Raw genomic sequence first — 115,343 nt, 5'->3', positions numbered from 1 at the left:
GCGACGAATGGGGTAATGTAATTGATCGCATAACCCGAGATCGTCAGCCGCAGCACCGACCAGAACGACATATTCGTTTCGGGCAATTGCGGTTCGCGGATGATGGCGCGGAAGGCGAGGGCATTCAGGATGTAGATCACCAGCCAACTACCGATTACCGGCAGGAACCAGATGCCCGTCCTGTTGATGTTTTCCCAAATCACAAGCAACCCTGTGCCATAAATCATATAGCCCAGTGAGAAAATGCCGATTGCCATGAAAAGGGCTTTGTACGCCTTGCTACCCATTGTATTTGCCGGAACTGATCTCCTTGTAAAAATGATTGCTTACCTGCTCCTGCTTTACAACCATGTAGATCAGGATCGGGTTGAGGACGAATATGTCAAACAAGAAATAGATCCACGATTGGTCGAGGAACAGCCAGATGAACAGAAATATCACCCGGGTGTTGAACTGGACGATATTGGTATATTTCATCAATGGCTTGTTCTGCGCACGGAAATCAGTAACAAGCTTCGCAGGCAGGCCGTTGCGGTATTTTTCTTTTACGACAGACAGTAGCTTTTGCAGCTTAGGCGAGAAGAACTCTTGTTCCTTGGTATAGTTCAGGTATAACCGCGCCACGAGTTTCATGCCAAACTGCCGCGTCCAGCTCATTTCGTTGTATTCTTTTTGCAAATCACGGCTGTTGTCGAGCTCGCTGCCATTGGTGCCTTTGATAAAGAACAAATGCACATTGCGATAGTAATCCGCCATCGCCGACTGGATCGTATGTGAAATACCTGCAACTACGCCCGGCACCCATATCCACGCGCTCCAACCCTCTTCCATACACCGCAAACACAATGCGATGTGAATGGCAATGAACCAGAAATCACCCGCAACGCCATCAAGAATACGACCCAGGCGGCTCTTATCGTTGGTCATCCGCGCTAACTGGCCGTCGGCGCTGTCGAGCGAGTTGGCAAACATCAGCGAAAGCATCCCGATCACATTGATCCACAAATCCTGGGAATAAAATAATATCCCTGCCGCCACACCGAAGAAGATACTGATGATCGTCACCGGGTTTGGACGGATGCCAACCTTCGCGCAAAATAGTGCGATCTGGTAACCGATCGGCCTGTAAAACCAGATATCGATCTGTTCCTCCGTATCGTTCGATTTGAGGGAATTCTCGAATGCCGAGGTATCCTTCTTTCCTTCTGTAACGGGCTTGGTGGTGGTTGTCTCCATTAATTATTGTTCAAAAATCTTTCATAAAGGCGACCGGCTATATACCCGGCGGCCCGATCACGGCACGGTGCGAAACTGGGCCAATCGTTGAGGTCGATGATCCGAAAATCGCCATCCTTCCCGATAATGGCATCGCCCCCATAAATATCGATCCCCACTACACCTGCCGCTTCATTTGCCGTGTTCTGCAAACCCTCGGCACTGAACGGATAATATACCGAATCACCATTAATCTGCTGGTATTCAGCGTATTTATGGTGATTATTGTCGTATGGATAGAACCAGAAAAAAAAGTCCGTTCCTCTTACCCCATAAAACTTTACCAGGTCACCGATCAGATGCTGTGAGATCACCGCGTCGGGGATCTCGCGCAATGCGTATTCCCGCAGAATCTCCTTAGCTTCTTCGCGCGATGCGGCAAACGACACATCTTCCTTATGGATCGCGTGGAAATCGCCTCTTTTGATCCAGTAACCTTTTCCTTTTATTTTATCAAAAACCTCGTCTCCCTGGTAATCGGTCGGTACGATGTAGCTATCGGCCACCGGGATATTATTGTTGTTCAATGCATTGGTCAGGTTCGTGCGGAAGCAGTTTTCGATCCCGAATGCGGAGTTCAAAACCTGCGTACCGTTCCTTTCCAGTTCCTGTAATTTGGCGACAACATGCTTTTGGCGCGCCATGGTGAAAATTCTGCTGTAATTCACTGTTTCCATCGCCAGAAACTCGTCTTCGCAACAGATCGTAATGCTGCATCCCAGTTTCTCGAGCTCTTTGGCTGTCTGCGAAAAAATCGCATCGTCGTTCCCGATATGGTTGGGCGAGAACTTTTTGTTTCGGTGCACGCCCAGAATTCTTAATTCGTTCATCTATGGTGTTGACCGGCAAAACGCCCCGGTCTGTTAAAATAAATTGGTGTCTACTCAGTGTGTGTTAATGTATTTAAAAAGCCATTTCGCCGCTTAAAAACAGCTCCGCCGTCTGGATGTCGCTGACATGGTCGACGTCGACAATCTTGGTAAACGGGTAGGCTTTCAAATGTAAACCATCCGCCACAAGCTGCCGTTGAAAGTTCCGCATCCGGCTCACGCCGTTTTCCACCGCCACATTTACGGTTTCGATCGCTTTCCTCCTGAGACAATAAATCCCGCCTGAAACAAACGGGGTATCGGTACTATTGTCATCGGCAAATGCGGTAATGCGATCGTCGTCGTCAACTGCCACATAGAGGGGACTTTCGTCGTCGATAAATGCAGTTACAGCCATTTGCCCGTCGAGGTTCTTGCTTTCTGCAAATTCAGTGATGAATGCTCCAAATTCCTCTTCGCGGAAAACTGTATCCGTCGTTGTAAGACAAACTTCGCTCAGCTCCGGTTCGCTTTTAAACAATTCGTAAACACTATGCAGAGAACTTGGCGTCGATTTTTTAACAAACTGAATAGGCAGGTTTTCACTAAGGCCCATTAAATGCATTTCCAGCAATGGCGACTCCTCGTTGATGATCACCAGGATCTTCTCCGCATTATTCCGCATAAAAATTCCGATCAGCCGGTCGATCAGCATTTCGCCGTGCAGGCTCACCATCGGCTTAGGAAGTGTAAATCCTTCCTTTGCCAGTCGCGACCCTTCTCCTGCTGCTATGATTGCGTAATTCATAATAATCTTTTTTAAATCGATGCCCTAAAAATCAAGCCTGAACCGCGCCCGGATACCCCACTCCGACACATTCGGATTGTCGAGATAGGTAAAACGTTTTACCAGGTCGACGCGCAATAGCTTGAAAATGTTGGCAATACCTACGCTACCTTCGAGATAAGGCTCGCGCGACAATGTGTAAGTGACCGGCTTGCCATCCTGGTCAGTGGCAAAGCGGAACAGCGACGGATTGAATGCCGGGTTGTTCTCATCCCGCAAGCCGCCCATCAAACCTTTGAAACTCACTACTTCGCGCAGTTTCAGCTTTTTCAGCAAAGGTATTTTATTGAACAAAAAGCCGTTCAGGTAATATTGCACGTCCAGGCTCGCGTAATGGTCGCTCGCAAATTCCAGAAAGTTCATTAAGTTATATGAATTCAACTGGTACGCGTAAGTCTGGTTGGCACGGTGGATCGTCAGCAACGGGAACTGGATCTGGTTTCCAAGAATATAACCGCCTTCTGCCGTAATGTCCGCATAACCGAACTGCGACAGATAGAAGCGTTTCTGAATATTCAGAGCTACGTTATGATAATTGTTCTCTCCCTGAAATACCCCTTTCAGACCCGCATTATAGCGCAATGTGAAGATCGGGTATTTGTTGATGATCGGCGTACGGTACAATTTGCCTTGATAGTATTGCTCATGCGGCGCATAACGCAGCTCGACGTTCGCCTCGGTATTGCTTAAAGTTCCCGCGTTTTGCAGCTGCCCTTCCCTGTCGAGGCGCTCGTAACGCAGCACACCCGCGGGAGTTTGCTTCCATTGTGTAAAACCGATCTTATAAGAAAAACGGCTTTCGAACTCCCGTACGTATTCCAACTTATAGACGTCGTTGTACAACCACCGGTTGTTATCGCCGCGTTTGAACGACAATAAGAAGTTATCCTCCTGTACAAACTGCAATTCCTGACCAGGGATCTTGGTATCTCGCTGGTAGCTCGCTCGTACGTAATGCAACGGGAAATGGTAAACAGATTTGTTATTAAATGAATAGGTACCGCTTACAAAATACTTCCACTTCTGGTCCTTGAAACCGTAAGCCGCGTAAGTTTCGAAATACAAACGCTTGCTGAGGTCAGTGGTAGTACGGCCACCAAAACGCAAACGGAAACCTTCCACAGGGTTAAAGCTGTAAAATGTATTCACAGGCCCTATTTCTACCGCGCCAAACGACTTGTAGCCCGAAAGGAAGAGCGTCGCAAAATCCATGGTCCGCTTGAACGACGGGATAGTTTGCAGCGTATCGATATTTTTATAAATGTCCTGCTCGGTACGTTCTAACGGGATATGCCTTGCGCTCTCCCAAAAGGATTCGCTGGTTTTGATCTCCGGATTGTAAACAATTTCCTCGCCAGGCCCACGGTAAGTACTGTCGGGCTGGGGCTTGTTGATGGTATAATCCTTGAAATTCACTGTCCGCTGCCCGTACAAGCCACCATTTTTCTCGCCCAGTGCAAATTCCATGGCGAGCGTCGACTTATTCATGAAATACCGGCCATCCGCTCCTTTCTCGAATTCCAGGCGCGCTTCGAGGTCGCGCATGAAGTTCAGGTTAATGTCTTTGTTGACGGTCAGGTAGGCATTCTGCACGCCGTATTTCCCGTCGAGGGTGATGAATAGTTTACCTTCAAAAAGCATATCCGTTTTATTACGCGGAACAAAGCCCAGCTCTATCAGCCACGGATCGGAGGTTTTGATGGTGTCACGGATAAAAAATTTATAGAATGTAGGTGCGGAGTTCGCGATTGGGCTTAGCAGCAGGTTGGTGGCGATAGAGATATCGTTGTCGTAAATGTTAATATCTTCATACAAACGGTTGAAATAAGCGCTCAAACCGTCGTTATCCACAAACTTTGCGTCGAATTCGGCCCGGCGGTTCGCCAGCACGAGTTGTTTCTTATTATAGGGGCTTTTGCGGAAATAAACTTTCGACAGTTTTTCCTGAATGTAAGCAGGCAGCATGTTTTTACCGCCCATCGCACTGGAATCCTGGCTTTTGAACAAAAACTGGTAATTCCTGAAAATGCGCTTCTCCTTGAACTGGTCGGAAAGGTTGCTCAATGCAAGCGAGATCTTCTCATACTGTTCGTACTCCACGAAATCGTTGCTCGCCATTTTGTTCTCGTCCTTGTGCGCGATCACCTCGCGGATGAGCTGCACGGCCGGGTTATCCTTATTCCGGTAACGCGCTCTTGTCTTAACGGTCACTTCTTTGAGCATTGAGGCGTCCACGGCCATTTTCACGTCGATTACCTGGTTCACACCAGGCTTGATCGGCTTTTCAATGGCAACATAACCTACGTAAGTGAACTTGATCTTCGCATGGTCTTCACGCAGTGTCATGGCGTAGCGGCCCTCGACGTCGGAGACAGTCCCCATGGTTGTTCCCGGGATCAGGATCGAGACGTAAGGCAAGGTCTCACCCGTCTTGGCGTCTGTAATGGTACCTTTTATAGTAGTTGTCGATTGTGCTGTGGCTATACCCGTGCCAATCTGCAAAATGCTGATCACCATGAGTATTTGTAACCATATCGACTTGTTGATTGCTTTCATGTTGGAACGTTCGTAACGTGTTTTGGCTGCCCTCCGCTTGTTTTAAATCATGCACGCTGTGCTTCCAGCCAGGCATGCTCACCGGCAGATTTACCGGCAGCAGTTCATGATCAAGCGGGTACGATAGTTAAAGCCACTTATTCTCCTTATACCAGGTCAATGTTTCTGCGAGTCCTTGGTGCAGATTATATTGCGGTTGGTAATGCAGGTGATTTCGGGCTGCATCTATGCTACAGATCCAGTTAGGGGCTGTGAGTTCTTTTAGTTTTTCCTGGTTTAAAACCGGTGTTGTTGATGAATTTGCATAAACAAAATCCAGGAACCTGGCGATCGTTTCGACGAGCAGCAGCGGCAGGTGCGTGCGGAAAATCTGCTTCCCGCTTATTGCCCTGAACTGGTCTGCCAATGCGTAACGGTCATATGCCTGTCCGTCGGAGATATTGTAAACCGTAATTTCCTTTTCCATTTCCCTCAATGCCGCCATAGTGGCCGTCACGAGGTCTGTCACATACACGAAACTCAACTTTTGCGGTCCGTTGCCGATATAGGCGTCGAGGCCTTTGCTGAGTGTTTTAAAAAGAACAAATAAGTCTTTTTCGCCGGGGCCATACACTGCTGTCGGGCGGATAATGCTCAGCGGCAGGCCACTTACTTCTTTCAGATAATGCTCAGCCAGTAACTTGCTTCTTCCGTAATCCGTCACCGGAACAGGCAAGGTTTCTTCTGTAATTGGCTGGGCCGCATTGTAAGCCGCCGGGCCTAGCGCCGCGAGGCTGCTCAAAAACACAAACCGCTTCAATGGAATGTCCGCAGACATTGCGGCCTGCGCCAGATTGAGCGAATATTCCGCATTGACCAAATTATAGGCAGCGGCTGTTTTTGCTTTCGTCACTCCTGCCGCGTGGATGATGTAGGTATAACCGCCATCGTCCAGCAGCTTTTTCAACTTATCTTTTGAGCTGAAATCAGCATTCACATACACCAGGTCCTTTGGATTGGCATTCAGCTTTTTCAGGAAACTCAGGTCGCTGCTTGGCCTCACCGCCGCATGAATTTCCATGCCTGCTTCGAGTGCCGCCGCTACCAGATGGTAACCTATAAATCCGCTGGCCCCAGTTATGAATACTCTTTCCCTCATATCGATTTTTCAAACAATCTGTACCGTTTGTACAGCTTCCCGTTGATCTGCTCGATGGCGTGGTTCATCACATAATTGTCTTCCAGCATCCACGAGCATTCCCCGCCGGTCACTTTGGTGCCATAGGTATTCTTGATAATGCGCCCGTACAGACAGGCTTCGATACCCATTTTCCGGTAGCCGTCAATCACCCCCAATGTGAGCACACGGATGCGTGTAATGTTCTTCTTGCCAAACAGTAATTTAAAAATCCCGGTAGGCAACAAACGTCCGCGCTTGATTTTGATCAGAATCTGGTTGATATCCGGAATACCTAGTATAAATCCGACCAGTTCGTTATCCTTTTCGGCAACCAGACAGTACCTGGGATCAAGGATCATTTTCAGGTCCTTAGCCAGGTAGTCAAATTCGGCTTCCGTCGTTGGCACAAAACCCAGGTTCTTGTCCCAAGCCTTATTGTATACTGCCCGGATCTTAACGACCTCATTTTTAAAGTCTTTCAGATTTACCTGCCGGATCGTAATACCACTTCTTTGAAGCCTTCCCTCCAATGCGTCGATCAATCGCACCGACTTGTCATTAGAATCCGCCACATTGATCTCGTATGCCAGCAAGTCGGTTTTCTTTTGTAGACCGGTCTTTTCCAGCAATGGGAGATAGTAGGGTGCGTTGTAGGGCATCATCGCCATCGGCGGGCGGTCATATCCTTCGATCAGCAGGCCGCAGGTTTCGTTGGTCGATAAATTGACCGGACCAACAATCGTATCAGCTCCTTTTTGCTTTACCCAGGCAGTGGCTTCTTTCAAAAGCCCATCCACTACCTTTTGATCATTCACAGTGTCGAAAAAACCGAAAAAACCGTCGTTTCTATTTGTAAAAGCATTGTGGTTCGTATTGTAAATCGCCGCTATCCTTCCGTTCACCTTGTCTCCGTCGTAGGAGAGAAACAATTTTACTTCCGAGTGCTCATGGAACGGGTGCTTGCCAGGGGTAAGCATGTCCTTTTGAGCAATGAATAATTCCGGGACATAATTCGGATCGTGCTGATACAGATCATGCGGAAAATCAATGAACTTTGCTAATTCCTTAGAAGAGTTTACGGGGGCAATGCGGGTCATAGTCTTTGTCTTTCAATGATTGCGTCAGGACAAACCTCACGGTAGACACGGGACATTTTGTCGACCGCTTCCTCTATCTGGCTGAATGTATGCGTAGCCATCAGCGAGAAACGGATCAGCGACTGTTCAGGGCGTACACCTGGCGAAACCACCGGGTTCACAAAAATCCCTTCGTCCTGCAATCTGCGTGTCATGATGAAAGTCTTCTCGTTGTCGCGGATATACAGCGGCAAAATCGGGCTTTCGGTTGCGCCCAGGTCGAAACCATTCACGAGCAACAACTCTTTCGCGTATCTTGTATTAGCCCATAGGCGCTCCATGTGGTGCGGCTCTGTTTCGATAATATCCAGGGCAGCCAATGTGCTTCCTACGGATGCGGGCGTCATGCTCGCGCTGAACATGAGCGAGCGTGCGCGATGTTTCAAGTAATCGATCGTAGCGGCATCACCGGCGATAAAGCCACCCAGGGAAGCCAGCGATTTGCTGAATGTTCCCATAATAAGGTCGGTTGTCTCGGTCAGGCCGAAGTAGGAAGCAGTTCCGGCTCCTTTATCTCCGATCACCCCAAGGCTATGCGCGTCGTCCACCAGGATAGTCGCATCGAACTCCTGCGCGATGGCATTCAGTTCAGGCAGCTTTACAATGTCGCCTTCCATACTGAAAATACCGTCCGTGGCGATCAGCTTCACAGCCTCTTCGGGGAGCAGGGCCAGCTTTTTACGCAGGTCCTCCATATCGTTGTGCTTATACTTGATCACCTTCGAGAACGACAGGCGGCTTCCGTCGATAATGGACGCATGGTCGCTTTCGTCGAGGATCAGGTAGTCGTTACGGCCAGTCAGGCACGATAATGCACCCAAATTGGCCTGGTAACCCGTGCTGAAAAGCACTGCACCTTCCTTGCCTACATACTTGGCGAGGCGGCGTTCCAGTTCTTCATGAATGTCGAGGGTTCCATTCAGGAAGCGCGAACCAGCACAACCTGTTCCATACTTCTGTGCCGCTTTTTGCGAAGCTTCGATGATGTAGGGATGGGATGTTAAACCCAGATAGGAGTTGGACCCGAACATCAGGACCGGCTTCCCGTTAATGATAACCTCTGTGTCCTGTCCGGACTCGATCGGTCTGAAAAAAGGATATACACCTTTTGCTCTTGCAATCGCCGGGTCTTTGAATTCAGCGATGCGATTATTTAAGATTTTACCCATAGATAATTAATGTCAGAATCAACAGCTTGTTTTAGTGGGGTGCCTACCGGCATCAGGCTGCGGCCTGATAGAGACATCAGGCAAGTCAATTGGTATTGTAGCTTTTATTTCCCATGTTAAAGTACTTGTTAGATCGTGAGTCTCGAATATGTTTTTTACGCTTGTTGACCCGTCATCGATTGCCTTTCAAAATAGAAATTTCGCCATTGGCTAACTCATATTTTCACCTGTCAATATTTCGGGTTAAGTGATAAACCCAATACCGGCTTGAGTAGTTCATTAAAACTTCGGTTCATTTTGTATTTTCCCGGTAAAAAGAAAAAAAATGTTTTGTCCTCTTTCAATGCCCAGACCTGTAACCACCAAGCTCTGACCGACTTTGGGTTTGCTGAATGAATTCAAAGAAGCAGGACAAAACATTAATTTTTTCATGTTACGGAACTCGATCCTTTAAATTTCTTCTGCTACAATGCTTTCTTGCACCCGCCCCGACTTTGCACGCCAGGTATTCCAGATTTCCCCAAGCCTGTCCACTAAATAATATGCCATTGGCACGAGGTAGATGGTAAGCAACATCGAACTTGTCAAACCGCCGATGAGCACCCAGGCCAGGGAGTTCTTCCATTCCGCTCCGGCACCCGTTGCAGTAGCGATGGGAACCATCCCGATCACCATGGCAATGGTCGTCATCAGGATAGGCCGGAGACGCTCTTCACCGGCAATGAGAATTGCCTTTCGGAATGGCACGCCCATTGCCTTCTGCTGATTGGCGAAGTCGACGATCAGGATCGCATTCTTCACCACAAGGCCGATGAGCATCAGCATACCGAGCATCGCGAATATCCCGATGTTAGACGACGACAGCGCCAGCGCCAGCAATGCCCCGATCACCGCTACCGGTATTGAAAACAGCACCACAAACGGATACACAAAACTATCGTAGAGCAACACCATGATAAAATACACCAGCATCAACCCCGCCAGCATCGCTAGTCCCAACGAACCGAAACCTTCGCTCTGGTTTTTTGCGTCACCGCCCCAGGTAAGTATAATGTCGTCCGGAATCGGATTTTCCTTTAAACCGGCCTGAATATTACTCACCAAAGTTCCCGATCCAATCCCTAATGTATTGGCGGTTACTGTCACGGATGAACGACGATTTTTACGCTCAACAATACTTGGACCAGTACTCAATGTCACATCTGCAAACTGTGCAAGCTGTACGGATTGCTTAGCCACCGGACTATAAAAAGTAATTGCCTTCACATCTTCAGGGTCCTTGCGGTCGAATGCATCGAGCATAATGCGGATATCGTAATCCTCCCCACCCTGGCGATACTTCGAATCGTCGTTCCCGGCAAATGCATTTTGCATCGTAGCTCCTACTGTTTGAATATCCAGTCCCAGCTTGGCCATTTTTTCACGGTCGATATCCACGCGAACTTCTGGATTACCCGCTTCTACCGATACATTGACATCGTTTGCTCCGGGCGTTTTCCGTAAGCGGTCAGCGAGGTTGTTGGCGGCAGTAAGGATCTTGCCGAGATCGTCGCCGCTCAGGAATATCTCGATCGGAGACGTACCGGAGTTCACCATCCCGATCGCCGCGGAGTTGAATTCCACACCTGCGAATCGTTGCTCCAGCTCTTTGCGCACGGCCAGCATGTAATCTTCGGTCGGTTGTGCATTCTTTCGTTCCCCGACGGGAATGAGCTCTACTGTTAGCTCGGTACGATTGGTTTCGCCTTGGCCCGAGCTGTTCAGGCCGGTGCTCGCGCCACCGACGTTCGCAAAAATCGTTTTCACTTCCGGCTTTCTGCGCAGGTAGTCTTCAATATTTCGTGCGGTCAGGTTATTTTGTTGCAGCGACACGCTTTTGTCGAGTTTCATGGTTAGCAGGAATTTTCCCTGATCACCTTCGGCCACGAACTCCGAGCCGATAATGCCCAGACCCATCACCCAACCCGTCATCACGACGATCGCCACCAATATTCCCGAGAAGGCCAGTTTATGTCCCAGCACCCATTCCAAACTACCATGGTACCATTTTGTTAATGCCGTCAAACCCTTTTCAAACCAGATCAGGAAAGCCTGCGCCGGATTTTTTGGGTTAAGATGTTCGACCCTTGCCATTTTGGACGTCATCCAGGGAGTTAATGTGAAACTCACCAGCAAACTGACCAATGTAGCGAACGCCACCGTAAGCGAGAACTGCCGTAACAAATCAGCAATTACTGAGTTAACCATGGTTATAGGAACAAATACGACCACAATCACAAGCGTAATGGCCAATGCAGCAAAACCAATTTCGGTCACTCCTTCCACCGTTGCGTCCCAGCGGTTCTTACCCATTTCCAAATGCCGCTGGATGTTTTCCAGGATCACAATGGAGTCATCCACAAGAATACCGATCACGAGCGACAGCGCGAGCAGCGTCATCAAATTCAGCGAATAACCCATTACATACATAAAAAGGAATGCGGCAATGAGCGACGCAGGCACCGAAACCATGACGATGAATGCGTTCCTGAAACTATGCAGGAATAGCAGCATTACAACGGCAACCAGGATCACCGCAATCACCAGATCGTGCGTGACCGCTTCCACCGATTCCAGTGTAAATATCGAACTGTCGTAAGCAATCGCGAATTTGACGTGGTCTTTAGCATTACCCTTTTCAATGGAAGCCAGCTTAGCCTGCACCGATTTGCTGATCTCTACGGCATTAGCGTCAGATTGTTTTTTGATAAACAAACCAATACCGTTTACACCATTATACCGGCTGATACTTTCCGCGTCGGTAAGACCATCGGTGATCTCGGCCACATCCCCTACCCTGATCGAACTGCCATTCACAGGCGAGGCGATCACCAGGTTACGGATATCGTCCAGCGACGCGAACTTGCCGGCCAGGCGAAGGGTCATGTTCTCCGATGTGTTCTTCACTTTCCCGGTTGGGAAATCAAGGTTGGCCTGGTTAATGACCTGGCTTACCTGTAAAAGCGATAGTCCGTAAAAACGCAGCTTGTCATTGTTCACATTAATGCGGATCTCGCGTTGGTCGCCGCCGGTCATGGTGATCTCGGCCACACCTTCTATCTGCTGCAACATCGGGAGGTATTTGTCTTCCACCTGTTGGTAAAACACCTCATTGGGCAAACTCGATGTGGCGAGCAATTGCATAATAGGCTGGTCGCTCGGCGAAATTTTGGACAATGACGGCGTTTCAGCATCCTCTGGCAAGTCGCTGAGCATGTTGTTCACATCACGCTGTGCATCTTCCAATGCTTTATCAATATCGGTACCTGCCTTGAACTGCACGATCACGAGCGACGCACTTTCCATCGATTTGGAAGTAACGTCTTCAATATTATCCAGGCCGGACACCGCGTCCTCAATCTTCTTGCTGACCTCCGCCTCTACCTCCGTGGGCGCCGCACCTGGATATAATGTCGTAATGGTTATCGTCGGAACTGAGAACTCCGGCAACAGCACATAACTGAGTTGGTTATAGGAAGCCAACCCACCGATGAACAGGATCGCGAAAAGCACGATGATCATCGACGGACGCTTCAGTATGGTTTCAATGAATTTCATGAGCTTGTTGATGAAATGTTTACTGCGCTACTACCGATGTGCCATTTTGCAGGTTGATCTGCCCGCTGGTTACCACCCGGTCGCCGGTTTTCAGTCCTTTGGTGATTTCGTAATATTCATTGGTGGTAGCACCAATCGCCACGTCGCGCAATACCGCCTTGCCATTTTCGACCACATATAGCTGTGGCTGCTTGGCCGAGCCCATAATGGCCTGCCGCGGTACCGCCAATGCCTCGCCCTTTACACGCGATGCGTTGGCAATAGAGCCGTACATACCTGCTTTTAATGGATTTGCTGACGAGTTTTGTACTGTAATTTCAACCGGATAGTTGTGCGCTTCGTCACCCTGGGCGGCTACCATCGTTACCCGACCATTCAGATTCACATGCGGGTACACGTCGGTGCGTACGGGAACCGGCTTTCCGGTCCTGAATTCATTCACTGATTTTTCAGGAATATTCACGACCAGTTTCAGCGAAGAAATATCCGTGATTTCCGCAATGGGCGTTCCCTGGCTTACTACCGAACCTTTTTCAACCATTTTGGCAGTAATAATGCCTCCGAAAGGTGCAATAATGCTGGTATTTTTAATCTGTTTGTTCAGTTGTTTGATCTGAGCCTGTGTGCTGCGGATATTCAGTTCCGTGCGTTCCAGATTCACTGCCGGTACGGCGTCGCCTTTTACGAGTGCCTCATAACGTTTCAGATCATTCTGGTAACCTTCCAATGTTACCTGCAATGCTTCCACCTGATAATGCAATTGCTCGTCGTCGATTTTCGCGATCAATTGCCCCGCAGCTACATGCTGGCCAACTTCTACATTGAGTTTGACGATCTCGCCACCGGCCTGGGGGCGGATTTCCACCTTACGATTAGGATCAAAAGAACCTAAAAAACCCGATTCCTGTGAAAGATCGCGCAGCTCAGCCACGGCTACTTTCACCCCTACCTTCGGATCAGGATCTGGGATATATACTTTCTGCTCCGTTTTTTCCTTGTTGCTCAGCAACTTCGCCGCCGTAAGCCCCAGCACGGCAATAATTCCCAGGAAGATGAATAGACGTTTCATGAGTGTTGAATGAGTGAATGATTGAATGACTGAATGATTGAATGATTGAACGGAGAATGAGTGAATTTTGAATGACTGAATGACTGAATTTTGAATACTTGTGATTCTGGAAGGATCTAAATAGAGTGGTTGAAATGAGAGAGAAATATTCACTCATTCCCCGTTCCACGGCGGTTCATTCAATCATTCAACCATTCGGTCATTCAATCATTGGTTTTAGCTGTTGATGAAGTTTGTTTTTATTTCTGAACGAGTTGCCCGGTAGCCTTTTTCCATTCGAGCTCGGCTTTCAGGAGTTGTACCAGCGAGGTGAGATAGTTGCTCTGGGCATCCAGCAGGCTATTTTCGGACTGGATAACGTCTGTGAGCGATACAGTACCTTCTTTGAATTGCAACTGGATCTGTTTATACACTTTTTCCGCTAGCGCCACCTGATCTTTCTTTGCATTGATATTCTTTTGTTCTACGCCGAACTTGTTCCGGGCGTTGTTCTCCTCCATTTGAATGGCCTCGCGAACCTGCCTCAGCTGTACATCCAGCTTCTCCTTGTCGATCTGGTTCTGGCTGCGCTTTGCTTTGCGCGCCAGGCCGTCGAAGACATTCCAATTGAGCTGTAATCCGGCCCAGTAGCCCGGCACATCCTGGAAGGTTGAGTGATCGCCGCCCTGTGCATAAAACGCCATGTTCGCCACACCGTAAGCATTCACCGTCGGAAGCAGACCCGACCGTATATTCTTGTCTTGCAATACGTTAAGGTCTTTTTGTTTTTGGAGAAGGGCTACATCCGTACGTCTGGTTTTGTCCCAATCCGCGTAGGCCGGCAGCGCCACAGTACGAACGCTTATAGATATACGTATAGAATCACTTTGCGAAATACCCGCGTAGTATTTCAATAGGTTAACCAATTGATTGTAATTGTCTTTAAGTGTTGCCTGCTGCGTTTCGGTGGTAGTTTTGTTAATTAAAATCCTGTCCACATCCACCCGCTGGCCAAGCTTGTTCTGATACAACAAATCCGAAACCTTGTAAAGGCGGTCGAGCGAAATCAGGTTACTGTCCAGAAATGCCATCTGCTGCGAGATGGTTACCAGATTATAATAGGCGTCGGTAACATTGTAAGCTACCTCTTCCTTTGTTTTAACCGTACTGAGCGATGTTAGCTCGCGGGTCAGATTTGCCGCTCTCAACGCATACTTAATGGACGGATTGTACAGTGCCTGAGTTACTTGTGCAGTGGTTGACAGATTATATGGCAAACCAAATGCCAGAGTAGTAAACTCGCCTTCCTTCCCGCCGAATGCACTCGCCGGCACTACCTGGCCGGGTATCTTGAAATACCGTTTGTAATCGCCCGACACATTCAGTGTAGGTAGGAGCCCCGATTTCACCTCGTCGATCTTCGCATTGGTTTTGGATTCCTCCAACCGTGCGGCCTGGACGCTAAAATCATTCTTCATGGCCAGATCGAGGAGTTGGTTCAGATCGTATTCCTGGGCCTGTGTTCGCTGAAATAACATCAGGCATAGCATTCCCGTGACATGGAACAGGTGTTTCATGGCTTGAATAAATGTTTATTTTAAATGTTTGTTTAATGAAGCGGCAAAAAAAATGACTACGCTAAGATGAGGTAGTTGCACACCATTGCCTTAATGTGCTCTTTCTGTTCCTCGGCATACTTGGCAAATTCTTCCTCATTCATCATGAAAAGCTCCTTATGGATTTCCTTTCCCATGAATATGAACTCAACGCCACATTTAATGAGCGGGAGGATATTTTCGAGTAGCATAGGCCTCACTGTCCCATTTGCAACCCCTTCCTCTATTTGCTTTTTCAGGTAAGTTTCCCGCACCTGCCGAAAAACCGACATATCGGGAAACAGCCTTTGAGGCGCCTTGTGCATCTCGTTCATAATGAAAATAACCAAGTCCGGCTCCCTTTTCATCATTTCGAAATCGTTATCGACGATCTCTGAGATTTTGGTTTTAATATCTATGTCCTTATTCAGGATTGTGAGCATGCTCTGGAAATACTCTTCCAGCACATCTTTGAAGATTTCCAGAAACAATTTCTCCTTGCTCCTGAAATAGTAGTTTGTTAACGCAATATTCATATCGGCCTCCTTCGCAATATCCCGCGATGTGGTACCGTCAAAACCCTTTTTCAGAAAAACACGCTTTGCCGCTTCCCTTATCCTGTCTTCACTTTTTTCTGTACCGCACTTCACGCTCTTGGTGTATTAGATTTTGTTAATGATTGCAGCTGCTTATTGAATCAACGATCCAAAGTTGGAGAATAGAAATAACAATGTCAAATATTTTAAATGATAAATTTAAACAATCATTTAAAATATACATTTAAAACTAATATTTGCTGCTTTTATCCAACTTATGCTCTTTTTTTACAAAACTAATCTGATCGCTGTTCTCCATATAGGCACTTTCAATACTGTTGGAATCCGAAACATTCATACAGCTGCGTAAACTCCCGTAAGGATCTGATTCACTGACTAATGCACGCCGCATGTTTTCCTCGCGCAGCCTATTCAAGCGTGTTCCACTCTGCCATGCCGCCTCCCTGCTTCTCGACGAGCCACACTTTACTGCCTTTGAAACGCCTGAGATACTTTCTACTCTTCTTGATTCCCGCTACACTAAATGCGGTGGCCAGCGCGTCGGCCACGGTGCCATCCGGGGAAATCACGGTCGTACGCACGTGGAAGAGTAGCCCGACACCCGTTTTCGGATCCACAATATGGGAATAGCGGACTCCTTTGTATTCCATATATCGATAAGTCGGCCCGGACGTCGCCAGCGCGACATTGGATAACTGCATAGCCCTGAGCGAATCGCTGCCGTTGGAAACATTAATATTCCAACCCATGGTGCCAGGAGGCGGATTTGTGAGCACGATCTTGCCACCCGCATCCATCATCGCTGATGTAATGCCTAATTTTTTAACCTCTTTAATCGCCTCTTCTGCAGCGTACCCCTTTCCCAACCCGCCGATGTCGAGCCGCATGCCTTTTTGCGTGAGCATAATGCTTTGCGTTTTGGTGTCCATTTTCAACTTTTTATAGCCGGTTCGCGAGAGTGCTTCGCGAATCTCCTCTTCGGACGGAAAAATATTTTTGCGCGTGGCACGGCGCCACAATTGCACCACCGGTCCTAAGGTAGCATCGAAAACGCCACCCGTTTTAGCACTGATGTCCTGTGAAATGGCCAGAATATCGAATAGATCCTTGCTAACTTTTACCCAGGTATCACTTCCCGATGTAGCGGAAAGCCGGTTAATCTCGCTTCCGTCTCGGTAGTCGCTCATGATCTCGTTCAGCTCTTCCACCCTTCCGAATGCATGGTCGGCCGCTACTTTGGCGATGGAATCGTTCTGAGCGTAAACGACAAGTTTAAATGGGGAGCCCATTAATCCCTTCTCGAACGTATAGCGCATTTCCTGGGCCAGTACCGGCGAAACAGAAATGGTAAAAGAAATCAGAAAGACGAAGCTGGTAACCTTTTTAAACGGATCCATTGACATGAAGAAGCGGGTAATCGGACGCCAAATTACTTGATCCAGCTCAAATCAGGCAGTAGTCGGGACATTATTTGTGTGGACAGCTGTAATGCAAAGAGGGTACGGACATCCCGTCCATACCCTCTTTGCTTCCGTTAGTTGTATACTTAGTAATCGCTATAATCGTCTATCAAATTGCCTTCCCCAGCGTGGTGGTGATGTGCATTAATAGCATCCTTGATAATTCCCGCACCTATAAATGGCAGGGAAATGACAGTCGAAATAATCATTGCGAAAAACATAATAGTTGCAAAAAATAACTTCCCGGAATACCCAATTACGTTCGATAAGAAGTTCATGCCGATGCAAATTATATTAATAAATTTCATTACCAAAGTTATAAAAATAACTGTGCCACCCAAAAAAATGTTCTTATTTTTGGAAATAATTTAATGATTTATAGATTTAATGCTACGCGTTATCATAAACTAGTAGCGTCGATTCTACAAAATCTAGAATGATTTCCGCTATTTGCGACTGCTGATAAAATTAGTTTTACATTCTCGCTCCTCCGAATTCATGAGCAATTTTTTAACGGCATTTCTACGCCTTATTTTCGCAGGGATACTCGGTGTGGCAGCTGCGTTTACTGCCATTATTATGTCTCCATTCCTGCTGATCATATGGATTTGGAAAAAACTCACTCATAAGCCTCCCCGTCGATAGATCAGCGCACTAGAGTTTTTATATTGCAGGTAAACCATACCCGTAATTCACTCCATGAAAAGAAGAAACTTTGTCCGGCTGAGTTCGGCGGCAGGATTGTTGGGCATGTTACCCGCATTCGGCGAAAGCAATCGCCAGGCTGTGGCTGCCGGAGAATACGCAGAAACGACCGTAGCCGAGATACAAAAACGCATGAAGGCCGGCCAGCTGACTTCCGCAGCGCTCACAAAATATTACCTCGACGAAATTGCCAGAATCGACAAGGCCGGACCCAAACTCAATTCGATTATTGAACTGAACCCGGATGCAATGCGCATCGCTTCGGCCCTCGACAAAGAACGAAAAGCAGGAAAACTCCGCGGCCCTCTGCATGGCATCCCAATACTACTCAAAGATAATATCGATACCGCCGATCAGATGAAAACGACGGCTGGCTCTCTGGCCCTGGCAGATAATGCGTCTTCCAAGGATGCATTCATGGTCAACCGGTTGCGGGAAGCGGGAGTGGTGATTCTGGGCAAAACCAACCTGAGCGAATGGGCTAATTTCCGCTCCACACGATCGTCGAGCGGATGGAGCAGCCGCGGCGGACAAACGAAAAACCCTTACGTGCTCGACCGCTCGCCTTGCGGGTCAAGTTCCGGCTCAGCGGTGGCGGTAGCGGCTAATTTGTGTGCTGTGGCGGTTGGCACCGAAACAAACGGCTCCATTGCCTGTCCGGCATCAATGAACGGCGTCGTGGGCATCAAACCCACCGTAGGATTGGTAAGCCGGAGCGGTATTATACCTATTTCCATAACACAGGATACCGCCGGGCCTTTTGGCCGGACGGTCGCGGACGCTGCCACATTACTTGGGGCCATGGCCGGACAGGATCCTGCTGATCCTCCCTATCACAAAGCGCCGCTGCCACTCCCAACTGACTATACCCAATTTCTCGACCCAAATGGTTTGAAAGGCAAGCGAATCGGCGTAGAAAAGACCATGCTGAAAGTGCACGAAGGAATCGATCCGCTGTTGAGCAAGGCATTGGAGCAGCTCAAAGCGGCAGGTGCTGAAATTATTGAAGTTGAATACATGAAAACGCAGAGGCTTCCGGGCGCGGAGTCACTTGTGCTGCAATATGAGTTCAAGGACGGTGTGAACCGGTACCTCACCACCTCCAATGCCAAAATCAAATCGCTCGAAGGGCTGATCGCCTTCAACACGGCAAACAGGGCGAAGGTAATGCCCCATTTTGGCCAGGAACTTTTTGAGTCATCGCAAGCAAAGGGGGATCTGGACTCAAAAGAATATAAAGAAGCGCTGGAAAAGATCCATGGTGTAGCCAATTCACTGAACGAACTATTCGACAAGAACAAACTCGACGCATTATGCGGCCCGTCCACGGGCCCATCGTGGTGTATCGATCTTGTGAACGGCGATTTCTGGACGGGATACGGCTCCTATGGCCCCGCTGCATTGTCGGGCTTTCCGTCTGTCACCCTGCCGATGGGCTTGCTGAACGGCCTGCCGCTAGGAATTTCGTTCCTGGGCAAAGCCTTCCGCGAGCCCGAGCTCATCAGCATCGCTTATGCCTACGAGCAAGTGTCAAAGAACAGGGTGGCGCCGGGATTTAAGAAGAGTGTTGGGGCTTGAATGACCGCTGACCGCCGACCGCGGACGATGCAGACCATAGACGATGGACCATGGTTTGGTTTTGTTGATTGGTGTGGAAATAGTCAGGTGTTTATTGACAGACAGCCATGGTCCATGGTCGATCGTCCATCGTCAGTCACTGGCCATCGGCGGTCAACGGTCAGCCGTCGGCCGTTGGCCGTCAACATTCTCCTGCGGCCTTGCCAGATACAACTCGTAAAACGAACCCTTCTGCCCGAGGAACTGGTTGGCTTCCTGCTGAGAGTAAACGGCTTTGCCTAATTGGTAGAAATCCTCATACTGGTCGTATGGATAGGGCGTGAATTTAACTTTATCGGGGAACAAAGAATGCATCACCACATTTTCACTCAATGCTCGCTTAATATGTGAGATCGGGACTACCAGGCCAAGTACCAGGAAAATAACGATGGGATATGCGACACGCATTTTATACCAGCCGGGATGTTCCTTCACCCATTCGGAGAAACGGTGGAGAATGAATAGCATCAGCAAAGTGAGTACCGGGGTGCTGCCGCGTAGGAACCAGTCGTTCCATTTACCCATCCGGAAAAGCGAAATAGCGATCAGCAGCAAAAACAAACTATGGATCACATTTGCATACTGACTCTTATGCAGTTTGAGAATGAGCACGATCCCATAGAGTACCGCCAGGTCGATCACCACGCCGAAGAAATAGTGGAAGGCGATTTCGTTCAGTGGGTTGAACTGCCAGATAAAACCTGTGATCACGGAGCTTTTCCCCTGTAAAAAGAAGAAGAATGTGGGAATGAATAGCAATCCAGGCACGAAAAGGTCCAGCATGGGCCTGGGTTTCAGAAAATACCGCGGCTCTTTGTAGTAACGCAGGATAATTAGCATCCCGAAAATGACCACGAAAACGATCGAAGGGAAAATCCCCCAGATAAAGATTGATGTCACCGCTAAAAAGCTCTTTTCCGGCTTTTTAGTATACACATAGTCATTAAACAGAATGCAGGAAACGATAATGATCGGTATAAGCTGGTTAGGTGCCCATTGCGTTTGGTACAATACGGGCCAGATTTCTGTAAAAAACGGCGGTACGTGATAGTTAAGCCCGATGGCATGCAGGAACAATACCTTGACAACGTGCCCGATCCCGCCCAATGAGAGAAAGAATATCAACGATAAATAGCTCTTGCTCGTAAAAATAAATATCCAGCAAATCCCGATAAAGAGCCCGATCGACGCCCAGAGATATAACGCGATGCCTGACGGCTCGCCCAGGCCTTTGGAAATCAATGCGGGAACGAGAAAGAAGCCGAAATAGTGGCAGGCATATCGACCATTCTCTTTAAACAATACCGGCCAGGACTGGTTGTATAAAGTGTAATATTTGGAATTATGCGCCAAGAAATCGAACGCCTGGAAACAAAGACCTCCAATTCCCGAAAAAGCGATAATAGCCAACGAAATGAATCCGATCTCGACCATATGACGGGTTGCGAGATCGGTTTTAAGCGCTTTTTCCCGCTGGTAGTTGATGGCGTACATAAACACAATCCCCACCGCCAGACACACCGAAATGGGCAATCTGAACCAGCTGATCGCGAAGATCAGGTTTGGCAGCATCAGGTAACCCAAACTTAAATTGCGAAGTACAGTTGTTTTCATTCAGTATACAGCATTCAATTACCACTCAAACGATACTTAGCAAAAAATACGACAAAATTAATAGAAATACTTTCAGTCAAATACAAGACAACGACTTATTTGTAACTGTTGCAACACACGTGTCATTTTTACTATTAAATATACTAAACATCCCGACTCAGCAGACAATGTACTTCGTAAGCGGGTGGGATTGATTCATAAACGCTACCACCGATCAAGTAACCGGCGAGCATCTGATCCTTTTTCCCAAAAGTATCCTAACCCGACTTTCATGGACAGAAGAGATTTCGTCAAAAACAGCGGCCTGGCACTTTGCGCCGTACCCATAGTTTCGTCGGCGGGCATCAGTGCACGCCGCATCAATGCCGATAGTAGGCCCCAGTGGCTCGAAACGCTGGTAAAACAGAATGATAAAAGCATTGAATCATTGAGAACTTATCAGGTCAAAGATTCCAAAAGCGCCGATCTGGGTGGCTTACGCGATGGTTTTGACCTGCTCAATCCGCATAGCACGGCTGCATTGATCCAATGGGGTGCCTGTGGCCTGTCTTCATCTTCCTCTAAATTTTATAAGTCGAAAGAACTGCTTGTGGATATGGATCTGGCAGCATTATATCTCGTCAAAACGCAGCATTCGGATGGGACGATCGATTTGCTGTCGACTAATTTTCATTCGACGCCAGACACCGGTTTTCTGGTCAAAAGGCTCACCATGGCTTATTCGCTGGTCGAAAAATCGGGTACGGAAGGAGCGGATAAAATGCTTGCAAACCTGAAAACCTTTCTCCTGCGTGCGGGTGACGCGCTGAGCGTGGGCGGCGTTCACACACCCAACCACCGCTGGGTCATTTCAGCGGCATTGACCAAGTTGAACGAACTCTGGCCCAATCCCAAATATGTAGCGCGGATACAGCAATGGCTGGCAGAGCATATCGACATCGACCGCGACGGGCAATACAATGAGAAGAGTACATTCATTTACTCCTCCCTCACCGACCGCCTGCTCATTACCGTCGGCAAGGGGCTCGGGAAAACCGACCTTTTCGACGCCGTCCGCAAAAACCTGGACATGACCATGTATTATGTACACCCGAACGCCGAAATCGTCACCGATGCCTCCGGAAGACAAGACAAGGCCATTGTGGGTACACTGGAAAACTACTATTACCCCTACCGATACTTCGCGATCAAAGATCAAAACGGCTCTTATGCTGCAATGTGCAGGCTGATCGAGAAAACGGCGGGGCCGAAAACCGGCGCGTTCCTGGATTACTTCCTGGCCGACCCGTCTCTTTGGGTGGAACTGCCGGCCGAAAGGCCGGTACCTGTCAATTATGTAAAGACCTTCCCCAACTCTGGTCTCGTACGCATCCGCCGTGACCGCCAGGATAGCACGCTGATTGCCAACAATCCCGTTTGGTTTACATTCATGAAAGGTAGTGCGGTTCTGCAGGGCGTTCGTTTCGCTTCCTCGTTTTTTGGAAAAGGCCAGTTTCAATCCGAAAAGATCAGTCAGAATGGTAATGAATGGGTGCTCACCCAGAAACTTGATGGACCGTATTTTCAACCCTATCCGAAAGAATCGATCGCCCCGGATGGTGATTGGGAGAAAATGCCGCGTAACTACCGTCCGCAAAGCGAAGTGCAAGTGCTGGAAACCAAAGTGGTCATCCGGGAAACTTCCGGCGGAATGGAAATTGAAGTGGTAACGAATGGCACCGAGCGGGTACCCGCCGCATTGGAATTGATTTTCAGACCGGGCGGAACGCTCAAAGGTGTTTCCAGAATTGAAAACACCAAAGATTCCTGGCTGTTAAAAGAGGCAACGGGCTCTTATGAATTGGGAGGCGATACCATTTCCTTTGGTCCGGGGCTGGCGCTGCACAAAAACGTTGCATTACGGGGAGCCTTACCGGCAATGGAAGCACCAACTGTATTTCTCACGGGTTTTACGCCTTTCAGACATGTAATCCGTTTTTCTTAGCTGTCTTCTTAAATCCATTTCCTGCCTCAGCGGCGGCCGCTACGCCGGGTTGGAAAGTGGTTTTAGTGTTTGCGGATCCAGTCGAGGATGTAATCGGCATCTTCTGTCCAGGTTGGCTGACCTAGCACGAAGTGGTTACGACCTGGGAATTCTTTGTAATCCAGCACTGAGCCATTGTTTTTGTAGGCTTTGAAATTGCGCAAATTCATCGACGCCGGGATAATATTGTCGAATTCACCGGAAGTAATCAGCAGTGGAGCGTGTGCTTTTTTAAAGTCGACTTTGGCTGCGGAGGTAAGGCCGCCGCGCGCTACGGTTTTCGATTCGGGGATCACATTTTCTGCCCAGGTGCGTTTTTGCTCATCGAGCGTCATACCATTGGTGAAAGCATATTGCCAGTCGGCCAGTGACATCAGGTAAGTTTTTTTCAAGGATGTAAATAGTCCCAATACTTTATATCCTGCTTTTAGGAATGAGAATTCGTAGGGGAGCACACCTTGTGGAGGCACTGGGTGAATAGCGATACCGGCAACCCCTAAATCGCGGTTAATCAATATCTGTGTGATCAATCCGCCCAACGAGTGGCCGATGATGATCGGTTTTTCGGGTAGCGCTTTTATAAAATTGGCATAATGATCAACAAGTTCAGTCAATGTCAGGCCGGCCAGGTCGGTATCATGAGGTTGTCTGTTTCTTAGTTCAGCGGCAGGAGCATCTTTATAAGGCCATGCAGGTGCATAAGTAGTGTAACCCTGGTTTTCGAAATAGGTTTTCCATTGGTCCCAGCCATGATGGCTTACAAATGCGCCTGTTACAAATACAACGGTTTTGGTGTTACTGGCTTTCATGATTTCTATCGGTTAAAAGTTGAATTTTCTTTCTCGTTCAATCTTTGAACACAACAAAGGTCAGCAGCTCAGCAGACTATATTCTTAACCCAAGTTAAGATCGTCATTTACCCACCATTCTTTTTCTGATCCGGCTTAATGAAGGCGCCTGAATGCCCAGATAAGAGGCAATGTGGTATAAAGGGACGTTATTAAAAATATCCGGATGGTTCCGGATTAATTCCAGGTAACGCTGCTCGGGCGTACGGAACATGAATTCTTCGGCACGGTTCATGGCGAGGTTGAATGCCGTCTCCGCCACCAGCCGCCCGAAACGCTCCCAGTGATGTGATTTGGCGTAAAGCTCATTGAGGTGATTGACGTGGATATACAGGACTGTCGATTCTGTCATCGACTCGGTATAATAGCTGCAGGGCGTTTGTGTTACGAAGCTTTTATATGCCACTACGACCTGGTTTTTAGAAAAGAAAAAGACATTCTTTTCATCTGCGGACTCGTCGTCAATGTAATAGGTCCGAAACACCCCGTCGAGAATGAACCCGAGGTATTTGCATACATTTTTGTATTCATTATAAAACTGTCCTTTCCCGTAGGTTTTCTTTTCCCAATAAGGCAATGACAGATCGAATGCCTGGGCATCGATTCCCGCGAACTGGTTAAGCGCGTAGTTTAGGATTTGCGTTTCGGTCATGGACAGGGAGCAGATGAGTAGACGTATATTCCAAATTTAGCCAGCAAACGCATCATTTCCGAAATGAAATGCAAATGCGGTAAACGCCTCGTTAAAATCGTTACAAAAACCTCATTTACAGCTGTCTAAATTGTTCTTTATTGTTTAAATTTGATACACCTCCCCTGACGATGCAGCTTCGGACTTCAAACGCTTCTTACTATGCTGAGAAAGATTCTACCGCTCGTGTTGGTTTTCCTGTCGCAGATCTGCCTCGCAAATCAGATCCTGATACCGATGGACAACACCCAGACCAACCATTTGAAGGCATACGGGCTGGCTTACATACTGCTGAAAGGGGACATTGAAGTAGAATGGCTGCTGAATTATCGCGGCGGCAGTTTCAAGGTCGGGTATAGTAAATCCATTGAAAACGAATGCAAACTAAGGGCCGTTTCCTACGAAGTGCTGTCGGAAGCAGCCAGCGCGCAGATGATATCCCAGATCAGTAATCCGAATGTGAATATGGATGTGGTGAAGCTGTTCAAAGCGGCTAAAATAGCGGTGTATTCTCCGATCAAGATCAGTCCGGCCGAATTTGAGAATACGGACGCCGTACTGCTGGTCCTGAAATATGCTGAAATACCCTTCGAAGTGATTTACGACGAAGAAATCATGCGGGGCGATCTTCCGAAATACGATTGGCTGCATTTGCATCATGAAGATTTCACCGGACAGTTCGGCAAAAATCTCCGCCGGACCAGCGAGGCCGACATCAAGGCCCAGGAAGCCATTGCAAGTCGTTACGGGTTTGCCAAAGTACCACAACTGAAACTGGCCGTTGCCAAAGCTATTAAGGAATTTTGTGCAGGTGGGGGTTTCCTGTTTGCGATGTGCTCGGGCGCGGAAACCTTCGATATCGCCCTGGCAGCGGAAGGTGTGGATATTGTCGATAACCTCGACGGCGACGGTATCGACCCTGATGCCCAAAATAAGCTCGATTTCGACAAAACATTTGCATTTCAGAATTTCAAATTGCAACTGGATGAATACGAAGGCATGAATTTCTCCGACATCAATTCCGCCGCCGGCCGTTACCGTGGCTGGGGCGAAAACGATGCCTATTTCTCCCTATTCGACTTCTCGGCCAAATGGGACGTCATTCCCGCCATGCTCGTACAAAACCACGAACATTTGATCCGTGAATTTTTCGGGCAAACGACCGCATTCTCCAAATACACCGTCAAACCCAGCTCGCTCGTGATGGGCACCAGCAGCACCTCCGACCGCTACATTTACGGCGAACTTGGTCGAGGCCAATGGACCTTCTACGGCGGCCACGACCCGGAAGGTCGCGGCGGGGGCGGCCGTCGCATGCCGACAGACCTCAACCTCTACCCCAATTCGCCCGGTTACCGGTTGATATTGAACAATGTGCTGTTTCCTTCCGCCAGAAAAAAGAAAAGGAAGACTTGATAATCCACAACTGGTCTCTGGTCATTCACAATTGACTTCCGGAAGGATTTTGGGTAGTTTAAAAAGATATCCAGCAACCAACCAACGCACGATGTCCGCAATTATCAAAGACGTTAATGAATTAGACCTGAGCGGCACTTACACCTATGCCGATTATTTGCTTTGGCAATTCAATGAGCGCGTGGAACTGATAAAAGGAAAGGTTTTCAAAATGTCGCCGGCGACGAGTACGCGACATCAGCAAATCTCGGGGAAATTACATTTGAGAATAGGGGGTTATTTTGAAAACCATTATTGTCAGGCCTTTTCCGCTCCGTTCGACGTTAGGTTGCCTGGGAGCGCCGGATTTAATCGTTGAAATTCTCTCCCCCGGTAATTCCAAGACACAAATGCACAACAAATTCAATCTGTACCAAGAATCCGGTGTTCGGGAATATTGGCTCGTCGAGTCGGCTCAAAGCGCGGTGCTAATCTACGTACTCAATGATGACGGCAAATATATAGGCTTACCGCCAGCCGTTGAATTAGCACAATCGTCCATTTTCCCCGATCTTAAAATAGATTTAGGAAAGGTTTTCAACTGATCAACGCGAGCTCCATCTTAATATCAGCCCGCTTGAAATTGTGCCCCGTCAGCGGCACCTCTTCGAAACCCAGCTTTTTGTAAAGATTAATCCCCGCCGCCGAGCCCTTACGGTTCGAATAGAGGATCACTTTACTCGCACCCAGCTCCCGCGCTTTCTCGATCACCGCATTTCCCAACAGATCACCGATTTTCTTCCCCCGCATGCTGGTTGAAACTGTCATTTTGCTCATTTCAACTACGTCGCCATTCCTTTTCAATGCACACGTCCCGACTGGTTCGTCGCCATACAATGCGATCAGGATCGCGCCGCCGTCTTTCAGATAATAAGTTTCCGGGTCGGAAAGCGTCTTCTCATCTTCTGGTTCCACTTCATAAGTTTCAGATATCCAGGCATAGTTGAGGTCGTAAAATGCTTTCGCATACTCTGGCTTGTAGTCCACAACGCGGACCGAAGCGGATGTTTCTTCTTGTTCCATTTTTTTGTAACGTTCAAAAAAACCTTCTTTTTTTAATTGGTATTCCGTTTCGTCCATGGCTTGCAACAGGTTATTGGCATTATCGATAATTTGTTCGGCTGTTTTCCTAATCTTATCCCAAACTGGCTGCATTCGCGCTACGAGTGCCGTCGCTTTTGCTGAAAGCCGCACCATGCGTTTGCGCTCATCCTTCTCATCCTTGAATGACTCAATTAAACCTTCCTTTTCAAGTTCCTTCAAAAGACTGATCGTTGAAGGATGCGCATACCCGATTTCCTCTGAAAGCTCCATAATGCCCAGCGACTGCTTCAAGTGAAGCGCATAGATAATCGGAAACCATTTTGGCTCGAAACTGATCCCATTATGCTGATAAATAAGGACTCCATCTTTTCGAAACTGATCACTGAGACGCTGCAATCTGGTCGAAATGGCGAGGGCTCCTACTTCATTAAAAATGTTCATAACATTCAAGCTTCAATATTTAGGTTTAAATATACGTAGACAACTACGTAAATAGCAAAAAAATATGTTCAATCAGCTATTTGAGCTGATCAGTATTTCCAGACAGATAATTAACAATTAACGCCCCTGTCCGCTCCGACGCCCCAGGCCCGCCGACCAACTCTGCAAGCCGCTCATAATCTTCCATCTGGCGCGAGTGCTCGCTTCCGCCAGGCAGAATGCGTTTCAACTCGCCGACAAGATTCTCTTCATTCAATTCATCCTGAATCAATTCCCTGACAGCTTCTTTTTCCAAAATCAAATTCACCAACGAAATAAAAGGAATGCGTATAAGCCGCTTCGCAACCGAATAGGAAATTGCGCTGGTCCGGTAGCAAACTACCTCGGGCACTTTTAACAATGCTGTTTCCAATGTGGCCGTCCCGGAAGTGACCAGCGCCGCCTCGGCAACCGATAGCAGGTCGTAAGTGCTTTCGTAGACGATCGTAGCTTTGCCGCTGGATAAATACTGGTCGTACAATGTAGAAGGCAGGTTCGACACACCCGCGATTACATATTGGTGTCCGGGAAAGTGCTTTTGTGTGGTAAGCATGGTGTCAAGCATGCCAATGATTTCCTGCTTCCGGCTTCCGGGGAGCAATGCGATAATGGGACGGTCGTCCAATCTATGTTTTCGGCGAAAATCCGGATCGGGGCGGAATGCGGCGATGGCGTCCATCAACGGATTGCCCACGTAGTCAACCTTGAAATCGTATTTTTTGTAAAAATCTATTTCAAACGGAAAGATCGCGAACATGTGGTCCACATTCGCCTTAATTTTCCAGGCGCGCTTCTGGTTCCATGCCCACACTTTCGGAGAAATGTAGTAGAATACTTTGAGCCCGTTTGACTTAGCAAAGGAGGCAATGCGCAAGTTGAAACCAGGATAATCTATTAGAATCAATGCATTGGGTTGGTATTCGAGAATATCCGCCTTGCATTTCTTCAGAAAACCCGTGATCGTACGTAAGTTCATGACCACTTCCAGAAATCCCATGAAAGCAGTGTCCTTGTAATGCGTCACGAGCTGCATACCCTCCGTTTCCATCATATCGCCACCCCAGCCTCTGAACTCGGCATTTGGGTCACTTGCTTTGATGCCTTTGATCAGGTTGGAGCCATGCAAGTCCCCCGAGCGTTCACCCGCAATGATGTAGTATTTCATAGAGTATCGGCGGTCGGCGGTTAATTGTCGGCGGTCTCTTTATTCCCCGTAGTATTCCACAAAATTCTTAGGAGTCTCTATCAGCTTAATATAATGCAGTTTTGCATTCGCGGCTGCCTGTGCGATGGCAGGCGCCAGGATATTCCAGATTTCCATTACAAAGATTTCGCACGAAGCCATTTTGCCGTGCATGAAATCCACGTCGAGGTTCAGGTTCTTGTGATCTACCTTGTCCACCACTTCACGTTTGACGATATCGCCCAATACTTTCAGGTCGATCACGAAACCAGTATCGGGATCCGGCTTGCCTTTTACCGTAACAATCAGCTCAAAATTATGCCCGTGCCAGTTATTGTTGGCACAGGGGCCAAACACTTCCTGGTTTTTCTCGTCACTCCATGCCGGGTTGTAAAGCCGGTGCGCTGCATTGAAATGCTCTTTTCTTGTTACGTAAATCATAAAACTTCCTACCACTTGATAATTCAGGTGCAAAATTACACCTTGTATCCGTAGTTTTGTTTGTTAACAAGCGGATAACTAAAAAAAATCCTATTTTGCCATTAAATTTCAAGAGTAGATCAACACAGGTTTGTACTCTTATCTGGCATTCTTTTTACAGTTAAACATATAATCTCCATGATTATCGTAACAGGTGCAGCCGGCTTTATTGGCAGCGGGCTTGTAGGCCGGCTCAATCAGGACGGCTTTAAGAACATTATTGCAGTGGATGATTTTTCCAAAATCGAAAAGGCAGAAAACCTGGAGGGAAAGACCATCAAAGAAAAAGTAGAAAGGAATGCACTTTTCGAATGGCTTGATCAGAACAGCCGCGATGTTGAATTTATTTTCCACATCGGCGCGCGCACCGATACTACGGAGTTCGATAAAGAAATTTTTGATGAACTGAATGTAAATTATTCTAAGGCCATCTGGGAAAAATGTGTGGATTACCAAATCCCGCTCGTATATGCTTCGTCGGCGGCAACATATGGCTTGGGCGAACACGGATATGACGACAATGAATCAACATTGGGTCAGCTTAAACCACTTAACCCCTACGGTGATTCCAAAAACGAATTCGATAAATGGGCGTTAGCACAGGAGAAAAAACCATTTTTCTGGGCTGGCCTGAAATTCTTCAATGTCTACGGGCCGAACGAATACCATAAAGGTCGCATGGCCTCGGTGATTTTCCATGCTTACAACCAGATCAAGGCGACTGAAAAAATGAAGCTCTTCCGCTCGCACAACCCCGATTTCAAGGACGGGGAGCAAATGCGCGATTTTATTTATGTAAAGGACCTGATCGACGTCTGCATCTACTTCATGCATCATCGTAAAAATTCGGGCATTTATAACCTTGGCAGTGGCAAGGCGCGCACGTTCAAGGATTTGGTTACAAATACTTTCTATGCGATGGACAAGACCCCGGACATTTCATATATCGACACTCCCGTAGATATCCGTGACAAATACCAGTATTTCACTCAGGCGAATATGAGCAAGTTGCGTTCCATCGGATATACCCGTCCGTTCAGCAGCCTGGAAGAAGGGATCGATGATTATGTAAAAAATTATCTCTCCACGAGTACTTATCTCTGATCCTGATCGAGCAATAAATAGCGAATAGACCTGCCTAGCAGGTCTTTTTTGTTTCTGCCGACCAAAACCTATTTCCCTCGGTAACTGCCGTATTCTCCACAATTTTCCGTATTTTTGACCTTCTGATTAAACTCAATCCCACTTCTCTGTGTTAGGATAGTTACCAACCAGAGTGTGACATTAATACGACTATGAGCAAAGAAGAAGAATTGTTGGAAGAAATCACCAGTTCGGAATACAAATACGGCTTTGTAACTGATATTGAAGCAGATGAGGCCCCTGTGGGTCTTAATGACGATATTGTCAGGTTTATTTCAGCCAAAAAAAATGAACCTGAATGGATGTTGCAATGGCGCCTTAAAGCTTACCATTTGTGGCTGACCATGGAGGAGCCCAAATGGCCGAATGTGCATTATCCGCCCATCGACTTCCAGGCTATCAAGTACTATTCTGCTCCCAAGAAAAAGAAGTCTGTCGAGAGCATAGACGATATAGATCCCGAGCTGCGCAACACTTTCGAAAGGTTGGGTATTTCACTGAATGAACAAAAGAGAATCTCAGGTATCGCCGTCGACGCGGTAATGGATTCTGAATCGGTTTTTACGACGTTTAAAGGAGCACTCAAAGAAAAGGGCATTATCTTCTGCTCGATCAGCGAGGCGATCCGTGAGCATCCGGAATTGGTTAAAAAATACCTTGGATCGGTTGTACCACCTAAGGATAACTATTACGCAGCATTGAACTCGGCGGTTTTCTCCGATGGTTCATTTGTATATATTCCTAAAGGCGTTCGCTGCCCGATGGAGCTATCAACCTACTTCCGTATTAACGCGGCGGGAACAGGCCAGTTTGAAAGGACGCTGATCATCGGTGACCAGGACAGTCATGTTAGCTATTTGGAAGGTTGTACTGCCCCAATGCGTGACGAAAACCAGTTGCACGCAGCAGTAGTTGAAATTTTTGCCCACGAAAATGCCAATGTAAAATATTCGACCGTACAAAACTGGTACCCTGGCGACAAGGACGGTAAAGGCGGCATTTACAATTTCGTAACCAAGCGCGGCATCTGCGACGGAGCTGGCTCGAAAATCTCCTGGACACAAGTAGAAACCGGCTCTGCCATTACCTGGAAATACCCTTCGGTGATCCTGAAAGGCGATAACTCGATCGGTGAATTCTATTCGGTAGCCGTGACGAACAACATGCAGCAAGCCGATACCGGCACCAAAATGATCCACATCGGCAAAAACACGAAAAGCCGGATCGTTTCAAAAGGTATCTCTGCCGGAAAGAGCCAGAACTCTTACCGCGGGTTAGTGCAGGTTTTCAAAAAGGCAGAAAAGGCGCGTAACTTCTCGCAATGCGACTCCCTGTTACTTGGCGACAAATGCGGTGCGCATACTTTCCCTTACATTGAGGTAAATAATCCGTCGGCGACTGTAGAGCACGAAGCAACCACTTCGAAGATCGGCGAAGACATTCTTTTCTACTGCAACCAACGTGGTATACCCACCGAACAAGCGGTGGCGTTGATCGTCAATGGCTATGCTAAAGAAGTATTAAACCAGCTTCCGATGGAATTCGCAGTGGAAGCTCAGAAACTTCTGGAAATCAGCCTGGAAGGTAGCGTAGGTTAGAACTTCTGATGACATAAAACCCGGAAAGCCTTTGATTCGTCGAAGGCTTTTTGTATTTTATTGATCTAAGTAGTTTGTCCATCAACATCAACCCTTCATGACGCACGTTCCCCAACTAATCGTTGACCTATCTCTAATACTCACGATGGCAGGGATTATTACCCTGATCTTCAAGAAATTGAAGCAACCCGTCGTGCTTGGTTACATATTGGCCGGGTTACTTGTTGGTCCCAATTTTAATTTGTTCCCCACCATCACCGACATTAAAACCATCGAAATATGGGCGGAGATAGGTGTGATATTTCTACTCTTCAATCTGGGTTTAGAGTTCAGTTTTAAAAAGCTGGTCAAGGTCGGTAATACAGCCGCTATTACCGGTCTGTTTGAAGTTTCCATGATGCTCGTAACCGGTTTTCTGACCGGTCAGTTACTCGGATGGAGCAAAACGGACAGCCTTTTCCTTGGCGGTATTATCGCTATTTCATCCACCACCATTATTTTTCGTGCATTCGACGAACTTGGCCTGAAAACGCAGAAATTCACCCGCGTCGTAATGGGTATCCTGGTGATCGAGGATCTTACCGCCGTATTATTGATGGTTTTACTTTCCACGTTATCGTTGAGCCAGCAATTCGCCGGGTACGAGCTGATCCAGTCGAGCTTGAAACTCTTTTTCTTCCTGATCATCTGGTTTCTCGGGGGAATATTCGTGTTTCCCACGTTGCTTCGCCGCTACCGGCATCTAATGAACGATGAAAGTGTACTGATCACCTCCGTGGCTTTGTGCTTTGGAATGGTATTTCTGGTGACCAAAGCAGGTTTTTCAGCAGCGTTAGGCGCGTTTATCATGGGTTCCATTTTGGCAGAAACGACCCACGCTGAGAAGATCGAACATTTGCTCAAACCGGTTAAGGATCTTTTCGGGGCGGTTTTCTTCATTTCGGTAGGCATGCTCATCAACCCAAGCCTGTTGCTGGAATATGCGGTACCCACGGCGATTCTCGTTTTGGTAGTAATGCTTGGCAAAACAACGTTTGTAACATTAGGAGCGGTGATATCCGGTCAACCTTTAAAGAAATCGCTTCAATCGGGCATGAGCATGTCGCAAATCGGGGAATTTTCGTTCATCATCGCGAATCTCGGTCTTTCGTTGAAAGTAACGAGTGGCTTTTTGTACCCGATCGCAGTGGGGGTTTCAGTAATCACCACATTTGGCACGCCCTACATGATGAAAGCTTCCGAGCCTCTGTACGAATGGCTCAACAAGCATTTACCCGAAAAGTGGCGGCATTATCTCAACCGGTACAGCACCAGTACCGAAACCATCGTGCATACCACGCAATGGAACCAAATACTAAAATCCTACGCACAAACGGTGGTATTAAACTCGGTGGTCGTAGTGGGCATTATCCTGGCCTCGTCGCGTCAGCTGGCCGATCAGCTGCATACACGGGTGCCCGAGAACTTCATAACCAATTCGGTGCTTTTTGGAATCACATTCCTTTTGATTTCACCGTTCCTGTGGGCATTGGTTTTCAAAAGAGGTAACCGGAAAGCTTACTCGGCGATCTGGCTAAGCCGGAAATACAGCCGTGGCCCGCTGCTGCTACTTGAACTTTCGAGGGTATTAATTGCCATTTTATTGATGGCATTCCTGCTAAACTCATTCTTCTCGACGCAAATCGCATTCATCGTTGCGGGCGGTATTATGGTATTGGGTTTCGCCATTTTTTACCAAAGGTTGCAACAGTTTTACCACAAAATCGAAGACCGCTTCCTGCAAAACCTGAATGCACGGCAACTCGAAGGGAGTGGGAAATCTAAGAGGATTCTTTTGCCGTGGGACGCACATTTTGCTTTTCTGGAAGTAAGCGCCGACTCCAATATGATCGGAAAAAGTTTACAGGAGCTAAAAATCAGGGAAAATTTCGGCATTAATGTCGTGCTCATTGAGCGTGGCAGCAAAACCATCCATCTTCCACGCCCGACAGAAGTACTTTACCCCTGCGACCGGATTGAAGTGATTGGTACGGACGACCAGCTTGATGTATTCCGGAGCCATATTGAGATTAGCACCAATGGCGACGTTTATATGGCACACGAGGATCATGTTGTGCTGGAACGTATTGAAATTAAGCCCCAATACAATATACGGGGCAAAACGATCCGCGACAGCCAGATCAGGGAAATGACGCATGGTATGATCGTCGGGCTGGAAAGAAATGGGGAACGCATTCTCAATCCCGACTCTTCAATGATCATTGAAAACCAGGATGTGCTTTGGATCGCTGGGGACAGAGACCTGATCAAAGAATTTTTTACCAACAAACCCGCCAACAGCGAAGAGGAGATCGAGGAAGTCACATCCTGATCAACCCTTGCAGGCCTCCAGTATGCACGGCGACAATAGTAGTGCCGGGCTTGAAATAACCTTTCCTGATCAGATCGAGGAGGCCATAGAACATCTTACCTGTGTAAACTTGCTCCAACTGAATACCAAATTCAGCCCGAAAATCTTGTATGAATGTCAACAGTTCATTGTTCCATTTGGCATAACCACCAAAGTGATACGCTGTAAACAGTGCAAGCTTTCCGGGACTGTTTGCCCCACGCAGCAAGTTTTGGATGTCATCCCTGAGAAAATCTCCTCCTTTTAGTGCCGAAAAAGCCAATACATCACAAGCGGCCGACAGAATTCCCGCAGCCGTCCCACCTGTTCCGGTTGCAGTAGCAAAAAAATCTGGTTTGGCACTTAGCTGATCTGACACTTCCGTAACCATTTCGGCAACTCCCTTTAATGCAAGTGATGTGCTACCACCTTCGGGTATCATATAAGGATGTCCGAATTGTTCTGAAATACGCTGAAGATACTCTTCCGAATTTCGCTGACGATATTCCTCCCTTGTCACGTAATGCAAGGCCATCTCATTTGCCCGGCAGAACTGCAAGGTTGCATTGTCATTTCCCTCCAGCTCTAAGCCTCTGACAATGCCGATTGTTTTCAGCCCCAATGCTGCGCCCGCCGCCGCCGTCGCATACAAATGGTTGGAATATGCCCCTCCGAACGTAAGAATAGCCTTCTTTCCGCTATGCTGTGCATCTAGCAGGCTATATTTCAGCTTCCGCCATTTATTGCCCGAAACCGCAGGATGAACAAGGTCATCACGCTTGATATATAACTGCACACCGGCTTGGTCAATGTCCGTATTCGATAGACGTTGAAGCGGCGTGGGCGATAACCGACTTAGTAAATCCACTTATTTTGATAATTTTGCCGATTGTAAATCAATAGAGAATGTCCGCAGATCTAGTTGAAAATGCCTCCGATGAGGACGATTTATTTGAACATTACCGCATTGTGGCCGACAAAGGCCAGAGCCTGATGCGGCTCGATAAATATCTGAATCTTCACGTAGCGAACGCTTCCCGAACAAAAATACAAAATGGGATTGATGCGGAAGCGGTGAGGGTTAACGGGCTACCCACGAAGGCCAGTTACAAGGTCAAACCTTTCGACGTCGTTACGTTGTCGCTGCCACAGCCCCCGCGTGACACCGAAATCTTGCCCGAGAATATTCCTCTGAACTTTGTTTATGAGGACGACGTATTGCTGATCGTCAACAAACCGGCAGGAATGGTGGTGCACCCCGCCTTCGGCAACTGGACGGGCACATTGATCAACGCGCTCGTTTACCATTTCCAGCAACTACCAACAGGCAGAAATGGTGAAGGACGTCCCGGCCTTGTCCATCGGATTGACAAGGATACATCCGGCCTGCTCGTGATCGCGAAAACGGAATTTGCCATGACCTTCCTTGCCAGCCAATTCGCCGATCATTCTATTGAACGGACTTATCACGCACTGATCTGGGGAGAACCGAAAGTCGAAAAAGGCACTGTTACCGGCCATGTCGGGCGTAGCGCGCGGGACCGGCGTGTGATGGACGTGTTTGTGGATGGCAGCCAGGGCAAACACGCCGTAACGCATTATGAAGTCATCAAACCATTGCGCTATGTTTCTCTCATCAAATGCAATCTCGAAACCGGTCGCACCCATCAGATACGTGCGCACATGAAGCACATCGGCCATCCGATCTTTAACGACCCAATGTACGGTGGCGATAAGATCGTTCGGGGAGTGTCCAGCGGCAGCTACAAAGCAATGGTTGAAAACGCGTTCACCTTTATTCCCGGACAGGCGTTGCATGCCAAATCACTTGGTTTCATTCACCCTACCACACGTAAATGGATCCAGTTCGACACCGACCTCCCTGAAAATTTCCAGGCTATCCTCCAAAAATGGGAAAACTACGTGAACTATCAGTAGGAAATAGTATATTCTCGATTCTTAACCTTTCTAATTAATAAACCGCTTATCATGAATATTTCGACCAGGCAGGGGACGGCGGGGGATATACCCGCAATTTTCGAATTGGTAAAAGAGCTTGCGATCTATGAAAGAGCTTTGAACCAGGTAACCAATAATGTTGACAAAATGACCCGCGACTATCACGAAAAGCTGTTTGACTTTTTCGTTGCGGAAGTGGATTCTAAAATCATCGGGCTTTGCCTCTACTACTATCGCTATTCCACCTGGAAGGGAAAGCGACTCTACATGGAAGATATCATCGTGACCGAATCGATGCGTGGTAATGGGATCGGAAAAATTCTGTTTGATGCGACGGTCATCGCTGCCAAACAGGTCGGCTGTACGGGAATGATGTGGCAGGTGCTTGACTGGAATACATCCGCCGTCAATTTTTACCGCAAATACGGCACCAACTTCGACAATGAATGGATCAACTGCAATCTTGACTTTTAACTCGCCTTACACATAGAAAAGGGTCGGACCGCGAAGGTCGGACCGCGGAGGTCGGACCGCAAAGGTCGGACCGCGGAGGTCGGCGCTGTTATTGCAACAGGTCCGGCCTTCTTTCTTTTGTTCTTTTAAGCGATTGCTCATAACGCCACTCCTCAATCTTTGCTTCGTGGCCCGACATCAGGATTTCGGGCACTTTATGACCTTCGAAATCGGCTGGACGCGAATATACCGGCGGCGCCAGTAAATTATCCTGGAATGAATCCGTCAATGCAGAAGTCTCATCATTTAGAACCCCCGGGATGAGGCGGATAATAGCATCAGAAAGCACGGCAGCAGCCAACTCACCTCCCGAAAGCACATAGTCTCCGATACTAATTTCTTTCGTAACAAATAGGTCACGCACGCGTTGATCAACACCCTTATAATGCCCACAGAGCATGATCAGGTTGCCTTTTAATGAGAGCTGGTTGACCATTCTTTGCTGCATTTGCTCACCGTCGGGTGTCAGATAAATAACCTCGTCATACTCCCGCTCACCTTGCAGCGCGCGTATACAACGCGCAATCGGCTCGATCTGCATGACCATGCCGGCGCCACCGCCGAATGCGTAATCGTCGATCGTGCGGTGTTTATTGATCGAGTAGTCACGAATATCGTGAATGACTACTTCGACATGATTCGCTTGCTGCGCTCTTTTTAAAATAGAATGCGCGAAGAAACTATCGAGCAAACTTGGAACGCAGCTCAGTATATCAATCCGCATCATCAGGCGTATTTTCTGACGAACTATCGAGGTACACTTCTAACAACCCTTCCGGGAGGTTTACCAAAAGAGACTTCCCTTCCTTATCTGCTTTGATTACAATATCATTCGCGGTTGGGATCAATACTTCCGTTCCCTGGTAATCCATCGCAATCAAGTCCTGGCCATTCAGCGAATACACCTCCCGCACAATCCCAAGCTCTCCTTTCGATTGATCAATCACATGAAAACCTTTGATTTCATGATAGTAAAATTCATCGTCGCCCAACTCCTGCAATTCTTCCAAAGGCAAATAGAGCGAGCTGCCGACGAGTGCCTGCGCCTTCACGATCGTGTCTACGTCTTCAAAAGTCACAATGGCATTGCTTTGCTTTTGCAGATTGATGTCATCAATGAAGTAGGGTACCAACTCCCCTTTTATCTCAATATATACTGTTTCCAGGTCTCCGTAGTCATCCGGATAATCCACATCCAGATAAATCACCACATTACCCGCAGTCCCGTGGGTCCGCACAACATAGCCCAATAAATAACAGTTATCCTGTGTCATTTGCCGGATTTAGAATTTAGTTTCTGTATAAAACAATATGAGTCTGTGCGGAAAACCGACAGACCCATAGAGCATGTATGTAACATCGAGTTATTCTGCTGACTCTTCTGCCGGAGCGTCTGCCGCTGCATCTGTTGCGTCAGTTGCGTCGGTAGCAGTTTCATCAACGACTTCTTCGCTAGCTGGTACTTCTTCCACAGGAGGAGCGTTTTTCTTGGCGATCGCCTCAGCACGAGCGTCGTTAACTTTACGCTCAGCATCCAGTTTCGCTTTTTTGTCAGCGTCTTTTTGCTGTGCCAAAGTATCGGCAGCAGTAGCTTTACGGTCTGTTTTCGAACCTTTCCACTCTTCGAAACGTGAATCTGCAACTTCTTGCGTGATAGCACCCTTCAAAACACCAACTTGCAAGTGTTTGCGAAGCAATACACCTTCATGTTGCAGGATAGAACGGGCTGTGTCAGTTGGCTGAGCACCTTTCAAAAGCCAGTCAACTGCTTTGTCTGATTCCAGAACGATGAAAGCGGGGTTGGTACCTGGGTTGTAGATACCCAATTTTTCGATGAAGCGACCATCACGTGGTGCTCTGGCATCTGCGACTACGATATCGTAGATCGCTTTCTTTTTGCGTCCACGACGCGCTAACCTAATTTTAACTGCCATTTTAGAATTTGTTATGGTTGGGAACTCGTCCCGTAATTAAACAGGGTGCAAAGGTAGGCAAACTTTCCTGTTTTCTTAATATACGGGTAACAAAAAAGGAAGACAATTTCTTGCCTTCCTTTCAATATACTGTCTGCTATGACTAGCGGCGGAAACCAGCCGGGTAAGTAGAACGTATTGTGTTATTTGGCAAGATCTTGATCTCAACGCGACGGTTGGATTGAAGACCTTCCACAGTTGTGTTTTCTGCGATTGGGCGATATTCACCGTAGTATTCTGCAATAATACGGCTAGGATCTGTCAAGCCTGCACGAACGAGGAAGCGCTTCGCTGCATCGACGCGGCGACGTGACAGGGATACGTTGTAGCTATCGGAAGCACGGGCATCTGTATGACCTACCAGTACGATACGGCAGTTGGTGCGCATGTTCAACAATTCAACCACTTTGCTGAGTGTTTCCTTAGAAGGATTGCGGATGATCGCTTTGTCCGTATCAAATTCAATATTGCTGAACAACGCTTCGCATTCGTCTTTTGGAAGGTTGTTTTTGATCGCGTCGCGGATAATTTTATCGATATCCAATGCTACACCACCACCAGAGACAATGCTACCCGCAGGTGTATTGGCTTCTTTATCAAACAGATCAGCTACACCATCACCATCGGAATCGGTATAAAGACGTGGGTCTACAGGCTTCGGCATATTTGCTTTCGCAATTGAATCCGCGTCATTCATAGTCGGGTTGTAAGGAACAGGAATCAGCTGCTGAGGGTTAGCCCAACGCAGGTGATAACGTCCTGCGGCTGCATCGTATTTGCCGTCTTTTGCTCTAACCGCATTTTTACCCAACTTATAAGTAACTGCTAATGAAAGCATTCCGTAGGCGTCGTTTTTGGAATCACCTTTCGCGAACGTCCAAATACCCGCTTGCAGATCGTAGTCGCTCAATCCGCCTACGGTTGCATCCAATTTCTCGGTATTTACGAAGTTGTGGGTGTAATCCAGGCCAAGGTCGAAACGGGACGACAGTTCATAATGCACTGTCAAACCTGTTGGAACAACCCATTCACGCGTGTAAGTGGATCCGTTGCGTTCCCATTTACCAGCAGTTTTGGAACTTGCGTCGGTGTTAGTAGAAAAGTGACCAACAGCACCTGTTTTTACGTTTGTCCAGTCAATATCTGTGTGGTAGTAAACGATACCACCTCCTAAATGTGCATCCACTTTCCAACGACGGAGCTTATTGTAACCTAACAGCAAACGGTTCACATTCAATGTTCCATCCAGTGTCAATTGAACAAATGACGGGCTGTTGAATGTAGCGCTGTAAGTCTCACCGCTGATAGAGCTGTAGTGATTGTCTTTGGCTCCTTGCAAACGGCCATTAACACCTGTAAGCTGGATACCAAAAAGCGGGGTGAGCTGCTTATTAACTGAAAGCCCCCACGCACCGGTTAATTCTTCCCTGTCTCCACGCTTGAAGAAGCCATTGTACTGGGTCAAATCTCCGAAGAATTTTGTAATACCTCCATAGCCTGTAACAGACCAAGTATTCATTTTATTCGGTCCGTCATACGTACGATTTTGGGCGTGCGTATTGTAACTCAGGAGGGTAGAACAAAGTAAAGCAACGTAAAGATTCTTTTTCTTCATGGGAAACACGCGTTATGTGATTCAATATAGCATTATAAATAAATTCAAAAAATCAGAAAAAAAGCCAAGCCTGTAAGCCGGGTTCTGTTACTTCAACCAGTTACCTGGTATCCGCTCCTGCCATTTATCCAGGATTCCGGTCGCCCGGAACCTCTAACGATCTACCCGTGCTGGCGTTCCGAAAGAACAGGGACGAGTAGCCCCGTAAACCAACACCTATTTGATCTTTCAGCCCGTAAGGTTTACCATGCATTCCCTGTCACCAGGAAACCGGTAGGCTCTTACCCCACCTTTTCACCCTTACCGAGGCACACAAAAAATATGCCACGGCGGTATCCTCTCTGTTGCACTTGCTGTCAACGAACCGTCGCCGGTACGTTGCCTTCCCGTTAGGAAGTACGGCACTCTATGCTGCCCGGACTTTCCTCCCCGGCTAAAAAGCCGCAGCGGCAGGACAGCTTAGACCTTTCCTCTGACCACAAAGCTAAGAAATACTTTCTTTCGATCAGCAGTCAATATACCATAAAAAGTAAAAAAAACTGGCACTTCCGCTGAATATTGTACAAATTTTTGATCAGATTCCTTTCAATCCGTCGACTTTCAAATTGACTTTTCCAGTCGCAAATACAACTGAATAAAGGTGTTTGGGAGTGAGGTAAACCTTGTCGGGCACAATATCGGAAAGTATTCCTTTCACAACTACACCTTCGGTGACTTTATAATTGGCAAGCGTTTTCTGAATCGTGTTTTTGGCGTCGGCAATCTGGCCGCCTACCGGGAATACCATCCGTTTTTCCATCATTTTGCTGAACTGCCCCTGTAAAAGCCAGCCTGCCGTGCGAACGATCGAGTTTTTTGTGTCAAGGTCATAATCAAGGCCTTTCAGCGACAACTGCTGGGTCGCGGGATCGTAATACGGCATTCCTTTCAGATAAATATCGCCGCTGATACTCCCTTTCAAACCCGCTTTGATAACCAGGCGATCGTTCTGCCCGTACATTTCGATGGAGGTAACTTCCACATTATACTTGCCTCCCAAAAACGAGAACTTCTCGCCTGCCAACTGCTTCGTGGCCAGCCGGGCGGCGTCCTCGTACGACACCAGACTAATCAGGCCGATCTTGAAATCGTCCTTCACCTTATCGACGATCCTCAAATCCGGCAACTTCTGCAAGGGTGCTGCTGCCGGCTTTGTCGCCGACGTAATGGTTTGAGTATAACCTTTAATACCAATTACCGAACGGAGGACATTATTTTTCGCAAGCAACGGAGTCATTTCCAGGCCCGTGGGCACGATCACCAGCCAGGTGTCGTACTCTTTCGCGAGCATGACCGGCTGACGGGCAATATTCCAGGCTAGCTCCGCATTCTTTTTGAGTCCAAGATTGGAAGAAACCTGTTCGTCGATGGCTTGCGTGATTTCATCAAAATTTTTGTTCAGCATGCGGCTCACCATTCCTTTGATGGGGATATTGATACCCGCCACGCGGATGTTGGGTTCGCTAATCCAGTCGTAGCTATCCAAATAAGTCTCAGATTTGATCTGCCACGACGGTGTAATGCCGATTTTGGAGATCAACCGGATGCGTATCGAGAATTCAGTGTCCTTATAACCCGACATGGTCATACCCAGTGGGCTCACCTTATAGCCTGCGCTAACCCAGATTTTCAGCGGCACCTCAAAAAGAAATGAAGAATCTATCGCAACCACTTTGATTGGGCTGATCTTCCACACTTTCGCTTTCAGGTTGTCGTTATCATCATCCTCATAGCTATTGTCTTCATAGATCAACCCTTTAATCTGGTTGTTGATCTGGCTCTCGATCTCGGAAATAGGGATCTCAACCGGCACATTCAGCACCGACAAGTGTTTCTCGTTCTGTATCTCCTTATCCGAATATTTATATTCTTCCATAGGGGCCTTAGGGGAGGTTTTTTTAGAACCGCAGCTCCAAAAAACGAATGCTATCAGAGCGATTATTCCAAAATAACCGCGCCTGACGTATATTTTACTTGATTTTGACGAGGGTAGCACCGTATCCAAATTTCTCCTTTAATGCATCTTTAAAAAATTGCACATGCTGGTTCTTCCCCAGTCTGCGGTGCAGCTCATTTTTCAGAGCGCCACTGCCGGCGCCATGTATAAACGTAATTTCCTCCATTCCATTGGCAATAGCCGATTCAAGGTTACTTTCAAAAGTGTCTAGCTGCTTTTTAAGAATGGCGTCAACGGACAGGCTTTTGGCATTTGGAACCAGCTTTTCGATGTGCAAATCGATCACTTTCTCAGGTTTAGGGAGGGTATTTTGCTCAGGAACCGACTGGCCGAGCATACTCGCCCGAATCTCCCCCGCTACATCGACCGTAATACCTGGCGTCTCTCTTTTCAGATTCTCTTCGTCCAATTGATATACAAAACCATCCTTGTCCAGCACAGGCACTTTGCCCTTATTTTTGTAAAACGACTGCGCCCGGCAGCGGATGCGCTTAGTCAACGCCGATGGCAACTGGTGGTTTCCTTCTCTGAAATAGAACATTTGGAGATCAAACACCGGCCAGGTTTCAAAATCCTTCATCTGCAACTCGGTCAATTTTTGCGAGGTCCGCGGTTGTAGCAGGCCCGCAGCCAGGCCGACACTTACGGATTCGGACGCCGCAACCGCTGTGAACGGCAATATCCAGTCGGTGTTATTGATGACGTGAACGGTTAATGCTTTGTCGTTGACCGGGATAAATGCGAGGTAAATACCCTTTTCCGCAAATGGCACATTTCGGGGAATGATCACGTCCGAGCGACTTGCAACCTTTTTCGGCTCCTCCACTTTCACCATCCGCTGTGATTCAACCGGCGAAATAGTCACGATCTCATTTTTCAAGACCGGAATCCGAAACCCGTCTTCAATTTCAACTTCTACTACATTACCAGGCAAAAAGGCATAGATGATACCCTCTTCACGCCCATGTACCAATCTTACTTTATCTCCTATATTCATATCAAATTATTGCATCTAACTTCTGAACGATTTCAGTTCAGACAAAATATATTAAAAATAGAATGGCTTAAAATCCACTCCATGCTTGCTGATCTGCAATGCGGGTGCCGGAATTTTCAGGGAATTAACCAGGAAACCTAGCGTCTTAACAAACTTATTTCTGGTTTTGATCTTCGTAAAATCGATATCCAGCGACAAATAATACTGCCTGTAAGGCTGGTAACCCATTTCAATGCTTTTATTCGGCTCGGCCGATACCATGTTTTGAATACCATAACCTACTGAAATGCATAGCCATCCAGGCCATTTAGCGCCTTTAAAAAATGATTTCGGGCTTGCGGAAAACCAATAGGTCTGCCCGTTATAATCTTTCAGCCAACGCTCCGACCAACTGCTGCCCAGCAACGCGGGCCTCACATGCGCCAGCGAGGTGTAATGAAATGAAAATTTAGGTTGTATACGCACCTCATCCCACAATGCCACCTGACCCAGGAATAACGCAGAACCACTCAGGTTCGCGATCATATCGCCCGGCGAAAAGCCGTAATCGGGCGAAAAGCCGTCGAGTATTTCGATGGGTGTTTGAAAAATCACACCCGAGACAGCCCCATAAATAAGCATTTGCCGTTTCGAAATCCCTGTTTTTTTATACAAGGCCGCGGTATGGCGGGCGATTTGGTAGGATGTGTAAAGGTGCCCCATTTTGTCCATTTGTAACCACTCGCCCGTATCGTCTTCGATGGTAAATTTGGTTAATGGGTTCTTATACCAGGATTTACTGAGCCCATACAAGCTTCCGAGGTATATAGCCGACTGCGCCGCAAAAATCCCTCGGAGCATCTTGTAATTCGGTCTGGTAGCGGGAATAGCATCTCGCGAAAGTGTATCTGCCGTTGAAACAGCTTCCTGGGCATTCGCGCGTGGGAAGCTTCCAGCCAGCAGGCAAATCAGCAAATAATGAAGAGTAAAACGCATTCGATCATACCGGGACCAGACATCAATAACCGCCATGGTATTTTCTAAGTCCCCATTCCGCGCCCAGCAGGATTACCAGCAGGAAAAACAGCCATTTCATGTAGATTAGCTCTACCATATCCTCGGTGCTATCCAGCCTGTCCGCAGGGCGGTCATTTTTTAGTTTTTGAATAAATTGTTGTAGCGATGTCGGCGTCATGAATGTACCGCCGGACCGCCTTGAAAGATCGCGGAGCATTCCGAAATCCGCCGTTGTATTGCTCAATTCAAGGTCCGCGTTCCGGATCACAAATTGACCGGAAGCATTTTCCTGCTTGCCTTTCAACATTGTAGAGGCTGCGTACCGATAAACACCCTCTGCCATACCACTGACGTTAAACCGAGGCGTCTCTTTAGTATGTGTGTAGGTAAATTGCTTGCGTTTTCCCTTCTCGTCGACCAGTTCCAGCTTCACTTCCTGGCCGAAAATCGGCTCGTAAATGTCGTTGTAAATCTCGGTCTGGAACGAAACCTGCTCACCGGCTTCAAATTCATTGCTGATCGTATACACCCGAAATTTACGGCGGTCTTCTTTGACCGAAAGTAACTGGATCAGCTTCTGGAAAAGATTATCCACAACTTCCTGTTTGCTGGTTTGTGCAAATTCCTCCTGCCTCCATTGCCAGATCCCCTCTCCCGCCAGAACAGCCGTTTTTTGATCGCCATTCGTATTCAGTACCAGCAAAGGTTTGCTCGTATTCAGCGTTCCGACCTTTTGATAAAGGATCGTTTCAGTTCCCGCGGAAATATTATACTCCCCAAACGGAACCGACAATGGCGGCAACCTTTCCAGCAGTTTCAGGCTTTCGGCATCCAGATTAAGTTGCTGAAACGATGGATTAAAACGTGCAGTTACCTTATCGACCTGGTTGTTAGCAGCCGCATTGATAAACAATGACCGGCTCAGCGAACTTGCCAGCGGCACCGCCGATTGATTGCCCAGAATAAAGAATAACGGCGTTTTGGCATCCAAAAACTTCCGGACCTGCGCATTGCCTAACCCCAGCACATTGGGAATTTGGTGCAGGATCACGAGGTCGTAAGGCTTGGCGCTCGGCGGTGGGTTATTGGCAATGGACAAAATATTGATGTCCAGCTCATAATTATCATTCGCTTCGATGACGCTCCGGATACTTTTAATGTCGGGATGTGGCGCAAGGGCCATCACCAATATCTTTTGACGGCCGTCGATAATATCGATATAAACCTCCTTCCGGTTGTTACGGCCGGACGTTTCGCCGGAAACCGCGCCGAGTTCAATCGTGTAATGCTGAACGCCTTTTTGTGCGGAAGAGGTTTTGAAGTCAAATGCTTTGAAGTAATCGGCGCGATCGATCACTACGGGTTGGCTCTGGATCACGCGGCCGTTTTGTTTCAAAGTAACCGTGGTGCTTTTGCCTTGCAAGCCATTCGCTGCTATTTCCGCCCGGATCGGGAACTCGTTGCCGAGATAGGCAATGCGGTTACTAACCACATCCTTGACCCGGATGTCCAGCTTAGGCACCGAATCACCCACAGCTAATGAATTTACCCTGAACGGATAACGATTATAGGCCGGCGATACGCCCTGGTTCACGATCCCGTCCGACAGTAGCACGACGTCCGTGAGGTTTCTACCTTCAAAATTGCCCCTCACCGTTTGAAGCAAGCCAGCCAGATCGGTTTTGTTTTGATTGAATTGAAACGAGTCAGTGCTGGTTTCAGAGCCATTCAGTGTTTCTACACTTATTTCAAAACCGGATTCATTGAGATCACGGACAGCAGCATTCACCTGCGCCATCGCTGCCTGTCCATATTTGCCAACCGATTCGGAGTTGTCGATCGCGAAGACGATTTTGGCCTTATCCACCGAGCTTTGCGTGCGCCGAACAAGCGGGCTCAGCAGAAGGAAGCAGATCAATGCAACCACAATCCCTCTCGCGGCCGCCAGCACGTAATTCAATTTTTTCCCCCACGACGGTTGCGGCTGATAGAGCAGCCAGGCATAGGCCACACCTGCAAGCACGCAGAAAATTAGGAACCAGTAAGGGGTTTGGAATATGAGTTCTGACCGCATGGGTTGGGATTCAATAGCTGGCAACGTTACAATATACAACGAAACCGCCAGCTATTTACTAACGAAGAAAGACGCTATGTTAACATACCACCGTCGACCTGGATTACCTGGCCGGTGATATAGCGCGACATGTCGGATGCAAGGAACACGCAGGCATCAGCCACCTCCTCGGGCTGGCCGCCGCGTTTCATCGGGATCGACTGCTTCCAGTCTTCCACCGCCTTCGCATCCACCGCGTCGGTCATTTCGGTTTCGATAAAACCGGGTGCCACGGCATTTGAACGGATATTTCTTGAACCCAATTCCAGTGCAATAGATTTTGTAAACCCGATGATACCGGCTTTGGAAGCAGCGTAGTTGGATTGCCCCGCATTTCCACGTATACCCACTACCGATGTAATATTAATAATTGACCCGCTTTTCGCACGGATCATGGATTTCGTAGCAGCTTTGGTAAGGTTAAAAACCGATTTCAGATTGATGTTGACCACCGTGTCCCACTGCTCCTCGCTCATACGCATCAGGAGCCCGTCGCGGGTCACACCGGCATTGTTGATCAGCACGTCCAGCTTGCCAAAGTCAGCGATCACGTCGATAACGAGTTGATCGGCCGCCTGGAAATCCGAAGCATCCGAACGGTAACCTTTGGCTTTCACACCAAATGATTCCAGTTCTTTTGCCAGAGCTTCGCCTTTTTCTACGCTGGACAAATATGTAAACGCGACATCAGCACCTTCCTGAGCCAGGCGCAACGCAATCGAACGGCCGATACCCCGCGAAGCCCCTGTTACCAATGCAACCTTATTTGCTACTAACTTCATAAATAGGATTAGAATCTGTCAAAATATATACTGCCGGCAAAAATAGGATATTGGGGAGAGACCGGCAAATAAACGGAGTATGGTACTTTATCACAAAATGATGTAATATTCAGGTAAAAAGTACCTTCTCCAACATTAAACAAACACTATCATGAGTACTACAAATGCCCAGAAAACCTCAGGAGCCTTTATTGCTGCGTCCTGGATCGCATTGGGCGTCGGCATGGCCGGATTTATTATCGGTCTCTGGCGGTCGGAAATGCTGCTGAGTGAAAAGGGATATTATTTTACGGTACTAATGTACGGCCTCTTTGCCGCGGTATCCGTGCAAAAGAGCGTCCGCGACCGTCTGGAAGGCATTCCGGTTACGGCTATTTATTACGGTATCAGCTGGTTTTCGACCATCCTGGCCGTTGTTTTATTGATCGTCGGACTTTGGAATGCGACATTACTACCGAGCGAAAAAGGATTCTATGCATTCGCTTTTCTCCTGGGCATTTTCGGGGCTATTGCCGTTCAGAAGAACACCCGCGACTCGCAGATTTTCGAAACCGGCAGCTCATTTTCCAAACCTTCTGATCATTGATGCTGTTAACCCATTACGAGTAAAATTGAAATAAACCAGCAGGTAATGGCAGAAACAAAAAAAACAGCCCTGATCACAGGAGGTTCCAAAGGCATCGGGTACGGCATTGCCGAAGCGCTAATCCGTGACGGCATTTACGTGGCAATTACCAGTCGTTCGCAGGAGAATGCCGACGAGGCCGCGCAAGCTCTAAATCAAATCAGAGACGGCTCCGCGGTCGGCATAGCTTCCGATGTGAGAAATCTGGCTTCCCAGGAAAAAGCAGTCCAAACCGTGATAGAAAAATGGGGAAGGCTCGACTATTTCATTGCCAATGCAGGCGTGGGACATTTCGCACCTATTCAGGAATTGAGCGCCGAATTGTGGCAAGAGACGATCGATATTAACCTTACCGGCGTATTTTTCAGTGCAAAGGCTTCCATCGCCGCATTGACAGAATCAAAAGGTTATTTTATCAACATTGCAAGCCTGGCAGGCACCAACTTTTTTGCCAATGGTACAGCTTACAATGCCAGCAAATTCGGCCTGGTAGGCTTTTCACAAGCCATGATGTTGGATGTACGCAATGCAGGTGTGAAAGTAACGACGATCATGCCTGGTTCGGTAGCAACTGAATTCAACAACCACGAACCTTCGGATAAAGACGCCTGGAAAATCCAACCTGAAGATATCGGCCAGATCGTTTCCGATTTGATCAAAATGCCAGCCCGAACGCTACCAAGTAAGATTGAGGTGCGACCTACTACGCCGAAATAATCTTTGATATAAAGCCGGACCGGTTCCGGCTTTATATTTTACACCATTTCGGAAAAACGTACATGGAGAAAAGTATTCCGAAAGAAGCTATGAGCAAGATTGGGATTTTATACAAAATCAATAAAGTAAGTCCTATAAAACCAAATAGCAGCACGTGCATTGCATTTTCCGGCAATCCCGACCTTTTGTAGTAATAGAGGTGAGAAACGATGAGAATGGTGATGCCAAGAACAAACAACTGCACCACCTCAGCAAAGCCGAGGGCGCCACTGCGCAGGACGACAAGTGTCTCCGGAAGTATCAGGATAATATGCGCCACCACCGCCCTGCCCCAACGAACCCGCGCAGGCACTGGCAGTGACCTGCCCCAAAGCCATACTTCACCTTCCCACTGGTATAACTCATAGGAAAGCCCGAGATTGAGCAAATAGGCGAGCGACATGCCAACAGCGGGCATTCTGATATCATATTCGCCCGTGCTGTAATAGAGCATCGTTCCGGCAGCCACGAGCATTGCACCCAACTTCCCTACCAGCAACGTAATGCCCCGCTCTCTTACAAGCCATTCCATGGACCAGAAAAGCCAGGACACAGGGCGGCGGAACGGCCAATTTATAATGCTTTTCGTTTTGACAGGTACATATAAAACGGGGTTCCGGATCCGCCATTCAGCAATCGCGGTAAGCAGCATTACCAGGACAATATAAAAGGGAATAACAGGCCATAATCTGGTCAGCAACTTGTCCTGAATGGAGATCATGAGCAAGTAAATGCCATAATACAGTATCGGTTGAAGAAACCCGAGTGCCATTACCGCAAATCGTCGCGTACGAGTAAACGACGACCACGTCCGGGCATGGAAAATGAATGTATACTCCGGCAGTCTCCAGGTATTGATGAGAAACTGGGCGCATAGGAACGTGTAAACCAGCCAGATCGCGAAAAGAGCAATCATACCGTAGCTCCCAGTCAGGAAAAACGCCGCAAAAGCATGGTGTTCATTGGCACTCAAAAAGCCGAAAAGCACGCCCAACAAAACAAGGAACGTACCGGCACGTTGCCTGAAAAATGCTGAAACGGTGGAGACCAGCAGCATTTTCATAGCATCTCAGTCGCAATGAGTGTTTTGTCCTTCAACCGAAAACTTTGAGAAACCTGCAGTCCCTCCTGCTCGAAAAGCTGGTGCGACGACAACAGAAATGTGACGCCATTGCGATGATAATCTTTGACAAGTTCAAAAAGCACATTACGCGCCTCGCGATCAATGGTGATTAGCGGCTCATCGAGAATGATAACCGAAGGATCACCCAGAAATGCCAATAGCAACGATACCTTTTTGACCATCCCGCTCGAACAGCTGCCAAACGGGTTTTGAAGATAATTGATCCCGAATGCTTCGGTGAGCATATTACTTTGCTCATACGAAGCCTTTTGCGCCTCTGCCACAAATGCGATGAGATCCGCGGGCGTCAGAAATGAGGGATAGAGCGGTTCGGCCTCGCCGAGGTTCAGTCGCAAACGATAATCTACCGGATCCTTTTTCAGGTCGTAGCGCCCGTTGAGCCTCACAGTTCCTTCAAAAGGCAGCATACCAGCCAATGTCCTGAAAAGCGTCGATTTACCTGCCCCGTTTTCACCCTGAATCCAGTAAATACCCTTTTCTATTGCAAATGACTCAATCGCAAGGATTTCCCGTTCACCGTATCGCTGCCTGAGCTGATTGATTTCCAACACCATAGACAGATTCGCGGGTTAATTTTTGGGATAAATGCCAAATTCATCTTTAAGCTGCTGCAAGGCAACCGACTCTTCGTAGCTATACAAATCCTTATTAAAAAGCGCATTATGCCCCGCATTCTGCAAGCTGATCCAGCTATGCGTGGCGTAGGGGTCGTAATCGAAATGCTTGAACGAATGACCCATATTGTTCATATCGGCAAACCACTTTACGCCTACATCCAGGCGGTCGTAAGCACCGAATGCTGTACCTTTTCCAAGGGGCGTGGTGTCTTTCCGCGTTTTTTCCAGATCGATCATCGCCACATATTCGTTCAGCCGACACTCCGGTAACGGCCAGGGTGCTGCACGATCCACAACACGCTCATATTCGGCTGTTCGTGCCTGAGGATGCGCAGCAGCCAGTTGCATCAGCTCTTTGTAGCCGGGTTTGTATTCGGTATACTTTTCAGGGCCGCACAAGCCGGCTTCCAAGGCCGGGCAAACCCAGCATTGCCCGATCCGCCCGATGCCGGATGCCGAACCAATGCCGTTTACATATTCGCCAACGAGGTCGCCTTTGAAATAAACATCATTATGAATAACGAGCAGGTATTTCTGATCGGATTTTTCCCAGGCATATTGATAGCGCACCGCATGACGGTAACGCTTGAAATTCAGCAGGAAATTGAATTTTACATTATTGGTCCAGAGCCAGACGTTGGGCTTGTAATATGCTATCTTGTCCCCGAAATGATCAAAAATGAATTGAAAATTGGGCGGCTCCGGCTGTTTGGCCTCTTCTACGAAATAGATTTTATTGATCCATTGGTGCGAATGCTGCATCAGCGTCAGCAATGTCATCGCCGTCTGGTAAGGCTTGCCATAAGCGTTGATCGCCACATCGACACAAGCCTTTGGAGAGTTCGTCATTGTGTATGTTCTTCTTTTTTCTGAAACAAGTAGCCAAAGGTTGCCATTAAATCAGAAATCCCCTGTTGTTCCCTTGAAAAATTTACTAAATGTCCTACTTGGCAAATTTGACGCAACGTCCATCCTATCTCAGCACAAACATTTCAAATAGATACTTCCACAGACAGATCGTATGAAATTTCATATTTTCATTGATCACAAATTCCGTCGTTCGTATATTTGAAAAAATTTTAAATAATATCCGGAGGTATTTTCAAAATTTTACAAAAGATCATTTTCCATTCGCTAAACCACTAATCCAGACACCATGAACACTAATCGACGTTCATTTTTGCGTTTGTCGGCCATCGCCCTCCCCTTTTCGCGAGTAAACCAACTGTTTGCAGGTGCGCCGGTCGCCGGGACGCCGGTCGCCGGAACGCCGGTGGTAGTTTCGACATGGGACAGCGGCCAGATCTCCAACGCGGCGGCATGGCCGGTGCTGGAAAAAGGCGGGCGCGCACTCGATGCAGTCGAACAAGCTGCGATTGCCATTGAAAATGACATTAACTGCTGCGTCGGCCTGGGCGGTAACCCCGACCGCGACGGACATGTGACGCTTGATGCGTGTATTATGGATGAAAAATCCAATTGTGGTGCCGTAGCATTCCTTGAAAGGATCAAACACCCGGTTTCGGTAGCGCGCAAAATTATGGAAGAAACGCCGCACGTATTTCTGGTTGGTGCAGGCGCACAGCAGTTTGCGTTAGCGAACGGCTTCAAACTTGAATCGGACAAGCTTTCGCCCGATGCGGACAAAGAATATAAAAAATGGCTTAAAAAAGCCGAATACAAGCCTGTTATCAATATAGAACACAAGCAATCGAAAGGACACGGCCCATTTGCGCCGGCCCGCCTCGACGATGGTTCTTTCAACCACGACACCATGGGCACCCTCGCACTGGACGCGAAAGGTGACCTGTCGGGCATGTGCACCACCAGCGGAATGGGCTTTAAGATGCGCGGACGCGTAGGCGACTCTCCTATTATTGGCGCGGGATTGTTTGTCGACAATGAGATAGGAGCGGCGACATCATCCGGCCAGGGCGAGGAAGTGATCCGCGTGAATGGAACGCACCTCGTCGTGGAATTTATGCGCAATGGTTCGACTCCCGAAGAAGCTTGTAAAAAAGCCGTAGAAAGGATTGTAAAGCGTGATCCGGAGCGGGCAAAGACATTTCAGGTAGGATTTCTGGCCGTCAACAAGCTTGGCGAAGTAGGCGCATATTCGGTCCAGCCCGGATTTTCGTACACCATCACCACCGGCGACGGCAAAGGCAAGGTTGTTAGTTCGAAAAGCCATTTTGCATAACCTTCTTCAATCAGTATTTAATTAACCACTTAACCTACAAGATGAATTTCAGATCCACAGCAATTCTGCTCGCCGGGCTGTTTATTGCGTCCGGGTCGTATGCGCAGCAGCATTCGGAGCAAAACCACTCCAAATATGTAGCACCCACCGACCCGCTTGTACAACAAAAGCTAGCCAAATGGCAGGATGTTAAGTTCGGCCTACTCATGCACTGGGGAACGTATAGCCAGTGGGGCATTGTGGAATCCTGGTCGCTGTGTCCTGAAGACGAAGGCTGGTGTGAGCGCCGAGGCCCGCATTCGCACGACTGGTTTGAATACAGAAAGGCTTACCAGGACATTGCAAAAACTTTTAATCCCGTGAAATTCAACCCGGACCGCTGGGCAAAGGCAGCCAAAGGTGCGGGGATGAAATATGTGGTTTTCACCACGAAGCACCACGACGGTTTCTCGATGTTCGATTCGAAATACACGGACTACAAAATCACGAACACGCCGTTCAAAAGCAATCCAAAGGCCAACGTCACCAAAGAAGTACTGGCCTCATTCCGCAACGAAGGCTTCATGACCGGCACCTATTTCTCCAAACCCGACTGGCACACCGACTCTTACTGGTGGCCTTACTTCCCGCCCAAGGACCGTAACGTTTCTTACGATCCTAAGAAACGTCCTGAGCTTTGGAACAAATTCAAAGACTTTACCTATAACCAGATTGAAGAACTAATGTCTGACTACGGCTCCGTAGACATTCTATGGCTCGATGGCGGCTGGGTACGCCCATTCAGCACCATCGACTCGACGATCAGCTGGCAGAAAACCATTCCTTACGACCAGGACATCGATATGGCCCGCATCGCCAAAATGGCCCGTTCGCACCAGCCTGGTCTCCTCGTAGTGGACCGCACGGTAACCGGCGAATTTGAAAACTATGTGACGCCCGAGCAATCTATCCCTGATCACTACATGTCCATTCCCTGGGAATCGTGCATGACCATGGGCGACTCCTGGTCGTATATTCCAAAGGAAAACTTCAAATCGACCCAGAAACTAGTGCATACACTAGTGGATATTGTTGCAAAAGGTGGTAACCTGCTGCTAAACGTCGCTCCGGGCCCCGATGGCGAGTGGCACGAGGAAGCCTATACGCGTCTTGAAGAAATGGGTAAATGGATGAATGTGAATAGTATAGGAATTTACGAAACCAAACCACTCGCGCCTTACCGTGCCGGGAAATGGGCCTATACCAAAAAGGGAAACACAACATACGCCTTCTACCTCGCCGACGCGGGTGAGAAACTGCCCGCAAGCCTGAAACCGGAGGGTTTGGAAATCTCTGCGAAAGCGAAAATCACATTTGCGGGTAATAAAAAGGTATTGAAAGTTAAAAACGGAGCCATTGAGTTGCCAGCGAAAACTGTTACAGAAGTAGGCGCGCAACCGGCTTATTTGTTTGTGATTAACTAGGATTTGTGAGGGAACGACTTCCCATTTCCTTTTTGAGGTCGGCAACCGGGTAGCGGGGTTCGTCTTTATCCGCTCGCATCAGTTCAAGTAAAAGTAGTCGTTCAGTTTTTCATTTTCGATGATGGTCAGGATTTGCAACATCTCGCTTTCGCTCCAATTGCCGCGTTGCTTTTTGACGCTGAATGTTGGTGCCGGTATGCCGATTTGCTCGGCCAGGTAAGCGTTTTTGTAGCCCGATTTGTTGATCAAAGCCGCCATGTTTTTCTTCAAAGCAATATAGTTTTCAACGATTGTCAACATAACGATTTTGATTTTACAGGAAGTTGATATTTCTATTTTCTAAATTAAAATTAAGATTTATGTTATGGTTTTCAAATTTCCAAACAACACATTATACTGATTAAATGGTGAGCTGACAGGAACATCGGCAAAAAATTTGTGAACTCTGTTAAAAGAACGATCTTCACTTTTCATTCGCATGCAACCGCGATAACCCCTGACTGCATCATCAGAAACACCTTTTCAAAATGATCAAACAAATAACCGGTCTCCTCTGCCTTACGGCGTCGATTGCCTTTGCACAAACACCTCCAAAACCTTACGGATCCGTGCCTGCACCACGCCAGGTCGCCTGGCATGAAACCGAGGTATACGGTATCATGCACTTTACACCTACCACATTCGAAAACAAGGAATGGGGTTACGGAGATGCCGACCCAAAGACATTCAACCCGTCGGATTTCAATGCCGACCAGATCATACAAGCTGCCAAAGCCGGCGGATTGCGGGGGATCGTACTTGTAGCGAAGCACCACGACGGTTTTTGCCTCTGGCCTACCAAAACCACCGATTACAACATTACTAAAAGCCCCTTCCGCGAAGGGAAAGGTGATCTTGTACGCGAGGTAGCGGACGCTGCGCGCAAGCACGGTTTGAAATTCGGGGTATATTGCTCACCCTGGGACCGTAACAATGCGAAATACGGAACGCCGGAATACATCAAGATCTACCGCGAACAGCTTACCGAGTTATATTCCAATTATGGCGACCTGTTTATGTCGTGGCACGATGGGGCGAATGGCGGTGACGGCTACTACGGCGGTGCCCGCGAAAAGCGTTCGATCGACAACACTACCTATTATCAATGGGATTCGACCTGGACAAATTACACCCGCAAGCTGCAACCAAACGCCAGCATTTTCAGCGACATTGGCTGGGACGTGCGCTGGGCCGGTAACGAAGACGGCAGCGTAAACCCAACCTCATGGGCAACAATAACCCCGAAGCCGTCGGAAGGACAGAATGTTGCCGTACCAGGCCAGGCTAACGCAACCGAAAACCCGGGCGGAACCCGTGGTGGTAAGTTCTGGATTCCCGCGGAATGCGATGTACCATTGCGTAAAGGTTGGTTCTACCACGAAAATGAAAAGCCGAAAACGCCCGAAAAGCTATTCGATCTGTATCTCAAAAGCGTAGGACGCGGTGCTGCCCTCGACCTGGGCCTTGCTCCCGACACGCGCGGCCAGCTACACAATGACGACGTAGCCGCACTCAAAACATTCGGCGATCGCGTTAAAAACACATTTGCGACCAACCTGGTCGCCCGCGCCTCCTCGAAGGCGGTGAATGTACGTGGTTACAACTCCATTTACAGTGCCAAAAACCTGCTCGACGGCAAAACAGACACCTACTGGGCCACCGATGACGATTTCAAAACACCCGAGGTCGTGATAGAACTGAGCCAGCCGATCATTTTTGATGTCATCAGCTTGCAGGAGTACATTAAGCTAGGCCAGCGCATTGAAGAATTCGCTGTCGACGCCTGGATCGGCAACGACTGGAAAGAGATATATAAAGGTACCAGCGTCGGTGCAAAGCGTCTTGCAAAGCTGGACGTACCAATAACCTCTCAAAAGGTTCGCCTCCGCATCACCAAATCACCGGTTAGCATTGCGATCAGTGAGTTTGGGGTTTATAAGGATGCTGAGTAAAATGTATATACATACAAAAGCGCCGGTTGAGTTTTCAATCGGCGCTTTTGTATGTATATCAATGTAATTTTCAAATCTGTAGGGCATAATCCTTCGCCAGAATCCCTCCGTCCATTCCCTCAGGGCCTATTTCAAACGTCGTTTGCCTAGATTTGTCAGGCTTATACTCTTGCAAAAATAACATATCGTTACTGCTTCGCTAACCGCTCCAACCGCGCGTACATTTCCAGCATCGCGCCCTGGTCAATCAGCGTTTTTACCGGCTTGCGGCCTAGCAGCCCTTTTTCGTCACGTTCGTCTTTCCAGATGCGCTCGGCGTCGGAGACGAAGATCCTGAAATCGCCGGCTTGCGGGTCCACTTTGTACAGTTCCTCGAAACCTCGCAGTAACACGACGTTGAACCAATAATTATCGGGCAGCCTGTTGTTCTTGTAAAAATGCTTTTTCGAACCTTCCGCCAATGCTTTCGCCTCGTCGAGATATTCTTTTTTGCCTGTGATATTGTGCAGTAGCACAGCCGATTGCAGCATTGTGCCTGTATTGTAACTGTATTTCGCCGAATCAATTTTCAATGACGGAATTTTAATGGCATCATAATAGGTTCCGTCGTTCGCACGGAGGTTCTTCTTGGTCCAATCGTAAAGGCTAATGGCAGTTTTAAGGTATTCTGGCTCTTTTTTGACTTGATAAAGTCCCAGCGCAACAAGTACGCCAGGTCCGTTGGAACAGGTGTTTTTGGTATTCTTTTCATCTTCTTTCCAATATAATCCTCCACCCGAAAGGTCGTCGTAGCCAGTCATCATAAAACGGTAAATTTCCTCCGCTACAGTCAGGTAATCTTTCTCGCCGGTGCGGTTATAGGCGTCCAGGCACGCGATCGCAATCCACTGGTTGTCGTCATAGAACCGCGAGTCCTTATGCTCACTGGTTACGTACGCCTGATAACCCGGAGCGGGGGCGGCGGTGTTGTAATATTGCCGAATGGCACCAAGCACAGGTTTCATATATTGTTTGCCCGGACTTACTGACTCCGACTCCGTGGCGGCCTGCAGCAATGCGCACAGCGGCCAAAGAAACGAATGCGGCTTTTCATTTTTCCCGTTAGTTTCGATAAACAGGCCGGTCGACGACTCGTAAAATACCCCTTCGATATTGAGGAGAATCTGGCCACGTCGCGATTTGTAGTCGGGTGTAGTCTGGGATACGGCGACATTCAGACCGGTGATACCGAGCAAAATCAGCGCCGTGGTGAACATTCTTTTCATAAAACAGTTTCGATTTTTTTGAATAGAAGCATGCCCGTCGAGGTTCTCTACTTGAAAGATCCTCTTCAAATCGCCGCTCGCCAAATTACAAATAATGGCATTCTGGTAGAATAGAGTAATAAAATTTGGTTATTCCAATAATATCCGATAGAGTATTTTATATCCAAATCGCATTACCTATTTTTGATTATCCCCCATTAACCTGACCAGCCTTTTTGACTGCATTTGGCAAACATACCGACGATGCCGTGCTTTGGAATGCGTTCCGTGGTGGGGACGAGCACGCATACACGGAACTGGCCCGGCGCTACTACCGGATGCTCTTCCAATATGGCCAAAGGTTTACCCCAAATATCCAGTTGGTTGAAGACGTGATCCAGGATTTGCTGGTACACCTCTGGCTGCATCGGGCGACGATCAATGATACGCCTTCGGTAAAATTTTATCTGATCAAGGCGTTCCGGCACCGGATGCTGAAAACGATTAAGCCATTCTCCGAAGAAACTCAGCTGACAGAGCACTGTGATGGTTTAGTGCATGACTTTTCCAGTGAAGAAAGCTGGATCAGCCGGGAAAATGACCTGGTGCTGAAAAGAAATGTCCAAACTGCACTAGGTCAACTATCGAAACGTCAGCAGGAGGTCATTTATCTCCGCTTTTTCCAAAATCTGATGCCGGAAGAGATCGCCGGGCTACTCGCGATCAATGCGCAATCGGTAAGCAATATTATCCAGCGGGCACTCTCCAATCTGCGCGGGTTATGGCAAACACCACCTTCTATTTCTGTCATATTCTGCTCATTAATCCAAATCTTCTCTTAATTTTTTGCCAAAACAAAAAATTTTCATTCACAACTGAGTATCCAGGCAAAACAATTGGATAATGTATAAAAAACACATTCATCCGCATGCCGCTCGACCCACACGATCATTTGCTGCAATCGCTCCTCGCAAGCCCTGCTTTCAGAAGCTGGGCAGAGGGCAAGCGCCCCGGCGACGATGCGATCTGGGAAAAATGGGCTGCGGAGCATGATGACGGCGCAGCGATCGTCCGCGAAGCAATAGCCATTGCAAGCGCAATGCCTATCGGTGACGAGCATTTGACGGACGATTACATTCATCATAAAGTCAACGAAGCCCTGCAAGCTGCCCGGCGACAGGAGCAGCAACAGGAAAATCGCAAGCGGGATTCGTTCTTCCCTGTGTTCATTTCGGGTTGGAATGTGGCGGCCAGCTTGCTCATCGTTGCAGGCCTTTGCTTCGCTATTTTTCGCATTTATCAAAATAACAAGCGCGTGTCGCTTGTGTCAACGACCGAAACCCTGGCAACCAATACTTTGAGGGAGGTCACCAATACGGAACGCTCGTTCAAATACGTCCAGCTTCCCGATGGCAGTTCGGTGGTTCTGCATCGCAACAGCACGTTGAAATATCCGCAGACATTTACCGGTAAGAAGCGGGAAGTTTACCTTACCGGCGAAGCATTCTTTGAAGTTACCAAAGACCGCGACCAGCCCTTCTTTGTGTATGCCGGTGAACTGATCACCAAAGTGCACGGTACTAGTTTCAGTATCAAGGCGATAGCTAACGAAGCGGAGATCACCGTCGCCGTTAAAACCGGAAAAGTGTCTGTTTCCAGTGAAAACGCCTCCCCAACCCTCCTTCTTACCTGCAACCAGCAGGCTACCTTCGAGCGCGCGCATGCGAAACTCGTACGTTCGGCGCTCAAAAGTCCTGTCCTGCTGAACATTCCGATTGAAAACCAGGAATTTACCTATTCGGAAACACCTGCCGCGGATGTTTTCGAAGCACTTGGCAAGGCCTATGGCGTTACCGTCGCATTCGACCGCCACAGCCTGGCGCATTGCAGCATTACAGCCACGCTTGGCGACGAACCGCTCGAAAACAAGCTGAAATGGCTCTGTACCATTCTGGAAGCAAAATACACCATTAACCAAGACAGCATTACCATTACCGGAAATCCCTGTAATTGATCATTCACCCTAAACCAAAACTATTTGCATAAAAACAACAAAAGGTGAACGATGCTACCAACATCATTCACCCGATTTGAAATCCCCTCTTTCTGTGCTGGCGCTAAGAAGCTCCCCCGACTGCAAGTCAAAAGGGACACGGGAATTATTTTGCCGATTTTTTTAAACCTACAAAACAGTCAAAAGTATGAAAAAAACCTTTTACTGGCAGAATCACCTGCTCAAAATTATGAGAATCAGCCTCATACAATTGTTCATCATCATCCAGTTCTCCGGGCTCACATTTGCGTTCGATGGCTTCGGGCAGGAAGTGCTCAGCCGCCGCCTGACGATCAATATCCGCGAGCAGAAGATCGGCGCGGCACTGGAACAGATCGGCAAAATGTCGGGCGTGCATTTCATGTACAGCCCTGAACTGATCCGCTCGCAACGCAGGGTCACTTTCAGCGCCAAAGAGGAAAAGCTGGAAGCGATCCTCGATAACTTTCTGACGCCCTTGCAGGTTTCCTATGAAGTGTCGGGCAAGCAAATATTGTTGAAAAGAGCCTCTGCAAAACCGGCCACTAACCTCCCGGAAGGTACAGGAACGTCTATCAAAACCATCCAGTCTATTGACTTTCAAATCAAAGGAAAAGTAAAAGACCCTACTGGCGGCTCAATTCCCGGCGCGACGATCGTGCTGAAAGGCAGCTCATCAATAGGTACCACCACCGACGCCGATGGTGGATTCTCATTAAATATACCTGACGGCAGCACTACATTGGTCGTTTCAACCATCGGGTTCCTGACCCAGGAAGTGGACATTGCCAACAAAACCATGGTGGAAGTGACGCTTCAATCCGACATTAAGTCACTGACAGAAGTGGTGGTAACGGGTTATTCATCCCAATCCAAACGCGACATTACCGGTGCAGTTTCCACCGTTGACGCTACCGAACTGACCAAAGTGGCTGCTCCCAACGTGGCGCAGCAGTTGCAGGGACGCGTAGCCGGGGTAACCGTAACGTCCAATAACACGCCTGGCGGTGAAGCCACAGTCCGCATACGTGGTTTTGGTACGATCAACAACAACGACCCGCTTTACATTATCGACGGCGTGCCTACAAAAGGCGGTTTAAACAGCATTAACCCAAACAACATCGAGTCGATGCAAGTATTGAAGGATGCTTCTTCGGCATCCATTTACGGTTCACGCGCTGCGAATGGGGTGATTATCATTACCACCAAAAAAGGAAAAGTAGGTGCTCCAAAATTTACATTCAACTCCCGCGCCGGTTTCCAGACCGGCAAGGTTGATTTGGATCTGATCAAAGACCCGCAGCAATTCGGCGATCTGCTTTGGACGCAGCGCAAAAATGCTGGGGTATTGACCAACGGCAACCCTTCGCATCAGCAATATGGCAACGGTCCTACCGCTGTTGTGCCCGACTATATCCTCGCAGGATCGAGCTATGGACTTTTTGAAGGTGATCCGAAGACAAACCCGTCACTTTACAACTACAACCGCGCCGGTTTTTACCAGATCGTCAAAGCGAACAAAGAAGGTACCGACTGGCACAAGGAAATCCTTCGTCCAGCTGCCATTCAGGAATATAACATCGGCGCGAACGGGGGTACCGAAAATGGCCGCTACGCCATTGCGCTGAACTACTTCAAACAGGACGGTGTGCTGATCCATACCTCTTTTAACCGCTACTCGATCCGCTCGAATACCGAATTTTCTTTCAAAAAACGCATTCGTTTAGGCGAAAACCTGGAATTGAGCTACACCGAAAACAAAGGTTATTACAATGCCAACGGTACAGCCAGCTCGACCAACAACCAGGATGGCAACCCGATCGGTAACGGATACCGCATTCCGTCGATCATTCCGGTGTACGACATCATGGGCAACTTTGCGGCGACGCGGGCGGCGGGCCTCGGCCCTGCTACCAACCCGGTTGCACAGCTGTGGCGGTCGCGAAACAACCAGACCAACACGCTTCGCGCATTTGGTAATGCGTATCTGGAAGTAGACATTCTAAAAGACCTGACCGCGAAATCGAGCATCGGTATCGACTTCACCAATGCCAACCGCGTAGGTTACACCTTGCTCGACCTCGAAGAAGCTGAAATCGAAGCGGCCAACGCGATGACCAACGGCAATGCCTACGACATCAACTGGACATGGTCGAATACATTAAACTATACCAGAAACTTCGGTACGGCTCACAAACTAAGTGTACTTGCCGGTACGGAGGCGATCAAAGGCATGGGCCGCGATTTTTCTGCAACGCGTACGACATTCTTCTCGGAAAATCCGCTTTACATGTACCTGAATTCAGGAACTGCGGGAATCGCCAACACCGGCGTGGGTTATGAATGGGCGTTGTTTTCAATTTTTGGAAAAATCAACTATGCATTAAAAGACCGCTACCTGCTCGAAGCTACGGTGCGCCGCGACGGCTCTTCGCGCTTTGGTCAGAACAACCGCTACGGTACATTTCCGGCATTGAGCGCGGGCTGGCGTTTGTCGGAAGAAAGTTTCATGAAGAGCATTCCGTGGATGGACGACCTGAAATTGCGTGTCGGCTGGGGACAAACCGGTAATCAGGAAATTGGAAACTATAATGGTTTCAGCACTTACCGTTCAAGCCTGAGCCAGTCGTCGTACGCCATCGACGGATCGAACAATGCGGTACAGCCAGGCTTCGACACCGAGGCATTTGGTAACCAGAACGCGAAATGGGAAACCACAACCCAGACCAACGTGGGTATCGACGCTACTTTCCTGAAAGGCATGTTTGGCCTGAACCTCGATTTGTACAACCGTACCACTGCCGACATGCTTTACCAGGTGGCATTGCCCGCAACTCAGGGTGTTGCCACGATTCCGTTTGTGAATGTAGGTGAAATGAACAACAAGGGTATCGACCTCGGCATCGATTTCAATAACAAAGCATTGAACGGCGATCTTACCTACTCGGTCGGTGTCAATGTTTCTACCTACAAAAACGAAGTGAACAAGCTCAACAACAGCTCGACCGCCGTGCTCCTCGGCCCTGCGATCCGCAGCTACACCTGGACGCGTTCGGTAGCCGGTATGCCGCTTTATTCGTTCTATGGCTTGCAAATCGATGGTATTTACCAAAATCAGGGCGAAGTGGATGCCGGACCGAAATATCCGGGTTATGCAGCTGTGGGTAAATACAAATACCACGATACCGACGGCGACGGCACCATTACCGACAACGACCGCAAGTTCCTCGGCAACCCGCACCCCGATTTCACCTATGGTATCAATCTGAATGTAGGTTACAAAAACTTTGACCTGTCGGCATTCTTCCAGGGTGTGAAAGGCAATCAGATCATCAATATGGTGAAACGCTGGGTGGATTTCAACAACCAGGCCGGTAACCGCAGCCTTCGTATGCTGAACGACTCATGGACACCGGAAAATCCTGACGCCGTACTCCCTATCCTCGACGCCAACGACAGCCGCAGCCAGCAGCCATCGAGCTATTTCATTGAAGACGGTTCGTATTTCCGCATGAAAAACCTGACGCTCGGCTATACATTGCCTTCCACCTTGCTTTCGAGAATCGGCTTCGAGAGCGCACGGGTGTACGTACAGGCACAAAACCTCTTCACGATCACCAAATACAGCGGTATCGATCCTGAGGTGACGTCGGTAGGTTCAACACCGGGAAGCACTGTTTTGGGTGTGGATCAGGGCAATTATCCCAATTCGAAAATGTATCAGATCGGTATCAATTTCGGATTCTGATCCAGGATTTAAAGTCAATTTTTCAAATAGATATTATCAATCAGTATGAAAAAGAAAGTATTTGCATTAACCGCATTGGTCAGCCTCGGAATGCTGACATCCTGCGGCGACAGTTTTTTGGAAACCACTCCCCTGGGGGTGGCTAACGAAACCCTGCTGACCAACAAAACCGGCGTGGACGCTGTGCTTATCGGCGCATACAGCTTGCTCGATGGCGTTGGTGCAGGGCCGGTGAATACCTCGTCGGTCAGCAACTGGATTTACGGTTCCGTCGCATCCGACGACGCCTACAAGGGTTCGGACGTAGGCGACCAGGCGCAGATCACAACCATCGAGCGCTACATCCCTCAGGCTGATATCGGTGCATACAACGACAAATGGGTAGCCGTTTACGACGGCGTTTCACGGTCCAACAACGTGATCAACCTCATCGGCAAAACCACCGACATGACCGACGCCGAAAAAGCGCAGGCATTGGGCGAAGCGCGGTTCCTGCGCGCATGGTACCATTTCGAGGCCAAAAAGCTCTGGAATATGGTCCCCTACGTGGATGAAAAGGTGACCGACTTTATCAACCTGCCCAATAGCAAGGACATCTGTCCGGAGATCGAAGGTGACATCCAGTTTGCGATCGACAACATTTCGGCTACTAAATCACAGGTAGGTCGCGCGAGTAAATGGACTGCGAAGGCATTTCTGGCGAAAGTACATATGTATCAGCAAGACTACAAGGCCGCAAAACCTCTGCTCGACGACGTGATCAATAACGGTCCGTTCGCGCTCGTAAACAGCTTCCACGACAACTTCCGCATTACGACAGAAAACAATTCGGAATCGATTTTTGAAGTACAAATGTCGGTAGCCGATGGAGGTGCGGGTCAAAATGGTAGCTGGGGCGATAACTACAACTTCCCTTATGGCTCTGCGCCAGGAGGTTGCTGCGGTTTTTATCAGCCAACTCAAAACCTGGTGAATGCATTCAAAACCGACGAAAACGGACTGCCTTTGCTCGATACATTCAATGATGTGGATGTGAAAAATGATGAAGGCCTGTCGTCGGCAGATGCATTTACTCCTTACGATGGCACTCTCGATCCCCGTCTCGACTGGACCGTTGGACGCCGCGGCCTCCCATTCCTGAACTGGGGCACTCACCCTGGCAAAAACTGGATCCGCGACCAGGCATTCGGCGGGCCGTATACTTTCAAGAAGTTCTTCGCATACAGCGGTGAAAATGCCGGTGCCGAATCACCCCGCGCCAATGCGAACAACTACCGCGCTATCCGCTTTGCCGACATCCTCCTGATGCGCGCCGAGGTAGCTGTAGAAGAAAGCGATCTCGCAACCGCATTGAAACTCGTGAACCAGGTGCGTACCCGCGCCGCCAACGTAGTAGTACTCGACGCTGCCGGGAAACCTGCCGCCAACTATCTTGTGAAGACCTACCCTGCATTCTCAAACCAGGAATATGCAAGAAAAGCAGTACGCTTTGAGCGTCGTTTGGAACTGGCTATGGAAGGTCACCGTCATTTCGACCTCGTACGCTGGGGTAATGCCGATGTGGTGCTAAACGCCTACCTCGCCAAAGAAAGCAAGAAACGTACTTACCTGTCGGGAGCTACTTTTGTGAAGGGTAAAAGCGAATACTTTCCAATTCCGCAAGCGCAGATAGATATCATGGGCGCTGCTGTTTTGAAACAAAATCCATAAAAGTGACAAATTTTTAATATTATTATCCAAAAGTATCGCTAAAAATGGAAGGGAAAGAAGATCCCACCACAGTGGTGCCTGAAAGTATTGAGGGAAGTGCTAAGCTAGCGACCCGAAGGTTTTCATAATTATATTCTGTAGTTAATAAAGTGCGTCTTTTCTGGGGACGCACTTTTTGTTTTAATAATGATACTTAGACTGAGCAATGATGATGCAGCCATCGGCAACCTTGTAAACAAGCCGATGCTCATCGGTAATCCTCCGAGACCAGTAACCGGAGTAATTCGAGCGTAGCAATTCCGGCTTTCCTTTTCCTTCTAACGGAGTCCGCAAACATTCATCCAAATGACCCTACCCACACCGCCGCGACGAACCTCTTATAATCAACTCCGTACTCAAAACCCGCTTCTCGTTCAACAATATCTCTTCCGCATCAACGAGTTGTAATATCCACTCCGCTGTCGTGCGGCCGATGTGCAAGGTTGGTTGACGGACGGTAGTGAGGCCGGGACCGATATAGGCCGATTCCGCATTGTCGCTGAAACCGACGACACCGAGTTCATCGGGAATAGATATGCCCTTTTCCTGAGCCATTAGCATGATTTCGATAGCCGACGAATCGTTGACTGCGAAAATAGCGTCGGGGCGATGGGTCAGTTCAAGCAGATACTGTCCGTAAATGCGCGCCTTTTGCTGCGTGAGCATTCCCTGGATGATCATATGGTCCTCGATCGGCTTGCCATATTTTTCCATCGCCGCCCGGTAACCGCGTAAACGCTCCTGGCTCACTTGCAAAGTCAATGGCCCGCCCAGGTGCGCAATGCGTTCGTAACCATTCAAGATCAGATGCTCCACTGCCTGAAATGAGGCCTCGAAGTCGTTCACGACCACTTTCGGCACGTCGATCTGGTCGCAAACGCGGTTGAACTGGATGAGCGGAATGCCGCGCTTGGCGAAAAGGCTCAGGTGATCAAAATTATTGGTTTCCTGCGTGAGGGAAATAAGCAGACCGTCGATGCGATTGGCGAGCATGGCTTTCGTATTCGAAATCTCTACTTGGTATGACTCATTGCTCTGCATGATCGTCAGGTTGTAACCCGCCTCCGTCAGCACCTCGTGCGCGCCGATAATCACATTAGGAAAAAACTGGTTCTGAAATTCCGGAACGATCATTCCAATAGTGTTCGTCTTACTTTTAACCAGGCTATATGCCAGTTGGTTGGGCTGATAATCGAGCTGCGCTGCTTTATCGAGGACGGCCTGGCGTGTTTCCGGACTGATGTCGGCGTGCCCATGCAATGCCCGCGAGACGGTTGAGTTGGAAACGCCCAACGATTTGGCAATATCGATGATGGTGGTCTGGTGCCGCTTCCGCTTTACAAGCGACTGGATAGAATCATCCTTTTCCGAATGCGTAAAATAGTAATTACACCATTTGCACAGGTATCTCTGCTTAGCTCTCACATAACCTGCTTTCATGATGCCATCTACCTGCCCACACTTCACACATTGAATCATAGCACTTGTACTTTTTGAATATTCCCGTCACAAACGACTCTTCTTTCCTCTTCCTCAAACCGTGATCACAAAAATATAGAAATTTCCAATTAATCATCCGCAAAATCATATATCGGCAACGTCTCCGCAAACGTTACCGATACTTTTAGTTCAATTTCCGGAAATTTCTGGCTTAAAACTGTATTGCCGCCGATTCTCCCTGCCGCTATATTTAGGTAAAATCCGCATTTCGGATCGACTGACTGCCTAAACAACCAGTATCCCAAACCGCAAACTTTAAGCAGAAAAATTGCACTATTTTAATTTTACCCTTTTTGATCAAACCCTAATATTTACCTACATGAAGCAAAAAATACGTGACTTGTTCCTGCTCGGCTTCTTATGCCTGGGCATTACGCAGTCACTGTTCGCACAAAGCGTAACAGTGAAAGGCAAGGTGACCGACGATAAAGGCGAAATGATCCCCGGCGTAAGCGTGACCGTGCAGGGCACACAACAGGGAACACTTACCGACGCTGAGGGAGCTTATTCCATTCAGGCTGCCGGCAATGCTACGCTCGTGTTCTCATTTCTGGGCTATCTGAAAGAAGAGGTGGCCATCGCCAATCGCTCGACGATCGACGTTACTTTAAGAACAGATTCGAAAGCGTTGGAAGAGGTTGTGGTGGTGGGTTACGGCACCCAGCGTAAGATTGAAACAACCGGCTCTATCGCCTCCTTGAAAGCCGCCGACCTGGTACAAACACCCGTTGCGAACGTAGCCCAGGGGCTTCAATCACGGATTGCCGGCGTGCAGATCAACCAGAATACCGGCTCACCAGGCGGTAACGTAAGTGTTCGCATCAGGGGTACCAACTCGATCAATGGCTCTTCCGAACCGCTTTACGTAGTGGACGGAATTCAGATATCCAATGGCGGTGGCATCAACGACGTGAGCCCATTGTCCACCATTAACCCCAATGATATCGAGTCGGTGGAGGTATTGAAAGATGCTTCCGCATCAGCCATTTACGGTGCACGAGCTGCCAATGGCGTAATCCTGATCACCACCAAACGCGGTAAAACCGGCAATACCCGCGTGACTTATGATGGCTATTACGGTACGCAAAAAGTCAATAAAACACTGGACGTACTGAATGCCACAGAGTTTGCACAGGTTGAAAATGAAGTTTTCAAAAACAACTATTACCCCGATCCGGCGTCGCTGGGAGAGGGTGTGAACTGGCAAAAGGTGATCTTCCGCAAAGCACCGATCCAGAACCATCAGTTGTCCATTAATGGTGGCAATGAAAAAACACAATTGGCACTGTCACTCAACTATTTCGACCAGGATGGAACCCTGCGCGGCTCTGCTTTTACGCGCTATTCCTTTCGCCTCAACCTCGATCATCAGATCAGCAAAAACATCAAGGTGGGAACCAGCATTCTTGGCAGCTATTCGACTGCCGACGGTATCCAAACGGGCAGCACCGACATTGGTAATGCAGGTGTCGTGACCGCCACAGTACTTGGTGCGGCCATCGGTGCCCCTCCTACCCTGCAACCCTATCGCCCCGATGGCTCAATCTTTCCGTTTGGCGAGCAGGCGGGCGGCCAGTACCGCGAGGTGGTGAACCCGCTCAACTTTATTGAAACTCTAAACAAACGGTCTATCAAACGTACGCTCGCCAATGTTTACGGAGATTTCAAATTGCTGAAAGGTCTTACCTATCGCGCCTCTTTCAACATCGACCAGAAAGGCGAGCTGTACGATTACTATTCGCCCCGCTCGATTGTCAACAAAAGCGATCTGACCGACAACTCAGGTAATGCGACCAAAGCGAACTCCAATTATCTGGCATTGCTGCATGAGAGTATCCTTACTTATGCTACCAATTTTGGTAAAAACCACTCCTTCAAAGCAACGGCAGTCTTTGGAACACAGGGTGAGCAATACAACGACAATGTGCTGAATGCGACGGGTTTTTCCAACGACGCCACAAAGAATGAGGCTGTACAATTCGCATTGACCCGCACTGTCAACAGTTTCCGGAGCAGCCAAAGATTAGACTCATACATGGGCCGGGTTAACTATGGGTATAAGGATAAATTCTTCCTCGACCTGACAGCGCGTGTGGACGGATCGAGCAAGTTCGGAGCCAACCACAAATACGGTGCATTTCCTGCCGTGTCGGCTGCCTACCGCCTCATCGAGGAGCCTTTCATGAAAGACATTAACTGGATTTCCGATCTGAAACTGCGTGGGAGCTACGGGATCACCGGTAATGCCGGCGGAATTGACCCCTATCAGTCCCTGTCGACAGTTGCTGCCAATGGAAATAATTATATGTTCAATCACCTGTATGTGACAGGTATTGATCCGACACGCATTGCGAACCCGGATCTACGCTGGGAACGTTCGCAGCAGACCAACTTCGGGATCGACCTCAGCTTACTCAATAATCGCATCAGCTTCATTGCCGATGTATATCACAAAAAGACCAATGACCTGCTTTATGTTAAAACCCTGCCACTCAGCTCGGGTTACGGCAGTCTTACCGGCAATTACGCCGGGCTTCAAAACAAAGGCCTCGAACTGGCTGTGAATGCACGCATTCTCGATGGCGCGTTGAAATGGGACGTCTCAGCTAATACAACCATTAACCGCAACAAAGTGCTTGGCCTTGACGGCGGTGTGACCCAGGAACGTTTTATCACCACTTATACCATCCTGAAAGTAGGCGAGCCGTTAGGTGTATTTAAAACCTACGTTTTCGACGGCATTAACCAGACCGGCGAAGCCATCCTGCCAGGGTACGACGGACGCGTCGGCGGTCACAAAGTGAAAGATGTTAATGGAGACGGCCAGATCACTTCTGCCGATCAGGTCATTACCGGAAATCCTAATCCCAAATTCATTTACGGCTTCTCTACCAACCTGTCTTACAAAGGTTTTGACCTGGCTGCATTCCTATCCGGCTCGCAGGGAAATGACATTTACAATGCCAGCCGACTTTCGTTTGAAAACCCGCTCGGACAGCGCAACCTGCTCGCAGGCGTCGTGGACCGCTGGTCGCCTACCAACCCCAGCAACCAATATGTAAGTGCATTCCAGGGCGGCCGCTTGCCGATCACCGACTATGTTGTCGAAGACGGATCGTATCTGCGATGCAAGAACGTCACGCTCGGCTACACGCTGCCGCGTTTCAAAGGCGTGCAAGGCATCCGTCTGTATGTGAGCGCGAACAACCTCTTCACGATCACCAATTATAGCGGCTTTGACCCGGAGGTGAACACCTATGCAGGTTCCAACACGGCAATCGGTATTGACAACTTCGTTTACCCGCAAGCAAAATCATTCCTGGGCGGAATCCAGGTTACATTCTAACTATTCCTGATCCTCTTGCCGAAATAGGGCTAAAAAATGATATGAAAAAGCTATTGAAAATATCCAAATACCTGGGCATGGCCGGCACGGCGCTGATCGCGGCTTCCTGCCAGCTCGACGAAACGATCTATTCGTCTATTTACACCGAAGAGTTTTTCAAAACTGCCGCAGACGCCGAAAAAGCGCTGGTATCTACATATGGTGCTTTGGGCAGTCTTGGAGGGGGGCCGGCATTAACACTGGTAGCTGATTTCAGTGACGACCAAACTTACCCTCGCGGGGTGGTGGGCCGTAACACACTGACGCAGTTCACCTACGATCCCAATTACACGACACAGAAAAGTAACTCCCGGCTCAACGAATCGCCTCAGCAGATCTGGCAATCCTGCTATGCCGGTATCGAAAAAGCCAACTGGGTGATCGCCAAAGTGCCGGGCGCCAACATGGATGAAACCCGCAGGAAGCAGATCCTCGGCGAGGCCTACTTCCTGCGTGCGTTCTATCATTGGTTTTTAAGCAAAAATTTTGGCGATGTTCCGGTTAAAATTTCACCAAGCTATACCGAGCTTGAAGCGGTAACCCCGAAAAGCCCCAAAGCAGATGTTTACAAACAGATCTACGCCGATCTTGATCAGGCTTTAAGTGCCGGACTGGTGTCCTACCCCAATGTCGAAAAAGGCCGCGTGGCAAAGGAAGTGGTGAATGCATTGTATGCCAAAGCTGCACTGTACAACGAAGACTGGGCCAAAGCACTTGAACAGGCTAAGATCGTGATTAATTCAGGTAAATACTCGCTCTTGCCGGATGTGCGGAATGTGTACAAATATGACCAGGAAGATGCAGCCCGACTGGAAAATATGTGGGCATATGAAGCTGACCCGGTGTCGCCAGGCCTTGGCCACCAGCTTACCGGCCTCTGTGGCCCTCCGGGAAGTGCCGGTCCCGAATATGCGCGCACTTCTTACGGTTCTATGTTCGCATACCAGGCATTCTTCGATTCGTTCGATCCTTCCGACAAACGTCGTTTGCTGCTGGATACAACCTACATCGACAAAAGCGGCAAGGTAGTTCCTCAAAAAAGCATTACGCCCATTACGACCAAAGGTGTGCTAATCAAAAAATACCAGGACCCGGTTTCAACGGTGAGCTTGATCCCGAACATACCGATTTTCCGTCTGCCCGATGTGTACCTGATCGCTGCCGAAGCGGAAGCACGCTTGAATGGCGCTACTGCTGCCGCTTATGATTTTGTCAATCCCATCCGGAAGCGCGCCGGGTTGACCGATCTGAAAACCGGCCTGACCAAAGATGCATTCATTGAGGCGGTTTTGCAGGAACGTGCCTGGGAATTCTTCGCCGAAGGCGACCGCTGGTATGACCTCACCCGCACCGGAAAATTCCTGACGGTGATCCCGAAGGCGGTCAATGATGTGTACCCTACACGGAATGTAACAGCCAAAAACAAGTATTTCCCGATCCCGCTGGACGAGATCAATGCGAATGCGAAGTTGGAACAGAATCCTGATTGGAAATAGGCATTCACGTTTGATCGATCAGCTGTGTTACTCCATGTATTAATCTTCCTGACAATGCTCAACACCGCTCCTTCTGCCGCCAAGCCGAAGGAGCGGATCAGGGAATTTACGGTCACCGAAAACGACACGTTGACCTACACCCTGAAATTGGCCCTCGACGAAAAAGGACAGCCACAGTATTTTTTCAGGAACATCTTCACGCCGGTTTGCTACACCAATGAATGCAAACCGGTGTATATTAACTTCTACTGGGATTTGCTGGGCAATTACGAACGTTACGACCTCCCCGAAGGCAAAGTCCTCACGAAGGTAGATCACGACGAATTCAAAGAGGCTGATTACCAGAAGTTGCAGGATATTCTCGCGCAGCCCAATTCTATTTTCGCAGACCTCAAAATGGAAGACCTGATCACCAAAGGCACCGACAAGCTCGCCGACTCCGTAGATGCGAAGGCCGGTGCCACTCTGAAAACGATCAAAAACCAGGTCATTGATGGCGCGGTTTACACTTGTTACACGCTATGGCAGATCGCCTATGGCAAGGCAGTGCCGGAAATGCGGAAGATCATTGAAACATATTCGAATGAAGCGCTGCTGCACCGGTTTATGGGAAGTAAAAACCACCATTACCAATACTGGGCGATGGCGAAAGTGATGGACAAGGAAGGCCGGGTCAAAAAGCCATTTGAAACAGATTTGCAAGCTATCATGGCCGGAAAAAACCTTTTCATCGCCAAATATGCCCTGCAACAGGTAGGTGATGATTTTTTCAAAACCGAAGAACGGCAGAAACGGCTTTGGGATGCCTATCAGCAAACAGGTTACAGCATGCAAATAGCGATCCTGAAAAAACTGAACAATATCCCCCTCTCAAAACCCCTGGCCACAAACCTGCAAGCCAGCCTGGCCAATGCCAATGAAGAACAAACTCTATTAATCCAAAACATCCTACAAAAACAATGAACAACTCCCATATCCCCGGATTAAAACCCGGGGCAATAAGATTTTTCTACCCCGGACTAAAGACCCGGGCAATAAGATTCCCTGCCACAGGTCTTCAGCCCTGGGCACCGAAGGCCAAAAAATCCCCTTGCCCCGGGTTTCAACCCCGGGATACTGGAAAATTGTTGGGGATTTTCTTATTTGTGTTTTTGATGTTTCCGGTTTTCGGACAAAATCATGTTTTTGTCGAAACAGAGTCTTTTGAGGACAAAGGCGGCTGGGTGATCGACCAGCAGTCGTTTGTGGTCATGAACTCCTCCTATCTGATGGCGCACGGCATGGGACGGCCGGTAAAAGATGCTACTACCACCGTCAAATTCCCTAAAATCGGCAAATATCACCTTTGGGTGCGTACCAAAGACTGGGCGCCGTTTCCGAAAGGGCCGGGTAAGTTCAATGTGCTTTTGGATGGAAAGCCTGTCGGGCAAACATTCGGTGAGAGCGGCTCGGACGCCTGGAAATGGTACGACGGCGGTGTCATCGACATTAAAAATTCAGACGCCAAACTCGCTTTGAAAGACCTCACCGGCTTCAATGGCCGCTGCGATGCATTGCTTTTTACCGACGACCTCAAATTCACCCCGCCCAACGACCTGGAAGCATTGACCGCATTCCGTCGGAAATTGCTAAACCTCACCGAAAAGCCTCAGGATGCAGGTCGCTACGACCTTGTGGTGGTAGGCGGCGGTGTGGCTGGCACGTGCGCGGCCATTTCAGCGGCGCGGATGGGCCTTACCGTGGCGCTGATCCAGGACCGGCCGGTGCTAGGCGGCAACAACAGCTCCGAAGTACGTGTGCATTTGATGGGTGATGTGGATAAAAACCATTATCCTAAACTGGGCCGGATCGTGCGGGAAATGGATAACGGCGACCCGGGCAATGGCAACCCCGACGCCAAAGAATATGGCGATGCCCGCAAGATCTCCATCGTGAAAGCAGAAAAAAACATTTCCCTGTTCCTCAACACCCACGTTTTTAAAGTTGAAAAAGAGAATGACATCATCACCGCAGTAGTAGGTCGCGACATTGCCACCAACCAGGAACGGCGCTTTTCGGGCTCGTTCTTTTCCGATTGCACCGGCGACGGTACCGTTGGCTTCCTGGCAGGTGCCGAATTTAAAATGGGACGTGAAAGCAAGGCCGAAACGGGCGAGTCGCTGGCGGCGGAAAAAGCTGATGATTTTACATTGGGTACTTCCAACCTGTGGGCTTCCGCTGACCGTGACACTGTTTCGTCATTCCCCGAAACGCCGTGGGCCATGCAGTTTTCGGATGAATACCACATCGACGAACCCAAATCTGACTGGCAATGGGAAACCGGCTTTGGCAATTTCAACACCATTACCGAGGCCGAAAAGATCCGCGACCATAACCTCCGGGCCATTTACGGAAACTGGTCTTACCTGAAAAAGAACAAACCTGCCAAATACGGCAAAAAAGAACTGGCCTGGGTAGCCTACATCGGCGGCAAGCGCGAGTCACGCAGGATTATCGGCGATTATGTTTTGAACCAGATGGACATTCAGGAAGGCAAATTTTACCCTGATGGCTCGGTTACCGCTACCTGGACCATCGACCTGCATTTCCCGGATGCCAAAAACAGCCAGTACTTCGAAGGACAGGAGTTTTTCGCGGGAACCAAGCATATTAAAGTAGCTCCCTACACGATCCCGTACCGATGCCTTTATTCCAAAAACATCCAGAACCTGTTCATGGCCGGCCGGAATATCAGTACTACGCACGTTGCGTTTGGAAGCACACGGGTAATGCGCACATGTGGGATGATGGGCGAAGTTGTTGGTTTCGCGTCCTATCTGGCTACGAAGTACAAAACCTCGCCGCGCGGAGTTTACAAAGATCATTTGCCTGAACTGACAGGCATTTTAAAAGGCGAAACGCTGGCCCCTCAACCCTAATTTATTTTGAATAATAAAATGATAAGCATTGCCGGAGTAATATCCTTCCTCTTCCCGATGACGCTGCCGTTGGTCTCGCTGCCGTTGGTCTCAATGGCAGCGTCGGGAGCAGATGCGCCCATGATCGCCATTGACGGCGAGGCGCAGGGCACTACTTATCATCTCCGCTATTTCGACCCGCAAAACCGCAACTTCAAGCATTCCATCGACTCCCTTCTCACCGATTTTGATAAATGCCTGTCGCTGTACCGGCCCGATTCGGAGCTATCTGCATTTAACAGCCATTCAACGCACTTATTCCGGTCGCCGTGGTTTTATGAGGTTTTGCGCAAATCAAAAGAAATTCATGAAGCGACCCATGGTGCATTTGACCCTACTATTATGCCGTTGGCGGAAGCTTATGGTTTCGGGGCTAAAACCCATGTTGATCCCGAGCAAGTAGATGTGGATTCCTTACTGCAATGGGTCGGGTTCAGGCAAATTCAGTTTGACAAGAAGCAGGTAACCGGCCGGCCGGGTGTAAAGCTGGATTTCAACGGCATTGCACAAGGGTACTCGGTGGATTTGGTTGGTTCATTTCTGAAAGCCAAAAACATCAATCGCTTTATGGTCGAGATTGGTGGGGAAGTATTTTGTTCGGGCAAGAAGAACGACGGTGTATTCTGGGTTACCGGCATTGAAAACCCGCTAAAACCGGGCACATTGGCTAGCAGAGTAAAGCTGACCGACCGCGCCATGACCACGGCGGGCAACTATCGCAACCACATTACCCGAAACGGCATTACCTATAACCACATCATCGACCCGCGTACCGGATCCATGGAACAGACGCCGCTGCTGAGTGTCACGGTGTTTGCCAAAGACGCGATCACTGCCGACGGCTACGACACGGCATTCTTCGTAATGGGCCTCGAAACGACCAAAACCTTTTTGAAAAACCGGAAAGATATCGACGTATACATGCTTTACACCAATGAGGAAGGCGAACTAACCTCTTTTATGACAGACGGTATCAAAGACCTAATCCAGGAAAAATGAAGCGAATAACCCTGTTACTATCTATTTTACTCAGCGTTCAGGCGACGTTTGTTTTTGCCCAGCGAACCTCCGTGAAAGCATTGACCAACAATGCGATCCGCGTGCAATGGCGCGAAACCGACGGCGCATTTAAAATCGAGGAGGTTTCGGTAAAGAAAAATGGGGAATGGGCAATGGCAATGGCGCCGTCCGGAGAGTACACATTACTGTATTCCGAAACCAAACCTTCGACCGAAGCGGCCGAAACCTTCGAAAAAATCACCGGTGGCAAGTTCCCCGAAGATGCCTATCATTACCAGCAAACACAGTGGAAGGAAAGCACCACGGGTGTCGCATTGAACACGGCCGGACAGGCATTCCACTTTTTTCCGCAAACCGGCGCGGCAAAAGATAACGGACTGGAATTCAAATCCGAAACCGATGTCGCAACCGTTACCGCGCACTGGCAGTTTGATCCGCGTTTTCCGAATGACATAATGGTAACGCTGACTTTGAATGCCAAGAAAAAGGGCTTTTTCTCGCTCGCCACGCCCACTTTGGCCACATTGCCAATGGAACAAATGAGTTGGGTGTCGGTGCCGGGGTACTTTCAGGGGAATTTTGTACAAAAGAACTTTGCGCTGGCCTATGCCTATGGGCATGGCATTCCCGATCGCCCGGTGGTATACCGCGAGCGTTGCGCGTCCACATTGAGCCCGCTTGTGAGTAGCAAGGATGGCATTACATTATCGGTCATTCCCGAGCCGGGCCTGGCCCGGGATCCTTGGGTGAAAGACCAGATCGCGCAGATCGACTGGCACCTCGGGCTTTCGCATAGGAACAGAAAGGCGCAACTTTCGCCTACCATATATTACCCGGTTTTAGGAGAAGAAAAGTCGGAAATGAACGCGGGGGAATCGATTTCCTACACTTTCCGGTACAGCCTCATCGCAGGCGACTGGTTTCAGGCCACCAAGCATGCTGCCATCGACATTTACAAATTCCGCGAAACGCTGGCCCTCCGCCAGAGCAAACAGGCATTGACCGACCGTATCGAGAAAATGCACCATTACCTTATAGATCCGAAGACTTCCCTATGGAATATCGAAGAGTTCAAAGGCAAACAGATCGGCGCGCAGTCTTACCTCGGCGGGGTAGTTGGATCTGATAAGGACGCGATGAAAAACTCTGATTATGGCGCGATGTGGATGCTGGCAAATGCTACCAAAGATCCCGAACTAATACAAAAAGTGCTTCCGCCGGCCGAAAACTTCAAGCTTGTACAGCAGCAAACCGACGCCGGTTTCTTCAAAGGCGCCGTGGAAGGCCAGTATTATTTGGCCAAAAAGAAAAAGTTTGTAGAAGAATGGGGTGAGGTCGTCGAACCCATTGCATTGACCTATTATGTAATGCTCGACGTGGGCAACATGCTGCTTTTCGAACCGGACAATGCGGAACTGAAAGAAAGGCTGATCCTTGGTGCCGAAAGATTGCTAAGCTGGCAGCGTGAAGATGGCAGCTTTGCCGTGGCCTATGACCGCAAGACCGAGCAGGAGACTTTTAAAGATATTCAGGATGTAAGACCTACTTTTTATGGCCTCATTGTCGCTTACCGCATTTTAAAAGATGAAAAATACCTGAAAGCGGCCGAAAAAGGGGCAGAATGGTTTATGCAAAACGCCGTGCAGACCGGTGCTTTTTTGGGCGTCTGCGGAGACGCGCGTTATGCTCCCGATTTCGCGACCGGCCAATCGGCACAGGCATTGCTGGATTTGTTTGATTTAACCCAAAACAAAAAATACCAGGACGCTGCCGTTACCTGCGCGAAAATCTACACCTCATCCATTTATACACATCCTATTGCAGACCATAAGCCCAAAACCGTAAATGGCATCAACCGGGAAGATTGGGAAATCAGCCAAACTGGCCTCAGCTTCGAGCATGGTGGCATTTTCGGTTCGGCTACGCGGCACGGGCCAATTCAGTTAGCAAGCCATGCGGGTTTGTTCATCCGCATATACCAGTTCACCGGCGAGCAGCTTTTCGCCGATATGGCACGGGCTTCAGCCATTGGTCGCGATGCATTCGTGGACAGCAAAACCAGCGTGGCTTCCTACTACTGGAACGCCATGAACCGCGGAGCCGGCCCTTATCCGCATCACGCCTGGTGGCAGATCGGCTGGATTACGGATTACCTGCTCTCCGAAGCCGCATTACGCTCGAACGGCAAGGTTACGTTCCCGCGCGGTTTTGTGACACCCAAAGTCGGCCCGCACCAGACTTACGGCTTCGCACCGGGAGACGTTTTCGGCGATAAGGCTAATCTGGTCATCAAAGAAGGTTTTGCCGTGGCGGACAGTCCGTCCGTTGACCCCATCATTTCAAAATCAACCACTAGAAATACCTATTACATAACACTCCTGAACAACAGCGCGCAACCGACGGCCTTTAATCTGAAAATTGACAACAGCAAAGTGGCCGAAGGCAATGCGACAGCAACCATGAAATGGGCCGAGACGAATCAGAAAGCAGCGATTTCGAACATTAAACTCCCCGCATTCGGCACCCGCACCCTTCAAATCAACTATTGACCGAACCTCATGAATAATACCACCGATACCATTGTCATTCTCGTATTCTCCGCATTCGTGATGGGCATTGGGATGCTTTTTGCCCGGACTGGGCGCAATTTGAAATCCTTTTTTGCCGGGGGAGAAGCGGTTCCCTGGTTTATCGGCGGATTGTCGCTTTTTATGAGCTTCTTCTCAGCCGGTACTTTTGTAGCCTGGGGTTCCATCGCCTACAAACACGGCTGGGTCGCGATTACCATTCAATGGACGATGTGCATTGGCGCGCTGGTCACCGCTCTTTATCTGGCTCCGCGATGGAAACGAACGGGCGCATTAACCGCCGCCGAGTTCATCCGCGAACGGCTCGGGCTACCTGTTCAGAAGACATATATCTTCATTTTTACGCTGGTTTCTGTGTTTATCAAAGGCTCGGTGTTGTATCCCGTGGCGAAACTGGTAAGTGCTTCGCTGGACTTGCCGCTGGTGCCTTGTACCATCGGTTTGGGACTTTTTATGATCGCCTACACAGCTGTCGGCGGGCTTTGGGCTGTGATGGTGACGGACATTTTGCAGTTTGTGGTGCTCTCCGCGGCCGTTTTCATTTTGCTGCCCCTTTCGTTCAATAAGGTAGGCGGCTGGGAAGGTTTTACCAGCAAAATACCGGATGACTTTTTCAACCTGCTCAACGGCGAGTACACCCTCGGCTTCGTGGCAGCATTTGTGATTTACCACATTTGCTACATCGGCGGCAACTGGACCATGGTGCAACGCTACACAAGCGTCGACAGCGAAAAGTCAGCAAAAAAAGTGGCATTTCTCTTCGCGGGTCTCTACCTCATCAGCCCCGTGATCTGGATGTTTCCGCCGATGATTTATAAGGCGATTAACCCGGCATTGACTGGTCTGGATACCGAAAATGCTTACCTCATGATATGCAAACTGGTGTTGCCTCCGGGCCTGCTCGGGCTCATGCTCACGGGCATGTACTTCTCCACCTCGGCCAGCGCCAACACGGCTTTGAATGTGGTTTCGGCGGTTTTCACCAATGACATTTATAAAGGAATGGTTAACCCGGGCGCCTCCGACCGGCAGCTCATCCGCGTCGCGCGGGGTTCGTCCTGGTTTTTTGGGCTCGGTATGATCGGCATTGCATTGCTCGTTCCGGCCGCGGGCGGTATAGTGGAAGTAGTACTCAGCATTTCGGCCATCTCAGGCGGGCCATTGCTCGCGCCGCCGCTTTGGGCATTGTTTTCCAAAAGACTCAACGGGCGCACCACGCTTTGGGTCACGTGCATTGGCTTGTGCGTCAACTTGTTTTTCAAAACGCTGGCGCCGTCGCTGCTGGATTTCAAACTGTCGCGCGGAATGGAAACGATCGTGGGAGTCGGGCTGCCGCTGCTGCTATTGCTTGCTTACGAGCTGTGGGCAAGATCAAAGAACCTGATTGCCAGTGAATACACCATTTACATGCTCTCGAAAGACCAGCGCAGGCAGGTTGCCGAGGAAGCGGATGCCGAAGAAGCATTATTAGTGCAAAAGCAAAACCGTTTTGGATTGCAGGTGATCACCGGCGCGCTGCTTTTTACGGCAGTAATGCTCTACATCCTGAGCCTCCTGACCACCGATGGCACATGGATCACCGCGGCCATCGCGACAGTGGTACTGTTTTCCGCGCTGATACCGTTCCTGGCGGCAAGGAAGGTGTCGCTTGAACCAATTACACAGTCAACATTTGAAGAAACTCGTCCACTTTAATGACAGATAACCTGGGAAAATCTATGTCCTTGAGCATATTAAAATGGCGGCCTTCGGAAACTAAATGGTCAACATTCGCAACGATGGCGCAGTCTGCAAAGACTTGCGACGCATATGCTCGGACTTCCAGGACTCGATGGTTTGTTCATTCCAGCCATTCGCATCCCACAAATGATCTATTTCCGCATCGATTTTCGCGGCGAAATAATCGGCAGGCATTTTCCGGATATCTCTTAATTGATCATCAGAAACATTGTGGGCATATAGTTTCAGCAACTCGCTTTGGAGATTGCTCAGACGGGTCGGAGTGGTGTGCGAAGTGGCCATAACTCAAAATGCTTTTTACAAATTAAACCCGAACAAAACAAACCTCAACCGAACGACATCCACATAATGAAACGCTTAACCCTTTTAATCTCTCTCCTAGCATTATCCCTCTCCTCCTCGGGACTGGTGGCCCAGCCAAGTGTGGCCCAGCCAGATGTGGCCCAGCCAGGTGTGGCCCAGCCAGGTGTGGCCCAGTACCATCTCCGGCAACCCAACGCGATTCCGCTCCATGGCGAATGGTGGTTCCTGCTTGATCCCGCCGGGCTGGGCATTGCCAACCAATGGTACCGCGAGGGAGTTGCCCAGGAAAACCGTCAGGATAAGGTGACGGTGCCACATTGCTTCTCCACCGACCCGCGCTATGAATTTTATACGGGCACAGCCTGGTACCGCAAAACATTTGCGTGGAAACGCACTACCGGTAAGCGGGTGATCCTGCATTTCGATGCCGCTTTTTATAAAACGAATGTATGGCTGAACGGACAAAATGTGGGTGAGCATGAGGGCGGATACACGCCGTTCAGCTTCGATGTGACGGACAAACTCAAAGATGGGGACAACCTGCTCGTCGTGGCGGTGAACAATGATACGTGGAAAACGAATACCATTCCGGGCATTAAGGACAGTGGAAATGTGAATGATGGTTTTGTGGGCTGGGTGAACTATGGCGGCATTATCCGGCCTGTGTACCTGACGATCGAAACGGAGGTTTATACAGAAAATGTCAAGATCGAAACGGTCCCTGATCTAACAAAAGGCTCGGCTGTGGTGAAAGCCAAAGTCCGGATTCGCAACGCATCATCCAATCCAGCTTCGCCGAAACTTGATCTGACGATTTTGCAGGACAAAAAACCATTGACATTGCGCTGGAAGACAAAAGCCGAAAGCATTCCGGCCGGGCAAACAGCATTGATTGAAGCCGAGGCAGCGTTGACGGCGGCGCAGGTAAAGCTTTGGGACCTGGATCAGCCAAATCTATATGAGTTGAAAACTGTCGTCGGAGCGGATACGCTTGCTTCGAATTTCGGGATCAGGGAAATTAAAGTAAGCGGCGCGCAACTTCTTTTGAATGGAAAACCGGTGAAAGTGGGTGGCGGCAACAGGGTAATCGATTATCCCGGCCTTGGCACCGTGGAGCCGGATTGGCTGGTCGAAAAAGACTTCCGTCTGATGAAAGAAGCGGGCATGGAGTTTCAGCGCCTCACGCATTACACGCCATCTGAGTACTACTATGACCTTGCCGACCGCTACGGAATGCTGATCATCACCGAAGCCGGCAACTGGCAGCTCACGCCAAAGCAAATGGATAATGACTCCATGCGGGTCAAATTCCGCGCACAGTTCCGTGAAATGGTCGAGCGCGACTGGAACCACCCGAGCGTGATTGCGTACAGTGTCGGGAATGAATACGCTTCCACTGTGCCCGGCGGCCAGCGCTGGACGAAAGATATGATCGCCTACGCACGTGAGCTTGATCCCACACGCCTGTACACGTTCGCGAGTATGTTGTTGAATTCCCTACCCGCAAAACCAGAGGACGAAGCCAGCCAGTATGTGGATTTTGTTTCAACCAATACTTACGGCGGCCATGCCAAGTCGCTTGACCACATCCATAAGCTCTATCCCGACAAGCCCGTGTTCATCAGCGAATGGGGCACGCGTTCCGACGGCAAGGGCGGCGAGGCTGGGCAGGCGCAGCATTTAAGTGATGTGATGGTTGAAATCCGCAAGCGGCCTTTTGTAGTAGGAGCTTCATGGTGGACTTATAACGACTACCGCAGCAAGCTGTTTGGTACCAATGTAAATGGTTTTCGTCCGTGGGGCATTGTCGGGCCCGATCGCTCGCCGAGACTGGCTTATCCGGTTCACCAAAGGGAATTTTCACCGGTACTAATTGAAAAAGCCCGCTTCACTACCGGCGACCAGGGTATGCATCAACTCGTTCTCAAAATCACGTCACGCGGCGATTTCCCGGCACGGACGCTTAAAGGCTACATGCTGAAAGCGGGTGAAAACAGCTTTGCTTTACCGGATCTCAACCCGGGAGAAAGCAAGGATGTCACAATTCCTGTGCGTGGATTTGACAAACAAATACACATTACAATCTCAAAACCAACCGGTTTTATCACTACCCAAACCGACATTGAACTGAAATAACATGGCTGCGCGAAGCTGCCAAACGATGACATATAAAGACCTGACAAGATGATAATCGGAGAATCGACACACAAAAGACAACCCAAAACCATTGCGCTTGAAGCAGACCTGGTAATTGTAGGAGGCGGATTGACGGGTACTTGCGGAGCGATAACCGCCGCAAGGGCCGGATTGAAAGTGACACTGGTACAAGACCGGCCAGTGCTAGGCGGCAACTGTTCAAGCGAGGTACGGCTATGGATACTGGGGGCAACCTCGCATATGGGCAATAACAACCGCTGGGCACGGGAAGGCGGCGTCATCGATGAGATTATGCTCGAAAATGCCTTCCGTAACCCGGATGGGAACCCGTTGATATTCGATACCGTGTTGCTAGAAAAAGTGACGCAGGAGAAAAACATTACGCTGCTGTTGAATACAGCGGTCTTCGATCTCGATAAGGCACAACATGGAGAGAAGATCGAAGCGGTGCATGCATTTTGCAGTCAGAATAGTACGAAATACATACTAACGGCACCCCTTTTCTGCGATTCATCGGGGGATGGCATCGTCGGATTTCTGGCGGGTGCTGCATTCAGGATGGGCGCGGAGTCGGCAGAGGAATTTGGGGAAAAATTCGCGCCCGACCAGGCTTATGGCGAACTGCTGGGACATTCGATGTATTTCTATTCCAAAGATATAGGCCGGCCGGTGAAGTACGTTCCGCCTGCATTCGCTATGCAGAATATTACTGATATTCCGCGTTATAAAACCTTCAATCCCAAAGACTTTGGCTGCCGCTTGTGGTGGCTGGAATATGGCGGGCGGCTGGATACCGTGCATGACACCGAGCAGATCAAATGGGAGCTTTGGAAGGTCATTTACGGGGCGTGGAACTACATTAAAAATTCCGGTGAATTTCCTGAATCTGAAAATTTGACGCTCGAATGGGTCGGTACTATTCCCGGCAAGCGCGAAAGCCGTCGGTTCGAAGGCGATTATTTGCTGAAACAGCAGGATGTCGTCGAACAAAAAACATTTCACGACACTGTCGCATTTGGAGGTTGGAGCCTCGACCTCCACCCTGCCGACGGCGTTTACTCCGACCAGGCGGGTTGCAACCAATGGCATAGCAAGGGCGTGTACAGTATTCCTTACCGCTGTTATTACAGTAAAAATATCGAAAACCTCTTCATCGCAGGCCGCATCATCAGCGCAACACATGTCGCATTTGCCTCCACACGCGTAATGGCTACGAGCGCGACGGGCGGACAGGCGGTGGCTATCGCCGCGGCGGTAGCTAAAAGACACAACTGCTCGCCGCGGGAAGTAGGTGAAAAGCACTTGGAAGAACTGCAACTCGAATTGTGGCGATCGGGACAATATCTTCCTCAAACATCCATCTCCGATCCGGAGAACCTGATTAACAGCGCCAAAATCAGCGCATCTTCCACATTGGAATTAAAAGGGTTAACAGGTTCGGATCAATGGAGAACCATCGAGCATTCCGTAGCGCAGATGTTGCCTGTCAAAACTTCAATGCCTGCGGTAAATGTTTGGGTGGAAGCATTACAGGACACTGAGCTCGTTACTGAACTACGCAAAAGCAGCAAACCCTTTAACCACACGCCTGACGTAACGCTGGAAACCAAAAACTACCAACTGACCAAAGGTAAACATGAATTGGTTTTGCACTGGGGCAGTTATTTTTCAGAAGAATGCTACGCGTTCGTCTGCTTCCTGAAAAATGAGCATGTCAAAATTCAATACAGCGAACAGCGCGTCACCGGATTGGTAACTGTATTCAATGCCACTAACCCGGCTGTTTCCAACTATGGAAAGCAGGAACCGACCGAAGACCTCGGTGTTGACACTTTCGAGTTCTGGTGCCCGCAACGGCGCCCGGCCGGTTTGAACCTTGCATTCACATTGAGCGAACCTATTCTACTTTTCGGAACAGAAAGCCTTCGAAACGGCCTGCACCGCCCTGTTTCCGGCCCGAATGCATGGGTCGCCGACATCGCCGACAGAAATCCGGAACTGAATATCCAATGGAATGAGAATCAGCAGATTTCAAAAATAAACTTCGTTTTCGACACCGATTTCGACCATCCGATGGAGAATGTAATTTACGTCCATCCTGAGACGGTGATGCCGTTTTGCGTGCAGGAAGTGGAAGTGCTGGATGATGCTGACCATGTAATTGGGACAATATCTGACAACCACCTGACCAAAAGAACACTCGTGCTCGACCGCCCGGTGAATACCCATTCGCTGAAAATCAGGCTGAAAAACAGCCACGTGCATGTGCCGGTATCTCTCATGGAAGTCCGTGTATATTAGCACGGCCTTCGTTTTTATTCTTTGAAAACTAATAAATTGATCTTAAATTTGCCGTCCTGAAATAGCAAACTTCCGTTTGCTATTTTCTTGAAAGTTTACTCTATAATTATAGTATACTACATAGACTTTGAAGGAAGCGGCGGATTTGACACCCTCAACTGAAAACGACGAAAAAAGCTGGGAATCGCTACAAGTTGCTTATATCGCAAGTGGTGATCCTCAGGAAGATCGACGTTTGGCTGCGCTTGCGCGTGAGCAGGGAAAGGCAGTTTTTCTGCGCGATCTGCCGGAAGAATCGGACGAAATCTTCCAGTCTGCGGCGGCTCCGGCTGAAAATACAAAAACCGTTGCTTCCGTTTCCAGAAATAATACAAAAATTCCCCTTACCTGGGAAACCATCCAGCAGAAGCTCTGGGCGGCTACGATCCGCAAGCGTAGCGGCACGGAGATTGCCGTTAACATCTTCTCGGCGATCGCCTTGATGATCGTCGGGCATTTACTGTTTACCTTTTTCACCGCCGACCGGCTCACGCTCCTCTGGAATGAGCTGGAACTGAACGAGAGTTTCTTTTATTACATTCTCGGCGGTTTTGTAGCGCAGATGATCGACGGCGCATTGGGCATGGCTTATGGCGTAACCGCCTCCACTTTCCTGCTCACTTTGGGCGTTCCGCCGTCGGCAGTGAGCGCCAGCGTGCACACTTCGGAGATTTTCACAAGCGGGGTTTCGGGCTATATGCATTTGAAATTCGGCAATGTGAACAGCAAGCTTTTCAAAAAGATCCTGTTTCCCGGCGTGCTCGGGGCGATCACGGGTGCCTATTTGCTGTCAACGCTTGAACAATACATTTACATCATTAAGCCACTGGTGGCAATTTATACGCTGATCCTGGGAATCCTTATCATCCAGAAAGCGTTAAAGAAACGAGTTGAAAAGAGGCCGATCAAGAAGATTGGCTGGCTGGCGATGGCAGGCGGAACGCTGGATTCCATCGGTGGAGGCGGCTGGGGCCCAATTGTCACGTCGACATTGATCGCACGGGGCAGGCATCCCAAGTACACCATCGGTTCCGTGAACCTGGCAGAGTTCTTCGTTTCGCTGGCAAGCTCGGTTACATTCATCAGCATTATCGGATTTTCACATTGGCAAGTGGTGCTTGGCCTTATCCTCGGTGGTATGGTCTCCGCGCCCATCGCCGCCACACTATCCCGTCGCTTACCGATCAAGACCATGATGATCATGGTTGGAACGATCGTCATCATCGTAAGCCTCAGGATTATCTATATGGTTTTAAGCAGCTTATAACATCGGAGCGATCCGGGAATCATCAATTATACATTTAAGGCTAACCAACGACAGCCGCAGTTTCCACATCATGAAAAAACAAACCAAAGCAATACGCACGCAGACCGGTAAAACCAAATACCGTGAGCATTCCACTCCCCTGTTCCTCACCAGCAGCTTCACGTTCGAAAGCGCCGAACAGGGAAAAGCACTTTTCGAGGAAACCGAAGCAGGAAACATTTACAGCCGCTTTTCCAACCCGAGTGTGCAGGAATTTGTGGACAAGGTTTGTATCCTGGAAGATATGGAAGACGGTGTCGCCACGGCAACCGGTATGGCTGCGGTGTTCGCGAGTATGGCTGCCTTGCTGAAAACAGGTGACCACATTCTGGCTTGTCGCGCATTGTTTGGCTCTGCCCATCAGGTAATTACACAGATTTTGAGCAAATGGGGCATTACCCACACTTACCTGGATGCAGACGCCAGCGAAGCCGATTGGGAAGCCGCCGTGCAGCCAAACACCCGCATGATTTACCTCGAAACGCCTTCGAACCCTGGTTTGGACCTGGTAGACCTTGCGATGATCGGCCGGATTGCCAAGAAACACAATATCATTTTCAATGTAGATAACTGCTTTGCTTCACCTGCATTGCAAACTCCGGCCGATTTCGGCGCCGACCTCGTATTGCATTCCGCAACGAAGTTCATGGACGGTCAGGGCCGCGTTTTGGGTGGTGTGGTTGTAGGTAAAAAAGAATATATCAAGGAGTTACGCTTTTTCTGCCGTCAGACGGGGCCATCCATGTCGCCATTCAACGCCTGGGTTTTGAGTAAAAGCCTGGAAACGCTGAGCCTGAGAATGGAAAAGCATTCGTCCAACGCACTCGCTTTGGCAACGGCGCTGGACAAGCACCCGGACGTCAAATCGGTAAAATACCCGTTCCTCGAATCACATCCGCAATACCATCTTGCTAAGCAGCAAATGAAAGCCGGCGGCGCGGTGGTAACGATTGAACTGGAAGGTGGCTTCGAACGCGTAGCTGCATTCATGGACGCATTGGAGATCGCGTCGCTGTCGTCCAACCTCGGCGATACCCGCACGATCGTCACCAACCCGAACACGACAACCCACGCCAAATTAAAGCCGGAAGAAAAGGCCGCATTAGGCATTACCGAAGGTTTGATCCGTATTTCAGTAGGTTTGGAAGACGTAGAAGACCTCATCGAGGATTTCACCCAGGCCGTGGAAGTGTCGGTGAAAAGTGATATATTGGAGTAGTTATCCACTTAAACACAACTATATACATGCACACTGTAACAATTGAAATACCGGACGAATTGAGCAAGGAGGAAATTTCACTTTCCATTGCCAAGCATCTTTATGAGAAAGACCTTGTGTCCGCTGAGCAGGCTGCGAAATTGGCTGGTGTTGAGGGAAAAGAATTTATTGAAAATGAATTAGCTAAAGATAGGGCCGAGGCTTGGTCCAGGTTTAGAAACAGGACGGCGGAGGATGCATTGCAGGAGCAGATCAAGAGACAGGGTTATACCGGTTTGAACAAAGAAGAAATGGATCGACTGAGGGACGAACTGGATATACAAGAACCACTTGAACTACTGCTCTCGCAATTAACGAAATGACATATGTACTTGATACAAACGTCATTTTAACCTATTTCAGAAAACATTCCTCCTGGTATATGATGGAGGAAACTTTCGGCATTTTTGAACCGGGAACGCGAGTGATGGTTCCGGCGATCATAATAGGTGAATTGCGATCTCTTGCCATTCAGAATGGTTGGGGCGAGCGAAAAATTGCTAAGCTGGAAGAATTGGTCAAACGATTTATTCCATTTTTTGACCTGACAGAGGACATCGTCAATCGCTACGCCGAAATCGACGCATTTAGTCAGGGAAGGTTACCGGGCAGGAGGCTGGATTGTTCGGCGAGGAATATGGGGAAGAATGATTTGTGGATTGCGGCAGTAGCGAGTACGTTGAATGCGACGCTGATTACTACTGACGGTGATTTTGATCATCTGAACAACCGGTTTCTCAACGTCGCCCGATTTGAATTGAAATAATTTACACCATGAACGAAACATTAGCATCTTTAAACGCTGCCATTGAGGGCAAAAGCGAAATTGAATCGCTGGCGATATTGGCGGATCTTTTTCCCGGTGAAGTCGTCTTTTCAACCAGTCTGGGATATGAAGACCAGGCGATTACCGACCTCATTTTAAAGAATAACATTCCAATCAGCATCTTTACGCTCGATACAGGGCGGCTTTTCGCGGAGACATATATGACTTTGCAAAAGACCAACAACCGTTACGATACCAAAATAAAGGTGTTTTACCCGCAGACCGAGGCTGTAGAAAATATGGTGAGCACCAAAGGCCCCCTCAGTTTCTATGACTCTATCGAAAACAGAAAGGAATGCTGCTTCATCCGCAAGGTGGAACCGTTGAACCGTGCGTTGAAAGGGGCAAAAATCTGGGTAACCGGTATCCGGGCAGAACAGTCGGGAAATCGTCATGATATGCCGAGGCTGGAATGGGACGAAGCGCATCAGCTCTTCAAGTTCCATCCGATCCTGGACTGGACGTTTGAGCAGGTAAAACATTACATAAAATCAAACGGTATTCCCTATAACCCATTGCACGACAAAGGTTTCGTCAGCATCGGCTGTGCGCCGTGTACCCGTGCCATCCAGGAAGGCGAGGATTTCCGCGCCGGCCGCTGGTGGTGGGAGGATGAGTCGAAGAAAGAATGTGGGTTGCATGCGCGATGAGCCATGGTCGATGGCCTGCCGTCAATTTGCAAGATGACCATAGACCATGAATGCATAACCCGCTATTAACATTTAAATCAATAACCAATAATATGTCAATTTCAGTGAACGAGGCCTCCGACATCCAACGGGAGATTAGTGAACGCAGCGCTCCGGATTACCTGGATCAGCTGGAAGCAGAGGCCATTTACATTATGCGTGAAGTAGCCGGCCAGTTTGAGCGCCCTGCCCTGTTGTTTTCAGGAGGTAAGGATTCGATCACATTGGTTCATTTGGCGAAAAAGGCATTTGCACCCGGTAAAATCCCCTTCCCGCTCGTGCATGTCGATACCGGCCACAACTTTATCGAAGCGATCGAATACCGTGACGAGCTGGCAGAGCAAATCAATGCCAAACTGATCGTTCGCTATGTGGAGGATACGATTAAGGCAAAAGGTTTGAAAGAACAAACCGGTAAGAATGCAAGCCGCAACTGGCTACAGACTTTCACTTTGCTCGATACCATCGAAGAATTTGAATTTGACGCATGTATAGGCGGTGCACGCCGTGACGAGGAAAAAGCTCGTGCAAAGGAGCGTATTTTCTCGTTCCGCGACGAATTTGGTCAATGGGACCCGAAACGTCAGCGCCCTGAGCTTTGGAATTTGTTCAATGGCCGCATTCAGAAAGGCGAAAACGTACGCGTGTTCCCGATCTCGAACTGGACTGAACTGGACGTTTGGGCTTACCTTAAAAGAGAAAATATCACCTTGCCTTCGATCTACTTCGCGCATGAGCGCGAACTGATCCTCCGCGACGGCAAACTGCTGAACAATACGCCGGTGATCGAATCCGACCCGGAAGATCAGATCGTTACCCGCCAGGTGCGTTTCCGTACCGTAGGCGACATGACCTGTACCGCAGCAGTGGAATCCAGTGCTATCACCCTGGATGAAGTAATCGCCGAAATCACCGTCTCACGCATCAGCGAACGCGGTGAAACCCGCATCGACGACCAGCAAACCGAGGCAGCGATGGAAGATAGGAAGAAGGGGGGCTATTTTTAAGGAGTTAAAAGTTCATGGGTTTATGAGTCCAGTTTAAGCAACTCATAAACTTAACTCATAAACTCTCAACTCATAGACTTTAAACTATTACCAGTGGATTTACTAAGATTTATAACAGCAGGCTCCGTAGATGATGGCAAAAGCACATTGATCGGGCGATTGCTTTACGATACAAAAAATATCCTGGCCGATCAGATGGAAGCCATCGAACGCGCCAGCAAAACCCGCAACGCCGGGGAAATTGACCTCGCATTGCTGACGGACGGTCTCCGTTCGGAGCGTGAGCAGGGCATTACCATTGATGTGGCTTACAAATATTTCCAGACGCCGAACCGCAAGTTCATCAGCATCGATGCGCCGGGGCACATTCAGTACACCCGTAACATGGTGACCGGTGCTTCCAATGCGGACCTGGCCATTATTTTAGTGGATGCACGCCACGGTGTGGTCGAACAAACCCGCCGCCATTCGCTGATCGCTTCCATGTTGGGCATTCCGCATGTGATCGTGGCAATAAACAAGATGGATTTGGTAGGCAATTCAGAAGATGCCTTTCTTGAAATCGCGAAAAGCTATACAGAACTCGCAGAAAAGCTCGCTATCAAAGACCTGACGATCATCCCGGTGAGCGCTTTGAATGGTGACAATATCGTGGAAAGATCGGAAAGTATGGGCTGGTATACTGGCGAAACATTGCTTTCTGTTCTGGAAACGGTGAATGTATTAAAGGATCAGAACCTGGATGATGGCCGTTTTGCCGTTCAATATGTCATCCGTCCTCAAACCGATGAGTTGCACGATTACCGTGGTTACGCTGGTCGGGTGCAAAGTGGAAGTTTCAAAAAAGGTGATCTGATCAAGGTATTACCTTCTGAAAGAGAGTCTAAAATCGCTAAAATTGAATTTGGCGGAAACGAAATAGCTGAGGCATCTGTTCTTCAATCTGTGACGATATTACTGGAAGACGATATTGATATCAGCCGCGGCGACACGATCGTTTCGATCAATAATTCACCGATCGTCAGCCAGGATATTGAAGCGCTTGTGTGCTGGATGGATGATAAAAAGACATTGAAACCAGGAAATAAATATGTACTGCAACATGGCACGGCACGTTCACGTTGCTCGATCCGCGGCATTGAATATCAAATTGACATCAATTCATACGAAAAGCTGGATGAAGTAGAAAGCCTGAAACTGAACGACGTAGCAAGGATCGTTCTGCGGACAGCCCAGCCTATCGCCTACGACCCCTATCAGCAAAACCGCGCAAACGGCGCAGCGATTTTGATTGACGAGACATCAAATGTGACGGTTGGGGCGTGTATGATTGCGTAACGTTGGGGCATGCCCCTTCCACCGCCCGGCGGCCCGGTGCGCTCAGGGTGACACATTACGCTTAGAGACATTACGCATGTCAGGCTGAGCGCAGTCGAAGCCGAGCTATCGAAGGCGCAAACCCAACGACACCACACTACCGAATAAAAATATACTATCCCGATAGACGATTAGAATATCACCATGAGCGAATTAATCATTTCTAACAAAGTATCCGCCGTTGCGAAGCGCGATATCATTGACCTGCAACAAAAAATCGGTGGTTTCTACTCTGGCGAGACGCCGGAAGAGGCATTCCGTAAATTCCGTCTGACACGCGGTGTGTATGGTCAGCGTCAGCCCGGCGTGCAGATGATTCGTATCAAATTGCCTTACGGCCGTGTTACGGCGAACCAGTTGGTGCGCATAGCCGATACTTCCGACAAGTATGCAACCGGTAACCTGCATGCGACCACGCGCCAGGACATCCAGTTGCACTTTGTAAAGCTGGCAGATTCACCTCAATTGTGGGCTGACCTGGAAGATGCGGGCATCACTTTGAAAGAAGCTTGTGGTAATACCATCCGCAACGTAACGGCATCGTCTGTCGCGGGTATAGATCCCGATGAACCATTCGACGTGACGCCGATCACCCATTCGATTTTCTCCTATTTCCTCCGCAACCCGATCAATCAGGATATGGGCCGGAAGTTTAAGATAGCCGTTTCTTCTTCCGAAAAAGACAGCGCGTTGGCATTCATCCACGACGTGGGACTGATCGCCAAATTGGGCCAGAACGAGGCCGGTGAAACGGTTCGTGGTTTTAAAGTGCTGATCGGTGGCGGACTTGGCGCTCAGCCATTCTCGGCGCAGACTGCATTCGAATTCCTGGAAGAAGAAAAGGTGATCCCGTTCATCGAGGCCATGCTTCGCGTTTTCGACCGCTACGGCGAGCGCGTACGTCGGCACAAGGCGCGTATGAAGTTCCTTTTGAACGACCTCGGCCTGGAAGCAATGATGGAAAAGGTAGAGGAAGAAGGCAAAGCGGTTAAAAACAAGGTATTCCAGGTTCCGGAAGATTTGTTTGGAACGAATGAATACGAGGCCATCAACCACGCGCCACGTCCCTCACTGTCCGAAGCGGAAATACTGAAAATAGCAGCCGAAAGTATCGACACCGACAAGCTGGATATTTTCACCAGATGGCTGAGAACCAATACATTTGAGCAAAAACAAAAAGGCTGGTATGCCGTGCAATTGCGTGTATTGCTGGGTGATATGAGCTCCGACACCGCCCGCAGCCTGGCCGACATTGTACGCCAATATGCTGCCGACGACATTCGCGTGACTGTGAACCAGGGTTATATCCTCCGTTTTGTCAAAGGGGAAGACCTCGTAGCGATTTACCACGAACTTGCGAAACTTGGATTAGTAACGCCCGGCTTCGACAGCACCATGGACATTACCACCTGCCCGGGAACTGATACCTGTAACCTGGCGATTTCCAGCAGTTACGGTATCACGCGCGTGCTTGAAGATGTAATGCGTGATGAATATCCGGAAATGATTTATAATCAAGATATTAAAATCAAGATCAGCGGTTGTATGAACGGTTGCGGCCAGCACAATGCAGCCAACATTGGTTTCCACGGCAGCTCGATCAAGAATGGTAAACTGGTTCTGCCTGCATTGCAAGTATTGCTCGGTGGTGGTTTCTCGGGTGATGGCATTGGTCTCATTGGCGACAAGGTCATTAAGGTTCCTACCAAACGCGGACCGGAAGTGTTGCGCCTGCTGTTCAACGACTATGAAGCCAATGCATTCGACGGCGAATATTATAACCAGTATTACCTGCGCCAGACTAAGAATTATTTCTTCCAGTTACTGAAACCGCTGGCAGACCTGACTACCGTTCAGGACAACGACTACCGCGACTGGGATCACGATGAGTTGTTTAAAACAGAAATCGGGGTCGGAGAATGTGCTTCTGTGCTGGTTGACCTTGTGGCAACTACCATCATCGAAGGCCAGGAGAAGTTGAGCCTTGCGAGAGAATCTTTCCAGTCGGATGTTTGGGCTGATGCTATTTACCATGCTTACAACGTGTTCATCACCGGCGCCAAAGGTTTGCTAATGTCAAAAGACGTGACTACCAACACGCAATACGGCATTATCAACGACTTCGAAACGCATTTCGGACAGGAGTTCAAATATGACGTCCCGGCTGAATTTGCGGTAGAAAACCAAGCTGAGACACCGTTCAAAGCATTGGTATTCAGCATTAATAAATTCGAACCAAGCGAAGAATTTGCCAGCTATTTCATTAACACTGCCGAAAGCTTCCTGAATTTTGTCCGCGAAACCCGCGAGTCCCAATTGATCGAAACCGGAGAGCCTGCACTGCAGGAGCTTTCGTTCGGAAAAGATAGTTAAAAAAACTGCGGTCGGCCGTCAGCGGTCGGTGGTCGAAATTATTTGACCGCCGACCGCCGACCACCGATCGCTTTCTCACCATGAAACTGACACTTATCGGTGCAGGCCCGGGCGATCCCGAACTGATTACCCTCAAAGGGATCAGAGCCCTGCAAAAAGCACGGGTTGTACTATACGATTCCCTTGCCCACCCCTCATTACTGGATTACTGCCCGGAAGACTGCGTCAAAATCCTTGTCGGTAAGCGCTTCGGCAAAACCAGTTGCGGCCAGGACGACATCAATGACCTGATCGTTGAAATGGCACGTCAATATGGCGAGGTAGTACGGCTGAAAGGAGGCGACTCATTTATTTTTGGTCGTGGTTACGAGGAAATTCTTTTTGCTGCCGAACACGGCATTGAATCCGAAGTCATCCCCGGCATTTCAAGTAGCTATGCAGTTCCCGCCTTGGCAGGCATTCCGTTAACCTCACGTGGTGTAAGCGAAAGCTTCTGGGTCATTACTGGTACTACCAAGGAACATGAGCTTTCGAAAGACGTGCGGCTCGCAGCTCAGTCCACCGCAACGGTCGTTATTTTAATGGGGCTTCACAAATTGCAGGAAATCGTTGCCATTTACTCAGACCTGGGCAGAGCCGACGAGCCTATTTCCATCATCCGGAACGGAACACTTGAAGATCAAAAGGTTGTGACGGGGAATATTGGCAATATCGTGCCGCTTTGCCAGATAAGCGAAATGGCATCCCCGGCGATCATTGTGATCGGTCAGGTGGCGGCATTACCGGATCTTTCCCATGAGAAAGTACGTAAAATGATGCAGAAATCACAGTCGGTCACTGGCTTGACAGATTAGAGCAGGCCCAGCAGCCAGTCGATGTTGATGCTGTTGTTGTGGCCTCTGAATTCGAGGAAATAGATCAGCCCAGCCAGAATTACATAACTGATAAACAACCACTTCTTCTTAACCTCATACTGATCGCGATGATGGAAATAATCGTACACCATTGAGGCGGTGAAACCGAAGATCATTAGCGCAAAACATAACATTCCACAATCCTGGCGGTAATGTTTATACGCATGTATCGCAGGCGCGCCGAGCACGAGGTACATCAGCCACATTCCGAAACCAGCGCGGTACAGATAAACGCTTAGTCTGCGATCATTCTTGATATCAAATAATCCTTCCAGCATAGCATTATTCTACTGTTTGAAACAGTGAATATAAGAAAAAAAATTGAACGGATGTGCTACCTTTGCCGACTGGTTCTTGGTTTGCAAAAGAAGTAATCTCAAATGAAAGCGTTTTTTACCCACTTGTCCCTGAATGTCCTTAATGCGATTTCAAGACTATCCTGGGCAAAACTTTACAAGCTCTCCGACATTTTCCGGTTCCTTATTTTCGATATCGGCCAATACAGGAAAAATGTCGTGCTAAGCAACCTCCGCAACAGCTTTCCTGCTTACGACGAGAAGACCATCCGGGCAATTGCAACCCGATTTTATCGCAATTTCACCGATATCATTTTCGAAACGATCAAACTCAAATCAATTTCCAGGGAGGATCTGTTAGCTCGGATCGATCTCGACGTGTCTATTCTGGACTATTATTACGAGAAGAACCAGAACCTGGTCGTAGTGGCAGGCCACCTCGGAAACTGGGAAATGCTGAACCTGTTTGGCTCGGTACGACTGTCACACCAAATGGTTGTGGTGTACCATGAACTTCAAAACGATGCATTTGAAGATTGGTTCAAAAATGTGAGGACGCGGTTCGGGACCGAAATGGTAACGATGAAAGAGGCGATTTCCAAAGCCATGCAACCGCGCGACCGGCCGTTCATATTCATACTCATCAACGACCAGTCGCCCGCACCTGAAAAGGCGTTCTGGACCAAATTTCTTAACCAGGACACCGGTGTATTTCGGGGTGTAGAACTGATCGCACGACGACTCAATTCTCCGGTTTTATATATGGCTGTATTAAAGAATGTGGCAAAAAGAGGATTTTATAAAGCCTATTTCAAACTGATCACCGAAACACCGAAGCAGGCGCCCAACAATAGTATTTTACAAGCCCAGATTGGCTTTCTCGAACAGGACATTATACAGCAACCCGAAAACTGGCTCTGGTCACACAAGCGCTGGAAACACAAAAAGCCGGAAAATCTTCCGCAATCACAGTTAATTCAGGAACTTCAAAGTGAATAAACCGGTCAAATTCCTTATTCTGCGCTTTTCTTCCATTGGCGACATCGTGCTTACGACGCCCGTGATACGCTGCCTGAAAAAGCAAATGCCGGAGGCCGAAATTCACTATTTTACTAAAAGTAAATTCGGATTCCTGCTGCAGGAGAATCCCTATATAGATAAGGTATGGCTGCTTGAAAAGAGTAATGCTAGTCAACTTCTTTCACTTCTTAAAAAGGAAAAGTTCGATTACATCATCGACCTGCACCGAAACATCCGCACGCTGCGTATCAAATGGGCGCTTGGCGTTCCTGCATTCAGCTTCGAAAAACTGAATGTGCAAAAGTGGCTCATGACGCAATTTAAAATTAATTACCTGCCCAATTTGCACATCGTAGACCGCTGTTTGGATACACTCAAAACCTTCCATATCCAAAATGACGGCGAAGGGCTGGACTATTTTATTCCTTATAAAGACCAGGTAGAGCTCGAATGGCTACCCGAAACGCATCGGAAAAGCTACGTCGCCTATGCCATCGGCGGGCAGCACTTTACCAAAAAAATGCCGGTGCCACGGATGATCGAACTTTGCCGGAAGATCAACCATCCGATCATCTTGCTTGGCGGGCCGGAAGATTCCAAAGCCGGTGAGGCCATTCGCAACGCATTGAGCGATGAGCAAATTTTGAATGCTTGCGGGAAATACAATTTCAACCAGTCGGCCTCGCTGATCCAAAAAGCATTGATCGTGTTCTCTCACGACACCGGATTGATGCATGTCGCGGCTGCATTTCGTAAAAAAGTCTATTCCATTTGGGGCAATACCATTCCTGAATTTGGTATGTATCCTTATGAAACTGCATTTGAAATACTGGAAACCAAAGGCCTCGATTGCCGCCCATGCTCCAAGATCGGTCACAAGGAATGCCCGAAAAAGCATTTCAAATGCATGAACGATATTTCGTTCGATTTCCCGATCCCAGAACTCCCGCAGCAAAATTAGTGTTGCATTCCCGACCATTATTCATCCACACAAACATCCCAAATGGCAAAAAAAGTAAACATTGGTCTGGTGCAGATGAGCTGCACTTCGGACGTTGATGCTAACTTTCAGAAGGCAACCGAAAAAATCCGCGAAGCCGCGCACCAAGGCGCGAATATCATTTGTCTGCAAGAGCTTTTTAAATCGCTGTATTTCTGCGATGTCGAGGATCACGGCAATTTCAGCCTCGCTGAGGCTATTCCTGGCCCATCTACCGATGCGCTGGGTGCATTAGCGAACGAGTTGGGCGTGGTAATCATCGCCTCTTTGTTCGAGAAACGCGCGCCCGGGTTGTACCACAATACCACCGCCGTGCTCGATGCCGATGGCACTTACCTGGGCAAGTACCGAAAAATGCATATTCCCGATGATCCGGGTTATTACGAGAAGTTCTACTTCACTCCGGGCGACGCTTCGCCGGGCGACGCTTCCGTAGGCGAGCAGGATACCGACGGCTACCGGATCTTCAATACCAAATTTGCCAAGATCGGCGTCTTGATCTGCTGGGACCAGTGGTATCCGGAAGCTGCCCGCATTACCAGCCTCATGGGTGCAGAAATCCTTTTCTATCCTACCGCCATCGGTTGGGATACCAATGAGCAAGATCCGATCATTAACGACGAGCAATATGGCGCGTGGCAAACCGTGCAGCGTGGACATGCTGTGGCAAATGGCGTGTATGTAGTGTCTGTCAACCGCGTGGGCCGTGAAGCCGACCAGCAGTTCTGGGGAGGATCGTTCATCGCAAACCCACAAGGCAGGCTACTTTACCTGGCTCCGCATGACGAGGAAGTGACACATGTAGAAGAGCTGGATCTTGCGAAACTTGATCATTACCGCACTACCTGGCCATTCTTGCGCGACCGCCGAGTTGATTCTTACCGGCCTATTTTAAAGCGGTTTATCGATCAATCTTAATTTAAAAATATAACTATTTCAATATAATAAAAAAGAGCACCCTGACGACAGGGTGCTCTTTTTTATTATATCTGATCTGCAAGCGTGCAAACGGACGCAAACTGTCTTAGTAACCTAATGTTACAATTTCACTAGGATCTACAATTGGTAAATACCTATATTTTAGCCAATTACACCAGTAAAGTGCAAGTATCAATCTATAAAACCGATGGGTAGCTCCAAAAATCAGATTAGTAAAATTATTTATAAAATTATTACAATAATATCAGGCCTCCTTCCCAGACAACCAATTTATATTGCAAAAAACTTCAATTTTTAAATTTTATCTCTTGCATTATTTGACATTGTCAGTATATTTGAAAAGTCATTAAACGAATGACAGAACTTCTAAACCGAGGATATATTCCAGCCGCACATGAATATATCTGAACGTGTTGAGAGGGACTTACTGAAATCCGGACGAGCCGCAACATGGTTGCCGGGTAGGTTACGCTCCAACACAATATAATTTTTTTAATACAGGTTTCTTGACCCCGTGGACAAACAACGCTTGTCTCCGTAAGGCTTTTCTATGGCCTCACTGAAATTATTGCCCTGTTTGTCCTCGATTAAAGAGGGTATTGCTTTCCGGAAAAGCAGTGTTGCAAGCTTATGGCTGTGTTGTTCTGTCCACGCGAAAGTGTGTGCGGCGCACGGCAGTGTGGACTCCACACAGCCATAACTTTTTTTCCTCCCCTCCCGATACTACATCACCAAATACCTAACAATTTAACCCTGATTCCCCATGCGTAAAGTTCTACTCTTATTTATATGGGTTTGTCTGTGTTCTCCGGTCGCTTACGCTCAAGTGCGTCAACTGACCGGAAAGGTTACGGCAGCCGAAGATGGTCTCGGACTTGCAGGCGCGTCAATCATTTACAAAGGCACCAATGTGGGTACAAATGCCGATGCTGAGGGCAATTTCAGCTTTTCGGTTCCAGATGATGGCGTGCTCGTCATCTCATATGTGGGTTTCCTGATCAAAGAGATGCCGATTGGGAACCAAACTAAATTCGACATCAAGCTAGACGCCGACACGCGACAGCTTGCCGAGGTGGTGGTAACCGCATTCGGTATCGAGCGTGAGAAAAAGGCGTTGGGATATACAGTACAGGAAGTAAAAGGAAGCGCATTGACGGAGTCGCGTTCAACGAACGTGGCGAATGCCCTTTCAGGAAAAATTGCCGGGGTCCGCGTGCAATCGAACGGTGGGCCGGGCAGCGGTTCTACAATCCAGATCCGTGGGTCTTCGTCGGTTTCTGGTAACAACCAGCCATTGATCGTGATCGATGGCGTGCCTATGGAGCAAACAGCCAATAAAACATGGGGTGGCGGCATTTCAGAGATCAACCCCGACAATATCAAGGAAATGTCGGTACTGAAAGGGCCTAATGCTGCGGCATTGTACGGCTCGCGCGCTGCCAACGGTGTTATTTTGATTACTACTAAAAACGGCCAGGGCACTAAAGGGCTCGGTGTGGATATCAATTCCAACATCACTTTCGAGCGCCCCTGGATCAAACCCGACTTTCAGAACACTTATGGAGGTGGTAATGGTTACCGCACCTGGTATAATGACGGATGGAGCGGCAACATCACCGATCCAAAGGAAATTGCGCAATACCGCGCCGTTTATGACGCAAGATATCCTCTCGCAGGATCAGAAGGTACAGATGAAAGCTGGGGAGCTCCAATGGACGGGCGTCTGGTGAGACAGTGGTGGACTGGTGACGATGTTGCACCACTGACTCCTCAGCCCAACAACTGGGAAGAATATTGGAACACCGGCCGCACGACCACTAACAGCATTGCGCTGAATGGTGGCAACGACAAAGGCTATTTCCGCCTCGGCCTGAGCCGTGTTGACCAGACCGGCATCATGTATTACAATGATTTTCACAGAAACAACTTCCGAATCAACTCCGGCTATAACCTGACTAAAAACCTGAGCATTACACTTTCAGGTGAGTATATCAAATCCGGTTCGGATAACAAGAGCTACGGCAGTGGACAGGAATTCATCTGGTCGCACCGCCACGTTTCCTGGGAACAGCTGCGCGATTACGAAAGCTATATCGATGTGCACAACCAGCGCGGTAACGACACCGATCCGCCTAACTGGCAGCACACATTCTTTACCAACCCTTACTTTTCCCAGAAACGGCTTCCGCAGAGCAACGAGAAAGACAGGTTGTTGGGAAACATTGCATTGAACTACAAAATCCTGCCTTCACTGAGCCTGATGCTCCGCAGCGGTACCGATTACTGGTCCGATACACGCATCAACGTTTCAAACTTCCTCCGCGTCCGTAATGGCGTACGTACACCGGGACGTTACTCGGAAGAAGTGCTCCGAAGCCAGGAAACAAACTCGGATTTCATGCTGACCTACAACAAGAATCTCTCCACTGATCTTGGATTGAACGTGCAGGTAGGTGGTATCAAACGGACCAATTATTACAAAAGAAACTATTTTTATGTAGGTGAACTCGTGGTGGATGGCCTTTACAATGCCGGCAACTCGGTTCCGAGCCAGAATACGATTGAAAGTGAGATCAAAAAATCGGAAACGCAGAGTGTGTTCGGAACGGCTAATTTCTCGTGGAAAGACGCATTGTTCCTCGACCTGACTGCCCGTAACGACTGGTCGAGCACGCTGCCTGCCAATGCACGCTCTTACTTCTACCCATCTGCTTCATTGAGCGCGGTTTTAACGGAGTTGTTCGATGTCAAAAGCAATGTGTTCACATTCGGTAAAGTACGCGCCAGCTATGCGCAGGTTGGTAACGACGCCACGCCTTATCAATTGGCCCAAACCTATCTCGCGAAAGGCTCATGGAATGGGGCAGTGCCTAAGTTTTCCGAAAACATCGAAATCGCGAACAGCGGCCTGAAACCGGAGATCACTACCGGCCTCGAACTCGGCGCCGACCTTCGCTTCCTGAAAGGCAAGATCGGCCTGGATGTGACTTACTACGAGCAAACTACCAAAGACCAGATCCTCGGCGTGGAAATCTCGAAAGCGAGCGGCTACAATACCCGTATCCTCAATGCCGGAAAGATCACCAATAAAGGAGTCGAAATATCGATCTCGGGAACGCCTGTGAAACTGCCGGGCGGTTTCAGCTGGGATGTTTCGTTGAACTGGGCCCGCAACCGCAACAAAGTAGTTGAGCTCGCCGAAGGTTTGACAACCTATACCCTTGCAACACAGCGCGGTATGTCGTCCGAAGCACGCGTGGGACATCCTTACGGCACATTCTACGGCGTTGGTTTCCAGAAAAACAATGGACAGGTGGTTTACGGCTCAAACGGCCTTCCGCTTACGGCGGCCGGGCAGAACCTGGGTAACATCCAGCCCGACTGGATCGGCGGTATGCTGAATACATTCAACTACAAAGGCTGGTCATTGAGCGCATTGGTTGACGTTCGTATGGGTGGCGACATTTATGATGAAGGTACGGGAACGGCTCGCTGGACAGGCCAGTATGCCGAAACCGCATTAGGCCGCGAAGAAGGCGTGATCGGTCAGGGTGTGCGTGAAGTAACAGCTGCGGATGGTTCGAAATCTTATGTCCCCAACGACATTATTGTAACTGCCAACCAGCTTTACGGATACAGCAACCCGCGTAACTACCACGAGTCGGCGATTTTCGATGCGAGTTACGTGAAACTGCGCGAACTGTCGCTTGGCTACACTTTCAGCCCATCACTTTTGAAAAAGGTAAAAATCCAGTCCGCCAAGATCTCGCTCGTAGGTCGGAACGTCTGGATGATCTTCAAAAACACGCCTCACATCGATCCTGAGATCGACGCAAAAGGCGGCAACCAGCAAGGATTCGGTTATGGTGAGCTGCCAAGTTCCCGCAGTATTGGTGCAAACCTCGCACTGTCATTCTGATCCAGTCCAATTATTTGAAGACCTAAAAAGCATTACGAGATGAAAAGCATATTGACTCATAAAACCGTTTGGATGACAGCCCTGGCAGGCGCATTGAGCATCACCAGCTGTACCAAGGATTTTGACAGCATGAACGTGAGCCCGAACAGCCCTACCGCTATCGGACCGCAATATCTGCTCCCTACCGGCATCGAAACATCGGTAGACCGCTACTGGGGCCACCGCGAACGCTTCGAGCGCATCAATATCGATGCGGCCGAGCTCTACGTACAGCATTTGACGCGCAATATTTACAGCAATGAAGGCGATGACTATACCGTGTCTCCTGCCCTGCTGTCGAACAACTGGAAAGGTTTTTTCAACGACGGCCTCCTGAACTTCCAGCGGATCATTAACCAGACCAATGCGGAATCAACTTCACCTAACGCTAACTATGAAGGTGTCGCACTAGTGATGCGCACCTGGGTATTCTCACTGCTCACCGATATGTACGGGTCGATCCCTTACACCGACGCCATCAAAGGCACCGCGGGCGAGCCGGTTTATACGCCGAAATACGATTCGATGGAAACCATTTATGCCGGCTTGCTGAACGATCTGAAAACGGCCAACGAGAAACTGACAGTAGGCGGACCAGCCATCGCGGGGGACATTTTGTACGAGGGGAATATTCTCAAATGGAAGAAATTCGCAAACTCGCTGCGTCTGCGCCTTGCTAACCGCCAGGCTGCTAAAAAACCTGCAGAGTCGAAAGCGATATTTGCGGAAATCCTCGGTGACGCCACCAAATTCCCGATTTTTACCAGCAATGCCGACAATGCCTCGCTGAAATGCACCACCGTGCTCCCCAGCAACAACGAGTGGAACCAGATCCTGATCCAGGGTGGCCGTACCGACTGGAACATCAGCAAAACGCTGGCAGACAAGATGAATGCGTTGGGTGACACCCGTATTACCGTGTATGCTAATCCTAACAAAGACGGCTTGTACGAGGGCCACGCCAACGGCCTTCCCGACGCTATCGCTACCGGCTACCTCGCCACCAGCTCGACCATCGGCAAGGCTTTCACGGATGCAGCTGCTCCGGAAGTGATCATGACTTTCGCAGACCTGAACTTCATCCTCGCCGAGGCTGCTGTTGACGGCGATATTACCGGCGATGCAAAAAAATATTTTGAGGACGGCATTACCGCGTCATTCGCCCAGTACGGCCTCACGCCGCCAACCGGCTACATGGCCAAAGCCGGCCCGGTAAGCAAGGAAAAAGTCCTCGAACAAAAATGGATCTCGCTCTTCGGACAAGGCGTGGAAGCCTGGATCGAATGGCGCAGAACCGGCTTCCCGGTATTCCCGGCAGCGGATCCGCGTGCGGTGCTGAACAATGGCGGAGTCCTTCCTACCCGTTTTAACTATCCCGCCTCCGAATACTCGCTGAATGCAAAGTCCGTCGACGATGGCGCGAAGCTCAACGGCGGTGCCGACGATATGAAAACCAAACTGTGGTGGGCTGAGAAATAACGGTTTATTCCCAATTCAAAGACTTCGAAGAATATGAAAAATATCAAATCGCTTTTCCCTTCCGCTGTTGTATTGCTGGCGTTGACATTCGGGTTCGTATCGTGCAAAGAAGAAGACCCGTTCCTCGATAGGGACGTGGCACCTGTACTGGTCGACATTGTAGGCGCGCCCTTCGGAGCTCCCATTGCCAGCGAACCGACAGTAGCTTATTCCGCAACCGCCGACAAACTGACGCTTTCCGCAAGGCTCCTGGAACTCGACAAGACCAACATTCTGGATCATACCAAAGGCATCGACTCAATCCCTGTACCGAATTTATCTATCAAAATCACCTTGCGTACCGGTGCCGTTCTCGGCGAGGTTACCTCGGATGCGCAGGGAGTGGTAAAGCTCGAAAAAACCTGGGCCGACCTGGGTGTTACCGCACCCAAGGCAGGCAGCATCACGAAGATCTCATGGTCGGGCAGCCATAAGGGGATTGCATTCACGCGATTCTCGCAAGTACAAGCTAACTAATTGAAAAACAAGCCGACTGTGCTTCGTAGTTGGCTTGTTTATTTGTAAATTGAATGAAGAGTTTTACTCCTAATATTAATCGTCACGTACTTAAACAATTGAACAATGAACCAAAAAATTGACCGTCGGAACCTTCTAAAATCCGGTTTAATGGCATTGGGTGGTATCGCCGTAGCCCCACACCTTACCGCTGGCGCATTCGAGAATACCCCATTGTCACTGGATCCCGAGAACCGCATTTTCCGCAGCCCAATGGTAAGAGAGAATTTCTTGCCAAACGACTTCAAGGCGCCCAAAATCATTGCCAAATTAAGTGCGAACGAAAACCCATACGGCCCGCCAATGTCGGCACAAAAGGCCGTTGCGGAGTCCGTGAAAAACGGTAACCGTTACGCATGGAAGGAAATGTATGATCTTATTGACAAAATAGCCAAGAAAGAAGGCGTCACTGCCGACCACATCATGATGGGCCCGGGTTCTTCCGACCTGCTCGAAAAAGTGGCATTGGTAACCTTCATGAAAGGCGGAAATATCGTTTCGGCCGACCCTTGCTACATGTCGCTCGTAAGCGTTGCAAAATCGGTAGGTGCAACCTGGAAGCCCGTTCCATGTACAGCTGACTGGTCGCACGATTTGAAAGCAATGGAAGCGGCGATCGACAAGGACACCAAGCTCGTTTACGTTTGTAACCCCAACAACCCGACCGGCGCTATTACCAAAGGTCAGGATCTGCTCGATTTCTGCTCACGCGTGTCGGAAAAAGTGCCTGTATTTGTAGATGAAGCCTATATCGAACTGGCAGTAGGTGCGGATACGCAAAGTATGGTTTCGCTTTTGGCTCAAAAGAAAAACGTGATCATCGCCCGCACATTCTCTAAAATCATGGGTATGGCCGGTATCCGCGTGGGCTACATTGCAGCGCAGCCAGAATACCTCGCAACGATCAACAAAATCACCCGCGGCGGAATGGGCATTTCCTACACGTCGATCTTCGCAGCATCCGCCAGCCTCGACGACAAGGATTTCCAGGGCACCACCCGCAAACTGAACCACGAAGCGAAAACCTACCTGTACGAGAACCTCGATAAAATGGGTTACAAATACATCCCGTCATACACTAACTTCGTGCTCTTCCCGATCAGCATTCCGGGCAAGGAGCTGCTCACCAAAATGACCGCCAAAGGCATCGCCGTCCGCTCTTTCGACATCCAGAACAAACCCTGGTGCCGCGTAAGCATCGGTACGATGGATGAGATGAAGGCGTTTGTAGGCGCGCTCGGGGCGTTGAGCTAGCAACAACGCCACCATCCTTCGACTGCGCTCAGGATGACACCTCGCGCATTGTCACACTGAGCGTAGTCGAAGTGAGCGTAGTCGAAGTGAGCGTACCGGGCCGCCGGGCGAAGTGCATGCAACATCGCCACCATCCTTCGACTGCGCTCAGGATGACACCTCGCGCGTTGTCACACTGAGCGTAATCGAAGTGAGCGTACCGGGCCGAGCCGGCGAAGTGCATGCAACATCGCCACCATCCTTCGACTGCGCTCAGGATGACACCTCGCGCGTTGTCACACTGAGCGTAGTCGAAGTGAGCGTACCGGGCCGCCGGGCGGGCGAAGTGCATGCAACAACGGTAACATTTTCACTCCTATTACAACACTCTGCGAAAGCAAACCCTCTTTAATCATCGATACTCCTATTACCCATAAAAATATTCTGGACTATGAGTGACGCATTACAAAAAACCATCACGCTATTACTACTAATTGCTTTGGGATTGTTGCTCAAAAGCAAATTCAAGAATAAAGACCAAACCAACGGCATCAAGGAGATCATTCTCTCGGTGGCGCTACCCTCAACGATATTTATCTCTTTAATGAAAATCGACATCGATTCGTCGATGTTCATCATTCCGCTCGTTACGCTGATCTTCAATTTCCTGATGTTCTTTTCCGCGCCGCTTGCATTCGCATTGTTTGGAATAGAAAAGAACAGCCCTACCGGTCGTACTTTGATGATGCTCATTCCTTCACTGGCGCCGGGCCTGTCTTGTTTTCCATTTATCGCAGAATTTTTGGGTGAAAAAAGCCTTGCTATTGCAGCCCTCGCCGATGTGGGCAACAAATTTTTCGTGCTCATTTCGCTGTACATTCTCGCGATGAATATGTTCCTGAAAAACAGCGACGACAAAGAAACCAAGATGGGCGGAAAGCTCAAAAGTCTGTTTGCAAGCATGTTCCAGGAGCCCATTAATCTGCTGATTTTCATTGCAATCATTCTGCTCAGTGTCGGAATAAACTATAATACGCTGCCGCCTTTGGTAACGGATATTTTTGATAAAACGAGCGCCATGATGACGCCGCTTGTGCTTCTTTTCATCGGTCTGGCCGTGCAACTAAAAGAAGGTAAGAAGCGTATCGTTGCATGTATCCTCTTTTTTCGCGCCGGCATCACCATGCTCATTAGTGCGGGGATGATTTATGTGCTCAACATTACCGATCTGAATATGGTGTTGCTGTCGATTGTGATCCCATTGAGTGCCGCCAGTTTCTGGCCGCTAGCACACATTTCGGCATTCAACCTGCGGGAAGATGCCAAAGCCATGCCGAAGGAAAAAAGAACATTTGATCTCGAGCTGGCTGTATTATTACTTGCATTCTCATTACCATTCTCAACGATATTAATTTTAGCAATTCTGTCTTCCGGTTCATTCTTTGCACATACCTCCACGCTCATTACCGCAGGGCTGATCCTGATCTGCCTCGGTGCGGTGCCCAATGCGCTGAGTAAGGTATTTGTAAAAATGTCGAAGGCTTCGTCGTAACCTAACACAACATGAAGGTCCTGGCTACCAGTATTTTTTCACTCCTGTCACTCACAGTATTTGCCCAAACCGAGATCACAGCCGTCAGCAGCATTCAATCGCAGGCGACGATCCGGATGGCGAAAAGTACCAAAAGGTGCAAGTATTTCTCGGCCAGCGCGCCGGTGACAATGGCCGACGGCAGCATGAAATCCATCGCGGACGTGCGCGTGGGTGAGCATGTGAAGACTTGCAAAGACGGTAAAACTGCCAGCACGCAAGTGAAGCAGATCGATGTTTTCAACCAGCCTACTTCGCTTTTGACCGCGGTGTACCTGAGGCCAGTGGACGATAATGCGTCATCCGATTCGCCGATCGTCCCCGCATTGCTACTGGAAGCCACGCCGAACCATAAAGTGCAGACCAACCGGGGCAGAAAACGCATGAAGAGGCTCTCGAAAAATGATATTCTCTATCATTATGAGCCTTCAACCGGCATTGTGTCGTCCTGGAAAGTCGGAGCGGTTCAGGAAAATGCGAGGCGCGTCAACAAGGCCTACAACCTGGAAACGGTAGATGGCACTTATCTGGTCGACAATGTGATGGTCTCCAACAACTGATCTTATTATTTACTCAGCAATCCGGTAAAGCCTCGTTCGCGGGGCTTTATTTTTTGTATTCCAATGCGCAAACTTTCCTTGTAATTGGTCAGCTTCGAAACCTTTTACGACCTTTACACTTTCATTTTGAGCAGAACTGATACATTAAATATACCGTGACAGCAAATCCCGCTTCATCCACACCCCGCGAACTTGGTTTTACTTTCCCAGCCGAATGGGCACCGCACCGTGCTACTTGGCTTACTTTTCCGCATAACGATGCCTCGTGGCAGGGCGACAAACTTGCCAAAATGCGGCCCCAATATCTGGCATTCATCAAAGCGATTAGCCAGGGTGAAAATGTGGGCATTATCGCCAATGACGAGGCATTGAAACAGTTCATTATTGGGGAGCTTATGAAGACGGGTGTAGATCTTGCCAAAATAGAGCTGATAGTAAAACCTACCAACGACGCCTGGTGCCGCGATCACGGTCCTTCTTTTGTGGTAAATCCAGACACCGGAGAGAGAATGATTGTTGACTGGGGCCATAATGCCTGGGGAGGCAAATATCCACCTTACGACGACGATAATCGTACGCCTCAGGCTGTTGCGGAATACCTGAATTTGCCGGTAGTCAATCCGGGCATCATTATGGAAGGCGGCTCTGTCGAATTTAACGGCGCAGGAAGTATTTTAACCAGTAAGTCCTGCCTCCTGAACCCGAACCGCAACCCACATTTAAATCAGGCCCAAATCGAACAGAAACTGTACGACTACTATGGCGTTGAGCAAATACTCTGGGTGGAAGACGGCATTGTCGGCGACGATACCGACGGCCATATAGATGATACCACGCGTTTTGTGAATCAGGATACCATCGTAGCCTGTGTAGAAACCGATCGTTCTGATGAGAACTTCGAAGTTTTGAACACCAATCTGCAAATGCTGAAAGAAATGCGGCTGGTCAATGGCAAGCAACCCAATATCATTGAACTACCCATGCCCAAAGCCGTTATTATTGACGATTTCCGTACACCGGGCTCTTATGCCAACTTCCTGATCTGCAATGCGGGCGTAATCGTGCCGGTATTCAACAATCCACACGACCAGATTGCCATCGATATTCTGGAAAAAGCATTTGCCGGACGGAAGGTTATTCCACTCCTGGCTACCGAGATCATCTGGGGCCAGGGCAGCTTCCATTGCCTGAGCCAGCAGGAGCCAGCTGTTTAATGCGAAAAGGCCCGCGCTATCTTTTATCGAATTCGTACCATTTGAGGTGGGTCGCATCATCACCCTGCAATGCTACGCTAGAAACCGTAAGTTTTTCGGGAGCTGCCAATACGGAAACCTGGACGAACCGTCCGTTCATGTTGATATAAGAAAAATCGAGCTTTTTCGCATCGGTAATCTCCACTTCTGTTACCAGGTCCCTGCTCTTCGTCTGCGAACCATCGCTCCGGACGATCACTTTGGTCATATCGAGGTCGATCACATTGGCGGAGCGTCGCTCCACAATCCACGAATACTTCGACACAAAGCCCAGAGGCGAGGCGATTGCATACTCGTAGTTTCCGATGAAATTCCCGCTTGCGTCTCCATTGACAGGATCGGATTTCGAGCATCCAACAAAAAACATTACGATCAGAATAAGGATAACGTTTTTCATACCAGCAGTTTAAGGGTGAAATATAACTGATATTAATACGAAAGTAACCTTAAATAAATTATTCGGCGTTCGCCAAATTATCCCAGTCAGTACGTTCGTGCAGGAACACATTATAATCTACAAAACCGCGGATGCCGTCGACCCAGCCCTTTTCGCTGTGTTGCCAGAATAGTACGTGCGCATCTGCTGCGAGGTCGTTCAGGTGCGTGCGCGAGTAGCCTGCGAGCCAGAGGGGATATTCATCGAAGTTACCGGCGATGTACTTTTTGTAATAATGCTCGTTTACGTAAATAATGGGTTTTACGCCATAATGCGCTTCAACAAGCGTAAGCCAGTTGCGGACACCTTTAATAATGATATCGTCCGGCTTTCCGCCATTTACTTCCAGGTCGAGTACAGGCGGTAAGTCCCCTGCTTCCATTCTCACCTGACCGATGAAATTATCGACCTGCCGATCCGACATTACGCGCGGATTATAGAAATGATAAGCACCTCGCTTCATCCCTACCCTTTTAGCTTCGGTCCAGTTTCGTTTGAATTGTTTGTCGAGATGCGTGGCGCCTTCCGTGGCTTTGATATACACAAAATCGATACTTACATTTTCAGAACGGGCGCTTTTTAGTTTGTCCCAATTGATCTTCGCATTGTGATGGGAAACGTCGATGCCGTGAACGGCATAGCGCAATGGCAGTTTGATCCCGAACTTGCTAATAAATTCCCACTGGTTCTCATCCGTCCGCTCCGACCACCAGATGAGCCCGCCGATGACGGCAATTACAGCTCCAATGATCACCCAACCCTTCGCAGGCAGCGGTTTTAAGTACTTAATTTTACTTCCCGAGGAGCGGGTTTTCTTTTTTACCATACCGTGCAAAAATACGAAAGATCGTTGTTCCCGACATATCGCCACTCATTTTCCGTCGTTACCATTCATGTACTATGCAATACATAGTACCTGCTATTACCCATATATTTGAATCAAGCAAACGGAAATATTAATCACCTTTTAAATAAACAGAGCCATGAAACCTTCAATCAAAACAATCGCAATGACAATCGTTTTCGCTGTAACTTTTGCTTTCAACACATTCGCTGACGACAAAGAAGGCAAAAAAGCGGTGATCTTCGAAACCGGCATTTTCGCTTCAAAAAGCGGCAAATTACACGTTAATGTAGATAAGTATACCAACGACAAGGCGCTGGTAGTGATCACAAACTACAAAGGCGACGCCATCCACCGTGATATGATCAGCCGCAGCACCGACAAATTCAGAAAAGCCTATAATATCAACGAATTGCCCGAAGGCAGCTACACCGTTGAAATTTCGGCCGCCGGTAAAAAAATCGAAAAGCACTTCGAAGTAACCGAAATCCGTACCGACCGTCGCGTCGCTGTTAAGTAAACCCTCCTCAAAAGCAAAACGGCCAGATCGGGATTCCGACCTGGCCGTTTTGCTTTTTCAAACGTGGATCAGATCACCACGTTCACAATGCGCTTCGGTACAACGATCACTTTTTTCGCTGGCTTGCCTTCCATCCATTTCTGAACGGTTGCGTCCGCCAAAACTTCTTTCTCGATATCGGCCGAAGGCGTATCCAATGGAAACGTCAGCGATGCACGCACTTTGCCGTTGATCTGCACCGGATATTCGAATACCGAATCCTGTACATATTGCGCTTCGAACACGGGGAATGCAGCTTTGGACACAGTGCCTTTTTCATTACCCAATGCATCCCACAATTCTTCCGAAGTGTGTGGCGCATAAGGTGAAAGCAAAATTACCAGCTGCTGCAACACTTCCTTACTCTGGCATTTCTGACTGCCTAATTCATTGACACACACCATAAATGCGCTCACAGCGGTATTGAACGAGAAGTTCTCAATATCCTCACCGATCTTTTTAATCGTCTTGTGCAGGATTTTTAATTCTTCCGGCTTGGCGGGAACATCTTTTACCTGCCACTGGCCGGTTTCGGTGTAAAACAGGCGCCACAATTTGCGGATGAAACGGTATGTTCCGTCGATACCATTGGTATTCCAGGGTTTCGCCTGGTCCAATGGCCCGAGGAACATTTCGTACAAACGCAAAGTATCTGCCCCATAGCGTTCCACGATATCATCGGGATTCACGACGTTGAACTTGGATTTGGACATTTTCTCCACTTCCACCCCGCAAATGTATTTACCGTCTTCCAGAATAAATGTCGCATTCTCTCCTGCAATATCAAGCCGTGTCGCCTTGAATTTCTCCACATCCAGCACATCGTTTTCGACAATATTCACGTCCACATGCAATGCCGACACCTGATATTCGGATTTCAAACCCGCACTTACAAAAACAGGCTTGCTATAATCTTCCCCCTTCACGCGATACACAAAATTGCTGCGTCCCTGGATCATCCCCTGGTTGATCAGCTTCTTGAACGGCTCTTCCTCCGGAACATAGCCGCGATCTTTCAGGAATTTGTTCCAAAAACGGCTGTACAGCAGGTGCCCGGTCGCGTGCTCGGTGCCGCCGATGTACAAATCCACATCTTTCCAATAGCTGATCGCCTCTTTGGAAGCGAATTCTCCATCGTTTTTGGGGTCCATATAGCGGTACCAATACCAGCTACTACCTGCCCAGCCTGGCATCGTGCTCAGTTCGTAGCCATTGCCGGTGCCATGCGCCCAATCGTGGGCACGTCCTAGCGGAGGCTCGCCATTTTCGGTAGGCAAGTATTTGTCCACCTCCGGTAAATTCAAAGGCAGCTCATTCAAATCCAGTAAATGCGGTACTGGCTGGCCTTCGCTGTCATTTTTGTAATAAACAGGTACCGGCTCGCCCCAGTAACGCTGACGGCTGAACACCGCGTCGCGCAGGCGATAATTGATCTTTCCTTTTCCAATTCCTTTTTCTTCCAGCCAGTCGATCAGCACGCTGGTCGCCTCTTTATAAGTTAAGCCATTAATGATCCCGGAATTGATATATTTCCCTTCCTTAGTCGCGTCGGCTTGCGTTTCAACATCCTTTTGCGCGTCCAGGATCGGGATAATGGGTAAATTGAAATGCGTCGCGAAGTTCCAGTCACGCTGGTCACCCGACGGTACCGCCATTACCGCGCCCGTTCCGTAACCTGCCAAAACGTAATCGGCAATGTAAACCGGCACTTTCTCACCATTGAACGGATTGACCACATACGCGCCGGTGAATGCGCCCGAAACGGTTTTCACATCCGACATCCGGTCACGCTCCGATTTCTTCTGCGTCATAGCAATGTACGCATCGATTTCCCCACGCTGCTCCGGCGTCGTGATCACATCCACCAACTCATGCTCCGGCGCGATTACCATAAAAGTTACGCCGTAAATTGTATCCACCCGTGTTGTGAACACTTCAATGTGTTGGGAGGAAGTGACATTACTTTCTCCCTTTCCTCCGTCCTGCCCTTCTTCCCCATTCCAAACCTGAAACTTGACAAGCGCCCCAACAGACCGCCCAATCCAATTTCGTTGCTGCTCTTTTAATGATTCCGTCCAATCTACCGTATCCAAACCATCAATCAAACGTTGTGCATAAGCCGTAATCCGCATCATCCACTGGCGCATTAGTTTCTGGATTACGGGAAAACCACCGCGCTCCGACACACCGTCTTTCACTTCGTCGTTGGACAATACCGATCCCAGGCCGGGGCACCAGTTTACGGTAGCGTCGGCCACGTAGGTCAGGCGGTATTTCAATGTCATTTTATACTGTACTTCCTCCGACCACGAATTCCATTCGTCTGCGGTAAATACAGGGGTATCTTCGTCGGCTGGTGCGTTCACTTTGGCATTACCTTCCTGTGCGAACTTTGCTGTCAGCGTTTCGATCGGCTCTGCCTTGTCGCTATCGTTGTTGTACCAGCTGTTGAAAAGCTCGCAGAAGATCCACTGCGTCCATTTATAGTAACCGGGATCCGATGTCCGCACTTCGCGTGCCCAGTCGTAGCTCAGTCCCAGGTTTTTCAACTGCTCGATATAGCGGGTAATGTTTTGCTCCGTGGTGATGGCCGGGTGCTGACCAGTCTGTATCGCATATTGCTCAGCCGGCAACCCAAAGCTATCGAAACCCATCGGGTGCAGCACATTAAAGCCTTTCAACCTTTTGTAACGGGAATAGATGTCCGAGGCAATATAGCCCAGCGGATGCCCCACATGCAGCCCGGCTCCCGAGGGATAGGGAAACATATCCAACACAAAATATTTGGGCAGATCCGACTCGTTCGACACGCCGAATGTGCTGTTGGCCTGCCAGAAATCCTGCCACTTTTTTTCTATTTCACGATGACTATACTCACTCATATCCTGTTAGTTGTTATGCTTTTACACGGGGAGGGTGGTGTGTATATTCACCCAGAGCCCTGATTATCAGAAATTAAAGCTTTTGTTTATTTTTGATTTCCCAAAATAAACCGCAAAAATAGCGTTTTTTAACCGGATTTGGGCGCTCGCGTGCATTATTCATATTGTTGGAGTTTAGTGTTTGGAATAAACAGTTTAGGCGTGCATGATACGAGCAGGACGCTCTCCCTGTATTGGAATTAACATAAACTGTGTGACCGGCCCCTATTTTTTATCCGTGATAACCGCCGAATGCGGGGCTATTTCTACTTTTGGGTTTCAATTGTTAAATTGCCTGTAAACAAAATCGCACAAAATCAGGCCTATACCCTAGCGCAGTGGCAATCAATCAAGATAATGTAAGACTGGTTTTCGGGCTCAAACTCAAACAGCTCCGGCTCGACAAAGGAATGTCCCTCAGCGAACTTTCCCAGAAATCGGGGTTGTCGATTTCTTATATCAATGAAATCGAAAAGGGAAAAAAATACCCAAAATCCGACAAGATCCTTGCATTGGCAGCCGCTATGGAAGTGGATTACGACACGCTCGTTTCACTGAAACTGAGCAAACGACTGGAACCTATCTCCGACCTGCTCAGCTCTAATGTACTAACCGAACTGCCTCTCGAACTCTTCGGCATCGACCCTGCTAACCTCCTGGAAATCCTTTCCGACGCGCCTACGAAGATCAGTGCGTTCGTGGGTACGCTCATCGAAATTGCCCGCAACTACAACATGTCGATCGAGAAGTTCTATTTCTCGGCTTTGCGTACCTACCAGGAAATGCACGACAACTATTTCGAGGACATCGAACTCGAAGCGGAGCGTTTTCTGACCGAGCACAATGTACCCGCCACGCAACTTCTGGACGAAGGATCGCTCGAAAAAATCCTCAGAGAGCAATATCATTACACCATAGAGCCGATCAATGAGCGGACCAACCCCGAGTTTGCCACCGTGCGGTCGCTCACCATTACCAATACAACCGGTACACGTTTGCTGATCAATGCGCACTTATCATCGGTGCAGCGGGCATTTATTTACGGGCGGGAGATCGGCTATTTGTATTTAAATCTTAAAAACCGGCTGCATACTACGGCGCTGGTGGAAGCGGAATCATTTGAGCAACTGCTGAATAACTTTAAAGCGTCCTATTTCGGCAGTGCCATTATTATCAAACGCAGCTTGCTGGTAGCGGCCGTCGCCGATTTTTTTGCACAAAAAAGCTGGCAACCCGAGAAGCTCATCCAGCTCATTCACGATTTCAACACAACACCGGAATCATTCTGCTACCGGCTCAGCAACATCCTGCCGCGGTATTTTGGTATTAACCAAATTTTCTTCTCGCGGTTCAACAACTTCGTGGGTCAGAATATCTTTCACATGACAAAGGAGATGCACATTTCAAGAAAGCATTATCCGCACACCGTTCGTGACGAGCATTACTGCCGCCGCTGGGTAGCCCTGACGGTACTCAACGATCTCGGCGATATTATTCAAGCTAAACAACCGCCACGCATTCTCTGTAAAGCACAGAAATCGACCTACATCGATACCCGGGACCAGTATCTCGTTGTGAGTTTCGCGCAACCAATGTCGCCCACGCCCAACCTGAATGTGAGTGTATCCATGGGCATTTACCTCGACGAGCAGACGCGCGAGAAACTGGCATTTCTGGAAGATCCCGCATTGCCGTCCCGCGAGGTAAACCAAACTTGCGAACGCTGTTCCCTTTTCGATTGCCGCGAGCGCATTGCCGCGCCGGTGATCCTTCAAAAAAGGCACAAAAATGAAGAATTAAGAAAAGCGCTTAAGAAAATGATTAACTAACCATTTTCAGCGGCTTATAATATTTGTAACCGTAAACCCGGGAAATTTTGAACCTTCAATGGGGGTTTCCTGTCAAATGAATGTCAGGTAGGTAGCTCGCTGGTTTCTATTAAAAAATTCTTAGAAATAGGCGGGTGAAAGCTTACAGTACACTTCTCAACTATCTTTGTTTACTATTTGGACAAATTGCTATGCCCGGCACTTATGATTTCGAAGATCTCATTCTGAAACTGTCAACGCCGTTTTATGTCTGTCTGATTGCTCTCGAGATCTTCTTAACACACAAAACACCACACGAGGAACTAGCCAAACGTCCGGCTTATTCCTTGAAAGATACGTTGATGAATGCGGCGCTGATGTTCCTCAATGGTGGCATCGACCTGCTTTTCCGCGCTGCTTATATAGGGGTGTTAATCTGGTTTTATAACTTTTCGGTCTTTGAGCCCATTACCAACCCTTACTTATACTGGTTTGCACTTTTTCTGGCCGAAGATCTGGCCTTTTACACGTTGCATTATGTAGATCACCATTCCCGGCTATTCTGGGCCGTGCATGTGACGCACCATTCGTCGGAACATTTTAACCTCACAACCGGCTTCCGGTCATCGGTATTCCAGCCGCTTTACCGCTTCGTGTACTTTGT

Annotated in this window: 89 protein-coding genes, 1 other RNA gene and 1 pseudogene (2 of these 91 only partly in view); 49 read left to right on the top strand and 42 right to left on the bottom strand. The window is 48.8% G+C overall.

Annotation, left to right across the window (positions count from 1 at the left end; genetic code table 11):
• The 13 genes from LZD49_RS08940 to LZD49_RS08880 all read right to left on the bottom strand — a co-directional run.
• Positions 1 to 257 carry the 5' portion of a lysylphosphatidylglycerol synthase transmembrane domain-containing protein gene (locus tag LZD49_RS08940; protein WP_234666998.1) on the bottom strand. The gene continues 760 nt to the left of window position 1, outside the view, so only the first 257 of its 1,017 coding nucleotides appear in the window; its start codon is at positions 255 to 257; its stop codon lies off the left edge, out of view.
• Between the two features lie 22 nt (positions 258 to 279).
• Entirely contained in the window at positions 280 to 1,236 is a 957-nt protein-coding gene (locus tag LZD49_RS08935; RefSeq protein WP_234666997.1) for a CDP-alcohol phosphatidyltransferase family protein, read from the bottom strand.
• On the bottom strand, positions 1,236 to 2,105 hold the full coding sequence (locus tag LZD49_RS08930) for a hypothetical protein (RefSeq protein WP_234666996.1): 870 nt from the start codon (positions 2,103 to 2,105) through the stop codon (positions 1,236 to 1,238). Before LZD49_RS08930 ends, LZD49_RS08935 begins: the two co-directional genes overlap by 1 nt.
• Positions 2,106 to 2,178: 73 nt before the next feature.
• Positions 2,179 to 2,892, bottom strand: a complete 714-nt coding sequence (locus LZD49_RS08925) for a sugar phosphate nucleotidyltransferase (RefSeq protein ID WP_234666995.1) — start codon at positions 2,890 to 2,892, stop codon at positions 2,179 to 2,181.
• Positions 2,893 to 2,916: 24 nt separating this feature from the next.
• Positions 2,917 to 5,487: a DUF5686 and carboxypeptidase-like regulatory domain-containing protein gene (locus LZD49_RS08920; RefSeq protein WP_234666994.1), complete on the bottom strand. Its 2,571-nt coding sequence runs from the start codon at positions 5,485 to 5,487 to the stop codon at positions 2,917 to 2,919.
• Between the two features lie 127 nt (positions 5,488 to 5,614).
• On the bottom strand, positions 5,615 to 6,625 hold the full coding sequence (locus LZD49_RS08915; RefSeq protein WP_234666993.1) for an NAD(P)-dependent oxidoreductase: 1,011 nt from the start codon (positions 6,623 to 6,625) through the stop codon (positions 5,615 to 5,617).
• Positions 6,622 to 7,743, bottom strand: coding sequence for a hypothetical protein (locus LZD49_RS08910; RefSeq protein ID WP_234666992.1), 1,122 nt, complete (start codon positions 7,741 to 7,743; stop codon positions 6,622 to 6,624). Before LZD49_RS08910 ends, LZD49_RS08915 begins: the two co-directional genes overlap by 4 nt.
• Positions 7,740 to 8,951 carry a serine palmitoyltransferase gene (gene spt / locus LZD49_RS08905; protein ID WP_234666991.1) on the bottom strand — a complete coding sequence of 404 codons (1,212 nt, stop codon included), beginning with the start codon at positions 8,949 to 8,951 and terminating at the stop codon, positions 7,740 to 7,742. Before spt ends, LZD49_RS08910 begins: the two co-directional genes overlap by 4 nt.
• A gap of 450 nt (positions 8,952 to 9,401) precedes the next feature.
• Entirely contained in the window at positions 9,402 to 12,548 is a 3,147-nt protein-coding gene (locus LZD49_RS08900; RefSeq protein ID WP_234666990.1) for an efflux RND transporter permease subunit, read from the bottom strand.
• A 19-nt stretch (positions 12,549 to 12,567) separates the two neighbouring features.
• On the bottom strand, positions 12,568 to 13,617 hold the full coding sequence (locus tag LZD49_RS08895; RefSeq protein ID WP_234666989.1) for an efflux RND transporter periplasmic adaptor subunit: 1,050 nt from the start codon (positions 13,615 to 13,617) through the stop codon (positions 12,568 to 12,570).
• A gap of 239 nt (positions 13,618 to 13,856) precedes the next feature.
• Positions 13,857 to 15,173 carry a TolC family protein gene (locus LZD49_RS08890; RefSeq protein ID WP_234666988.1) on the bottom strand — a complete coding sequence of 439 codons (1,317 nt, stop codon included), beginning with the start codon at positions 15,171 to 15,173 and terminating at the stop codon, positions 13,857 to 13,859.
• A 56-nt stretch (positions 15,174 to 15,229) separates the two neighbouring features.
• Entirely contained in the window at positions 15,230 to 15,841 is a 612-nt protein-coding gene (locus LZD49_RS08885) for a TetR family transcriptional regulator (RefSeq protein ID WP_234666987.1), read from the bottom strand.
• Positions 15,842 to 16,155: 314 nt separating this feature from the next.
• On the bottom strand, positions 16,156 to 17,145 hold the full coding sequence (locus tag LZD49_RS08880) for an FAD:protein FMN transferase (RefSeq protein WP_234666986.1): 990 nt from the start codon (positions 17,143 to 17,145) through the stop codon (positions 16,156 to 16,158).
• Positions 17,146 to 17,907: 762 nt separating this feature from the next.
• Here LZD49_RS08880 and LZD49_RS08875 point away from each other — a divergent pair.
• On the top strand, positions 17,908 to 19,491 hold the full coding sequence (locus LZD49_RS08875; protein WP_234666985.1) for an amidase: 1,584 nt from the start codon (positions 17,908 to 17,910) through the stop codon (positions 19,489 to 19,491).
• A gap of 153 nt (positions 19,492 to 19,644) precedes the next feature.
• Here the strand turns inward: LZD49_RS08875 and LZD49_RS08870 are convergent, their stop codons facing one another.
• Positions 19,645 to 21,144 carry a hypothetical protein gene (locus LZD49_RS08870; protein WP_234666984.1) on the bottom strand — a complete coding sequence of 500 codons (1,500 nt, stop codon included), beginning with the start codon at positions 21,142 to 21,144 and terminating at the stop codon, positions 19,645 to 19,647.
• A 271-nt stretch (positions 21,145 to 21,415) separates the two neighbouring features.
• Between LZD49_RS08870 and LZD49_RS08865 the strand changes: the two genes are divergently transcribed.
• Positions 21,416 to 23,128, top strand: a complete 1,713-nt coding sequence (locus LZD49_RS08865; RefSeq protein WP_234666983.1) for a hypothetical protein — start codon at positions 21,416 to 21,418, stop codon at positions 23,126 to 23,128.
• A 62-nt stretch (positions 23,129 to 23,190) separates the two neighbouring features.
• Here LZD49_RS08865 and LZD49_RS08860 read toward each other — a convergent pair whose 3' ends face one another.
• Together LZD49_RS08860 and LZD49_RS08855 are read right to left on the bottom strand one after the other, a co-directional pair.
• Positions 23,191 to 23,976: an alpha/beta hydrolase gene (locus LZD49_RS08860; RefSeq protein WP_234666982.1), complete on the bottom strand. Its 786-nt coding sequence runs from the start codon at positions 23,974 to 23,976 to the stop codon at positions 23,191 to 23,193.
• A 103-nt stretch (positions 23,977 to 24,079) separates the two neighbouring features.
• A complete protein-coding gene (locus tag LZD49_RS08855) occupies positions 24,080 to 24,667 on the bottom strand; it encodes a Crp/Fnr family transcriptional regulator (protein ID WP_234666981.1) in 588 nt (195 codons plus the stop codon).
• A 201-nt stretch (positions 24,668 to 24,868) separates the two neighbouring features.
• On the opposite strand from LZD49_RS08855, the gene LZD49_RS08850 reads away from it, so the two are divergent.
• Positions 24,869 to 26,122 (top strand): asparagine synthetase B, encoded by a 1,254-nt coding sequence (locus tag LZD49_RS08850; RefSeq protein ID WP_234666980.1) that lies wholly within the window; start codon positions 24,869 to 24,871, stop codon positions 26,120 to 26,122.
• Positions 26,079 to 26,706 (top strand): annotated as a pseudogene (locus tag LZD49_RS36020) (Uma2 family endonuclease). Before LZD49_RS08850 ends, LZD49_RS36020 begins: the two are co-directional and overlap by 44 nt.
• On the opposite strand, the gene LZD49_RS08840 reads toward LZD49_RS36020, so the two are convergent.
• From LZD49_RS08840 to LZD49_RS08830, 3 genes are all read right to left on the bottom strand, one after another.
• Positions 26,699 to 27,646, bottom strand: a complete 948-nt coding sequence (locus LZD49_RS08840) for a helix-turn-helix domain-containing GNAT family N-acetyltransferase (RefSeq protein ID WP_234666979.1) — start codon at positions 27,644 to 27,646, stop codon at positions 26,699 to 26,701. The pseudogene LZD49_RS36020 and the gene LZD49_RS08840 overlap by 8 nt on opposite strands.
• A gap of 76 nt (positions 27,647 to 27,722) precedes the next feature.
• The gene (gene lpxB / locus LZD49_RS08835; RefSeq protein WP_234666978.1) at positions 27,723 to 28,850 is read right to left on the bottom strand and encodes a lipid-A-disaccharide synthase; all 1,128 of its coding nucleotides are present in this window, start codon (positions 28,848 to 28,850) and stop codon (positions 27,723 to 27,725) included.
• Positions 28,851 to 28,889: 39 nt separating this feature from the next.
• The gene (locus LZD49_RS08830; RefSeq protein WP_234666977.1) at positions 28,890 to 29,309 is read right to left on the bottom strand and encodes a 6-carboxytetrahydropterin synthase; all 420 of its coding nucleotides are present in this window, start codon (positions 29,307 to 29,309) and stop codon (positions 28,890 to 28,892) included.
• Positions 29,310 to 29,486: 177 nt separating this feature from the next.
• Here LZD49_RS08830 and rfaD point away from each other — a divergent pair, with 177 nt between their 5' ends.
• The 3 genes from rfaD to LZD49_RS08815 all read left to right on the top strand — a co-directional run bounded on the left by rfaD (position 29,487) and on the right by LZD49_RS08815 (position 34,460).
• Positions 29,487 to 30,452, top strand: coding sequence for an ADP-glyceromanno-heptose 6-epimerase (gene rfaD / locus LZD49_RS08825; protein WP_234666976.1), 966 nt, complete (start codon positions 29,487 to 29,489; stop codon positions 30,450 to 30,452).
• Positions 30,453 to 30,643: 191 nt separating this feature from the next.
• Positions 30,644 to 32,089: a Fe-S cluster assembly protein SufB gene (gene sufB / locus LZD49_RS08820; protein WP_234666975.1), complete on the top strand. Its 1,446-nt coding sequence runs from the start codon at positions 30,644 to 30,646 to the stop codon at positions 32,087 to 32,089.
• A gap of 97 nt (positions 32,090 to 32,186) precedes the next feature.
• Positions 32,187 to 34,460, top strand: a complete 2,274-nt coding sequence (locus LZD49_RS08815; protein ID WP_234666974.1) for a cation:proton antiporter — start codon at positions 32,187 to 32,189, stop codon at positions 34,458 to 34,460.
• Here the strand turns inward: LZD49_RS08815 and LZD49_RS08810 are convergent.
• Positions 34,450 to 35,346: a 1-aminocyclopropane-1-carboxylate deaminase/D-cysteine desulfhydrase gene (locus LZD49_RS08810; RefSeq protein WP_234666973.1), complete on the bottom strand. Its 897-nt coding sequence runs from the start codon at positions 35,344 to 35,346 to the stop codon at positions 34,450 to 34,452. The genes LZD49_RS08815 and LZD49_RS08810 overlap by 11 nt on opposite strands.
• Positions 35,347 to 35,384: 38 nt before the next feature.
• On the opposite strand from LZD49_RS08810, the gene LZD49_RS08805 reads away from it, so the two are divergent.
• Together LZD49_RS08805 and LZD49_RS08800 are read left to right on the top strand one after the other, a co-directional pair.
• Positions 35,385 to 36,416 (top strand): RluA family pseudouridine synthase, encoded by a 1,032-nt coding sequence (locus tag LZD49_RS08805; RefSeq protein ID WP_234666972.1) that lies wholly within the window; start codon positions 35,385 to 35,387, stop codon positions 36,414 to 36,416.
• Positions 36,417 to 36,467: 51 nt separating this feature from the next.
• Positions 36,468 to 36,911 (top strand): GNAT family N-acetyltransferase, encoded by a 444-nt coding sequence (locus LZD49_RS08800; RefSeq protein WP_234666971.1) that lies wholly within the window; start codon positions 36,468 to 36,470, stop codon positions 36,909 to 36,911.
• Between the two features lie 88 nt (positions 36,912 to 36,999).
• Here the strand turns inward: LZD49_RS08800 and trmD are convergent, their stop codons facing one another.
• From trmD to fabG, 10 genes are all read right to left on the bottom strand, one after another.
• Entirely contained in the window at positions 37,000 to 37,674 is a 675-nt protein-coding gene (trmD, locus tag LZD49_RS08795) for a tRNA (guanosine(37)-N1)-methyltransferase TrmD (protein WP_234667189.1), read from the bottom strand.
• Positions 37,664 to 38,224, bottom strand: coding sequence for a ribosome maturation factor RimM (rimM, locus tag LZD49_RS08790; protein ID WP_234666970.1), 561 nt, complete (start codon positions 38,222 to 38,224; stop codon positions 37,664 to 37,666). Before rimM ends, trmD begins: the two co-directional genes overlap by 11 nt.
• 90 nt (positions 38,225 to 38,314) lie before the next feature.
• Positions 38,315 to 38,884 (bottom strand): 30S ribosomal protein S16, encoded by a 570-nt coding sequence (locus LZD49_RS08785; protein ID WP_234666969.1) that lies wholly within the window; start codon positions 38,882 to 38,884, stop codon positions 38,315 to 38,317.
• 142 nt (positions 38,885 to 39,026) lie between these two features.
• A complete protein-coding gene (locus LZD49_RS08780) occupies positions 39,027 to 40,538 on the bottom strand; it encodes an OmpA family protein (protein WP_234666968.1) in 1,512 nt (503 codons plus the stop codon).
• Between the two features lie 57 nt (positions 40,539 to 40,595).
• Positions 40,596 to 41,004: RNase P RNA component class A (rnpB, locus tag LZD49_RS08775), an RNA gene on the bottom strand.
• A gap of 108 nt (positions 41,005 to 41,112) precedes the next feature.
• Complete coding sequence (locus tag LZD49_RS08770; protein ID WP_234666967.1) at positions 41,113 to 42,453, bottom strand: DUF4403 family protein; 1,341 nt, start codon at positions 42,451 to 42,453, stop codon at positions 41,113 to 41,115.
• 94 nt (positions 42,454 to 42,547) lie between these two features.
• Positions 42,548 to 43,531: a DUF2027 domain-containing protein gene (locus tag LZD49_RS08765; RefSeq protein ID WP_234666966.1), complete on the bottom strand. Its 984-nt coding sequence runs from the start codon at positions 43,529 to 43,531 to the stop codon at positions 42,548 to 42,550.
• A gap of 51 nt (positions 43,532 to 43,582) precedes the next feature.
• Positions 43,583 to 44,506 carry a DUF2279 domain-containing protein gene (locus tag LZD49_RS08760; protein WP_234666965.1) on the bottom strand — a complete coding sequence of 308 codons (924 nt, stop codon included), beginning with the start codon at positions 44,504 to 44,506 and terminating at the stop codon, positions 43,583 to 43,585.
• Positions 44,507 to 44,528: 22 nt separating this feature from the next.
• The gene (locus tag LZD49_RS08755) at positions 44,529 to 46,601 is read right to left on the bottom strand and encodes a VWA domain-containing protein (RefSeq protein WP_234666964.1); all 2,073 of its coding nucleotides are present in this window, start codon (positions 46,599 to 46,601) and stop codon (positions 44,529 to 44,531) included.
• Positions 46,602 to 46,675: 74 nt separating this feature from the next.
• Entirely contained in the window at positions 46,676 to 47,422 is a 747-nt protein-coding gene (gene fabG, locus LZD49_RS08750; RefSeq protein WP_234666963.1) for a 3-oxoacyl-[acyl-carrier-protein] reductase, read from the bottom strand.
• A gap of 151 nt (positions 47,423 to 47,573) precedes the next feature.
• Here fabG and yiaA point away from each other — a divergent pair, with 151 nt between their 5' ends.
• A complete protein-coding gene (gene yiaA / locus LZD49_RS08745) occupies positions 47,574 to 48,008 on the top strand; it encodes an inner membrane protein YiaA (protein WP_234666962.1) in 435 nt (144 codons plus the stop codon).
• 45 nt (positions 48,009 to 48,053) lie between these two features.
• The gene (locus LZD49_RS08740; protein WP_234666961.1) at positions 48,054 to 48,764 is read left to right on the top strand and encodes an SDR family oxidoreductase; all 711 of its coding nucleotides are present in this window, start codon (positions 48,054 to 48,056) and stop codon (positions 48,762 to 48,764) included.
• A 31-nt stretch (positions 48,765 to 48,795) separates the two neighbouring features.
• On the opposite strand, the gene LZD49_RS08735 is transcribed toward LZD49_RS08740, so the two are convergent.
• The 3 genes from LZD49_RS08735 to LZD49_RS08725 are packed head-to-tail and all read right to left on the bottom strand — an operon-like array spanning position 48,796 to position 51,413.
• Entirely contained in the window at positions 48,796 to 49,866 is a 1,071-nt protein-coding gene (locus LZD49_RS08735) for a hypothetical protein (RefSeq protein WP_234666960.1), read from the bottom strand.
• On the bottom strand, positions 49,863 to 50,501 hold the full coding sequence (locus tag LZD49_RS08730; RefSeq protein ID WP_234666959.1) for an ATP-binding cassette domain-containing protein: 639 nt from the start codon (positions 50,499 to 50,501) through the stop codon (positions 49,863 to 49,865). The genes LZD49_RS08735 and LZD49_RS08730 overlap by 4 nt, the downstream gene beginning before the upstream one ends.
• Before the next feature lie 15 nt (positions 50,502 to 50,516).
• Positions 50,517 to 51,413, bottom strand: coding sequence for a hypothetical protein (locus tag LZD49_RS08725; RefSeq protein ID WP_234666958.1), 897 nt, complete (start codon positions 51,411 to 51,413; stop codon positions 50,517 to 50,519).
• Positions 51,414 to 51,720: 307 nt separating this feature from the next.
• Here LZD49_RS08725 and LZD49_RS08720 point away from each other — a divergent pair, with 307 nt between their 5' ends.
• Both LZD49_RS08720 and LZD49_RS08715 read left to right on the top strand, forming a co-directional pair.
• Positions 51,721 to 52,764, top strand: a complete 1,044-nt coding sequence (locus LZD49_RS08720; RefSeq protein WP_234666957.1) for an isoaspartyl peptidase/L-asparaginase family protein — start codon at positions 51,721 to 51,723, stop codon at positions 52,762 to 52,764.
• Between the two features lie 41 nt (positions 52,765 to 52,805).
• The gene (locus LZD49_RS08715) at positions 52,806 to 54,227 is read left to right on the top strand and encodes an alpha-L-fucosidase (RefSeq protein WP_234666956.1); all 1,422 of its coding nucleotides are present in this window, start codon (positions 52,806 to 52,808) and stop codon (positions 54,225 to 54,227) included.
• Between the two features lie 78 nt (positions 54,228 to 54,305).
• Here the strand turns inward: LZD49_RS08715 and LZD49_RS08710 are convergent, their stop codons facing one another.
• Positions 54,306 to 54,527 carry a hypothetical protein gene (locus LZD49_RS08710; RefSeq protein ID WP_234666955.1) on the bottom strand — a complete coding sequence of 74 codons (222 nt, stop codon included), beginning with the start codon at positions 54,525 to 54,527 and terminating at the stop codon, positions 54,306 to 54,308.
• Between the two features lie 227 nt (positions 54,528 to 54,754).
• Between LZD49_RS08710 and LZD49_RS08705 the strand changes: the two genes are divergently transcribed.
• On the top strand, positions 54,755 to 56,218 hold the full coding sequence (locus LZD49_RS08705) for an alpha-L-fucosidase (RefSeq protein WP_234666954.1): 1,464 nt from the start codon (positions 54,755 to 54,757) through the stop codon (positions 56,216 to 56,218).
• Positions 56,219 to 56,406: 188 nt separating this feature from the next.
• Here LZD49_RS08705 and LZD49_RS08700 read toward each other — a convergent pair whose 3' ends face one another.
• A complete protein-coding gene (locus LZD49_RS08700) occupies positions 56,407 to 57,483 on the bottom strand; it encodes a glycoside hydrolase family 76 protein (protein ID WP_234666953.1) in 1,077 nt (358 codons plus the stop codon).
• Positions 57,484 to 57,698: 215 nt separating this feature from the next.
• Here LZD49_RS08700 and LZD49_RS08695 point away from each other — a divergent pair, with 215 nt between their 5' ends.
• The 4 genes from LZD49_RS08695 (at position 57,699) to LZD49_RS08680 (ending at position 64,952) form a co-directional block, all read left to right on the top strand.
• On the top strand, positions 57,699 to 58,304 hold the full coding sequence (locus LZD49_RS08695) for an RNA polymerase sigma factor (protein WP_234666952.1): 606 nt from the start codon (positions 57,699 to 57,701) through the stop codon (positions 58,302 to 58,304).
• An 86-nt stretch (positions 58,305 to 58,390) separates the two neighbouring features.
• Complete coding sequence (locus LZD49_RS08690) at positions 58,391 to 59,476, top strand: FecR family protein (RefSeq protein WP_234666951.1); 1,086 nt, start codon at positions 58,391 to 58,393, stop codon at positions 59,474 to 59,476.
• A gap of 187 nt (positions 59,477 to 59,663) precedes the next feature.
• On the top strand, positions 59,664 to 63,242 hold the full coding sequence (locus LZD49_RS08685; protein ID WP_234666950.1) for a TonB-dependent receptor: 3,579 nt from the start codon (positions 59,664 to 59,666) through the stop codon (positions 63,240 to 63,242).
• Between the two features lie 45 nt (positions 63,243 to 63,287).
• Positions 63,288 to 64,952 carry a RagB/SusD family nutrient uptake outer membrane protein gene (locus LZD49_RS08680; RefSeq protein WP_234666949.1) on the top strand — a complete coding sequence of 555 codons (1,665 nt, stop codon included), beginning with the start codon at positions 63,288 to 63,290 and terminating at the stop codon, positions 64,950 to 64,952.
• A 180-nt stretch (positions 64,953 to 65,132) separates the two neighbouring features.
• Here the strand turns inward: LZD49_RS08680 and LZD49_RS08675 are convergent, their stop codons facing one another.
• Together LZD49_RS08675 and LZD49_RS08670 are read right to left on the bottom strand one after the other, a co-directional pair.
• The gene (locus LZD49_RS08675) at positions 65,133 to 65,285 is read right to left on the bottom strand and encodes a Txe/YoeB family addiction module toxin (RefSeq protein ID WP_304488708.1); all 153 of its coding nucleotides are present in this window, start codon (positions 65,283 to 65,285) and stop codon (positions 65,133 to 65,135) included.
• 18 nt (positions 65,286 to 65,303) lie between these two features.
• Positions 65,304 to 66,470: a LacI family DNA-binding transcriptional regulator gene (locus LZD49_RS08670; protein ID WP_234666948.1), complete on the bottom strand. Its 1,167-nt coding sequence runs from the start codon at positions 66,468 to 66,470 to the stop codon at positions 65,304 to 65,306.
• Positions 66,471 to 66,810: 340 nt separating this feature from the next.
• Between LZD49_RS08670 and LZD49_RS08665 the strand changes: the two genes are divergently transcribed.
• The 7 genes from LZD49_RS08665 to LZD49_RS08635 all read left to right on the top strand — a co-directional run bounded on the left by LZD49_RS08665 (position 66,811) and on the right by LZD49_RS08635 (position 79,632).
• Positions 66,811 to 69,837, top strand: a complete 3,027-nt coding sequence (locus LZD49_RS08665; RefSeq protein WP_234666947.1) for a TonB-dependent receptor — start codon at positions 66,811 to 66,813, stop codon at positions 69,835 to 69,837.
• Positions 69,838 to 69,878: 41 nt separating this feature from the next.
• Positions 69,879 to 71,372 carry a RagB/SusD family nutrient uptake outer membrane protein gene (locus LZD49_RS08660; RefSeq protein WP_234666946.1) on the top strand — a complete coding sequence of 498 codons (1,494 nt, stop codon included), beginning with the start codon at positions 69,879 to 69,881 and terminating at the stop codon, positions 71,370 to 71,372.
• A 54-nt stretch (positions 71,373 to 71,426) separates the two neighbouring features.
• Positions 71,427 to 72,335: a hypothetical protein gene (locus LZD49_RS08655; RefSeq protein ID WP_234666945.1), complete on the top strand. Its 909-nt coding sequence runs from the start codon at positions 71,427 to 71,429 to the stop codon at positions 72,333 to 72,335.
• A 191-nt stretch (positions 72,336 to 72,526) separates the two neighbouring features.
• Positions 72,527 to 74,290 (top strand): FAD-dependent oxidoreductase, encoded by a 1,764-nt coding sequence (locus LZD49_RS08650; RefSeq protein ID WP_234666944.1) that lies wholly within the window; start codon positions 72,527 to 72,529, stop codon positions 74,288 to 74,290.
• 6 nt (positions 74,291 to 74,296) lie between these two features.
• Positions 74,297 to 75,328, top strand: a complete 1,032-nt coding sequence (locus LZD49_RS08645; protein WP_234666943.1) for an FAD:protein FMN transferase — start codon at positions 74,297 to 74,299, stop codon at positions 75,326 to 75,328.
• Positions 75,325 to 77,898, top strand: coding sequence for a glycerophosphoryl diester phosphodiesterase (locus LZD49_RS08640; RefSeq protein ID WP_234666942.1), 2,574 nt, complete (start codon positions 75,325 to 75,327; stop codon positions 77,896 to 77,898). Before LZD49_RS08645 ends, LZD49_RS08640 begins: the two co-directional genes overlap by 4 nt.
• Before the next feature lie 9 nt (positions 77,899 to 77,907).
• Positions 77,908 to 79,632 carry a sodium:solute symporter family protein gene (locus LZD49_RS08635; RefSeq protein WP_234666941.1) on the top strand — a complete coding sequence of 575 codons (1,725 nt, stop codon included), beginning with the start codon at positions 77,908 to 77,910 and terminating at the stop codon, positions 79,630 to 79,632.
• A gap of 60 nt (positions 79,633 to 79,692) precedes the next feature.
• Here LZD49_RS08635 and LZD49_RS08630 read toward each other — a convergent pair whose 3' ends face one another.
• On the bottom strand, positions 79,693 to 79,959 hold the full coding sequence (locus LZD49_RS08630; protein ID WP_234666940.1) for a hypothetical protein: 267 nt from the start codon (positions 79,957 to 79,959) through the stop codon (positions 79,693 to 79,695).
• 66 nt (positions 79,960 to 80,025) lie between these two features.
• On the opposite strand from LZD49_RS08630, the gene LZD49_RS08625 reads away from it, so the two are divergent.
• The 11 genes from LZD49_RS08625 (at position 80,026) to cobA (ending at position 94,167) form a co-directional block, all read left to right on the top strand.
• Positions 80,026 to 82,116 (top strand): glycoside hydrolase family 2 protein, encoded by a 2,091-nt coding sequence (locus LZD49_RS08625; protein ID WP_234666939.1) that lies wholly within the window; start codon positions 80,026 to 80,028, stop codon positions 82,114 to 82,116.
• A 48-nt stretch (positions 82,117 to 82,164) separates the two neighbouring features.
• Positions 82,165 to 84,438: an FAD-dependent oxidoreductase gene (locus LZD49_RS08620; RefSeq protein ID WP_234666938.1), complete on the top strand. Its 2,274-nt coding sequence runs from the start codon at positions 82,165 to 82,167 to the stop codon at positions 84,436 to 84,438.
• Positions 84,439 to 84,565: 127 nt separating this feature from the next.
• A complete protein-coding gene (locus LZD49_RS08615; protein ID WP_234666937.1) occupies positions 84,566 to 85,744 on the top strand; it encodes a sulfite exporter TauE/SafE family protein in 1,179 nt (392 codons plus the stop codon).
• A 70-nt stretch (positions 85,745 to 85,814) separates the two neighbouring features.
• Complete coding sequence (locus LZD49_RS08610) at positions 85,815 to 87,002, top strand: PLP-dependent aspartate aminotransferase family protein (RefSeq protein ID WP_234666936.1); 1,188 nt, start codon at positions 85,815 to 85,817, stop codon at positions 87,000 to 87,002.
• Between the two features lie 26 nt (positions 87,003 to 87,028).
• Positions 87,029 to 87,364, top strand: coding sequence for a UPF0175 family protein (locus LZD49_RS08605; protein WP_234666935.1), 336 nt, complete (start codon positions 87,029 to 87,031; stop codon positions 87,362 to 87,364).
• Positions 87,361 to 87,807, top strand: coding sequence for a PIN domain-containing protein (locus LZD49_RS08600; protein ID WP_255720971.1), 447 nt, complete (start codon positions 87,361 to 87,363; stop codon positions 87,805 to 87,807). Before LZD49_RS08605 ends, LZD49_RS08600 begins: the two co-directional genes overlap by 4 nt.
• 8 nt (positions 87,808 to 87,815) lie before the next feature.
• On the top strand, positions 87,816 to 88,517 hold the full coding sequence (locus tag LZD49_RS08595; RefSeq protein ID WP_234666933.1) for a phosphoadenylyl-sulfate reductase: 702 nt from the start codon (positions 87,816 to 87,818) through the stop codon (positions 88,515 to 88,517).
• Positions 88,518 to 88,609: 92 nt separating this feature from the next.
• Positions 88,610 to 89,563: a sulfate adenylyltransferase subunit CysD gene (gene cysD / locus LZD49_RS08590; RefSeq protein WP_234666932.1), complete on the top strand. Its 954-nt coding sequence runs from the start codon at positions 88,610 to 88,612 to the stop codon at positions 89,561 to 89,563.
• A 93-nt stretch (positions 89,564 to 89,656) separates the two neighbouring features.
• Positions 89,657 to 90,901: a sulfate adenylyltransferase subunit 1 gene (locus LZD49_RS08585; RefSeq protein WP_234666931.1), complete on the top strand. Its 1,245-nt coding sequence runs from the start codon at positions 89,657 to 89,659 to the stop codon at positions 90,899 to 90,901.
• Between the two features lie 183 nt (positions 90,902 to 91,084).
• Positions 91,085 to 93,313 carry a nitrite reductase gene (locus LZD49_RS08580; protein ID WP_234666930.1) on the top strand — a complete coding sequence of 743 codons (2,229 nt, stop codon included), beginning with the start codon at positions 91,085 to 91,087 and terminating at the stop codon, positions 93,311 to 93,313.
• Between the two features lie 80 nt (positions 93,314 to 93,393).
• Positions 93,394 to 94,167, top strand: a complete 774-nt coding sequence (gene cobA, locus LZD49_RS08575; RefSeq protein ID WP_234666929.1) for a uroporphyrinogen-III C-methyltransferase — start codon at positions 93,394 to 93,396, stop codon at positions 94,165 to 94,167.
• On the opposite strand, the gene LZD49_RS08570 is transcribed toward cobA, so the two are convergent.
• Entirely contained in the window at positions 94,164 to 94,505 is a 342-nt protein-coding gene (locus LZD49_RS08570; protein ID WP_234666928.1) for a hypothetical protein, read from the bottom strand. The two genes, cobA and LZD49_RS08570, sit on opposite strands and share 4 nt — an antisense overlap.
• 102 nt (positions 94,506 to 94,607) lie before the next feature.
• Here LZD49_RS08570 and LZD49_RS08565 point away from each other — a divergent pair, with 102 nt between their 5' ends.
• The 10 genes from LZD49_RS08565 to LZD49_RS08520 all read left to right on the top strand — a co-directional run bounded on the left by LZD49_RS08565 (position 94,608) and on the right by LZD49_RS08520 (position 108,072).
• The gene (locus LZD49_RS08565) at positions 94,608 to 95,522 is read left to right on the top strand and encodes a lysophospholipid acyltransferase family protein (protein ID WP_234666927.1); all 915 of its coding nucleotides are present in this window, start codon (positions 94,608 to 94,610) and stop codon (positions 95,520 to 95,522) included.
• Positions 95,515 to 96,504 carry a glycosyltransferase family 9 protein gene (locus tag LZD49_RS08560; protein ID WP_234666926.1) on the top strand — a complete coding sequence of 330 codons (990 nt, stop codon included), beginning with the start codon at positions 95,515 to 95,517 and terminating at the stop codon, positions 96,502 to 96,504. The genes LZD49_RS08565 and LZD49_RS08560 overlap by 8 nt, the downstream gene beginning before the upstream one ends.
• Positions 96,505 to 96,546: 42 nt before the next feature.
• Positions 96,547 to 97,461 carry a carbon-nitrogen hydrolase gene (locus LZD49_RS08555; RefSeq protein ID WP_255720969.1) on the top strand — a complete coding sequence of 305 codons (915 nt, stop codon included), beginning with the start codon at positions 96,547 to 96,549 and terminating at the stop codon, positions 97,459 to 97,461.
• Positions 97,462 to 98,245: 784 nt separating this feature from the next.
• Positions 98,246 to 101,401: a SusC/RagA family TonB-linked outer membrane protein gene (locus LZD49_RS08550; protein WP_234666925.1), complete on the top strand. Its 3,156-nt coding sequence runs from the start codon at positions 98,246 to 98,248 to the stop codon at positions 101,399 to 101,401.
• A 39-nt stretch (positions 101,402 to 101,440) separates the two neighbouring features.
• Positions 101,441 to 102,919, top strand: coding sequence for a SusD/RagB family nutrient-binding outer membrane lipoprotein (locus LZD49_RS08545; RefSeq protein ID WP_234666924.1), 1,479 nt, complete (start codon positions 101,441 to 101,443; stop codon positions 102,917 to 102,919).
• Between the two features lie 33 nt (positions 102,920 to 102,952).
• On the top strand, positions 102,953 to 103,435 hold the full coding sequence (locus LZD49_RS08540) for a hypothetical protein (protein ID WP_234666923.1): 483 nt from the start codon (positions 102,953 to 102,955) through the stop codon (positions 103,433 to 103,435).
• Between the two features lie 105 nt (positions 103,436 to 103,540).
• Positions 103,541 to 104,728 (top strand): histidinol-phosphate transaminase, encoded by a 1,188-nt coding sequence (locus tag LZD49_RS08535; protein ID WP_234666922.1) that lies wholly within the window; start codon positions 103,541 to 103,543, stop codon positions 104,726 to 104,728.
• 430 nt (positions 104,729 to 105,158) lie between these two features.
• On the top strand, positions 105,159 to 106,259 hold the full coding sequence (locus tag LZD49_RS08530) for a hypothetical protein (protein WP_234666921.1): 1,101 nt from the start codon (positions 105,159 to 105,161) through the stop codon (positions 106,257 to 106,259).
• Positions 106,260 to 106,270: 11 nt separating this feature from the next.
• Positions 106,271 to 106,858: a Hint domain-containing protein gene (locus tag LZD49_RS08525; RefSeq protein WP_234666920.1), complete on the top strand. Its 588-nt coding sequence runs from the start codon at positions 106,271 to 106,273 to the stop codon at positions 106,856 to 106,858.
• Between the two features lie 155 nt (positions 106,859 to 107,013).
• Positions 107,014 to 108,072, top strand: coding sequence for an agmatine/peptidylarginine deiminase (locus tag LZD49_RS08520; RefSeq protein ID WP_234666919.1), 1,059 nt, complete (start codon positions 107,014 to 107,016; stop codon positions 108,070 to 108,072).
• A gap of 16 nt (positions 108,073 to 108,088) precedes the next feature.
• Here the strand turns inward: LZD49_RS08520 and LZD49_RS08515 are convergent, their stop codons facing one another.
• Together LZD49_RS08515 and LZD49_RS08510 are read right to left on the bottom strand one after the other, a co-directional pair.
• Positions 108,089 to 108,508 (bottom strand): hypothetical protein, encoded by a 420-nt coding sequence (locus tag LZD49_RS08515; protein WP_234666918.1) that lies wholly within the window; start codon positions 108,506 to 108,508, stop codon positions 108,089 to 108,091.
• 58 nt (positions 108,509 to 108,566) lie between these two features.
• Positions 108,567 to 109,373 carry a glycoside hydrolase family 25 protein gene (locus LZD49_RS08510; RefSeq protein WP_234666917.1) on the bottom strand — a complete coding sequence of 269 codons (807 nt, stop codon included), beginning with the start codon at positions 109,371 to 109,373 and terminating at the stop codon, positions 108,567 to 108,569.
• A 157-nt stretch (positions 109,374 to 109,530) separates the two neighbouring features.
• Here LZD49_RS08510 and LZD49_RS08505 point away from each other — a divergent pair, with 157 nt between their 5' ends.
• The gene (locus LZD49_RS08505; protein ID WP_234666916.1) at positions 109,531 to 109,911 is read left to right on the top strand and encodes a hypothetical protein; all 381 of its coding nucleotides are present in this window, start codon (positions 109,531 to 109,533) and stop codon (positions 109,909 to 109,911) included.
• A gap of 68 nt (positions 109,912 to 109,979) precedes the next feature.
• Here the strand turns inward: LZD49_RS08505 and leuS are convergent, their stop codons facing one another.
• Positions 109,980 to 112,832 (bottom strand): leucine--tRNA ligase, encoded by a 2,853-nt coding sequence (gene leuS / locus LZD49_RS08500; protein WP_234666915.1) that lies wholly within the window; start codon positions 112,830 to 112,832, stop codon positions 109,980 to 109,982.
• Positions 112,833 to 113,209: 377 nt separating this feature from the next.
• On the opposite strand from leuS, the gene LZD49_RS08495 reads away from it, so the two are divergent.
• Both LZD49_RS08495 and LZD49_RS08490 read left to right on the top strand, forming a co-directional pair.
• Positions 113,210 to 114,700, top strand: a complete 1,491-nt coding sequence (locus LZD49_RS08495) for a helix-turn-helix domain-containing protein (protein ID WP_234666914.1) — start codon at positions 113,210 to 113,212, stop codon at positions 114,698 to 114,700.
• A 191-nt stretch (positions 114,701 to 114,891) separates the two neighbouring features.
• Positions 114,892 to 115,343, top strand: the 5' end (the start) of a protein-coding gene (locus LZD49_RS08490; RefSeq protein ID WP_234666913.1) for a sterol desaturase family protein. The gene runs 502 nt beyond the window's last position; only the first 452 of its 954 coding nucleotides appear in the window; the start codon lies at positions 114,892 to 114,894; its stop codon lies off the right edge, out of view.

Origin of the sequence: Dyadobacter sp. CY261, assembly GCF_021440085.1 — a bacterium.
Lineage (GTDB): Bacteria > Bacteroidota > Bacteroidia > Cytophagales > Spirosomataceae > Dyadobacter.
The sequence above is the reverse complement of the archived record's forward strand: the minus strand, read 5'-3'. Positions and strand labels throughout refer to the sequence as shown.

Coding starts and splice junctions, on each gene's coding strand:
- LZD49_RS08900 (WP_234666990.1), bottom strand. CDS start 12,548: ATGAAATTCATTGAAACCATACTGAAGCGTCCGTCGATGATCATCGTG.
- LZD49_RS08800 (WP_234666971.1), top strand. CDS start 36,468: ATGAATATTTCGACCAGGCAGGGGACGGCGGGGGATATACCCGCAATT.
- LZD49_RS08700 (WP_234666953.1), bottom strand. CDS start 57,483: ATGAAAAGAATGTTCACCACGGCGCTGATTTTGCTCGGTATCACCGGT.
- LZD49_RS08705 (WP_234666954.1), top strand. CDS start 54,755: ATGATCAAACAAATAACCGGTCTCCTCTGCCTTACGGCGTCGATTGCC.
- LZD49_RS08865 (WP_234666983.1), top strand. CDS start 21,416: ATGGACAGAAGAGATTTCGTCAAAAACAGCGGCCTGGCACTTTGCGCC.
- trmD (WP_234667189.1), bottom strand. CDS start 37,674: ATGCGGATTGATATACTGAGCTGCGTTCCAAGTTTGCTCGATAGTTTC.
- LZD49_RS08920 (WP_234666994.1), bottom strand. CDS start 5,487: ATGAAAGCAATCAACAAGTCGATATGGTTACAAATACTCATGGTGATC.
- LZD49_RS08870 (WP_234666984.1), bottom strand. CDS start 21,144: ATGAAAACAACTGTACTTCGCAATTTAAGTTTGGGTTACCTGATGCTG.
- LZD49_RS08765 (WP_234666966.1), bottom strand. CDS start 43,531: ATGAATATAGGAGATAAAGTAAGATTGGTACATGGGCGTGAAGAGGGT.
- LZD49_RS08815 (WP_234666974.1), top strand. CDS start 32,187: ATGACGCACGTTCCCCAACTAATCGTTGACCTATCTCTAATACTCACG.
- LZD49_RS08710 (WP_234666955.1), bottom strand. CDS start 54,527: ATGTTGACAATCGTTGAAAACTATATTGCTTTGAAGAAAAACATGGCG.
- LZD49_RS08770 (WP_234666967.1), bottom strand. CDS start 42,453: ATGGAAGAATATAAATATTCGGATAAGGAGATACAGAACGAGAAACAC.
- LZD49_RS08780 (WP_234666968.1), bottom strand. CDS start 40,538: ATGAAGAAAAAGAATCTTTACGTTGCTTTACTTTGTTCTACCCTCCTG.
- LZD49_RS08595 (WP_234666933.1), top strand. CDS start 87,816: ATGAACGAAACATTAGCATCTTTAAACGCTGCCATTGAGGGCAAAAGC.
- LZD49_RS08555 (WP_255720969.1), top strand. CDS start 96,547: ATGGCAAAAAAAGTAAACATTGGTCTGGTGCAGATGAGCTGCACTTCG.
- LZD49_RS08610 (WP_234666936.1), top strand. CDS start 85,815: ATGAAAAAACAAACCAAAGCAATACGCACGCAGACCGGTAAAACCAAA.
- LZD49_RS08525 (WP_234666920.1), top strand. CDS start 106,271: ATGAAGGTCCTGGCTACCAGTATTTTTTCACTCCTGTCACTCACAGTA.
- LZD49_RS08840 (WP_234666979.1), bottom strand. CDS start 27,646: ATGAACATTTTTAATGAAGTAGGAGCCCTCGCCATTTCGACCAGATTG.
- lpxB (WP_234666978.1), bottom strand. CDS start 28,850: ATGAAATACTACATCATTGCGGGTGAACGCTCGGGGGACTTGCATGGC.
- LZD49_RS08690 (WP_234666951.1), top strand. CDS start 58,391: ATGCCGCTCGACCCACACGATCATTTGCTGCAATCGCTCCTCGCAAGC.
- sufB (WP_234666975.1), top strand. CDS start 30,644: ATGAGCAAAGAAGAAGAATTGTTGGAAGAAATCACCAGTTCGGAATAC.
- LZD49_RS08600 (WP_255720971.1), top strand. CDS start 87,361: ATGACATATGTACTTGATACAAACGTCATTTTAACCTATTTCAGAAAA.
- LZD49_RS08680 (WP_234666949.1), top strand. CDS start 63,288: ATGAAAAAGAAAGTATTTGCATTAACCGCATTGGTCAGCCTCGGAATG.
- LZD49_RS08545 (WP_234666924.1), top strand. CDS start 101,441: ATGAAAAGCATATTGACTCATAAAACCGTTTGGATGACAGCCCTGGCA.
- LZD49_RS08880 (WP_234666986.1), bottom strand. CDS start 17,145: ATGGATCCGTTTAAAAAGGTTACCAGCTTCGTCTTTCTGATTTCTTTT.
- LZD49_RS08930 (WP_234666996.1), bottom strand. CDS start 2,105: ATGAACGAATTAAGAATTCTGGGCGTGCACCGAAACAAAAAGTTCTCG.
- LZD49_RS08935 (WP_234666997.1), bottom strand. CDS start 1,236: ATGGAGACAACCACCACCAAGCCCGTTACAGAAGGAAAGAAGGATACC.
- LZD49_RS08855 (WP_234666981.1), bottom strand. CDS start 24,667: ATGACCGAAACGCAAATCCTAAACTACGCGCTTAACCAGTTCGCGGGA.
- LZD49_RS08510 (WP_234666917.1), bottom strand. CDS start 109,373: ATGGTAAAAAAGAAAACCCGCTCCTCGGGAAGTAAAATTAAGTACTTA.
- LZD49_RS08670 (WP_234666948.1), bottom strand. CDS start 66,470: ATGATTCAATGTGTGAAGTGTGGGCAGGTAGATGGCATCATGAAAGCA.
- LZD49_RS08640 (WP_234666942.1), top strand. CDS start 75,325: ATGAAGCGAATAACCCTGTTACTATCTATTTTACTCAGCGTTCAGGCG.
- LZD49_RS08650 (WP_234666944.1), top strand. CDS start 72,527: ATGTTTCCGGTTTTCGGACAAAATCATGTTTTTGTCGAAACAGAGTCT.
- LZD49_RS08760 (WP_234666965.1), bottom strand. CDS start 44,506: ATGCGTTTTACTCTTCATTATTTGCTGATTTGCCTGCTGGCTGGAAGC.
- LZD49_RS08875 (WP_234666985.1), top strand. CDS start 17,908: ATGAAAAGAAGAAACTTTGTCCGGCTGAGTTCGGCGGCAGGATTGTTG.
- LZD49_RS08540 (WP_234666923.1), top strand. CDS start 102,953: ATGAAAAATATCAAATCGCTTTTCCCTTCCGCTGTTGTATTGCTGGCG.
- cysD (WP_234666932.1), top strand. CDS start 88,610: ATGTCAATTTCAGTGAACGAGGCCTCCGACATCCAACGGGAGATTAGT.
- fabG (WP_234666963.1), bottom strand. CDS start 47,422: ATGAAGTTAGTAGCAAATAAGGTTGCATTGGTAACAGGGGCTTCGCGG.
- spt (WP_234666991.1), bottom strand. CDS start 8,951: ATGGGTAAAATCTTAAATAATCGCATCGCTGAATTCAAAGACCCGGCG.
- LZD49_RS08570 (WP_234666928.1), bottom strand. CDS start 94,505: ATGCTGGAAGGATTATTTGATATCAAGAATGATCGCAGACTAAGCGTT.
- LZD49_RS08850 (WP_234666980.1), top strand. CDS start 24,869: ATGCTGAGAAAGATTCTACCGCTCGTGTTGGTTTTCCTGTCGCAGATC.
- LZD49_RS08550 (WP_234666925.1), top strand. CDS start 98,246: ATGCGTAAAGTTCTACTCTTATTTATATGGGTTTGTCTGTGTTCTCCG.
- LZD49_RS08565 (WP_234666927.1), top strand. CDS start 94,608: ATGAAAGCGTTTTTTACCCACTTGTCCCTGAATGTCCTTAATGCGATT.
- LZD49_RS08725 (WP_234666958.1), bottom strand. CDS start 51,413: ATGACGAACTCTCCAAAGGCTTGTGTCGATGTGGCGATCAACGCTTAT.
- LZD49_RS08890 (WP_234666988.1), bottom strand. CDS start 15,173: ATGAAACACCTGTTCCATGTCACGGGAATGCTATGCCTGATGTTATTT.
- rfaD (WP_234666976.1), top strand. CDS start 29,487: ATGATTATCGTAACAGGTGCAGCCGGCTTTATTGGCAGCGGGCTTGTA.
- LZD49_RS08715 (WP_234666956.1), top strand. CDS start 52,806: ATGAATTTCAGATCCACAGCAATTCTGCTCGCCGGGCTGTTTATTGCG.
- LZD49_RS08605 (WP_234666935.1), top strand. CDS start 87,029: ATGCACACTGTAACAATTGAAATACCGGACGAATTGAGCAAGGAGGAA.
- LZD49_RS08785 (WP_234666969.1), bottom strand. CDS start 38,884: ATGGCAGTTAAAATTAGGTTAGCGCGTCGTGGACGCAAAAAGAAAGCG.
- LZD49_RS08665 (WP_234666947.1), top strand. CDS start 66,811: ATGAAGCAAAAAATACGTGACTTGTTCCTGCTCGGCTTCTTATGCCTG.
- LZD49_RS08625 (WP_234666939.1), top strand. CDS start 80,026: ATGAAACGCTTAACCCTTTTAATCTCTCTCCTAGCATTATCCCTCTCC.
- cobA (WP_234666929.1), top strand. CDS start 93,394: ATGAAACTGACACTTATCGGTGCAGGCCCGGGCGATCCCGAACTGATT.
- LZD49_RS08830 (WP_234666977.1), bottom strand. CDS start 29,309: ATGATTTACGTAACAAGAAAAGAGCATTTCAATGCAGCGCACCGGCTT.
- LZD49_RS08730 (WP_234666959.1), bottom strand. CDS start 50,501: ATGGTGTTGGAAATCAATCAGCTCAGGCAGCGATACGGTGAACGGGAA.
- LZD49_RS08655 (WP_234666945.1), top strand. CDS start 71,427: ATGCTCAACACCGCTCCTTCTGCCGCCAAGCCGAAGGAGCGGATCAGG.
- LZD49_RS08505 (WP_234666916.1), top strand. CDS start 109,531: ATGAAACCTTCAATCAAAACAATCGCAATGACAATCGTTTTCGCTGTA.
- LZD49_RS08860 (WP_234666982.1), bottom strand. CDS start 23,976: ATGAAAGCCAGTAACACCAAAACCGTTGTATTTGTAACAGGCGCATTT.
- LZD49_RS08635 (WP_234666941.1), top strand. CDS start 77,908: ATGAATAATACCACCGATACCATTGTCATTCTCGTATTCTCCGCATTC.
- LZD49_RS08915 (WP_234666993.1), bottom strand. CDS start 6,625: ATGAGGGAAAGAGTATTCATAACTGGGGCCAGCGGATTTATAGGTTAC.
- rimM (WP_234666970.1), bottom strand. CDS start 38,224: ATGACACAGGATAACTGTTATTTATTGGGCTATGTTGTGCGGACCCAC.
- LZD49_RS08925 (WP_234666995.1), bottom strand. CDS start 2,892: ATGAATTACGCAATCATAGCAGCAGGAGAAGGGTCGCGACTGGCAAAG.
- LZD49_RS08895 (WP_234666989.1), bottom strand. CDS start 13,617: ATGAAACGTCTATTCATCTTCCTGGGAATTATTGCCGTGCTGGGGCTT.
- yiaA (WP_234666962.1), top strand. CDS start 47,574: ATGAGTACTACAAATGCCCAGAAAACCTCAGGAGCCTTTATTGCTGCG.
- LZD49_RS08630 (WP_234666940.1), bottom strand. CDS start 79,959: ATGGCCACTTCGCACACCACTCCGACCCGTCTGAGCAATCTCCAAAGC.
- LZD49_RS08805 (WP_234666972.1), top strand. CDS start 35,385: ATGTCCGCAGATCTAGTTGAAAATGCCTCCGATGAGGACGATTTATTT.
- LZD49_RS08735 (WP_234666960.1), bottom strand. CDS start 49,866: ATGAAAATGCTGCTGGTCTCCACCGTTTCAGCATTTTTCAGGCAACGT.
- LZD49_RS08535 (WP_234666922.1), top strand. CDS start 103,541: ATGAACCAAAAAATTGACCGTCGGAACCTTCTAAAATCCGGTTTAATG.
- leuS (WP_234666915.1), bottom strand. CDS start 112,832: ATGAGTGAGTATAGTCATCGTGAAATAGAAAAAAAGTGGCAGGATTTC.
- LZD49_RS08580 (WP_234666930.1), top strand. CDS start 91,085: ATGAGCGAATTAATCATTTCTAACAAAGTATCCGCCGTTGCGAAGCGC.
- LZD49_RS08755 (WP_234666964.1), bottom strand. CDS start 46,601: ATGCGGTCAGAACTCATATTCCAAACCCCTTACTGGTTCCTAATTTTC.
- LZD49_RS08685 (WP_234666950.1), top strand. CDS start 59,664: ATGAAAAAAACCTTTTACTGGCAGAATCACCTGCTCAAAATTATGAGA.
- LZD49_RS08740 (WP_234666961.1), top strand. CDS start 48,054: ATGGCAGAAACAAAAAAAACAGCCCTGATCACAGGAGGTTCCAAAGGC.
- LZD49_RS08620 (WP_234666938.1), top strand. CDS start 82,165: ATGATAATCGGAGAATCGACACACAAAAGACAACCCAAAACCATTGCG.
- LZD49_RS08660 (WP_234666946.1), top strand. CDS start 69,879: ATGAAAAAGCTATTGAAAATATCCAAATACCTGGGCATGGCCGGCACG.
- LZD49_RS08910 (WP_234666992.1), bottom strand. CDS start 7,743: ATGACCCGCATTGCCCCCGTAAACTCTTCTAAGGAATTAGCAAAGTTC.
- LZD49_RS08720 (WP_234666957.1), top strand. CDS start 51,721: ATGAACACTAATCGACGTTCATTTTTGCGTTTGTCGGCCATCGCCCTC.
- LZD49_RS08515 (WP_234666918.1), bottom strand. CDS start 108,508: ATGAAAAACGTTATCCTTATTCTGATCGTAATGTTTTTTGTTGGATGC.
- LZD49_RS08530 (WP_234666921.1), top strand. CDS start 105,159: ATGAGTGACGCATTACAAAAAACCATCACGCTATTACTACTAATTGCT.